The organism is Litchfieldia salsa, from assembly GCF_900104555.1.
GTDB lineage: Bacteria > Bacillota > Bacilli > Bacillales > Bacillaceae_L > Litchfieldia > Litchfieldia salsa.
On the sequence record NZ_FNJU01000001.1, the window covers coordinates 749,729 to 864,151 of the forward strand.

At 36.1% G+C, this 114,423-nt stretch carries 106 protein-coding genes, 18 tRNA genes, 1 other RNA gene, 1 riboswitch and 1 other annotated feature (1 of these 127 running past the window's edge); of the genes, 45 read left to right on the top strand and 80 right to left on the bottom strand.

Features of this window, described 5'->3' with window-relative positions; genetic code table 11:
- The 10 genes from BLQ56_RS03210 to BLQ56_RS03255 form a co-directional block, all read right to left on the bottom strand.
- Nucleotides 1-674: the 5' portion of an iron-containing alcohol dehydrogenase gene (locus BLQ56_RS03210; RefSeq protein ID WP_090849811.1), read on the bottom strand. Its footprint begins 475 nt before the window's first position; only the first 674 of its 1,149 coding nucleotides appear in the window; its start codon is at nt 672-674; the stop codon falls past the left edge of the window.
- Between the two features lie 96 nt (nt 675-770).
- Nucleotides 771-1,628 (bottom strand): rhamnulose-1-phosphate aldolase, encoded by an 858-nt coding sequence (gene rhaD / locus BLQ56_RS03215; protein WP_204381060.1) that lies wholly within the window; start codon nt 1,626-1,628, stop codon nt 771-773.
- A 472-nt stretch (nt 1,629-2,100) separates the two neighbouring features.
- Nucleotides 2,101-3,357 carry an L-rhamnose isomerase gene (rhaA, locus tag BLQ56_RS03220; RefSeq protein ID WP_090849813.1) on the bottom strand — a complete coding sequence of 419 codons (1,257 nt, stop codon included), beginning with the start codon at nt 3,355-3,357 and terminating at the stop codon, nt 2,101-2,103.
- Nucleotides 3,358-3,384: 27 nt separating this feature from the next.
- Nucleotides 3,385-4,803 carry a rhamnulokinase gene (gene rhaB, locus BLQ56_RS03225; protein WP_090849815.1) on the bottom strand — a complete coding sequence of 473 codons (1,419 nt, stop codon included), beginning with the start codon at nt 4,801-4,803 and terminating at the stop codon, nt 3,385-3,387.
- 155 nt (nt 4,804-4,958) lie between these two features.
- Nucleotides 4,959-5,924 carry an AraC family transcriptional regulator gene (locus tag BLQ56_RS03230; protein WP_238457152.1) on the bottom strand — a complete coding sequence of 322 codons (966 nt, stop codon included), beginning with the start codon at nt 5,922-5,924 and terminating at the stop codon, nt 4,959-4,961.
- A 114-nt stretch (nt 5,925-6,038) separates the two neighbouring features.
- Nucleotides 6,039-6,800: a DeoR/GlpR family DNA-binding transcription regulator gene (locus BLQ56_RS03235; RefSeq protein WP_090849817.1), complete on the bottom strand. Its 762-nt coding sequence runs from the start codon at nt 6,798-6,800 to the stop codon at nt 6,039-6,041.
- A 99-nt stretch (nt 6,801-6,899) separates the two neighbouring features.
- Entirely contained in the window at nt 6,900-8,969 is a 2,070-nt protein-coding gene (locus BLQ56_RS03240; RefSeq protein WP_090849819.1) for a bifunctional aldolase/short-chain dehydrogenase, read from the bottom strand.
- Between the two features lie 184 nt (nt 8,970-9,153).
- Nucleotides 9,154-9,876, bottom strand: coding sequence for a LutC/YkgG family protein (locus tag BLQ56_RS03245; RefSeq protein WP_090849821.1), 723 nt, complete (start codon nt 9,874-9,876; stop codon nt 9,154-9,156).
- Between the two features lie 3 nt (nt 9,877-9,879).
- Nucleotides 9,880-11,304 (bottom strand): LutB/LldF family L-lactate oxidation iron-sulfur protein, encoded by a 1,425-nt coding sequence (locus BLQ56_RS03250; RefSeq protein WP_090849823.1) that lies wholly within the window; start codon nt 11,302-11,304, stop codon nt 9,880-9,882.
- 1 nt (nt 11,305) lies between these two features.
- Nucleotides 11,306-12,028, bottom strand: a complete 723-nt coding sequence (locus BLQ56_RS03255) for a (Fe-S)-binding protein (RefSeq protein WP_090849825.1) — start codon at nt 12,026-12,028, stop codon at nt 11,306-11,308.
- A 374-nt stretch (nt 12,029-12,402) separates the two neighbouring features.
- Here BLQ56_RS03255 and BLQ56_RS03260 point away from each other — a divergent pair, with 374 nt between their 5' ends.
- Complete coding sequence (locus tag BLQ56_RS03260; RefSeq protein WP_238457153.1) at nt 12,403-13,218, top strand: alpha/beta fold hydrolase; 816 nt, start codon at nt 12,403-12,405, stop codon at nt 13,216-13,218.
- A 39-nt stretch (nt 13,219-13,257) separates the two neighbouring features.
- Here BLQ56_RS03260 and BLQ56_RS03265 read toward each other — a convergent pair whose 3' ends face one another.
- From BLQ56_RS03265 to BLQ56_RS03275, 3 genes are all read right to left on the bottom strand, one after another.
- Nucleotides 13,258-13,485: a hypothetical protein gene (locus tag BLQ56_RS03265; RefSeq protein ID WP_090849827.1), complete on the bottom strand. Its 228-nt coding sequence runs from the start codon at nt 13,483-13,485 to the stop codon at nt 13,258-13,260.
- A 93-nt stretch (nt 13,486-13,578) separates the two neighbouring features.
- Nucleotides 13,579-14,865, bottom strand: a complete 1,287-nt coding sequence (locus tag BLQ56_RS03270; protein ID WP_090849829.1) for a DUF2254 domain-containing protein — start codon at nt 14,863-14,865, stop codon at nt 13,579-13,581.
- A 167-nt stretch (nt 14,866-15,032) separates the two neighbouring features.
- Nucleotides 15,033-16,190, bottom strand: coding sequence for a serine hydrolase domain-containing protein (locus tag BLQ56_RS03275; protein WP_090849831.1), 1,158 nt, complete (start codon nt 16,188-16,190; stop codon nt 15,033-15,035).
- A 171-nt stretch (nt 16,191-16,361) separates the two neighbouring features.
- On the opposite strand from BLQ56_RS03275, the gene BLQ56_RS03280 reads away from it, so the two are divergent.
- The 3 genes from BLQ56_RS03280 to BLQ56_RS03290 are packed head-to-tail and all read left to right on the top strand — an operon-like array spanning nt 16,362 to nt 18,959.
- The gene (locus tag BLQ56_RS03280; RefSeq protein WP_090849833.1) at nt 16,362-17,201 is read left to right on the top strand and encodes an ABC transporter permease; all 840 of its coding nucleotides are present in this window, start codon (nt 16,362-16,364) and stop codon (nt 17,199-17,201) included.
- The gene (locus BLQ56_RS03285) at nt 17,198-17,983 is read left to right on the top strand and encodes an ABC transporter permease (protein WP_238457154.1); all 786 of its coding nucleotides are present in this window, start codon (nt 17,198-17,200) and stop codon (nt 17,981-17,983) included. Before BLQ56_RS03280 ends, BLQ56_RS03285 begins: the two co-directional genes overlap by 4 nt.
- A 4-nt stretch (nt 17,984-17,987) precedes the next feature.
- Nucleotides 17,988-18,959 (top strand): ABC transporter ATP-binding protein, encoded by a 972-nt coding sequence (locus BLQ56_RS03290; protein WP_204381061.1) that lies wholly within the window; start codon nt 17,988-17,990, stop codon nt 18,957-18,959.
- 153 nt (nt 18,960-19,112) lie between these two features.
- Here BLQ56_RS03290 and BLQ56_RS03295 read toward each other — a convergent pair whose 3' ends face one another.
- The 5 genes from BLQ56_RS03295 to fdhD form a co-directional block, all read right to left on the bottom strand.
- Nucleotides 19,113-19,403, bottom strand: coding sequence for an antibiotic biosynthesis monooxygenase family protein (locus BLQ56_RS03295; RefSeq protein ID WP_090849838.1), 291 nt, complete (start codon nt 19,401-19,403; stop codon nt 19,113-19,115).
- Nucleotides 19,404-19,415: 12 nt separating this feature from the next.
- Nucleotides 19,416-21,026 carry an aminotransferase class V-fold PLP-dependent enzyme gene (locus BLQ56_RS03300; protein WP_090849841.1) on the bottom strand — a complete coding sequence of 537 codons (1,611 nt, stop codon included), beginning with the start codon at nt 21,024-21,026 and terminating at the stop codon, nt 19,416-19,418.
- The gene (locus BLQ56_RS03305; RefSeq protein WP_204381062.1) at nt 21,027-21,581 is read right to left on the bottom strand and encodes a glycerol-3-phosphate acyltransferase; all 555 of its coding nucleotides are present in this window, start codon (nt 21,579-21,581) and stop codon (nt 21,027-21,029) included. It lies immediately after the preceding gene.
- 121 nt (nt 21,582-21,702) lie between these two features.
- Nucleotides 21,703-21,924: a group-specific protein gene (locus BLQ56_RS03310; RefSeq protein ID WP_090849845.1), complete on the bottom strand. Its 222-nt coding sequence runs from the start codon at nt 21,922-21,924 to the stop codon at nt 21,703-21,705.
- 15 nt (nt 21,925-21,939) lie between these two features.
- The gene (fdhD, locus tag BLQ56_RS03315) at nt 21,940-22,710 is read right to left on the bottom strand and encodes a formate dehydrogenase accessory sulfurtransferase FdhD (protein WP_090849847.1); all 771 of its coding nucleotides are present in this window, start codon (nt 22,708-22,710) and stop codon (nt 21,940-21,942) included.
- 227 nt (nt 22,711-22,937) lie between these two features.
- Between fdhD and BLQ56_RS03320 the strand changes: the two genes are divergently transcribed.
- A complete protein-coding gene (locus BLQ56_RS03320; RefSeq protein WP_090849848.1) occupies nt 22,938-25,271 on the top strand; it encodes an FdhF/YdeP family oxidoreductase in 2,334 nt (777 codons plus the stop codon).
- Nucleotides 25,272-25,386: 115 nt separating this feature from the next.
- Here the strand turns inward: BLQ56_RS03320 and BLQ56_RS03325 are convergent, their stop codons facing one another.
- Nucleotides 25,387-25,761, bottom strand: a complete 375-nt coding sequence (locus BLQ56_RS03325) for a hypothetical protein (RefSeq protein ID WP_090849850.1) — start codon at nt 25,759-25,761, stop codon at nt 25,387-25,389.
- Nucleotides 25,762-25,936: 175 nt separating this feature from the next.
- Here BLQ56_RS03325 and BLQ56_RS03330 point away from each other — a divergent pair, with 175 nt between their 5' ends.
- Together BLQ56_RS03330 and fadH are read left to right on the top strand one after the other, a co-directional pair.
- Nucleotides 25,937-26,572, top strand: coding sequence for a LysE family translocator (locus BLQ56_RS03330; RefSeq protein WP_090849852.1), 636 nt, complete (start codon nt 25,937-25,939; stop codon nt 26,570-26,572).
- A 179-nt stretch (nt 26,573-26,751) separates the two neighbouring features.
- Nucleotides 26,752-27,522, top strand: a complete 771-nt coding sequence (gene fadH, locus BLQ56_RS03335; protein ID WP_090849854.1) for a 2,4-dienoyl-CoA reductase — start codon at nt 26,752-26,754, stop codon at nt 27,520-27,522.
- A gap of 89 nt (nt 27,523-27,611) precedes the next feature.
- Here the strand turns inward: fadH and hxlB are convergent, their stop codons facing one another.
- Nucleotides 27,612-28,166, bottom strand: coding sequence for a 6-phospho-3-hexuloisomerase (gene hxlB / locus BLQ56_RS03340; protein ID WP_090849856.1), 555 nt, complete (start codon nt 28,164-28,166; stop codon nt 27,612-27,614).
- 9 nt (nt 28,167-28,175) lie between these two features.
- The gene (gene hxlA, locus BLQ56_RS03345) at nt 28,176-28,817 is read right to left on the bottom strand and encodes a 3-hexulose-6-phosphate synthase (protein WP_090849858.1); all 642 of its coding nucleotides are present in this window, start codon (nt 28,815-28,817) and stop codon (nt 28,176-28,178) included.
- 229 nt (nt 28,818-29,046) lie between these two features.
- Here hxlA and hxlR point away from each other — a divergent pair, with 229 nt between their 5' ends.
- The 4 genes from hxlR (at nt 29,047) to BLQ56_RS03365 (ending at nt 30,504) form a co-directional block, all read left to right on the top strand.
- The gene (gene hxlR, locus BLQ56_RS03350) at nt 29,047-29,415 is read left to right on the top strand and encodes a transcriptional activator HxlR (protein WP_090849860.1); all 369 of its coding nucleotides are present in this window, start codon (nt 29,047-29,049) and stop codon (nt 29,413-29,415) included.
- Between the two features lie 104 nt (nt 29,416-29,519).
- Nucleotides 29,520-29,738 (top strand): lipoprotein, encoded by a 219-nt coding sequence (locus BLQ56_RS23320; RefSeq protein ID WP_090849862.1) that lies wholly within the window; start codon nt 29,520-29,522, stop codon nt 29,736-29,738.
- A gap of 18 nt (nt 29,739-29,756) precedes the next feature.
- Entirely contained in the window at nt 29,757-30,080 is a 324-nt protein-coding gene (locus tag BLQ56_RS03360) for a redoxin domain-containing protein (protein ID WP_090849864.1), read from the top strand.
- Between the two features lie 37 nt (nt 30,081-30,117).
- Nucleotides 30,118-30,504, top strand: a complete 387-nt coding sequence (locus BLQ56_RS03365; RefSeq protein WP_090849865.1) for a hypothetical protein — start codon at nt 30,118-30,120, stop codon at nt 30,502-30,504.
- Between the two features lie 51 nt (nt 30,505-30,555).
- Here the strand turns inward: BLQ56_RS03365 and BLQ56_RS03370 are convergent, their stop codons facing one another.
- The 6 genes from BLQ56_RS03370 to BLQ56_RS03390 form a co-directional block, all read right to left on the bottom strand.
- On the bottom strand, nt 30,556-30,990 hold the full coding sequence (locus tag BLQ56_RS03370) for a DUF2383 domain-containing protein (protein WP_090849867.1): 435 nt from the start codon (nt 30,988-30,990) through the stop codon (nt 30,556-30,558).
- A gap of 65 nt (nt 30,991-31,055) precedes the next feature.
- Complete coding sequence (locus BLQ56_RS03375; RefSeq protein ID WP_090849869.1) at nt 31,056-32,378, bottom strand: MFS transporter; 1,323 nt, start codon at nt 32,376-32,378, stop codon at nt 31,056-31,058.
- 44 nt (nt 32,379-32,422) lie between these two features.
- Nucleotides 32,423-32,986, bottom strand: coding sequence for a hypothetical protein (locus BLQ56_RS03380; RefSeq protein WP_090849871.1), 564 nt, complete (start codon nt 32,984-32,986; stop codon nt 32,423-32,425).
- A gap of 132 nt (nt 32,987-33,118) precedes the next feature.
- On the bottom strand, nt 33,119-33,328 hold the full coding sequence (locus BLQ56_RS03385) for a spore germination protein (protein WP_090849873.1): 210 nt from the start codon (nt 33,326-33,328) through the stop codon (nt 33,119-33,121).
- A 182-nt stretch (nt 33,329-33,510) separates the two neighbouring features.
- Nucleotides 33,511-33,642 carry a hypothetical protein gene (locus tag BLQ56_RS24020; RefSeq protein WP_274380195.1) on the bottom strand — a complete coding sequence of 44 codons (132 nt, stop codon included), beginning with the start codon at nt 33,640-33,642 and terminating at the stop codon, nt 33,511-33,513.
- A gap of 12 nt (nt 33,643-33,654) precedes the next feature.
- The gene (locus tag BLQ56_RS03390) at nt 33,655-34,926 is read right to left on the bottom strand and encodes a helix-turn-helix domain-containing protein (protein ID WP_090849875.1); all 1,272 of its coding nucleotides are present in this window, start codon (nt 34,924-34,926) and stop codon (nt 33,655-33,657) included.
- A gap of 358 nt (nt 34,927-35,284) precedes the next feature.
- Here BLQ56_RS03390 and BLQ56_RS03395 point away from each other — a divergent pair, with 358 nt between their 5' ends.
- Complete coding sequence (locus tag BLQ56_RS03395) at nt 35,285-36,442, top strand: S8 family peptidase (protein ID WP_139163063.1); 1,158 nt, start codon at nt 35,285-35,287, stop codon at nt 36,440-36,442.
- Nucleotides 36,443-36,672: 230 nt separating this feature from the next.
- Nucleotides 36,673-38,394, top strand: coding sequence for a methyl-accepting chemotaxis protein (locus BLQ56_RS03400; RefSeq protein ID WP_090849879.1), 1,722 nt, complete (start codon nt 36,673-36,675; stop codon nt 38,392-38,394).
- A gap of 74 nt (nt 38,395-38,468) precedes the next feature.
- On the opposite strand, the gene BLQ56_RS03405 is transcribed toward BLQ56_RS03400, so the two are convergent.
- Entirely contained in the window at nt 38,469-42,674 is a 4,206-nt protein-coding gene (locus BLQ56_RS03405) for a bifunctional 2',3'-cyclic-nucleotide 2'-phosphodiesterase/3'-nucleotidase (RefSeq protein ID WP_090849881.1), read from the bottom strand.
- A 543-nt stretch (nt 42,675-43,217) separates the two neighbouring features.
- On the opposite strand from BLQ56_RS03405, the gene BLQ56_RS03410 reads away from it, so the two are divergent.
- Nucleotides 43,218-43,403 carry a hypothetical protein gene (locus tag BLQ56_RS03410; RefSeq protein ID WP_090849882.1) on the top strand — a complete coding sequence of 62 codons (186 nt, stop codon included), beginning with the start codon at nt 43,218-43,220 and terminating at the stop codon, nt 43,401-43,403.
- A gap of 200 nt (nt 43,404-43,603) precedes the next feature.
- A complete protein-coding gene (locus BLQ56_RS03415; protein WP_090849883.1) occupies nt 43,604-44,392 on the top strand; it encodes an HAD family hydrolase in 789 nt (262 codons plus the stop codon).
- A 52-nt stretch (nt 44,393-44,444) separates the two neighbouring features.
- On the opposite strand, the gene BLQ56_RS03420 is transcribed toward BLQ56_RS03415, so the two are convergent.
- Entirely contained in the window at nt 44,445-47,183 is a 2,739-nt protein-coding gene (locus BLQ56_RS03420) for a P-loop NTPase family protein (RefSeq protein WP_090849885.1), read from the bottom strand.
- Between the two features lie 189 nt (nt 47,184-47,372).
- Here BLQ56_RS03420 and ssrS point away from each other — a divergent pair.
- Nucleotides 47,373-47,561, top strand: a non-coding RNA gene (ssrS, locus tag BLQ56_RS03425) — 6S RNA.
- A 444-nt stretch (nt 47,562-48,005) separates the two neighbouring features.
- Here ssrS and BLQ56_RS03430 read toward each other — a convergent pair.
- The 3 genes from BLQ56_RS03430 to leuS form a co-directional block, all read right to left on the bottom strand.
- Nucleotides 48,006-48,311, bottom strand: coding sequence for a rhodanese-like domain-containing protein (locus tag BLQ56_RS03430; protein WP_090849887.1), 306 nt, complete (start codon nt 48,309-48,311; stop codon nt 48,006-48,008).
- 117 nt (nt 48,312-48,428) lie between these two features.
- A complete protein-coding gene (locus BLQ56_RS23820; RefSeq protein WP_238457156.1) occupies nt 48,429-48,554 on the bottom strand; it encodes a DUF6254 family protein in 126 nt (41 codons plus the stop codon).
- Between the two features lie 291 nt (nt 48,555-48,845).
- The gene (leuS, locus tag BLQ56_RS03435) at nt 48,846-51,257 is read right to left on the bottom strand and encodes a leucine--tRNA ligase (protein ID WP_090849889.1); all 2,412 of its coding nucleotides are present in this window, start codon (nt 51,255-51,257) and stop codon (nt 48,846-48,848) included.
- A 290-nt stretch (nt 51,258-51,547) separates the two neighbouring features.
- Nucleotides 51,548-51,809, bottom strand: a binding site (T-box leader).
- Between the two features lie 178 nt (nt 51,810-51,987).
- Here leuS and BLQ56_RS03440 point away from each other — a divergent pair.
- Together BLQ56_RS03440 and BLQ56_RS03445 are read left to right on the top strand one after the other, a co-directional pair.
- Nucleotides 51,988-52,686: a hypothetical protein gene (locus BLQ56_RS03440; RefSeq protein WP_090849891.1), complete on the top strand. Its 699-nt coding sequence runs from the start codon at nt 51,988-51,990 to the stop codon at nt 52,684-52,686.
- Complete coding sequence (locus BLQ56_RS03445; protein ID WP_090849893.1) at nt 52,683-53,432, top strand: hypothetical protein; 750 nt, start codon at nt 52,683-52,685, stop codon at nt 53,430-53,432. Before BLQ56_RS03440 ends, BLQ56_RS03445 begins: the two co-directional genes overlap by 4 nt.
- 69 nt (nt 53,433-53,501) lie before the next feature.
- Here the strand turns inward: BLQ56_RS03445 and BLQ56_RS03450 are convergent, their stop codons facing one another.
- A complete protein-coding gene (locus BLQ56_RS03450) occupies nt 53,502-54,809 on the bottom strand; it encodes a UDP-glucose dehydrogenase family protein (RefSeq protein WP_090849895.1) in 1,308 nt (435 codons plus the stop codon).
- Nucleotides 54,810-54,993: 184 nt separating this feature from the next.
- Between BLQ56_RS03450 and BLQ56_RS03455 the strand changes: the two genes are divergently transcribed.
- The 3 genes from BLQ56_RS03455 to BLQ56_RS03465 are packed head-to-tail and all read left to right on the top strand — an operon-like array spanning nt 54,994 to nt 58,597.
- Entirely contained in the window at nt 54,994-55,806 is an 813-nt protein-coding gene (locus tag BLQ56_RS03455; RefSeq protein ID WP_090849897.1) for a UTP--glucose-1-phosphate uridylyltransferase, read from the top strand.
- 57 nt (nt 55,807-55,863) lie between these two features.
- Nucleotides 55,864-56,988, top strand: coding sequence for a CotS family spore coat protein (locus tag BLQ56_RS03460; protein WP_090849899.1), 1,125 nt, complete (start codon nt 55,864-55,866; stop codon nt 56,986-56,988).
- Nucleotides 56,963-58,597 carry a glycosyltransferase family 4 protein gene (locus BLQ56_RS03465; protein ID WP_090849901.1) on the top strand — a complete coding sequence of 545 codons (1,635 nt, stop codon included), beginning with the start codon at nt 56,963-56,965 and terminating at the stop codon, nt 58,595-58,597. Before BLQ56_RS03460 ends, BLQ56_RS03465 begins: the two co-directional genes overlap by 26 nt.
- Before the next feature lie 69 nt (nt 58,598-58,666).
- Here the strand turns inward: BLQ56_RS03465 and ilvD are convergent, their stop codons facing one another.
- Complete coding sequence (ilvD, locus tag BLQ56_RS03470) at nt 58,667-60,343, bottom strand: dihydroxy-acid dehydratase (protein WP_090849903.1); 1,677 nt, start codon at nt 60,341-60,343, stop codon at nt 58,667-58,669.
- Between the two features lie 282 nt (nt 60,344-60,625).
- Nucleotides 60,626-61,831, bottom strand: coding sequence for an MDR family MFS transporter (locus tag BLQ56_RS03475; RefSeq protein WP_090849905.1), 1,206 nt, complete (start codon nt 61,829-61,831; stop codon nt 60,626-60,628).
- A gap of 198 nt (nt 61,832-62,029) precedes the next feature.
- On the opposite strand from BLQ56_RS03475, the gene BLQ56_RS03480 reads away from it, so the two are divergent.
- A complete protein-coding gene (locus tag BLQ56_RS03480) occupies nt 62,030-62,218 on the top strand; it encodes a hypothetical protein (protein WP_090849907.1) in 189 nt (62 codons plus the stop codon).
- An 81-nt stretch (nt 62,219-62,299) separates the two neighbouring features.
- Here BLQ56_RS03480 and BLQ56_RS03485 read toward each other — a convergent pair whose 3' ends face one another.
- Together BLQ56_RS03485 and BLQ56_RS03490 are read right to left on the bottom strand one after the other, a co-directional pair.
- Nucleotides 62,300-62,452 carry a glycogen biosynthesis protein GlgD gene (locus tag BLQ56_RS03485; RefSeq protein WP_090849909.1) on the bottom strand — a complete coding sequence of 51 codons (153 nt, stop codon included), beginning with the start codon at nt 62,450-62,452 and terminating at the stop codon, nt 62,300-62,302.
- A 13-nt stretch (nt 62,453-62,465) separates the two neighbouring features.
- Nucleotides 62,466-62,747: a YtzC family protein gene (locus tag BLQ56_RS03490; protein WP_090849911.1), complete on the bottom strand. Its 282-nt coding sequence runs from the start codon at nt 62,745-62,747 to the stop codon at nt 62,466-62,468.
- Nucleotides 62,748-62,929: 182 nt separating this feature from the next.
- Here BLQ56_RS03490 and mnmL point away from each other — a divergent pair, with 182 nt between their 5' ends.
- A complete protein-coding gene (gene mnmL, locus BLQ56_RS03495; protein ID WP_090849913.1) occupies nt 62,930-63,892 on the top strand; it encodes a tRNA modification radical SAM protein MnmL/YtqA in 963 nt (320 codons plus the stop codon).
- Nucleotides 63,889-64,461: a tRNA 5-(aminomethyl)-2-thiouridylate-methyltransferase MnmM gene (gene mnmM / locus BLQ56_RS03500; RefSeq protein ID WP_090849915.1), complete on the top strand. Its 573-nt coding sequence runs from the start codon at nt 63,889-63,891 to the stop codon at nt 64,459-64,461. Before mnmL ends, mnmM begins: the two co-directional genes overlap by 4 nt.
- Nucleotides 64,462-64,547: 86 nt before the next feature.
- Here the strand turns inward: mnmM and BLQ56_RS03505 are convergent, their stop codons facing one another.
- Together BLQ56_RS03505 and BLQ56_RS03510 are read right to left on the bottom strand one after the other, a co-directional pair.
- Nucleotides 64,548-65,627 carry a tetraprenyl-beta-curcumene synthase family protein gene (locus BLQ56_RS03505; protein ID WP_090849917.1) on the bottom strand — a complete coding sequence of 360 codons (1,080 nt, stop codon included), beginning with the start codon at nt 65,625-65,627 and terminating at the stop codon, nt 64,548-64,550.
- Nucleotides 65,628-65,658: 31 nt separating this feature from the next.
- Complete coding sequence (locus tag BLQ56_RS03510; protein WP_090849919.1) at nt 65,659-66,438, bottom strand: alpha/beta hydrolase; 780 nt, start codon at nt 66,436-66,438, stop codon at nt 65,659-65,661.
- A gap of 90 nt (nt 66,439-66,528) precedes the next feature.
- Here BLQ56_RS03510 and BLQ56_RS03515 point away from each other — a divergent pair, with 90 nt between their 5' ends.
- The 4 genes from BLQ56_RS03515 to BLQ56_RS03530 all read left to right on the top strand — a co-directional run bounded on the left by BLQ56_RS03515 (nt 66,529) and on the right by BLQ56_RS03530 (nt 69,947).
- Complete coding sequence (locus BLQ56_RS03515) at nt 66,529-67,038, top strand: gamma carbonic anhydrase (protein WP_090849921.1); 510 nt, start codon at nt 66,529-66,531, stop codon at nt 67,036-67,038.
- Between the two features lie 163 nt (nt 67,039-67,201).
- On the top strand, nt 67,202-67,777 hold the full coding sequence (locus tag BLQ56_RS03520) for a phosphatase PAP2 family protein (protein WP_090849923.1): 576 nt from the start codon (nt 67,202-67,204) through the stop codon (nt 67,775-67,777).
- A complete protein-coding gene (locus tag BLQ56_RS03525; RefSeq protein WP_090849925.1) occupies nt 67,774-68,919 on the top strand; it encodes a glycosyltransferase family 4 protein in 1,146 nt (381 codons plus the stop codon). Before BLQ56_RS03520 ends, BLQ56_RS03525 begins: the two co-directional genes overlap by 4 nt.
- Nucleotides 68,920-69,068: 149 nt before the next feature.
- A complete protein-coding gene (locus BLQ56_RS03530) occupies nt 69,069-69,947 on the top strand; it encodes a C39 family peptidase (protein ID WP_090849927.1) in 879 nt (292 codons plus the stop codon).
- A 51-nt stretch (nt 69,948-69,998) separates the two neighbouring features.
- Here BLQ56_RS03530 and asnB read toward each other — a convergent pair whose 3' ends face one another.
- Together asnB and metK are read right to left on the bottom strand one after the other, a co-directional pair.
- Nucleotides 69,999-71,897, bottom strand: coding sequence for an asparagine synthase (glutamine-hydrolyzing) (asnB, locus tag BLQ56_RS03535; RefSeq protein WP_090849929.1), 1,899 nt, complete (start codon nt 71,895-71,897; stop codon nt 69,999-70,001).
- Between the two features lie 203 nt (nt 71,898-72,100).
- Nucleotides 72,101-73,300, bottom strand: a complete 1,200-nt coding sequence (metK, locus tag BLQ56_RS03540) for a methionine adenosyltransferase (RefSeq protein ID WP_090849931.1) — start codon at nt 73,298-73,300, stop codon at nt 72,101-72,103.
- 306 nt (nt 73,301-73,606) lie between these two features.
- Nucleotides 73,607-73,760, bottom strand: a riboswitch (SAM riboswitch).
- Between the two features lie 228 nt (nt 73,761-73,988).
- Between metK and pckA the strand changes: the two genes are divergently transcribed.
- The gene (gene pckA / locus BLQ56_RS03545) at nt 73,989-75,578 is read left to right on the top strand and encodes a phosphoenolpyruvate carboxykinase (ATP) (protein ID WP_090849934.1); all 1,590 of its coding nucleotides are present in this window, start codon (nt 73,989-73,991) and stop codon (nt 75,576-75,578) included.
- 213 nt (nt 75,579-75,791) lie between these two features.
- Here pckA and BLQ56_RS03550 read toward each other — a convergent pair whose 3' ends face one another.
- Together BLQ56_RS03550 and BLQ56_RS03555 are read right to left on the bottom strand one after the other, a co-directional pair.
- Nucleotides 75,792-76,034, bottom strand: a complete 243-nt coding sequence (locus BLQ56_RS03550) for a DUF2584 domain-containing protein (protein WP_090849935.1) — start codon at nt 76,032-76,034, stop codon at nt 75,792-75,794.
- 38 nt (nt 76,035-76,072) lie between these two features.
- Nucleotides 76,073-76,867: an alpha/beta hydrolase family protein gene (locus BLQ56_RS03555; protein ID WP_090849937.1), complete on the bottom strand. Its 795-nt coding sequence runs from the start codon at nt 76,865-76,867 to the stop codon at nt 76,073-76,075.
- A 123-nt stretch (nt 76,868-76,990) separates the two neighbouring features.
- Between BLQ56_RS03555 and BLQ56_RS03560 the strand changes: the two genes are divergently transcribed.
- Genes BLQ56_RS03560 through BLQ56_RS03570 form a run of 3 tightly spaced genes read left to right on the top strand, consistent with a single transcriptional unit; the run spans nt 76,991 to nt 79,550 of the window.
- Entirely contained in the window at nt 76,991-77,974 is a 984-nt protein-coding gene (locus BLQ56_RS03560) for an ABC transporter substrate-binding protein (RefSeq protein ID WP_090849939.1), read from the top strand.
- Between the two features lie 12 nt (nt 77,975-77,986).
- Nucleotides 77,987-78,754: an ABC transporter ATP-binding protein gene (locus BLQ56_RS03565; protein ID WP_090849941.1), complete on the top strand. Its 768-nt coding sequence runs from the start codon at nt 77,987-77,989 to the stop codon at nt 78,752-78,754.
- Entirely contained in the window at nt 78,744-79,550 is an 807-nt protein-coding gene (locus BLQ56_RS03570; protein WP_090849943.1) for an ABC transporter permease, read from the top strand. Before BLQ56_RS03565 ends, BLQ56_RS03570 begins: the two co-directional genes overlap by 11 nt.
- 34 nt (nt 79,551-79,584) lie before the next feature.
- On the opposite strand, the gene ytkD is transcribed toward BLQ56_RS03570, so the two are convergent.
- Together ytkD and BLQ56_RS03580 are read right to left on the bottom strand one after the other, a co-directional pair.
- Nucleotides 79,585-80,064: an RNA deprotection pyrophosphohydrolase gene (gene ytkD / locus BLQ56_RS03575; RefSeq protein ID WP_090849945.1), complete on the bottom strand. Its 480-nt coding sequence runs from the start codon at nt 80,062-80,064 to the stop codon at nt 79,585-79,587.
- Nucleotides 80,065-80,169: 105 nt separating this feature from the next.
- Complete coding sequence (locus tag BLQ56_RS03580) at nt 80,170-80,517, bottom strand: hydrolase (RefSeq protein ID WP_090849947.1); 348 nt, start codon at nt 80,515-80,517, stop codon at nt 80,170-80,172.
- A 189-nt stretch (nt 80,518-80,706) separates the two neighbouring features.
- Here BLQ56_RS03580 and BLQ56_RS03585 point away from each other — a divergent pair, with 189 nt between their 5' ends.
- Nucleotides 80,707-80,967 (top strand): DUF6154 family protein, encoded by a 261-nt coding sequence (locus BLQ56_RS03585; protein WP_090849949.1) that lies wholly within the window; start codon nt 80,707-80,709, stop codon nt 80,965-80,967.
- A gap of 41 nt (nt 80,968-81,008) precedes the next feature.
- Here BLQ56_RS03585 and ltaE read toward each other — a convergent pair whose 3' ends face one another.
- Nucleotides 81,009-82,025, bottom strand: a complete 1,017-nt coding sequence (gene ltaE / locus BLQ56_RS03590) for a low-specificity L-threonine aldolase (protein WP_090849951.1) — start codon at nt 82,023-82,025, stop codon at nt 81,009-81,011.
- Between the two features lie 149 nt (nt 82,026-82,174).
- Nucleotides 82,175-82,615 carry a Dps family protein gene (locus BLQ56_RS03595; protein ID WP_090849953.1) on the bottom strand — a complete coding sequence of 147 codons (441 nt, stop codon included), beginning with the start codon at nt 82,613-82,615 and terminating at the stop codon, nt 82,175-82,177.
- Nucleotides 82,616-82,783: 168 nt separating this feature from the next.
- Between BLQ56_RS03595 and ytzI the strand changes: the two genes are divergently transcribed.
- Complete coding sequence (gene ytzI / locus BLQ56_RS03600) at nt 82,784-82,960, top strand: YtzI protein (RefSeq protein ID WP_090849955.1); 177 nt, start codon at nt 82,784-82,786, stop codon at nt 82,958-82,960.
- Nucleotides 82,950-84,437 (top strand): amidase family protein, encoded by a 1,488-nt coding sequence (locus BLQ56_RS03605; protein ID WP_090849957.1) that lies wholly within the window; start codon nt 82,950-82,952, stop codon nt 84,435-84,437. Before ytzI ends, BLQ56_RS03605 begins: the two co-directional genes overlap by 11 nt.
- A gap of 45 nt (nt 84,438-84,482) precedes the next feature.
- Here the strand turns inward: BLQ56_RS03605 and BLQ56_RS03610 are convergent, their stop codons facing one another.
- Entirely contained in the window at nt 84,483-84,956 is a 474-nt protein-coding gene (locus BLQ56_RS03610) for an S-ribosylhomocysteine lyase (RefSeq protein ID WP_090849959.1), read from the bottom strand.
- Nucleotides 84,957-85,103: 147 nt separating this feature from the next.
- On the opposite strand from BLQ56_RS03610, the gene yidD reads away from it, so the two are divergent.
- Nucleotides 85,104-85,349, top strand: coding sequence for a membrane protein insertion efficiency factor YidD (gene yidD / locus BLQ56_RS03615; RefSeq protein ID WP_090849961.1), 246 nt, complete (start codon nt 85,104-85,106; stop codon nt 85,347-85,349).
- A 39-nt stretch (nt 85,350-85,388) separates the two neighbouring features.
- Here the strand turns inward: yidD and BLQ56_RS03620 are convergent, their stop codons facing one another.
- Nucleotides 85,389-86,153, bottom strand: coding sequence for a FixH family protein (locus BLQ56_RS03620; RefSeq protein WP_090849963.1), 765 nt, complete (start codon nt 86,151-86,153; stop codon nt 85,389-85,391).
- Between the two features lie 119 nt (nt 86,154-86,272).
- Here BLQ56_RS03620 and BLQ56_RS03625 point away from each other — a divergent pair, with 119 nt between their 5' ends.
- The gene (locus BLQ56_RS03625) at nt 86,273-87,250 is read left to right on the top strand and encodes a sodium-dependent bicarbonate transport family permease (RefSeq protein WP_090849965.1); all 978 of its coding nucleotides are present in this window, start codon (nt 86,273-86,275) and stop codon (nt 87,248-87,250) included.
- A gap of 100 nt (nt 87,251-87,350) precedes the next feature.
- Here BLQ56_RS03625 and BLQ56_RS03630 read toward each other — a convergent pair whose 3' ends face one another.
- Entirely contained in the window at nt 87,351-87,935 is a 585-nt protein-coding gene (locus BLQ56_RS03630; RefSeq protein ID WP_090849969.1) for a beta-class carbonic anhydrase, read from the bottom strand.
- A gap of 259 nt (nt 87,936-88,194) precedes the next feature.
- Between BLQ56_RS03630 and BLQ56_RS03635 the strand changes: the two genes are divergently transcribed.
- The 3 genes from BLQ56_RS03635 (at nt 88,195) to BLQ56_RS03645 (ending at nt 91,634) form a co-directional block, all read left to right on the top strand.
- Nucleotides 88,195-89,403, top strand: coding sequence for a metal ABC transporter solute-binding protein, Zn/Mn family (locus BLQ56_RS03635; protein ID WP_090849971.1), 1,209 nt, complete (start codon nt 88,195-88,197; stop codon nt 89,401-89,403).
- Between the two features lie 206 nt (nt 89,404-89,609).
- Nucleotides 89,610-90,266: a potassium channel family protein gene (locus tag BLQ56_RS03640; protein WP_090849973.1), complete on the top strand. Its 657-nt coding sequence runs from the start codon at nt 89,610-89,612 to the stop codon at nt 90,264-90,266.
- Nucleotides 90,267-90,281: 15 nt separating this feature from the next.
- The gene (locus BLQ56_RS03645; RefSeq protein WP_090849975.1) at nt 90,282-91,634 is read left to right on the top strand and encodes a TrkH family potassium uptake protein; all 1,353 of its coding nucleotides are present in this window, start codon (nt 90,282-90,284) and stop codon (nt 91,632-91,634) included.
- A gap of 64 nt (nt 91,635-91,698) precedes the next feature.
- Here BLQ56_RS03645 and mgrA read toward each other — a convergent pair whose 3' ends face one another.
- Nucleotides 91,699-92,691, bottom strand: coding sequence for an L-glyceraldehyde 3-phosphate reductase (gene mgrA / locus BLQ56_RS03650; protein WP_090849977.1), 993 nt, complete (start codon nt 92,689-92,691; stop codon nt 91,699-91,701).
- 194 nt (nt 92,692-92,885) lie between these two features.
- Between mgrA and BLQ56_RS03655 the strand changes: the two genes are divergently transcribed.
- Nucleotides 92,886-93,047: a DUF1540 domain-containing protein gene (locus BLQ56_RS03655; RefSeq protein WP_090849979.1), complete on the top strand. Its 162-nt coding sequence runs from the start codon at nt 92,886-92,888 to the stop codon at nt 93,045-93,047.
- A 178-nt stretch (nt 93,048-93,225) separates the two neighbouring features.
- Entirely contained in the window at nt 93,226-93,426 is a 201-nt protein-coding gene (locus BLQ56_RS03660) for a hypothetical protein (RefSeq protein ID WP_090849981.1), read from the top strand.
- 35 nt (nt 93,427-93,461) lie between these two features.
- On the opposite strand, the gene menC is transcribed toward BLQ56_RS03660, so the two are convergent.
- The 6 genes from menC to BLQ56_RS03690 all read right to left on the bottom strand — a co-directional run bounded on the left by menC (nt 93,462) and on the right by BLQ56_RS03690 (nt 101,038).
- On the bottom strand, nt 93,462-94,574 hold the full coding sequence (gene menC, locus BLQ56_RS03665) for an o-succinylbenzoate synthase (protein ID WP_175490174.1): 1,113 nt from the start codon (nt 94,572-94,574) through the stop codon (nt 93,462-93,464).
- Nucleotides 94,574-96,055, bottom strand: a complete 1,482-nt coding sequence (locus BLQ56_RS03670; protein WP_090849985.1) for an o-succinylbenzoate--CoA ligase — start codon at nt 96,053-96,055, stop codon at nt 94,574-94,576. Before BLQ56_RS03670 ends, menC begins: the two co-directional genes overlap by 1 nt.
- Before the next feature lie 137 nt (nt 96,056-96,192).
- Complete coding sequence (menB, locus tag BLQ56_RS03675; protein WP_090849987.1) at nt 96,193-97,011, bottom strand: 1,4-dihydroxy-2-naphthoyl-CoA synthase; 819 nt, start codon at nt 97,009-97,011, stop codon at nt 96,193-96,195.
- 51 nt (nt 97,012-97,062) lie between these two features.
- A complete protein-coding gene (menH, locus tag BLQ56_RS03680; protein ID WP_090849988.1) occupies nt 97,063-97,869 on the bottom strand; it encodes a 2-succinyl-6-hydroxy-2,4-cyclohexadiene-1-carboxylate synthase in 807 nt (268 codons plus the stop codon).
- Nucleotides 97,870-99,627, bottom strand: coding sequence for a 2-succinyl-5-enolpyruvyl-6-hydroxy-3-cyclohexene-1-carboxylic-acid synthase (gene menD, locus BLQ56_RS03685; RefSeq protein ID WP_090849990.1), 1,758 nt, complete (start codon nt 99,625-99,627; stop codon nt 97,870-97,872).
- A complete protein-coding gene (locus BLQ56_RS03690; RefSeq protein WP_238457157.1) occupies nt 99,614-101,038 on the bottom strand; it encodes an isochorismate synthase in 1,425 nt (474 codons plus the stop codon). The genes menD and BLQ56_RS03690 overlap by 14 nt, the downstream gene beginning before the upstream one ends.
- Nucleotides 101,039-101,396: 358 nt before the next feature.
- Here BLQ56_RS03690 and BLQ56_RS03695 point away from each other — a divergent pair, with 358 nt between their 5' ends.
- The 3 genes from BLQ56_RS03695 (at nt 101,397) to BLQ56_RS03705 (ending at nt 104,198) form a co-directional block, all read left to right on the top strand.
- Nucleotides 101,397-102,332: a 1,4-dihydroxy-2-naphthoate polyprenyltransferase gene (locus BLQ56_RS03695; RefSeq protein WP_090849992.1), complete on the top strand. Its 936-nt coding sequence runs from the start codon at nt 101,397-101,399 to the stop codon at nt 102,330-102,332.
- A 159-nt stretch (nt 102,333-102,491) separates the two neighbouring features.
- Nucleotides 102,492-103,244, top strand: a complete 753-nt coding sequence (locus BLQ56_RS03700) for a TraR/DksA C4-type zinc finger protein (protein ID WP_090849994.1) — start codon at nt 102,492-102,494, stop codon at nt 103,242-103,244.
- 159 nt (nt 103,245-103,403) lie between these two features.
- Entirely contained in the window at nt 103,404-104,198 is a 795-nt protein-coding gene (locus BLQ56_RS03705; RefSeq protein WP_090849996.1) for a TIGR00266 family protein, read from the top strand.
- A 41-nt stretch (nt 104,199-104,239) separates the two neighbouring features.
- On the opposite strand, the gene BLQ56_RS03710 is transcribed toward BLQ56_RS03705, so the two are convergent.
- From BLQ56_RS03710 to BLQ56_RS03820, 23 genes are all read right to left on the bottom strand, one after another.
- Nucleotides 104,240-106,639 (bottom strand): glycogen/starch/alpha-glucan phosphorylase, encoded by a 2,400-nt coding sequence (locus tag BLQ56_RS03710; RefSeq protein ID WP_090849998.1) that lies wholly within the window; start codon nt 106,637-106,639, stop codon nt 104,240-104,242.
- The gene (gene glgA / locus BLQ56_RS03715; protein WP_090850000.1) at nt 106,629-108,083 is read right to left on the bottom strand and encodes a glycogen synthase GlgA; all 1,455 of its coding nucleotides are present in this window, start codon (nt 108,081-108,083) and stop codon (nt 106,629-106,631) included. The genes BLQ56_RS03710 and glgA overlap by 11 nt, the downstream gene beginning before the upstream one ends.
- A complete protein-coding gene (locus tag BLQ56_RS03720; protein ID WP_090850002.1) occupies nt 108,080-109,108 on the bottom strand; it encodes a GlgC family sugar phosphate nucleotidyltransferase in 1,029 nt (342 codons plus the stop codon). Before BLQ56_RS03720 ends, glgA begins: the two co-directional genes overlap by 4 nt.
- 107 nt (nt 109,109-109,215) lie before the next feature.
- Nucleotides 109,216-110,355 carry a glucose-1-phosphate adenylyltransferase gene (locus BLQ56_RS03725; protein ID WP_090850004.1) on the bottom strand — a complete coding sequence of 380 codons (1,140 nt, stop codon included), beginning with the start codon at nt 110,353-110,355 and terminating at the stop codon, nt 109,216-109,218.
- Nucleotides 110,312-112,249, bottom strand: a complete 1,938-nt coding sequence (glgB, locus tag BLQ56_RS03730; protein ID WP_090850006.1) for a 1,4-alpha-glucan branching enzyme — start codon at nt 112,247-112,249, stop codon at nt 110,312-110,314. The genes BLQ56_RS03725 and glgB overlap by 44 nt, the downstream gene beginning before the upstream one ends.
- Nucleotides 112,250-112,737: 488 nt before the next feature.
- Nucleotides 112,738-112,809 (bottom strand) — tRNA-Glu (locus BLQ56_RS03735).
- A 15-nt stretch (nt 112,810-112,824) separates the two neighbouring features.
- A tRNA-Ser gene (locus BLQ56_RS03740) sits at nt 112,825-112,915 on the bottom strand.
- Nucleotides 112,916-112,918: 3 nt separating this feature from the next.
- Nucleotides 112,919-112,993 (bottom strand) — tRNA-Asn (locus BLQ56_RS03745).
- A 7-nt stretch (nt 112,994-113,000) separates the two neighbouring features.
- A tRNA-Ile gene (locus tag BLQ56_RS03750) sits at nt 113,001-113,077 on the bottom strand.
- Nucleotides 113,078-113,086: 9 nt separating this feature from the next.
- Nucleotides 113,087-113,160, bottom strand: a tRNA-Gly gene (locus BLQ56_RS03755).
- An 18-nt stretch (nt 113,161-113,178) separates the two neighbouring features.
- Nucleotides 113,179-113,254 (bottom strand) — tRNA-His (locus tag BLQ56_RS03760).
- A gap of 32 nt (nt 113,255-113,286) precedes the next feature.
- Nucleotides 113,287-113,359: transfer RNA gene (locus BLQ56_RS03765), tRNA-Phe, on the bottom strand.
- Between the two features lie 11 nt (nt 113,360-113,370).
- A tRNA-Asp gene (locus BLQ56_RS03770) sits at nt 113,371-113,446 on the bottom strand.
- A 2-nt stretch (nt 113,447-113,448) separates the two neighbouring features.
- Nucleotides 113,449-113,525, bottom strand: a tRNA-Met gene (locus BLQ56_RS03775).
- 23 nt (nt 113,526-113,548) lie between these two features.
- Nucleotides 113,549-113,641: transfer RNA gene (locus BLQ56_RS03780), tRNA-Ser, on the bottom strand.
- A 12-nt stretch (nt 113,642-113,653) separates the two neighbouring features.
- Nucleotides 113,654-113,730, bottom strand: a tRNA-Ile gene (locus tag BLQ56_RS03785).
- Nucleotides 113,731-113,744: 14 nt separating this feature from the next.
- Nucleotides 113,745-113,821, bottom strand: a tRNA-Met gene (locus BLQ56_RS03790).
- A gap of 19 nt (nt 113,822-113,840) precedes the next feature.
- Nucleotides 113,841-113,916 (bottom strand) — tRNA-Ala (locus tag BLQ56_RS03795).
- 13 nt (nt 113,917-113,929) lie between these two features.
- Nucleotides 113,930-114,006: transfer RNA gene (locus BLQ56_RS03800), tRNA-Pro, on the bottom strand.
- A gap of 5 nt (nt 114,007-114,011) precedes the next feature.
- Nucleotides 114,012-114,088: transfer RNA gene (locus BLQ56_RS03805), tRNA-Arg, on the bottom strand.
- Nucleotides 114,089-114,147: 59 nt separating this feature from the next.
- A tRNA-Leu gene (locus BLQ56_RS03810) sits at nt 114,148-114,236 on the bottom strand.
- A 21-nt stretch (nt 114,237-114,257) separates the two neighbouring features.
- Nucleotides 114,258-114,332, bottom strand: a tRNA-Gly gene (locus BLQ56_RS03815).
- 3 nt (nt 114,333-114,335) lie between these two features.
- Nucleotides 114,336-114,419 (bottom strand) — tRNA-Leu (locus tag BLQ56_RS03820).
- Nucleotides 114,420-114,423: the final 4 nt, after the last annotated feature.

Genomic DNA, 114,423 nt, shown 5'->3' on the forward strand with positions numbered 1-114,423 from the left:
TATTTAAATACCGTTTCAACTGCTGCAAGTGCAGTCGCATCTGTTACAGGAAAAGCTCCAGGTGTAACAATTGCTTCAATCGCATGTGTTAATGCATCAATTCCTGTTGCAGCTGTTAAATCTGCTGGTTTACCAACCATGAGCTCAGGGTCATTTACAGAAATGGTTACTAAACTATTTTTATCAACCATAACCATTTTCACTTGGCGTTCTTCGTCAGTTATCACGTAATTGATTGTATATTCTGCTGATGTTCCAGCTGTTGTATTAATGGCTACAATAGGAACAGATTTGTTTTTTGTTTTCCCTACACCTTCATATTCTTTTACATGACCACCATTTGTTAACACTAGTCCGATTCCCTTTGCTGCATCCTGTGGTGAACCCCCACCAACAGATACAATAAAATCACAACCACTGTCTTTATAAGAATCTACACCATCATGAACATTCACAGTTGTTGGATTAGGCTTCACTTGATCATATACTTGATACTCAACTCCAACACTGTCTAGTACCGAAAGAACCTTACCAACAATTCCACTTTTATTTAAAAATCTATCAGTTACTACAAATGCTTTTTTAAAACCTAGATCTTGAATAAATGGTCCTACTTCATTTAGGCATCCTCTTCCCATTAAATTTGTACTTGGTACATATACTACGCGTCCCATACATATGCTCTCCCTTTTTTAAGATTGTTCAATCTTTCACATATTTTTCGATTAATCAAGAGAGACATATAAAGCCTCTCTTTTCTTTGATGTAAATTATATAGTAAGTACTCCTTCAATTGGAGTAACACCAAAGGCCTTCGCTAAATCTGCAAGTTCTTGATCTGTTATCACTTGCTTTACTCCACCTTGATGAGAATGAATAAGTGTATAAATTTGAGCAGCTTTTTCAGCTGTTTCAATTAAACCAAAAGTCTCATCCATTGTAGTGCCTGCACCGAATATTCCATGAAATGGCCAAATGACCAATCTGTGATCAAGCATCTTTTCAGCTGTACACTGTCCAATCTCATCAGTACCAGGTACCATCCAAGGTAAAATTCCTAAGCCATCTGGGAAAACGACAATACATTCTGTACACATTTGCCAAAGTGTTTTCGTAAAGCTTTTCTCATCTAATTCATGAGTAAATGTCATTGCAAGAATGTTTGTTGCGTGGTTATGCATGATAATTCGGTGGTTTTTATCGACCTTTAACCGTGCAATATGACTCATGAAGTGAGAAGGTAATTCACTAGTCGGTTTCCCATCATTTTCAAGTCCCCATAAGATATCAATAGAATTCCCTTTTCCATCTACACGAATAATACCTAGGCAATCTCCAGGATTGTCTTTTACATTTTTAAAGTACTTGCCAGATCCAGTGACAATAAAGTATTGGTTAGCTAGTTCTGGGACAGGGAACTCTAGAATTGCTGTGCGAACTTTGTCTTTAATATCCAAGAATGGTGTTACTTCTTCTTCTTTTAAAAGATAGCTTATATTCCCACCATTACGTTCATCCCAACCAAGTGTCCACATATTATAAGTGGCTGCCATCATTTCTTGTACGAAAGGTGCTGCCAATAAAGAATCTTTTATCATAAGGTTTTTAATTTCGTTTTCATTAATCATCATGATCTCTCCTTTAGAGTATCGTATTGGTTCACATTAATGCTATTTGTGATTTACCTCTTAAAACTTATTGATATCTTATACTTATATAATACAAAGTAAATAAAGAAAAGTAAACATAAATAAAGATTACCATTTTGTTTTATTTTTGTTTATGTCAAATATTTGACACTTTTACAACTTATCCCTTTTGTATTATTTGTTTTTTCTTTGAAAAAGAAAGTAACAATTTAACAAGGGGATGTTGATTTCCACTCCAGGTATGTGCTTTCCGCGGGGCAGGTGATGAGCCTCCTTTATCTTACGGTCTCATGGGATATCCTTCGCATCCCGCAGGAGTCACATACCTTCCGTTCCAATCAACGAGCTCGATCAAATTAAATAAGTTTTAAAACAACAATCTTTTTGAAAAGAGCCTTTTTAAAAAACAAAAAAACTAGATCAATGACCTAGTTTTTCTTTAGTATCTTCTTTATGAGCGTTTTGACAAAACCTCTGCTTCATAGCTTTTAACATCCTCTAGCCATGATTCCTTAACAGGTACACCCATTTGCTCACAATAGTAATCCCAAATCGCGCCAAATGGATATGTTTTGAATTCCTCCATTAATGCTAGTCGTTCTGTAAAATTACCTTCTTCTTGTAATTGCTTCAAGTATTCATTTGGTGTAAGCATTGCAGCTAATAAAGACTTAATCATATTTCTTGTTCCAATCGTCCAAGCAGCAATTCTGTTAATACTTGCATCAAAGAAATCTAACCCAATCATAACTTTATCAAGTGCATCATTACGGACAATTTCTAATGCAATTTCTTTAAGTTCATCGTCTAAAATGACAACATGATCGCTATCCCAACGGACTGGTCTTGAGACATGTAAGGCAACCTTGTCACTGTATAGTAACATCGATGAAATTTTGTTTGAAACCATTTCAGTTGGATGATAATGCCCTGTATCAAGTAAACATAACTTATTATTTTTTAATGCATACCCCAAGTAAAATTCATGTGATCCAACAACATATGACTCTGATCCAATTCCAAACAACTTACTTTCAACAGCATCGACATTATACTTTTCATCAATTTCTACTGCGAAAATTTTATCTAGTGATTCCTTTAATCTTTTTCTAGGTGTTAATCGGTCACTTGGGATATCTTTATATCCGTCAGGAATCCACACATTTGTTAAGCATGTTGTGCCTAATTCTTTACCAAAGTGTTCTGCAATTTTTCGACTAGCAATACAGTGGTTAATCCAGAATTCTCTAATCTCTTCATTCGGATGTGACAATGTAAGTCCATCCTCAGCTTTCTCATGGGAAAATAATGTTGGATTAAAGTCTAACCCTAAACCTTGCTCCTTTGCCCAGTTCAGCCAATTTTCAAAATGCTTAGGTTCAAGTTGATCTCTCTCGACTACTTCCCCATTTGTTTCCGCGTAGATTGCATGTAAGTTCACTCGATGTTTACCTGGTATCAATGATAATGCTTTTTCTAGATCTTGGCGTAACTCATCTGGTGTTCTTGCTTTACCAGGATAATTACCAGTTACATCAATTCCACCAGATAACTCACTCTGATTTACCTCAAATCCTCCTACATCATCACCTTGCCAACAATGAATTGAAATCGGAACTTTCTTCAATTGTGCTAATACCTCATCAACATTGATTCCCCATTTTTCATATTGTTTTTTTGCATATTCAAAATTCTCTTGGATTGTCATCTATTCTCTTCCTTTCACTGCCTATATTTAATTTGCATATGTTTTTTTATGTGTGTATTTTTTTATCTCAAATGATTTTTTAATAACCATTCTTGCTTCATTAATGTCATCTATTTCACCAAGTGACATTAATTGTGCAACAATGTTTCCGATGGCTGTCGCTTCAACCGGTCCAGCATAAACTTCTTTCTTTGTCACATCTGCAATCAGTTGATTGAGCATTTCATTTTGACATCCGCCACCAATGACATTAATTCTCGGAAACTCTTTTTCATAGATTTCTTCAATTTCACCGATGGCTTGCTGATAGCTAAAAGCTAAACTATCGAAAACACATTTGGCGACTTCTCCAGGCGTTGAAGGAATTGTTTGGTTTGTTTCAGCGCAATACTTTTGCAGCTCTTCAATCATGTTTTCTGGCTTCAGGAATCGATCCTCATCAACATTAACCGTTGATGTAAACCCAATCGCTTCATTTGCTAATTCAACGAATTCAGCGAATGAATACTGGTCATTGTAATTCCTCTTAACTTCCTGAATCATCCATAGCCCCATTATGTTCTTTAAGAAACGGTAGCGATAATCCATTCCACCTTCATTTGTGAAATTATAGTCAAGTGCCTTTGTAATACAGATTGGAAAATGGTTCTCTACTCCGATTAATGACCATGTTCCAGAGCTAATGTAAATCGTGTCGGTCACTTCAGGCACTGAGATGACCGCTGAACCAGTATCATGTGTAGCAGGTAAGACTACTTTCATATCAAATCCAAACTCTGAAACTAGCTCTTCCTTTAGGTTACCTAAGACGGTCTTAGGCATTTTTATTTCATGAAACATCTCTTTATTGATACCTAATGTATCTAGTAAACTACCGTCCCACTTTTTCGTGAATGCATTCACTAATTGTGTCGAAGTAGCATTCGTATATTCATTCGCCTTTTTTCCAGTAAGTAAGTAATTAAAGTACTCAGGAATCATTAAAAAGGATTGGGCTCTTTCTAGAATTTCCGGGTGTGTTTGTTTCAAGGAATATAGTTGATAGATTGTATTGAATTTTTGAAACTGTATCCCTGTCTCTAAATACAAACGCTCTTTGGAAATCGTTTTAAAAACTTCTTCCATCATCCCATCTGTTCTAGCATCCCGATAAGCAACAGCATCTGTCAGTAATTCATTGTTTTCATCTAATAAAACAAAATCAACCGCCCATGTATCAATTCCGATACTATCTGGTTTAATTCCTTTTTCCTTACACTTTTTGATTCCCGTTTTGATTTCATTGAATAGCTTGTCAACTTCCCAGCAGAAATGTTGTCCTTTACGAACAATTTGGTTTTCAAACCGGTGAATTTCTTCAAGTATTAGTTTGCCATCATTAAGATACCCAATAATCAAGCGACCACTTGATGCACCAATATCAACTGCTAAACTATATTTCGTCATGATTACACCTCTCACTTGTAAGCGTTTGCTATAAATTAATCATAACTTATCAATCTTCCATTTTTAATGTCTTGAATCATCTTATTTATTGTCCTTATTTGCCAAGAGTATTACAAGACCACCGATATCTAACAATAATAAAAAAACATCTGCCGCTATTGACTTGGCAGATGTTCTCTATACTGTTTAGGTGTTTGTCCGTATTTGTTCTTAAATATACGATAAAAGTAACTGATATTATCATAACCAACTTGTTCGATAATAGAGGTTATTGGTAGATTTGTACTTTCTAATAGTTCCTTAGCTTTCCCCAAACGTTTTTCTTGAAGAAGCTCTTTGAATGTGTAGCCAGTAGACTTTTTTATGTATTTACTTAATGAGTAGTGTGGAAGGTGTAGCTGTTCGGCAAGTTCATATAGTGACGCTTGTTGAAAGTGTTCTTCAATATACTTTAACGATTCAACAACGATAAAATGATGGGAGGAATCTTCTTTCGTTAGCGTGATTTTATCGGAATGTTTAATGAGATTAAGTAATAATAGACCCATATAGAGCTTACTCGTTGAATCTGACAGAAATGATGGGTACATAAGATCATGAATAATTTTCTTAATAAGATCTTGAATCTCTTCTACTTCTGCTACAGCGAAATAAAGAAACTGACCGTTTTGCGTATTATTATAAATGCTATTAATAATGAAGTCGCTTATTATATTATCTGAGGATAAGTACGTAAAGATGAATTCAAAAAATTGTGGTTGAATAATAAAATTTAAGATAATGTCCTCTTTTGCACAAGCAGCGATTTCATGTTCAATATGTTGATTTAAAAATAATAAGTCACCTTGGGTTAAATGAATCGTTTCATTACCAACCTTTTGAGTAAGTGATCCCTGATACACATAGTTAATTTCAATATAATTGTGCCTATGCTTTGGAAAGTCGATAAACCTAGTATGTTTACGGACCATAATCATCTTTTCCTTGCTAAGAAACTTCTCACTCTCGATGATAAAATGGTTTTGACTTGTATAAATATCTTTTAAAACTGCATTTTTCTTTTCTAATATCGCTTTTTCTTCATCTGTTATTTCCATTAATTCCTCTAGTAAATTTGGCATAATCGTACACACCTCACATTCCTTTAACTTTATTTTATCTCATTCTTTCAAAACATGACAAACGCGTTAGAGATCTCAAAAATGATTTTAAGATCTCTAACGCGTTTGTGAGTGTTAATCTACTAGTTTTATTTGAATATTTTTCTCCTTTAACTCTTCGATAAACTTCCCTGGTATGTTTGAGTCTGTCAGAATTTGATCCACTTGATCTAGTCCCGCTACTTGAACAAAAGTACGAACTCCAAACTTTGTTGAATCAGCCATTAAAATGGTTTCATCCGCTATATTCATCATCTGTTGCTTCAGTAGTGCCTGCCATTCATTTGAATCACTAAGTCCTGCATCCAAGTGTACACCCTTACAAGATATAAATGCTTTATTGACATGGTACATTTGCAGTGACCTTTCAGCTAATGGCCCCACATATGAAAGTGATTCTGGCACAAGCATTCCGCCTGTTGAGATAACCTTGATTTGTTCCTTTTTACTTAACTCTAACGCTACTTTGATCGAGTTTGTAATGACTGAAAGCGGCATATCTGGTAATTCCTTTGCCATATACCAAGCGGTTGTACTAGCATCTAATACAATTTGATCACCAGGATAGATTAAACGAACAGCTTCAAGTGCAATTCTTCTCTTCTCTGTTGCATTCATTATTTCTCGTTCTAGAAAAGGAATTTCTGCTTCTTCCTTTTTAATACTCACTGCTCCACCGTGGCTTCGCTGTAGAAGGTTTTCTTTTTCTAATTTCTCAAGGTCTCTACGAATGGTTTCTTCTGTTACACCAAACACTTGACTTAGCTCTGAAACTCTAACACTCAATTTTTCATTGACCAACTCGACTATTTTATGATGTCGCTCAGCTACTAGCAATTTGTACACCCCTAGTTTTCATATAAGTTTGAAAAAAAGGTGGTGGTGTGTCATACACCTATCCCACCTCTTAGTAAAAATACTATATCATATGTTCGATTATCTAGTAAATGCAGCAGGTACACCGCCATCAACAGTAATCATACAACCGGTTGTTTTATCTGCTTTTGAAGAAGCGAAGAATGCAATCGATTCTGCAATATCATTTGGGTAGATATTAACTAACAATGTTGTACGTTTGCGGTAGTGATCCTCTAATTGATCTGGATCTATTCCATATGCAGCCGCACGCTCTTCACGCCATCTTGATCCCCATATTGCAGAGCCTTGAAGTACTGCATCAGGTAAAACAGAGTTTACACGAATTCCAAACTCTCCACCTTCAGCTGCAATACATCTAGCTAAATGTGTTTCAAGTGCTTTTGCTGAACTGTATGCAGATGCATTTTTACCAGCATAAACTGAGTTCTTTGAACCGATAAATACCATATTTCCGCCTATTCCTTGTTGCTTCATTTGGCTGAACGCTTCACGAGCAACTAAGAAATAACCAGTTCCAAGTACATTCATATTTAAATTCCACTCATCTAATGTGGTTTCATCAAATGGACTTGAAGTAGCAAGACCTGCATTATTCACAATGATATCAACCCCACCATATGTAAGAGCAGTTAGTTCAAATGCAGCTTTAACTTGGTCTTCTTTTGTGACATCCATCTTCACAGCAATTGCGCGACCTTCACCATATTGTTCATTAATTTCAGCAGCAACCTTCTGTGCACCTTCAAGGTTTAAGTCAGCAACAACAACATGTGCACCTTCAGACACGAAGCGACGGCATGTTGCACTCCCAATTCCACCAGCACCACCTGTTACAAAAGCAACCTTACGTGAAAATTCTGCTTCAGCTGGAGCAAGTGATAGTTTATAAAGCTCTAGTGGCCAGTATTCAATGTTGTATGATTCATTTTCATTTAGTGATACGAATTCACCTAATGCTGTAGAACCTTTCATTACAGCAATAGCACGGTGATAAAGGGCACCACTTACGTTAGCCATTACTAGATTTTTGCCAGAGTTAATCATTCCTAGTCCTGGAATTAGTATGACTCTTGGTGCTGGCTCAAACATTTTGTCGCCTTCATTTTTATTGCGCTCAAAATAATTTTTATACTCTTCTTTGAAGGTTTCAACACCTGCTTTGATACTGGAAATTAAAGCATCAACGTCTTTTGATTGTGGATCCCAGTCAATGAATAATGGCTTCATTTTTGTATGAACTAAGTGGTCTGGGCAAGCAGCACCTACTTGTGATAAGTCCTTTGCATTTAAACTGTTTACAAATTGAAGGACATCTTCACCATTATCATATGTTAACAGCATTTTCTTTTCGTCACTTACAGCCCCACGAATAACAGGCATTACTTGAGCCACAATGCTTCTTGCTTCTTCTTCTGATAATGATTGATATTTTGCTCCACCGAACGTTTTTGACTCGTCTATTTTACTAGTAATATATTGTTCTGCTTCATTAATAATTGAAATTGTTTTTTCATAACTTTCCTCTGCAGTGTCACCCCAAACGACTAAACCATGCTTTTCCATCAATACTAACTCTGCATTCGGGTTATTTTTAACACCTTCAGCAATCATTTTTGATAGTGTAAAGCCTGGACGTACATATGGTACCCAAACAAAGCGATTACCGTAAATCTCTTCTGCAATTTGACGACCATTATCTGCACAACAAAGGCTAATAATTGAGTCAGGATGTGTGTGGTCTACGTGCTTATATGGTAAAAATGCATGTAATAATGTCTCAATGGATGCACGTGGATGTTTGCTGTCAATCATGCAATGTGCTAAATATGCAACCATTTCTTCATCAGGCATTTCATCGCGTTCAATAAGAGGCTTAATATCTTCTAAATTAAGTCCTGTGAAATTATGCGCTTTCATTGTTGCTAAATCTGATCCACTACCTTTAACCCACATCACTTCTACATCACGGCCACGGAAGTCTTTTTCAACTGTCTTCATTGATGTATTGCCGCCACCCCAGTTACAAACAGCACGATCTGTACCAATTAAATTCGAACGATATACTAACTCATCTACCCCTTTAGATAAGCTTGCTGCTTTTTCTGATTCCCATAAGCTTTTTACCATTATTCATTCCCCCATCTTTAATCACTTTTGATAAATCAACATAAACATTTGTTTTCTTCTGTTTTTATTCTACAACATGTTTGTTTGTTTTGGAATACTTTTTTGAACATTTTGTGTCATTTTTGTTTTCCTTTGAAAAAGAGATATATTCAAAGGCCACCGCAACTAAGCAGTAGCCTTCACCTTATTTATCATTCACAATAATATAAGAAGCCTTCACTGGACCGTGAACCCCAACAACTAGATTCAGTTCAATATCCGCACTATTACTTGGTCCTGAAATAAAGTTTACGCAAGAAGGCACTAACTCCCCAGCCTTTACTAAATTACTTATATGTTTTGTTGCTTGTGTCATCCTTGGAACAATTGTACTCTTTGGAATGATTGCTATATATGTTTTAGGAAGAAGACTTACTGACCTTCCCTTATCAGCATCACTGAATAAAACGACCGTACCTGATTCTGCGAGTGTCATATCACTGAATGTGATTCCGACATCTGCCTTTTCTGCTTGTATAATATTTTCATGGCCGACCGAAAGATCCCACTTATGGACTTCCTTTCCCTCAGAGGTAAGCTGCTCAAACAAATATTGCTCCACCCCATAGTCAGCAAAGCGTTTGTCATTCCATGTAATAACTGAACTTGCTTCATATTGCTCTAAGATTGCATCAATTTTGTCTTTTAAGCTAGAAGTATCCACCTCAAATACTTGAGTATGAATGACCTCACATTGTTTTTTCAATACATCAACAAGTTCATCCTGTGATGCATCTTTCAATACATTCCACTGTGGTTGTCGTTTCCAAGTTGGCTTTATAACTGCCTCTGTTCTTCGTTCACGGCCAAGCTTTGCTGCAACATTTGCTAAAAACTGGTCTTTATGATAAATTTGCCCCTTTTCCATGAATCACTGCTCCTCCTTTCGATTAGCTTTAAACCAATCTCTAAATCTATCTTTTGTTGGTGCAGGAAAATCACGTACATCTGTCCATGGCTTCATTGGACCTGGTCCCTTTTTAATCGAATGATTTTCTGTAAAGGGAGACATAACTGCATTTGCTGATTTCGTTCCAGCCTTATAAAGAGTTGGAGTACTTGCTGCAAGCTGGTAGCCTTTCATTGCTAGCTTCTCCCCAAAGCTTGATTTACCCTCATCTTCAACAATTTTTCGACGGTGTTTAATTAGGAGTTCATGCAATGGTATTTTCACTGGACATGCATCTGTACATGCCGCACATAGTGATGATGCATATGGTAATTCTTTATAATCCTCATACCCGCCTAAAAGGGGTGTTAGTACGGCACCAATTGGCCCCGGATAAATAGAACCATACGAATGACCACCAATATGACGATAAACAGGACACACATTAATACAGGCTGCACAACGAATACAATGGAGTGCACTTTGGAATTCGGTACCTAGTATGTTTGAACGCCCGTTATCAACAATGACAAGGTGAAATTCCTCTGGTCCATCAATATCCCCTTCATCCTTTGGACCTGTTAATCCAGTAATATAGCTCGTTAACTTTTGTCCTACCGCACTACGACATAACAAGCTTACTAATATATCAAGCTCTTCCCAGGTAGGGACAATTCGCTCCATTCCCATTACAGTTATCTGTGTTTTTGGGAGAGTGGTTGCAAGCCTAGCATTCCCTTCATTTGTTACTAAACTAAATGAGCCGGATTCCGCAACTGCGAAATTACATCCTGTGATTCCAACATCCGCACTTAAAAATTCTCCACGTAGCTGCTCTCTAGCAAATAAGGCAAGCTCCTCTGGAATTTCTGATTTATCATAGCCCTTTTTTTCTTTGAAAGTATCTCTAATTTGTTCTTTATTTTTGTGAAGTGCAGGTACAACAATGTGTGAAGGTGGATCATGATCATCCAACTGAAGGATATACTCACCCAAGTCTGTTTCAATAACCTCACATCCAGCTTGCTCAAGTACTTCATTTAAATTAATTTCCTCAGTAACCATGGATTTTGATTTTACAATCTTTTTAGCATTTTTATCTTTAACAACCTTTGAGATATAGTCGTTTGCTTCCTGTGCCGTCTCTGCGAAAAAAACATGTCCGCCTCGTTTAATCACATTTTCACTTAATTGATCAAGATAATAATCAAGGTTTTCTAATGTATGATTACGAATCTCCTCACCTAGCTCACGCCATTCTTCCCAATCACCTAGTTCTTCAGTTGCATTCAATCTTCTTCCCTGCATTCGTTCCTGAGCAGACGCAACGGCATTTCTCATAAAGCTATTATTTATTCCATCCTCTACTCGATCAAAAAACTTCTCATTCCCAATCTTCATCGGCATTTCATTTCACCTCACTATTTAACACTTCTGCAATGTGCATTACTTTTATTGGTTTACCTTGTCGAGTGATGCGTCCGCCAATATTCATTAAACAGCCACAGTCTGAACCAATTAAAATCTCTGAACCTGTTTCCTCAATATGCCTTACCTTCTCATCGACCATTTGTTCTGAAATAGGCACCATCTTTACAGAAAAAGTACCGCCAAATCCACAACAGTCATGACTATTTGGAAGCGGTGACATTTTTAATCCTTCTACATTTTCAAGAAGCTTTAATGGAGCTTCTTTAACACCTAATAAACGTGTCATATGACAGGACTTATGATAGGTAGCAGTAGCTTTTAAACTAGCATTCACGTTTTCTACTTTTAATACATCTACTAAAAACTGGGTTAATTCATAGGATTTGTTCGCTAACTTTTCCGCTCTCGCCTTCCATTCTTTATCATCATTAAAAAGATGAGTGTATTCATGAAGCATGGCTACACATGAGCCAGAAGGTGAAACAACATATTCTGAGTTCTCAAAGGTTCGGATCATATGCTTTGCAACTTCCTTTGTTTCTTTATGATATCCACTGTTATATGCCGGCTGTCCACAGCAAGTTTGCTGTTCTGGAAAATGAACCTCGCACCCAACCTTTTCTAATAATTCGACTGTATCTTTACCAACATTTGAATAAAAGATATCTGCAAGACATGTGATAAATAATGAGACTTTCATCTTTGTCCTCCCATTTCTTTATGTTTGATTAATCGGTTTTCACATAATGTTCATATATATTTTACTAAAGTATACAATATTAAAAGTTAAAAAACACCCGTTTTTCTTTATTTTATTGTATTTTTACTTTTATTTATTTTTATTTAGTTGTTTTTATAATAGAGAAAGCCCTAGTGATTGAGTTTTATGGGATATAGTTGAAAGCAAAAAAATGTAATCGACATCATACATTTGCTAAAATAAATAATTGATTCAAATCAATTTAATGTGGTTAGTTTTTAATGAGTTCCATCATTAAAAATGGGTTAGTTAGACAGGCAATTTAACTTTTATTGTGCATACATTACTTCAGAATCTATTGGGAGGTAAGTACAATGATGGAAGAAAGAAAAATAAATGTGGGTAACTATCACATGAATGTACGTTTTTTTAATAATCCTAATGCGCGGGATGTAGTTGTATTAGTTCACGGAATCCCAACCAATTCTCACCTATGGGATTATGTTATTCCTTATCTTGAGAAAAACTATGCCGTTCTAGCTGTGGATATGATTGGTTACGGCAAGTCAGATCGTGGACCTTATTATGATTTAACACTTCCAAAGCAAGCAAACTATATCTTAAATGTCCTAGATCAACTAAACATACCAAGTGCTCATTTTGTTGGACATGATTTAGGTGGAGGCGTTGTTCAGATTTTAGCCGTCACACAACCCACTCGAGTTAAAAGTATCGTAGTCATTGATGGGGTTTGTTATGCTAACTGGCCATTACCAAAAGTAGTCTCAATTCGGTATCCAGTAGCTGAAGAATTTGTGCCATCACCGCTCTTTATTGAACGGATGCTAATAGAAGGGATGTATTATCCTTCTAATCTTTCACCGGAATTACTAAAAAAATTCACGATGCCTTTTGCCACAAAATCAGGCCCTGAAGAACTTCAACAAGCATCGCTTGCTTTAAATCATCACCAAACTGAGGATCTTGTTCCATACTTAAATACAATTAAATGTCCAGCCACGTTTCTATGGGGACAGCATGATCGCTACCTTGTTCCTTACTGGGGCTTAATGCTACACAAAGCAGTACCACAATCTGTCTTTAAGTTAATTCCTAATGCTAGCCATTATTTAATGTTGGATCAGCCTAGCTTAGTTGGAAAAGAGCTATTAGCTCATCTCTCCAAATAATTTTGGGTCAAAGACTATCAAAGAACGATCTAGAATATTCTAGATCGTTCTTTTAATATCTTCCCTTAATGAATCAATCACAACATCAGGTAAATTGGCTGGAATGGTTCTATTTTCTTCAAAAACCCAAGAGTTAACAAGTTCAAGGTCTGATTTGTTAAAAGTAACACTATACTGTTTATCTTTATGAGTAAAATCAGCTGTTACTGATTCCTCTCCATAAAAGTCGTCATCAATAATCATGTTTGTTATTTCATAGGACTTCATAAAGCAACACTCCTTTAATTTCATCTTATCTTGTATAGATTTCACAATTAAAGGTCGTTTATACAGGTAACCTATTTTATGCTCGTCAATTTTTCACTCGATTAACTCTTCCAAACGTTTCATCTGATTCTTAAGATTCTCTTTATCATATGAAGTCAAAGAACTACTATCAACTTTTGCTAAAACAAATCTGCTAAACTCTACCGTCTTCTCTTGTATATCCTCAGTGTTAGAGTCAGCGATTTCCCACAAAGCATCAAACACAGCAGCTAAAATCGAAATATCACGTTGACCATAATGACAGATTTGATAAAACGATGACCGGAGTAACTCCTCAAATGGTCTCTGAGGAATGACTAAAGAAATCCTATTGTCCTCATTATAGAAAGCGATATAATGGGCATCTATTTTACTTGCTCCTTTCAAGCATATCCCTAAATGACGGATACATTCAATTGCTGTATTCGGATCATTAATTCCAGGTGAAATAGCTCTTAAGGCTATCTCTGAAAGCTTTTGTAATCCGAACCCGATATCTTGGTCAGTCGTTCTTTCATGCCCTAGTGTTATTTCATTCAACCTCTTTGGCTGAACGTCCTTACTATGAGCAATGGTTATTAGTTTTTTATTTTTCGAAAGGAAGCTGCCAATAGGATATTCAACCTTAATATAATACCCCTGTTGAATGGCTTCTTTCGAAAGCACATCTTCATTAATTAATTGTATGTATCCAAATTTATCATTACAAAAAGTAGTCCTCTCTGATAATTCCACAGGTGCTGGAGGAGGTACATCTAAAATTGAGATTCTGTCGTTATTCTTTATATGATTCACTTTTTCACCAATGGTTTCTAGTACATCCTTTGCTAACTGCTCAATTAATCTACTGACTTGAACAGAACTGGCGACATGATGGATAAAGTAAGCAAAAACCACCACACAAACTAAAGCAATTAACACTCCTATTGAAGCTGCGACTACAAAATTATCAACGGAGCCTTCCCTCATAAAAAGTAACGAAAAAATAGAGTAAACAAATCCACCGATAAACACGCCCAGCACTCGCATTGTTACTGGATCACGAATAAAGTTTTGGAGAGTTCGAGGTGAAAATTGAGAAGAATAGGTGGTAAGTACAACCATTATCGTTGAAAAGGTAATTGTCGTCATCGTCAGAAGTGAACCCGCAATGGTACTTAACATTTCTTGTGCCAAATTCACATTAACTAACAATATCCTGGGCAAAACTGAGTCTGAATCATTTAATAAGTACATATCAATAAATATGACGACCACAGCGAGAGCAAAAGCGATAAATGCGTATAATGAAGGAATTAACCATATGCTATTTTTGATTCTAAGTATCATTTTATTGATCATAATAAGCCCCCCATCAACCACTAGTCATACCCTCATCGTACCCTTGTTTGAATGTAGGTAAACTTTCATATCAGTTAACAAACAGTAGGTTTACAGTTTTCCGGAAGAGAAAAGGACGAACTCCGATTATAAGTATCGTCCTTTAACAGATTATTTAAAATAATTTCTTATATTTCTTCAATTGCCGCAATTGCTACATTATTAAAAAGATCTGCATAGATATTTTTAAATGGCTTTTGATGATCGATTTCAACAGATAAATATACGGTTACTATGTCATAGATTGGGTCCGCACAGAAAAAGACGCCCGCTGCTCCCCAATGTGAAAATGCATTTGGAGAAAACAGGTCACCACCGTCCATTTTTGTGCCGTTAATTGACCAACCATATCCCCAATATGCTTCTGGAAAAACCTCATCTCGATATTCTGATGAAACTCCTGGTATTTGATTAGTCGTCATGGCTACAACGGAAGCCGGGCTTAAAATACGTTTCCCATCAAAACTGCCTTTATTTAAAAACATTTGTGCGAATTTGGCAAGATCCATTGCTGTCGAATAAAGCCCACCAGCTGCTGATGTCGAATCCAAATGGCGTTCTTGTAATAACCATTCTGCACACAAGTCATTTGGAGAACGTTTCACAACACGACTTCTTTCTTCTAATGGTACATAAAAATAACTGTCACTCATCCCAAGTGGATTGAATACTTTTTCTTTCACATATCCCTCAAATGACATCCCACTTACTCTTCGAATGATTTCACCCAGTAACTGATAACCATAACTTGAGTAGGACATAGCTGTTCCAGGCTTTTTCCATAATGGTGTATCATAGCCTAAAAATAACCACTCATGAGTAGCTGGGTCTTGCGTATCTTCACAAGGTGGAATGACTGCTGTTATCTTTTTTTGGTCCATATGGGCATACAATTCATCATCTCGAATACCAGACGTATGTGTTAATAAATGGCTAATACGAACTTCCTTCTTCCCTTCACCTTGAAATTCTGGTATGTAGTCAACAACAGGGCGATTTATTCCGATTCTGCCTTCCTCAACAAGAATCATAATACATGTAGCAGTGATTACTTTTGCGATTGAGCACATTGGAAATAATGTGTCGTTTTGTATTAGTGGTGAATTTAGTTCTGGTGTTAGTTTTCCATATGCTTCCTCGTGAATAATCATCCCTTTTCGTGCAACCAAGGTTACTTGAGCAGGTGTTATTCCATCCTCTACTAACCTTTTTGCAACTTCATTGATTACTTCTACTCTTTCTGAAGACATTCCAATTTTTTCAGGCATTTCAATCCTAAGGGTCATCAGCTTTTCCTCCTCATTGAATCATAAAGCTATTACATTCTACAAATTCTTAGTAATACCTTTCAATATTTTCATTTTTTGGTCTATATTTACATTATTTTGTATTTTATTGTAAAATAGTGAAGATATTGCTTTAAAATAGAGGGAAAGGAATAAGAGTTTACTATACATATGAAAATCATACTTAATATGAAGCAAGCTATAATAAAAGCTACCCGTACCACTCATGCAGTTGGTTGGGCGACATTAAAGGAATGGGCAGCTTACAGATCACATATGGCCGTATCAATCATTGTCGGTCCTATATACTTTTTAGTTCAATATTTCATCTGGGACGCCATGTTTGCAAATCGGGAAACTCTTAATGGATTTACATTAGAGGAAATGCTCGTTTATTATGGAGCAATGTCTGTTATTACCTATTTGACCTTTGATTTTGCTGATTGGAATCTACAAATGCTCATTCGCACCGGAAAATACACGACGTTTATTTTGAGACCGGTTTCTCATCGTTTTTTTGCACTATCCCAAAAAATAGGTCACCGTACTTTAGGGTTTTGGCTTGAGTTTTTACCAGTACTACTTATTTATTTGTTTATTTTCAAGATAAATCTTATCCCTCCAGAACCCGGTTGGGCAATCATATCCGTAATCTTAGGGTTTCTAATGACATTTTTACTGAATTATTGTATTGGGCTAACCGCATTTTGGCTTACAAATGCAGGAGGAATTAGAAGAATCTTTTTGTTGATTCGTGATTTATCAGGGGGAATGTTTGTACCACTTACTTTTTTCCCTGATATTGTACAAACGATTTTATTCTTTTTACCTTTCCAATTTATGTTATATGTTCCAGTTCAAGTATTTATCGGAAACTATGAACTAGCAGGTATTTCCTTATCATTGCCACAAATTGTCGGGATACAAGCACTAGCTGTTATTGCTATGTGGGGTGTTTCTGAGGTATTAGTAAGATTAGGAGAAAACAAGTTTACAGGAGTGGGAGTATGATGAAATCAGTTTTCCGATGCTACATCACTGTAATGAAAACGAGACTCTCTGAAAAGATGGCCTACAGAGGGGACTTCTTCATTAGCATGATCATGATGCTGATAGGGGATATGATACTGCCACTAGTCACATATCTTGTTTATCGGACAGGTGCTTCCTTCCCTGGTTGGACTTTAGAAGAAGTTATTGTTATTCAAGGTGTGTTTTTGCTTGCAAAAGGAATTGCTTTCCCTTTTTTCTTCGGTATGATTTCAATGACACTGCAGCAAGTCAGAGAAGGGACATATGATTTTCTCCTTTTAAAACCTAGATCCACATTGTTCTTAACCTTAATATTATCATTTGAACTAAATGATTTTGGCAGACTACTCAGTGGTGGGGTATTATTTGGCATCTCTATATCAATTCTTCCTAAACTAGGGATGACTGAATGGCTACATTTCCTCCTGCTGTTTATTTGTGCAGTGATGGTATTATTTGCGTTTTCACTATTTTTCTCAGGAATTTTATTCAAATGGGTAGGTAGTAGCCGCGTATTTGATATTTTCGATTCAATTTCGATGTTCGGGTTTTATCCTGGTACTATTTACTCTTCAAAGCTTCAACATGTACTTCTCTATATTATTCCGATTTTAATGATTGGTTTTATTCCAGCTGCTACTTTGCTTAACAGACCGATAGATGGACTCATTTATTCTGTAATCTCAAGTCTATTATTGTTAACTGCTGGTCTTTTCTTCTGGCATATGATGCTCAAAAAATATACAAGTGCAGGTGGATAAAATGTTGATTCAAGTACGAGATTTAAAGAAAACATATGTATCATATGAACGTGGCTCTTCATTCATTGATACAATAGCTAGCTTATTCAAACGAAAAACGATTGAGGTCACAGCTGTTAAAGGCTTAGATTTGGATATTGCCAAGGGAGAAATAATCGGATTTCTAGGACCAAATGGAGCTGGGAAGTCTACTACAATCAAAATATTGACAGGCATTCTACATCCGTCCTCTGGAGAAGTTCAAATAATGGGATATACTCCATGGAAGGAGCGGAAAAAGTATGTCATGAACATTGGTGCGGTCTTTGGACAAAAGTCGCAGCTCTTATGGGATACTCCCCCACTTGATGCATTTCATATGAATAAAGCAATCTATGATTTAGAGGAAAAACAGTTTAGAGAAACATTGGATGAACTTGTGGAACTCTTGGATGTTGCTGAAGTCGTTCGCAAACCAACTCGTCAGCTTTCTCTCGGTGAACGAATGAAGTGTGAGTTTATTATGGCTATGCTTCATCGTCCATCTGTCGTGTTCCTTGATGAGCCCACAATTGGTTTAGATATGATTTCAAAGGAAAAAGTTCATTCTTTTATTCAAGAAATGAATCGTAAAGGTGTCACTTTTTTGTTAACCACACATGACTTAGGGGATATTGAAGAACTCGCAAGTAGGATTGTTGTGATTAGTCATGGGGAAAAGGTTTTTGATGATTCAATGACTGTCCTTCGAAACTTTTTAGGTGCCAAAAAGATCGTATATATTCGCACTGATTTCCCTAGTCATTGGAAGGGGATTAATGGAGTTAAAGTTTTAAAACAAGTATCAGCTAATGAAACCGAACTTGAATTAGAAACAGATCAGCTACCATTAAAGGATTTCATACGAATGGTGAATGAACGTTTCACAGTGATTGATATGTCAATTGATACACTACCTATTGAACAGATCATTAAAGAGATCTATAAGAAGAAATAACGTGTACTATGGATGAATTTCAACCTATATAGTTTTTGGGTTTAAAGGAATATTAATGTCTTAAGGAGTATCTTCCAATACGTCACATTGAATAGGTGTCCAAACCTTCTCAAAAACTCATGGAAGACTCCCATTTTATTATCTACCTTATAATTAATTGACCTTCACAAAATGCTCTACCACTGGAAATGGATCATAAAAATGATGTAATAACTCTTTCCATTGCTGATATTCACTAGATTCTCGGAATCCAATTGTATGATCCTCCAGTGTTTCCCACTTTACTAATAATAAATATTTGCCGTCTACCTCTAAACATCGCTGTAATTCGTGAGATATGTACCCCTTCATAGAAGAGATAATATGGGATGCCTTAGCAAAGGCATTTTCATAATCCTGTTCCATTCCTGATTTAACCTGTAGCAAAACAGCTTCTAAAATCATGTTTCATCCTCCTCATTTAAGGCAAGTCAATTTCCTTTTTTCTATAACCTCACTATGGGATCGTTCATAATATGTTCGTAATGCTAAAAGTCTTTTAATCATTTCTTCTGTTGTTTTCTTACTTACATATCCTATCGGAGATATTTGAATCCAATTTTGTTTATTTAAGTAACCACTCTCATAATGAATAAGATAACCATGGATGCTCATATCATCTCCAATGTACTTTGATGGTATATGAACCGGAAGAGGAATGGTTAATATTGTTGGACTAGAGCTTCGTTCATCTGTAAGAATTGGAATATCATTCTCTTTAAGTGCAGAGCGGATGAAATCATATTGTTCTTTTATTCTCTCAAAATGTTTCGTTGTTTCTATTAATTCTAAAGCCATTAGCAGGGCATCTATTAAATTAGATGAGTGGGAGTATGGAACACTTTCATTCTGAAAATAATGTCCAAGGTCTAAATACCCTGGAATACTCATATCTATATCAACTTGATGATGATGAAATACAAATGAAAGTCCAGTGTAAGCCCCGATTGCCTTCCCACTTACTCCAGATGCAAGAAAGACATCCTCTAAACTTATAGGTACACTACCAATTGAACTTATACAATCCACACAAAGCTTTAATTCATTTCCCTTGCAAATCCCCTTTACAAACTCAAGAGAATTTAACATTCCTGTTGATGTCTCACAATGAACCATCCAAACCCATTTAATATCATACCTTTCAAGAACCTTTAAGATGTCATCTTCAACATAACTTTCTCCCCATATCCACTCCAATGCAACGAAATCCACCCCAGCCCGTTCTGCATGAATAACTAGACGTTGACCGAATTCACCATTCACTAGAATCAGGCCTTTTCCTTCTTTTCGCATCTGATTGACAATCACATCGTTAGCAAGACTTCCCGAACCTAATAACACTTGAGAATATTCTGCATTCATCATTTTCGATAATTTCATTTGTACATTAGCTAGTACTGTCCTGAATTTTTGAGAACGATGTGAAACAGGAAATGCTTTCTTTACCCGATCTTCAATTTCCGTCGGCCCAGGTAAAAATGAATATACCTTCGTACCTAACCTTTTTAATATTCCTTTTTCAAAAATTTCTCTTGTCATATACATAGGCTGATACATAGCTGATTCTGTCCCAACTAAATGGTGAAATGGAATAAATCCAATCTGTTCATATAACTTTATTTGCCTAGTTGTTCCAGAAATGACCCCAACATCATAACCGTTTCTTAAACAATAATTTGCTAATAATTGCGATAAACCTAGAAAAATACGACCATTTCGATGTTCCTTTTTGACCGTAAGCAAGCGAATTTCACATGGGCATGTAGACTTAACCGGTAACTGCTCTTCCACCCTTCCTATTTTCTGGTCAATTGAGAACGGGCGTTGATCTCTTACAGCTAGCATTCCGACTAATTGGTCATCCTTCATGCAAATTAAGTATGTATTTTCAGTATGGTATTTATCAATAAGAAGTTTCGATTCTGAACTTGAGTGCTGTGGAATTTCCTCAACAAACGTAGCATAGTTTAGTCTGTGAATTTGATCTAATTCATGTTCTGTTCTTGCTACTTTAAATATAAGTCCCATTCAAACAACCTCCTTTATATTTTGACGATGAGCATAAAGAATAATGATATTAATTAGTACTATAACGAATACTAGAGTCATGTTATAGTCAGAAACCCAAAAGAATAGTGGGCTACAAGTAATACTAATCAGACCTGCATTCGTAAAACTTTTAAATAAAAAATAACAGATTAGAAAAGCACCTAAAATATATAATAAAATAACTGGCTCAATGATTAGTATTCCACCTAGAAAACTAGCAATTCCTTTGCCCCCACTAAATGAAAGTGTGATAGGCCAAATATGACCAATGATTACTAAGAGAAAACCTACTAGTTGGATAAGAATTGAAAACCCTAAATAGTTTCCAACAAGGATCACAATGACTGTTTTACTAACATCTCCTACTAGTGTCAGTAAAAATGCTCCCTTTCCAAGTGTACGACCAATATTCCGTGCCCCTACATTTCCACTACCTTCTGATCGAATATCAATCCTACCTATTACTTTCCCAACTATAAACCCAAACATGACACAGCCAATCAGATATGAAAATAAAAAATAATAGATAATCATCATGACCACACCTCGTTCTAATTACTAGACTTTAATTATCATCTTATCACGATATTAACATTTATATCCAATTTAATAAAAAAACTAGTGGGTTCGCCACTAGCAGTTACGATCGATTTACTTATAAAATCTCTATCTTCTTTTCTCGAATAGTCTTCTCATTCTCAGCAGCTAAATCATATTTTTTTAATAAATGAAAGAGCTCATTTAATACTGTTTGAGAAGGATCTCCGTCAAGTATTTCCTTACATTTAGTATAACTATGACTGGGTAGATAAGCCTTTTGAGAGTTAAGCTTTTTTAAGACATCCTCTAATGAATGATCGAGTTTACATGTACTCATTTGTTAAGCCTCCAATTAAATGATTATTCTCTCTGGATGTGAATATACATTAAATGAAACTCCTCTAATGAATCCAACCGCAGTTATGTTTAAATCAGTTGCAAGTTTAATCGCTAAGTCTGTTGGGGCAGATTTAGATAAGATTATTCCTACTCCAATTTTTGCAGATTTTATTAATATTTCCGAGGAAATTCGACCACTAAAGACAAGAATCTTATCTTTTATTGGTATTTCATTGACCATACAATACCCATAAAGCTTATCTATCGCATTATGTCGCCCAATATCTGAACGACTAACGACAATCTCTTGTGTTGTTGCAAGTGCTGCATTATGGACTCCACCTGTTGTTTTAAACACTTTACTTCCTTCTTGCATACTATTCATTAATTGAATACAGTTCATTGCTGTTACTGTTAGATTAATCATAGAGGTTTTAGCAGTTTTCACATCATTTTGAAAGTAAAACTGTCTGCTCTTACCACAACATGAACCAATAAACCTTTTAGAGAAGTACTTTTGATTAGGAACAATTGGTGTATGCAAATCCACGTAAGCAAATCCCACATCATGGTCTATGATCAACTGTTTAATTTCTTTTTTCATTCTTATAACACCTTCAGAAGCAAGAAAACCGATAACCATTTCTTCAATATGAGTAGGACTACAAACCATTGTTGCAAACTCTTCACTATTGAGGTGAATTGTTAAAGGAAATTCAGTCACTATTTCATCCTCTGTATCTAGTAATTCACTTCCATTGAACTTAATAATTCTTTGTTTCATACTCAGGTTATTCCTCACGTTTAACACCCCATTTTAACAGAGAATTTCATACAATCTCTAAAGGCTCTTCATGCAAAAATAAAAGATTGAAAATTAAAAATAAACAAGTTAAGCTTTATTATATACATTATACTATGACAGAAAATGGATTGTAACCTAATGGCCAAACTTCAACTAAAAAATGATAACGCTTACTAAAGTCTGAGAACTTAAAAGGAGTGAGTAGCATGGGTAAAACAAAGCACACCGGTCCTGTCAAATTACCAAATACACCTTCTCCTAAACACTGGGTTAGTAAGGTTCCATTCGGATTAGGTAAGGTAAAACCTAAACATATTCGAGAAACAATACAAGTTGCTTGGAATAACAAAGATAATTTAAACTACGCAAAAAATATTATTACAAAAGGTGTTTGTGATGGGTGTGCACTTGGTGTTTCAGGTCTTCATGATCAAACGTTGACCGGTCCACATGTATGCTCCACTCGATTAAATGTTCTACGTCTTAATACAATGCCAGCAATGAAGAAGGAAAGCGTTCATGCAGACATTGATGAACTTCGTAAATATTCGAGTTCCCAACTACGTGAGTTAGGCCGAATTCCTTATCCATTAATACGTAGACCTGGTGAGAGAAGTTTTTCGCGAATTAATTGGGATGATGCGATGAATATGATTGCTACTAAGATAAAAAAGCTAGATCCAAAGAATGTTAGTTTCTTCTTAACATCAAGGGGAATCACAAATGAATCATACTATGTAGCAAGTAAAGTTGCTAGATTCTTAGGAACGAATAATATTGATAACGCTTCACGCATTTGTCACTCTCCTTCTAAAACAGCCCTTAAGAGGTCACTAGGAATTGGAGCATCCAGCTGTAATTATAAAGACTGGATTGGTTCTGATGTCATCATCTTCTGGGGTTCTGTTGCAGCAAATAATCAACCCGTTTCTACTAAGTATATGTATGCCGCTAAAAGGAAAGGAACAAAGATCATTTGTATCAACCCTTATCGTGAACCAGCTATGGAGAAATATTGGATTCCTTCTGTCACCGAATCTGCCTTATTTGGTACAAAGCTAGCTGATGATTTCTATCAAGTTAATATTGGTGGAGATATTGCATTCATGCATGGAATTATGAAACATTGGTTTGAAATGGAACGGCGAAAAAAAGGTTCAGCAATTAATCATTCGTTTGTTAAAGAACATGTAAATGGCTTTAACCCTCTAAAAGCTAAAGTGGAAGCACAAACCTGGGATGATATTGTGCAATCATCTGGTGTAAGCAAAAAGAGGATTGGGGAGTTAGCCACTCTGCTAGCTCATAGTCAATCAGGTGTATTTGTGTGGTCTCTTGGCTTAACAATGCATACCTTTGCTTCAGATAATATCTCTCAAGTCGCAAACCTAGCGCTTCTTCGCGGATTTTTAGGTCGTGAGAATTGTGGGGTAATGCCAATCCGAGGTCATTCTAGTGTACAGGGAAGTGGAGAAATGGGCGCTGATCCCTTTGTTCTTCCTGGTGGGGACTTTGATTCAAAAACAATTGATCGTATTGAGGAACTATGGAAATTCAGAATACCTAGATGGCAAGGTGATGTATTAGGGGTATCAATCGAAAACTGTTTATTACCAGATAATCATGACCGGAAAATCAAATTATATTATCTTTCTGGTGGAAACTTTCTCGAAACCATGCCAGATCCAACCTTTGTTAAAAAAGCACTTTCAGAGGTAGATATTCGAGTACATCAAGATATTATTTTTAACACATCTACACTAGTTGATGCGAAGGAAGCCGTCATCATTTTACCTGCAAAAACAAGATATGAACAGGATGGTGGTGGAACATCTACTTCTACTGAACGGATGGTGTATTTCTCACCCCAGATACCTGGAAATAAACAAATGATTGAAGAAGCACGTTCTGAATGGAAGATTTATATTGATCTAGCAAAACGTGTAAAACCAGCTACAGCTCATCTAGTTGACTTTAAAGATGGTCAATCAATTCGTGAAGAAATCGCTCTTGCAAATCCTAATTATGATGGAGTACAGCATTTGAAGAAACAAGGAGATTTCTTCCAATGGGGTGGTGCTTGGTTATGTGAAGATGGGATTTGTCCAACGAAGGATGGGAAAGGTAACTTGGTTCCAGTTGATATTCCTGATTTAAATAAATTAAATGGCGAGTTTTATTTAACAACTCGTCGTGGTAAGCAGTTTAACTCAATGGTATACAGCGAAAAAGATTCTTTTAATCGTGCTGGGCGATATGATGTTCTAATGAATGTTGACGATGCAAAAAGCCTTAGTATCTCTGAGGGTGAATCAGTTGTCGTCTATAATAAACACGGAGTGTTCACGGGAAATGCAAGGTTTATAGATATTGCAAGAGGAAACCTAGAGGTTCACTTTCCAGAAGGAAACTTCTTGTTACCAAAGGGAATTTACGAGAAATTAGCGAAAATCCCTAGCTATAATGTGGCTGTAAAAGTTGAAAAGGCTGAAAGGTTTAATGCGCGCAAAGACATAGACTACCCTAGGAAAACAAACTGAGGATTAGAAGTACATGATCCTTGCTCGTAATCTGATCTGGATGATTGTTTTCCAATAGAAAGCTACGTGGAGGAGGACTCACCTCCTCTTCTCCTTTTTAACAGCCGGTTAAGAGTCACTCTGACTGTAGGTTTGTTCTTTCCTTTCTTAATCCATAAAAAATCAGTGCAGAACCTGCAATGACCATAATGGGTTCTAACCAGTTAGCTTCTGGACCATTGGTAATCCGATGAAGTTGAAAAATCCAGTGGAAAACAACAATATCAAAGCTTAAAAATAGTCCAGTCGCCACAGTAAAACCATTGAAAAAAGATGGTGAGAATAATCGTCTAAACAAGATCATTAAGACTAACAAAACACATACCCCAAACACCACTGCACCAATTCGTTCTACCATACTATTGGCTTTTAAATTAAATGCATATGCATCTATCACATGAAAGAAAAAATCTGTCATAAAAAACGCGATAACTACTCCCAATAACCTCAAATATGTACTCCCCATTCTTATACCCTATTATAATAACTATTATAAAGAGATGTTCTATAAGAACTCAATAAAAAAAGTAGCGACAATTATGATATTTAATAAGAAACAAATGTTGGAAATTAATCGATTGTATTGTAAAATGAATTAATTATTTCAACAATCGGAGGTTTCAGGTATGTATGGAATCATTAATTTCGAAGTATTTCTAATAGCTAGCTTATTACTTAATCTAACACCTGGAACAGATACAATGTATATAGTGAGTAGAAGTATTTCTCAAGGAAGACTTGCTGGTATCTATTCAACATTGGGAATATCAGCTGGAATTATTACTCATACACTACTCGCCGCGTTTGGTTTATCCGTTATTTTAATGCAATCTACTGTTCTATTTACTTTAATTAAGATGATAGGTGCCGTCTATTTAGCATATTTAGGAATTAAAATGCTCTTAGAAAAACAATCTGAAAAATCTCAGGTATCCTTATCCCAACAAAGTCATATAAAAATCTTTGTGCAAGGAATGATTACGAATGTGACGAATCCAAAGGTTGCATTGTTCTTCTTAGCATTTCTACCCCAATTTATACAATCCGATTCTAGTGTCACAAGCCCAATTCCGTTCATTCTCTTGGGACTTTCGTTTACGATAACTGCAGGCATATGGTCTTTATTTACAGTCTACTTTTCATCTATGGCTACAAATAAACTTAAAGGTAATTCAAAAATCTCAAACTTACTAAACCGATTAACTGGTATCGTCTTTATTGCCATGGGATTAAAATTACTTAGCACAAAAGCTACTGCATAGTTCAGTAGCTTTTTTTACTTAAAGTAAAAATTAAATAGATTTCTATATTCATGGAAAGCTAAATAAAATAACAGTAAAATGTAAGTGCTTACAATTATTATCTATAACTTATAACAACTATCGTAAGCACAGTTTCTTTTAACATGTCTAATTCGAAACTAAAAACTGGGGGAATGATGTTGAAGGATAAAATCGTGATTGTCACTGGTGGTAGCAATGGAATGGGAAAAGCGATGGCTAAACGATTTGCCAGGGATGGAGCCTTTGTTACAATAAGTGGTCGAGACCCTGAAAAATTAAATAAAGCAAAAGAAGAGATAGAGACTTTTGAAGGTCAGGTTCTTCCAGTTGTCATGGATGTTCGTGACATTGAAAAAGTACAAAGTATGATTGATCAAACAAAACAAGCATTTGGTACAATTGATTATCTAGTGAATAATGCAGCAGGTAACTTTCTCGTTCGTGCAGAAGATCTATCTCCAAATGGTTGGAGAGCTGTAATTGATATCGTTCTTAATGGAACATGGAATTGTACACAGGCGGTTGCGAAAGATTGGATAAAAGAAAAAAAGGCTGGAAGCATTACAAATATTGTTGCCACTTATGCTTGGACAGCTGGAGTTGGTGTCGTTCATTCTGCTAGTGCCAAGGCTGGAGTTCTCGCCATGACTAGGTCCCTTGCGGTTGAATGGGGAAGTCAGTATGGAATTCGTTTGAATGCGATAGCTCCTGGGCCAATTGAAGAAACTGGTGGTGTTGACAAACTTATTTTGGATGATGAAGCTGCAAAAAGAGTATTAGATGGAATCCCTCTTAATCGGTTTGGAAAGGTTGATGAAGTAGCAAACCTTGCCGCCTTTCTATTCTCGCAAGAAGCACAGTTTATTAATGGTGATTGCATTACAATTGATGGTGGCCAGTGGTTGAATGGCTCTTCATTCAAATATTAGTGGTTTATAAGCAACAATCTATTCGAAAACAGCAAAAAAAACTTGTAGTTGATAAACACAATCAACTACAAGGTCATATAAAATAATGCTTATTCTAAGTTTGCATGTTTCCCATACATTTCTGTGGATGTTAACTCATCTTTAGACATTAATGTTAGTATAACCGCGTCTAAAAAGAGTAACACTGTTTGTTCAAATAATGAGCCCATTGGTTGAATGGATTGATTATGATCCCCTTCATCTTTTCGAACTCCTGAAAGTTTTACAGTAGTAGCTGCTAGCTTTCCAATGGTTGAATCCGGTGATAATGTGACTGTTGCTATTTTTCCACCAATTGAAATGGCTTTTTCAGCCATACTTACTAGACTTTTCGTTTCTCCAGAGCCTGAGACGATAAGTAATAGGTCCCCCTCTCCCATTCCAGGTGTTACGGTTTCACCAACTACATATACTTCTTTTCCTAGGTGCATCAATCTCATTGCAAATGCTTTTACCATCAAGCCTGACCTTCCTGCACCCGCAACAAATACTTTATTAGACATAAGAATTTCATTGACTAATACTTCTGCTTCTTCACTGTTCATTTTACCAATTGAAGAAGTTAACTCCTCTATAATCTTTGATAAATTATCAGCTATCAGCATGCCGCTTACCTAGACTGTTGCAGCTTCACGAATTAATTGTTGCATTTCTTTCGCAACCGCTTTTTTATCTTCCTGGCCAGTAATTCCTCCACCAACAATGACTAAGTCCGGAGCTGCCGCAACTACTTCTGGAAGAGTCGATAATTTAATTCCACCTGCTACAGCAGTTTTTGCATTTTTCACCACACGCTTGATTGTTTGTAATTGCTCAAACGGATTTTCGCCTTCTGCTTGTAGATCATAACCTGTATGTACGCAGATATAATCAACACCTAGTTCATCTACTTCTTTTGCACGTTTCTCAAGGTCTGTCACATTAATCATATCAATAAGAACTTCCGATCCATGCTTCTTTGCTTCCTCAACAGCACCTTTGATTGTTGAATCATTTGTAGCTCCTAGTACAGTTACAATTGAAGCACCCGCTTCTGAAGCTTTCATTACTTCATAAGCACCTGCATCCATAATTTTCAAATCAGCTAATACTGATAAAGAAGGAAAAGCCTCTTTGATTTCTTTTACCGCACGAAGCCCTTCATTAATAACAACCGGTGTCCCAATCTCAACAATATCAATAAACTCTTCAACTTCTTTCACAACTGCCTTTGCTTCTTCAATATTGACTAAATCTAGCGCTAACTGTAATTTCATAATTAACAACACTCCTTTATTTTCTATACTAGTAAGTTTAACAAGCACAAAAGAAACAGAGAAGTACGCACTTTATTCTCAACTAGTGAGGTTAAACTCATTAAGTATGGTAAAAGTAACCATGAAGTGTTATCCTTTTTCTTCTTTCTGACATTTTGTTATACTTAATTAATGTGAAACATATTGTGAACGTTATAAGTGGATCGATACATAGAATGAGGTGATTTTATTGAGCCGTACAGATACAAAAGTATTTAACTGTGAAAAGGAGTTAACTCTTCATGTCATCGGAGGAAAATGGAAAATGCTTATTATGTGGCATCTTGGTAAAGAAGGTACAAAAAGGTTTAGTGAATTGAAATCAATGATTCCTGATATCACTCAAAAGATGCTAGCCAATCAATTAAGGGAATTGGAAGAGGACCTGATTATTCACCGTGAAGTTTATCCTGTAGTTCCTCCAAAAGTTGAATATTCTCTAACAGACCATGGAGAAACCCTTATGCCTATTCTAGAAAAAATGTATGAGTGGGGAAAAAACTACCGAGAAAATGTTCTAGTAGAAGATACACTTGAAATGAAAATCGTTTCTAAATAAAATGCAGATAAAATACGCGATCATCCACAAAGGGATGTCGCGTTTTTATATTTTAAAAGAAGATTGTGAGAACATATAGGTGGAAAAAAAAGAGGAAAATAGATATGATGTTCATATTAATTATTTTAAAATCTATTAGAAAGTTAGGAGATATCATGAAAAAAAAGATCATGCTACTACTTGTGCTAATTGTTTTGGTATTAGCCGGTTGTGGCCAAAAACAAATAGAAGAGTCAATTACGTTATTAGATCAAAATAATAATGAAGTTTCTTTTCCACAAGATAAACCCACGTTATTCTTTTTTATCACGACATACACTTGAGGACTCTGTCAACAGCAACTGGTTCAGTTGCATCAAAACTTAAATGAATTAGACAGCTTAGATGTTAATATGTATATCGTTAGCAATGATTTACCAGAACAACAACTAGAACTGTACACTGCGCTTGAAAAAGAATTCGGTACTAGTATCTCCTTCATCTCTGACCCAAATCTTGAAGTTGCTGAGTTATTTGAAATGAAAAACGGAGAAACAGCTTATAGAGGTTATGGACTTTTAGATACAGAAGGTCATGTGGTCTTCAATACGATTAATGATTACTGGGGTGAAGAATTCGATAAGTCTAAAGAAGAAATTATAGAAGAATATAATAATCTTAAATAATAGCGATATATTGATGATGAAAGTACGGTGTTTAAGAATGCAAAGAGCGCTGAATATTATTTTGTTTTTGGTGTTTATGACAGGAACAATTATTACTGTCTTTATCTTGTATAACAAGATGGATACTTCTATTACTACCACTTTCATTATAGGATATGTTATTTTTCTTGCCTTATATGGAGTTTGGTTAATAATCAAGTTAGCTATCCGTCTCAAAACCATTAGCATGATTCAATTAAGAAAAAAACTATTAACGTTTTTGATTTCCTTCTTATCATTGAGCAGTATACTTTTTGTATTCAATTACTTTTTTACTCAAACAGGATTTGAAATTTGGGATTTAAGTATTCCACTCGGTGTCTCCTTTGGAATTACGTTTTCTGATTTAATTTATAAAACTAAACAAGAAGAAATTAGCGATTAATCTTATTGATATCTAAGTAAAATAATTAGGGCTGTGCTAAGCGGCACAACCCTAATTTTTGTTAAGTAAGCTTTTTAATTTCTCTACATGCCTTCTTTGCACATCAATCACTTCTTCAACAATTCGTTGAGTTTCTGAATCTAAATCACCTTTAACAAGCTCTTCAGAATAGTGAACACCATATTGCTCTTCACCTTTTACTGCATCTGAGATCATTCCTTCTGTCGTATCAGGAATCATAAATTTATGCATAAAGCTATGCATTGAACCAGATACACCCTCATCATCAGCTGGCACTCCACCAAGATTTTGTATTCTTTCTGCAATTTTTTGCGAATTTTGCTTAATTTCTTGCTGCATTTGTTGAAATGTGTGTTTCATGTCTTCTTCATTTACCTGTTGTATGTAGTGTTCAAACGAACGGATGCCCATATATTGCCCTCTTAATAATGTGTTTAATTCTTCAATGACTATTTGGTTGTCCATGAATTCTCTCCTATATTTATAGTATTATTTAGCTTTAGTAAGGTGGTTCTAATTTATATGGATGATCACTCAAGATTTTCTCTCTTTCGAAAAAAGAACTCCGGTTTCCAATTATTATATGGTTGAGTACGATGTTCAGATGGTTCAATTAAAACCCTTGGGGCATGTTTAGGCTTGTTCTCTTTTAAAGCTGCTTTTCTTAAGGAGTTAGCTAATGGTTGCCATTTTTTTAGTAAATTTACAACTAAGAATAAAGTAATTCCTGTAATTAGATAAACCATCCAAATAATTGAGTTTTCTCCACTTCCTACTTGTAGAAGATTTCCTCCGATTGACTTTCCACCTGCGTCTCCCAATCCCGAGACAACATTCGATAATGCAAAAAATAACCCAATCAACTCTGCTTTTGATAACTGAGATATCGTACTATCAATTGTAGGAAGGATTAGCATTTCCCCTATTACAAAAATTGCACCACTCATTATTAGAAATAAAAATGAAGTAGCAAAAAACAAGGCAGATATGCCTGCAGAGATAAATAAAATTCCAAAACTAAGAGCTGTAAGAGGATGTACACGGTTAATAATTTTCATAGTAATTACACTCTGGCTAAGTATCACAATTGCACTATTAACAGTCCATATTAAAGCAACATTCTTAGGTTCAGCAAGAATTTCTGTTGCTATAAGTGGTAACGTAAGAGATAGTTGTGCATACAAGGCCCATATAAAAATCGTGACAATACTAAACACTATAAAAGGTTTATTTTTAAAAACCTCTCTATAGGCACTTCTTGGTACTGGAGGACATGGTAGATCACCACACTCTTTAGGTAAAAACAGCCAACTTTGGAAAGCCAGCCAGATATAAATTACCCCGCCAATCCAAAAAATAAAATTTGAGGATTCTGTAATTAAGAAGAAGATAATTAATCCTGCTGACCCTGTTCCAACATTCGCAAAGATTCCCCTAAGAGAAAAAGCTGTTGTTCGATTTTCCACTGAAGCTAAAGCAGCAATCGCAGCTTTTGTGGATGGAGCATTAAGACCTGTTCCGAACCCCATTGTCATTGCCATCAGTAATAATGGGAAAAATCCATTAAAAAAACCGAAGCCGAAAATACCCATTGCCGTAATTAATGCTCCTAATCCAATAATGAATCTTCTTCCAACACGATCTGCGAGAACTCCTCCGAAAATACTTCCTAGTTGAAATGCTATCGCAATACTTGCAAGGATTGACCCTATCTGAACTAAAGATAAACCATTATCAATTTTTAATATAATTGGTAGCATTGGCATTACCATATAAGTACCTAAATGAGATAACAGAACACCTAGCAACAGGATGATTAATGTCCGATCTAATTTCAAAATCTCTTTAAGCATTTCATTCACCCTCTATATAATTAAATCTATAGGAACTACCTCTACTAGTGTTTATTTTGAATGTTTTGTGTATTAAACTGATTTTGCATATTCATATAAGCCTGGGGATTAGGGATAGGACTCATCACTTGATTTTGTTCCATCACAGTAGCATTAGGGTGATTAGTTGACCATCCTAATTGTTCAGCTAGCATTTCAAACTGGTTAGCAATATCATTCTGTTGCAAACCCATTTCTATATGCGCTCTCTTCACCAAGGGTGCTTTCATATTACTTGCAGACATAAAATTCTCATTAGCCATTGAAACTGCTGTAAAATGGGCATCAAATAGCATGTCTTTTTCTTCAATTCCAATATTTCCTTTTGGTTGGTTGTAATAACCAGTTGAATTGTTTGGAATCGGTGGTACTGCGACTTGAAGTTGCTGGTTCGGATTTAACAACTGATTCATAACTTGAACATGGTTTTTCATCATGCCAATTTGTTTTTGAAAGATAGTCAGTAATTGTCCATTACTTACACTTTGACTGTAAAGCTCTAACCTACTAATAATCCCTTTATGGGCTGGAATATGATTAGCCATTAAACCTACATCAATTATTTTCATCATTCTTCCTCCTCTACTTTAATTTAAAGTTATTTATTCCCTAAGGTTTATCCTCTTATGAAAGATTACTCAAAAAAAGAAGTCTACATTAGGTATTCCACCCAAAAATAGACTTCATAAATTTTCACTTTTCTATATTCCTTCCTCGATATTAGAATCGATCGAATCAGGGTCGACTGAATTAGACAAATTGAATAACGTATTAGTATTCACCCAGTATCCAGTATTAAAACTACCTGCTCCTGCAACAACCTTACTCGTTGAAGAAGGGGAAGCATTTAGAGTACCTCCTGTAATTATTCCATCATTACTATTTAATATGATTGGTCCTAGTCCAAACATCTTTGTTCCACCCCCATTTTATCAGTAAAAAAGTCTCTTCCATATATCCTATGAATTTGAACAGGAAAAGAGTGGACAAAATAGAAAAGAATTGGCTAGCACAGGAGCATTTTACAAACGTCACAAATTTTCAAATCAAAAAAAGTTATCTACAATTCCTATATAACTTTACAAAATAAGCTTTATACTTCTTCGCTAACCACAAGTGGATCCGGATGTTCAGCACCACCACCATGAGCATAATTGTCAGTTGAATCGATTGATGCACCAACTAACCCTAACCCTAATAACGCAATGATAAATAATCTTTTCATTTTATACTCCTCCTAATAAATAATGTTTTGTTTTTTTAATGCATCTGTCGCAATCGAATAATAATAGCAAGCTTGTTTATATTTAAACGCAGATTCATAATGCTTTGCTAAAACATCTGAGTAGTAAGAAATATAATTACTCATTTCATATTCCTTGAAATATGACAACCCTTCTTTTTTGAAAAATTGTTCATACTGATCAAATTGATTGTTTATTAAATAGTCATACAAAGTAAAATGTATGTGATAACCTAGTGTTTGTGAGTTTATATTCCTCGATAAAATAGAGAGTCCTTCTCCTATCCAAAACCTACATTTTTCTATTTGCCCAATTTGAAAATATTCATATGTTAAGGAGTGAATCGTTTTCAACCTACCCAGCGAATTCTCTTTCTCCTTATGTTGTAAGCTATTTTCAAATTCAGAAATTGCCTCAATTGCACGATTCTCAAGAGACAATAAATGACCTAGATTGTGATGAATCAATCCTTTTAAATAGGTATCATTCATCTGATACGCCAACTTACTTGCAGTCCGATAGCTTTCTTCAGCAAGATTGAATTCTTTTGTTTTTACATATCCAATTCCCAATAAGATATGACACTCAGCACACCTTTTTAAATCATAATCTGACTGATAGATTTGTAATGCTTTCTCAACATATCTGATGGATAATGTGGGATTGTTAAGTTGACTAAATGTTAAGCCCATCGAATAGTAGAGGTCTGCTTCTTCCCACTTTTGATACAAATTGCTATTAATAAGCAATTTTTCAGTAAGCTGATATTGTTGCTTAGCAATCGGATATTGACCTGTTAAATAGCAATATAACCCTGAGAATTTGTAGAAATAATAATTCATATCTCGGTCAAATAAGTCTTGGACTTGCTCTATTTTTTGAATTTGTACCTTTGCTTGCTCCATATCGTTTATTAAAAATAAATACCTTATTTCAAATAACCGAAAATAGATCATGGCAATCGTATCATTTTTTTCTTCGAATATTGATTTGTATTTTGAATACAAGGCTGTTGATTCACTTACATTTTTCCTCGCTATTTTAAAGTACCATACCTTTAATTCCTTAATTAATTCTGTTTCTTGTTCTTCTGTAAGAGGTAAACCTAATCGTTCACATAACATCTCTAGGACTTCTCTACTAGCATTGGTTTGTCCGTTTTCAATCTTAGAGAGATATGAGATTGATATAATACCTTTTGAAAGTTGAGCTTGTGTCATGTTTTGTTGAATTCTTTCCAATTTTATCCGATTCCCTATATTCATAACACTCTCCCTCTATCTTGAAGTATATATATAGTATAATTTCTTGAATTATTCGAAAATCCCTTTATTTCAAGTTGGGAAAATAGAAATCTAAAAGTGGGTGTTAGAAGGTTTTTTTACACGCTATTTTCCTAAAGAAAAAGGCACTATAAAAAGGGATTGCTTACTAGGGAAAATTTCATGAACAAATCCCCTTTATCACCTTGGTATACTCATTCATTTTCCCAATATGAAAGTAACTTGACCAATGTTAAAATGAATTACAATCAAACATTCAAGCAAGAGTCCCGGGAACTCAAACCTGAACATACTAGTATTCTTTCAAGTCTATCTATCTAGTAATTAATCTTTTTGTTTGATGCTTTACACCAAACTTAAATGGAGGTTATTCACTTTGAAAAAAACTAAAATACTCAGTATATTATTAAGTTTTATCTTAGTATTTTCTATGTTCTTCCTAAATACATCAACGGAAGCTAAAGGAAATGTAAAGCAAGATTACTTAATTGGTTTTAAAACAAACATTTCAAATAAATCCACCCATATCAAATCTCTTGGCGGAAGTGTCAAACATGAATTCAAATATATGAACGTTGTTCATGCTACATTGCCTCTTCAAGCGGTTACTGCTCTTCAACACAATCCTAATATTGCATTTATAGAGGAAGATCATCAAGCACAAGCGATTGGTCAGGCTGTTCCTTGGGGAATTCCTCATATTAAAGCAGATACTGTTCAATCAACTGGTGTGACAGGTAACGGTGTTAAGGTTGCGATATTGGATACTGGTATTGATAGCTATCATGAGGACTTGTCAGTTGCCGGTGGAGCAAGTTTTGTTTCTGGTGAACCAAATGCTTTAACTGATGGGAATGGTCATGGTACCCATGTAGCTGGGACTGTGTCAGGACTTAATAATTCACTAGGTGTATTAGGGGTTGCTCCGAGTGCTTCGTTGTATGCAGTAAAAGTACTAGGTGCAGATGGATCAGGTACTTACTCTGGAATTGCTCAAGGGATCGAATGGGCCATTTCAAACAATATGGACGTGATTAACATGAGCCTGGGCGGATCTCAAGGTTCGACCGCACTTCAGCAAGCTGTAGACAATGCTTACAATAATGGAATAGTGGTTGTGGCTGCAGCAGGTAATAGTGGTTCTAAAGGAAAACGAAATACGATTGGTTACCCTGCAAAATATAGCTCTGTTATTGCTGTTGGTGCTGTTGACAATACTAATAATCGCGCCTCATTCTCTAGTGTTGGAAATGAATTAGAAGTCATGGCCCCTGGTGTTAGCATTTTAAGTTCAGTTCCAGGAAACAGTTACGATTCTTATAATGGAACAAGTATGGCTTCACCACATGTTGCTGGTGCTGCTGCACTGATTCTCGCAAAATATCCTACATTGTCAAACGTACAAATTCGCGAGCGTTTGAAAAATACAGCTGTTCCCTTAGGAGATTCTTTCTACTATGGAAATGGTGTGATTGATGTAGAAGCAGCGATACAGTAAATGAAGAAAGCTAGTATTGAAGATTATTCTTCTTTACTAGCTTTTCTTTATCTTCAAATCCCCCCTCACCATCGCATACGTGGGTAATTGATTATTGGGGTCACTGCCAAGTTATCCCTCCTCTTTTCTTACTATATTTACCTAAATTTACATTAGATTTACAACCTCTTAATATGACTATGGTACTATTTGTCGTAAGATACCGATCTATGTAAATTGGGGGATAAATTATGACTAATGCACCAGATACAGACACTCTTTTAACTAATAAAAAAAAGGAATCAAATCTGACTTTCTTACATCACTTTAGCTTACGTACCCGTCTTCTTATTTTATTTATTTCATTATTGTTTTTATCTATTAATGCTGTTGGTATAAGTTCATATCTTCAAGCAAAAAAAGCTACAATTAGCACGATTGAAGATCGATTAAGTAGAGAAGCAGACATTATCGCTTCTACTGCTACTAATTTGAAATTCGTGTATGTCAGTGACGATGACTACTTCATGCAGCAATTTGAAGGTAGTATCCGTGAGCAACAAAAGCAACTAACCAAAGATGGAATGGAATCTGATATGTTTTACCTTGTGAATCAGAAAATCCAACCGTTTCCTACTAGCGAAAATTCTAAGGTTAAATTTTCTTCTGCTATTGTTGATAAATTAATAGAAAATAATAATGGAACCTTTCAGCAAAACATTAATGGTAAAAGCTATTCGATTTCAGTTAAAAAAGTAAATGAGATAGGTGGATATTACATACTATTAGTACCTGTTCAATCCTACTTAGATTCAGTTAACCAAATGGCGTTATTTACTACAGCCATTATCTTAATAAGCCTTTTACTATCTCTTATATTAATTATTCTGTTTGTTCGTAGATTAACAACTCCCTTAGTTCAATTACAAGATGCAATGAGGTCAGTACGTAATGGTAAAATCAGTCAAACCACTGATATAAAAACAACGATTCCTGAATTTCAATCATTAAATAAAAGCTTTAACACAATGATGGTGCAAATGACTACAATTATTAATGAGTTAACAGAAACAACAGCAGAGCTTGAATCAACAGGAGGAAAACTTAAGCATTCTTCACGTGATGCCTTAGTTTATAGCCATCAATTAATAGAAGCTATTAACATAGTAAAAGCTGGAGCAGAACAAACAGCTGTTAGTTCTGAACATAACGTTCTTCAATTTCATTCTTTGAAAAAGATGAATGAAGAAATGTTAAATAAGATGAATTTTGTTTTTCAGCGGTCAGAAGCTATGCAACAATCAGCGATTGTCGGAGAAAATACCATCTCCCAATTAATTACTCGCACTCACGATTTTAAAAGTGAATTTGAGCACCTAAATACAACCATTCAACACGTTCAAGAACAATCTTCCTCCATTACAAAACTGGTAGGATTAATCAAAGGAATGGCAGAGCAAACAAAACTTCTAGCACTTAATGCAACAATTGAAGCTGCAAGAGCTGGTGAAGCTGGAAAAGGGTTTGCCGTTGTTGCAAATGAAGTAAGAAAATTAGCAGATCAATCAACAATAGCAACCGAGGAAATAACACAATCAATCTCTAGCATGAAAGATGTCACATTGTTAGCAACCAATGAATTTGAACATATGCTTAGTAAAATAAAAACAAACCTTGTTACTGCAAATGATTCGAAAATTTCGTTTGACGAGCTGATGAAAGAAATAAAAAGTGTAAGTAATAGTCTACTAGAAATGCGAGTAGAGTTAAGAGACCTTAAAGAACTTTTACCTGAACTTGAGGAAGCCACATTAAGCTTTTCATCTGTCTCTCAAGAAACGTTAGCAAGCACGGAAGAAATGTTGAGTACCAGTAATGATCAAATTGAGAAAATGGAGAATACTCACGAGATAGGCTTGAAACTAACAAATCTATCTAATTCGCTTTCTCTTATGATCAAACAATTTAGTTAGATAAGAGTGGAGAATTCCTATCCATCAAAAAAAGCTTGAAGAGAACTGTAAAACATTCTCTCCAAGCTTTTTATTTATGCTTGATTCAGTCTTTTTCTTTTAAATAGAAACATTCCAACACCTGCACCTAATACTAGTAATCCTACTAATAGCAGATTAAATGTATTTGTTGCTGTACTTGGTAATGGATTCCCTTTGTGAGGTGCTGGGATATCCGATAATCCATCCTTACCTTCACCTGAAACCTCGAATGCTCCATACGTACTAAAGTGGTTTGTTTGTGCTGTTACAAATCCATCCTTATAAGTACCACCAATGTCTTCCCATTGCTTTTTCTCTTCATTGTAGTAAAGAACTGTTACATGATTAGGGTTCTTCACTTTCTTTGCATCCACTTTAAACACTAATGTCATCATTTCAGCAAACTTGTGATATTCCTTGCCTTTTGAAGTAATTTTAAAATCATACACTTCACCTACCGCTGATTTTACCGATTTCATTTTTGTCACATGAACTTCGAAAGCTCCATTCGGTAAGTTGGCAGCAGGAATTTTCACTTCAACATCATTATTTGAAATAACCGTTTCTATTCCTTTTTCTTTTAAAAGCTTAACTTGTTCTTCTGTAAATGAAGCCTTAAACACCGTCTGACCTTCTACATTAATTATTAACTGAGAATTAGCTTCTAACGACTTAATTGAACTTGTATCAATCGTTACGACTCCGTTTTTAATTGTAGGCTTAACCTCTTTTGGTTTCGTTGGTGCTGTCCCATCACCTTTTCCAGGCTTTGGCTCAGGCTTAGCATTACTCTTAACTTCCTGGATAATTCTACCTTCAACTGAAGGTGAAACAGGACTATTAGACTGAACATAAGAAGTAAATACATCTGCATCAAGCAGGAATAATTCGTTTATACGCCCTTCATTTTTAGCCTTTTTGAAAACTGTGAATCCGTCTCCACCATCAGCTGTGAATGCATTCGTCGCAACACTATATGTTGCTTGTAAATCTAGAGTTTTATACTTGCCATTCGCTTGCTTTACTTCAACAAGCCACACTCTTTCACCAACTGGTTTGTTGATATCATATTTGAATCGAAGTCCTGATACTTGTAAGAACTTACCTTGTGCAGCTTCTACTTCGCTCACACTATGCTCTAAAGCTTCTAAAATCTCTGCACCAGTTAAGTCTAAAGTGACTAATAGATTACCAAATGGTAGGACTGTGTATGCATCACCTAACGTAATGTCACCCTTATCGATCGAAGCACGAATTCCTCCACCATTTTGGAGAGCAATTGTTGTTTTTCCATCAACCTTATATGCTTGTTGTGCCATTCCGTCAGCAATCAAGTTTCCTAGATTCGTTTCTTTCGTACGAATGTCCTTACGTTCACCATTCAAGACAACGTTTGTATGACCAATTATCTTCTTTCTTATCTCATCAAGCTTCACTTCAAATTCTGCTACTTTTTCTGCGGCAGCAGCATTTTCTTCAAAACCATCAAGTTCTAGAAGTTCTCCAGCATGACCAATAACGACACCTTCATTATTGAATGTTACATCCAGTGAACCTAAGTAATTTAAATATTCATTAGCTTGAACAATTAATGTTGGCTCTGCTTTATTGACAATAACCGGTTTTGTCAAAGTAGTATGTGAATGTCCACCAACAATTACGTCAATCCCTTCAACTGCATTAGCTAATTCCAAATCAGAAGTATGTCCCATGTGAGAAAGAACAATAATTTTGTTCACTCCATCAGACTTTAATCTAGCTACCGTTTCAGTCGCTTTTATCTTTGCATCTTCAAAAACAATATCTCTTCCTGGACTTGCAAGAATTACTGTATCTGGAGTTGTCAGACCAAAGATCCCAACTTGTTCTCCATCGATTTCTTTAACGATTGCTGGATAAATGTTTCCTCCAGTTTGTGTTTTACCTAATTCGTTCTTAAACAATAGACTTAACACCGGATCTTTCGTCACGTTCACATTGGAAGAAACCATCGGGAAATTCATTCTAGAAACAAAGTTTGCTAGAGTTGTAGAATCTTTGTCAAATTCATGGTTACCAAACGTCATTGCATCATAACCAATTTCATTCATGAACCAAAGGTCTGCCAATCCACTATATTGGTTAAAGAATAATGTTCCTGAGAAAACATCACCAGCATCAACAAGTAACGTATTTTCTTTCTCACTTCTAACCTTGTTTACTGCTGTGAATAGCTTAGGATATTGTTCAACATGGGCATGCGTATCATTTGTGTGTAATATACTAAGTTGCCATGATTCTCTAGTTCCTAGGTTAAGAGCAAATTTCGCAAGATCTCCATTTGTTTCAACATGCTCAATATAAGATTGACCATTTAAATAGTTTTGAGCTTTTGCTGCAGATGCAAATGTAACATTTACATCACCATCAATGTCTGCGATTTTCCAATTATCATCTGCACTTGGATTGATTTCACCTGTATTAACGATATAGTCAATAATTGCCTGTCTGTTCTCATCAGGCGCAACCAATATCGTATTCTTACCACCCGGGTTTACAATTTTGTTTGTACCAGCACGGTAGTTGTTTGTTGCAACAATGAATTCCATGTCTGCTGTAACAGGCTTGCCATTATACTGCAAATTCTTAACTCTGCTTGCTTCAGGATTAATAAGAGCTTGGTCATTATTATATTTAGAAGGTTGTGTAACATCAATTTCATATGTGACACCATCAATTACATCAAAATTGTAAGATCTAAAATTATAATTGATTAAGGATTGTTCAGCTTTGTTGCTAGGATCGATTTGATTAAATTGACCTGCTGACCATTCAATCCACTCTTTTAATTCTGAGCCATTTATTTTTAGTGCATAAACAGTATTAGGATATAAATACAGATCTGCTACGTTTTTAATTGCAATTGTACCAGTTGGAATATCAGTGAAGTATGAAGCATCATCACCAGCACGTCCACCTGCTTTAAATGGTGCTGCAGAAGATAATACAGGAAGACCTTTATATTGTGCACCTGCTCCTGCAATCCACTTATCTACATACCACTTTTGTGCGTTTGAAACGATTTGTACAGACGGATCATCTTGCACTAATGCAAAATAACTGTTAATTGGAGCAGTTGTTGTGCCAACAGGACCATTTACATAGTTAATAGTTGCTGCATGTTCAGTAGCGATTGCATCTTCTAGAGCCTTATCACTAGCATAACCCGCTGTAGGTAATACCACGCCTTGGGAATCAGCAACAATCCACTCCCCATTAACCAATTCAAGCTTCAAGTCAATTTGTCCAATATGATCGGCCCATGAACCTGGCATTGTTACTGGTACACCATTGATTGTACCTTTTACATTATCGAAACCATTGCCGTCAGGGAAGTTTGCTTTCTTACCCTCTACTGCTGGAAAAATAGCATGTGCATGACCAGATAAAACTGCATCGACACCTTCAACTTGTGTTAAATAATATGCTGCATTTTCCATACCATCCACTTGGCCACTATTATCAATTCCAGAGTGAGCAAGAACAACGATTACATCTGCTCCTTCAGTCTTCATTTGTGGAATAATCTTGTTGGCAGATACCATAATATCTTCCACAGATACTTTCCCATTTAGATGACCATAATCCCAATTTAGGATTTGTGGTGGAACAAAGCCTGTTACCCCAACTTTGATTGTATGTGTATTTCCTGATTGATCTGTTACCTGTTTTGTAAGGATTTCGTATTGATCGAAATACGGAGTACCGTCGAGATTAAAAACGTTAGCATTGACTATAGGAAATTCTGCATCATCAAATGCTTCGTTAAGGAAATCTAAACCGAAGTTAAATTCATGGTTTCCAACGGTTCCAGCATCATAACCTAATAGATTAAGAGCTTTAACTGCCGGGTGAACTTGTCCTTCTTTTAAGACATCCACTCTTGCTATGTAATCCCCTAATGGATTTCCTTGTATTAAATCACCATTGTCGAAAAGTAAGGAGTTCTTTACTTCTGCCTGCTGCTTTTTAATTAAGGTTGAAGCTTTAGAGAGCCCAAATACATCTGTAGGCTTATCTTGGAAGTAATCATAGTTTAAGATATTTGTGTGAATATCCGTCGTTTCTAAGATACGTAAATCTACTACTGGATTCGCCACTTCTGCTGCTACAGCAACTGTAGAGAGGATCGGTGCTAGAAATGTACTTACTAATAAAGCACTTACAGTTAAACCGCTAACTACCTTTCGCTTCAGAGCTTCTTTAAAATTCGCTTTCAATGAAAGTCCACCTTCCGACTATTTTTTTGAACCGCATAAAAAAGATCTATTCATATAATCTTAAAATCTAACAAAATAGTTAAAATTTATATCGAATTATAATGATAGATAAACAATTTTATGAACAAATTGTGTCTAATTTTGTACAGTTCCATTAAATTATATCGTTTTACGAACAAATATACAGACTAATCTTTCGACCACTTTCGACACAAATCCTCCAACACTCCTCAAAACCATTGATAATACTGGGTTTTTATCCTTTTGTGTTAAAACATTTACATTTTTCATACCGAACATTAACAGTAAGTTAATAAATATAATACGTATTTATAACAAATCTTATCAAATATTATTATATGAATTTATAAATAAGACTGAGCATAAGTCACAAGTTTAAATTATTTACAATCAGTCAATAATGATTAACACAAACTTTTTAACAGCTTAACAAAAATGTAACAGTTTGGTAATACTAATTGATACAGATTTATGTTATATTATATTTATCAACAAAACAGATAGGACAGGAGGTTAGTACAGATGAAACAGTTTCGTTTTATTTTTAAAACAGATCAAAATATTGCAAAAGATATCACTCTAAATGCTAATGGAATGTTTGAAGCAATGAAAAAAGCACAGCTAATGAAGAAAGAACTTGAAAAGAATAATCCTCGAGCAATGATCACAGTTGAATTCATTGGAATTGCATACACAAATATCGCTTAATGCAAAGGAGTTAGAATGACATATTTAATTTTGAATGTTGTAGATGTGTAATGATTTTCGAATGATATTCGAAACTTATTACACATTATTTATGCCTACCCACTAAAACCTCTCATAAAACCCTTCTTATTTTTTAATTCTTTGTTTTATGGTAAAATCCACCTATACTACAATAAATACCTATATATGAGGAGAATTTGATGAATAACTATTCAATCTTGTTTTTAGACATTGATGGGACGATTTTGGCACCTGATGATTCAATTCAAGACTCAACAAAAGACGCGGTTAATCAAATACAACAAAAAGGAATCGAAGTATTTCTTGCAACTGGAAGACCTCTCCATGAAATTTGGGATATAGGAAAAGAACTGAACATCAAATCTTTTATTGGATATAATGGTGCTTACGCCATTCAGAATGATCAAGAAGTATTTAACGAACCATTGACTGCTAAGACCGTTGAATCATTTATCCAAAAAGCAAGGGAACACAACCATGAAATTGTCATGTACACAAATAAAGAAAATCTCGTAACTTCATTTGAATCTCCTGTTGTTAAAGAATTTATTTCAAAATTCCATTTGAAAAATAATCAATTATACTCACCTTCATACGTTGACCAAATCCTAGGAATGTCCGTCCTTAATCTAACAGAAGGTGATCAAGTCATCTATGAAGAAGACACAAACATCCACTTATCTCAAATAAATCTAGAAGGGTTCGAACATAGTTTTGATGTGATTCGAGACACCGTAAATAAAGGAGTAGCTGTTAAGACAATATTAGATTCCCTTAACATACCTGCCCCAGAATCGATTGCTTTCGGTGATGGAATGAATGATAAGGAAATGTTGTCCTATGTTGGTGAAGGCTTCGCGATGGGGAATGCACATCCTAATCTTTTAAGATACGCAAAGTATCAAACCACCTCTGTTACTGATTCTGGGATCTTTAACGGTTTGAAGAGACTTGGCTTAGTCGAATAAAAAAGAAGCTGTTCTATAAGTGGCTCACCACTTTGAACAGCTTCTTTTATGTTTACATATTTATAGACTGTACTTCTGAATTCATCCATTCATATTGATTTAGCCTTATTTCAAAAATGGTAAGAGCATCCTCGAATATTTCTGGTCTACTATTCATTTCCCTTAAAATTTCTCTTTTCTCCTCCGTTTCTTTGATCGTTTCCTCAACCACGTGCTTTAATGTCTTAAATGGGTTAACAAAAAACATGATCACGTCACGTTCAATCGCTTTCTCGAAGAAATCAAACTGAGTCAAAAATTGAGTCGTAACCAAATTTACTACATCATCATATGAACGGTTTTCAATATAACCTTTATATTTTGTTGATATCATTGTTTTTTGCGGAAGAGATCCGAGGATCAATCCAGCGCTTTTCAATAGAAACTGTGCTGGCGTAAACTTTAAAAATATATCAATTTTATCTACATGAATCCTATTCAACATGCGCTCCGCATCCCGTTTCCAATCTTCTAAAACCTTAAAATCACAGTGTAAATTAATTTTATTTACACCATACATACCATTTAAACTATCACACAATTCTTCTAAACTTTTTTTACTTTGGTTGAATTCGTCACTTGCCTTTGTAATCCAATCATGAATTGATGCGACAAACAAAGGCTCAATTGTTGACTTTAAATACTCTTCAATTCGACGGTTCATCTCGCTGTCCAACTCACGATGTATTTGATTAAGGTTACTTTTTTCATCCACCAAATCCGAACAACTCCGAAGTATTTTAGGTAGATTCTTACTAAGTTCTTCCTTAATTAAATTTTTCACTTCACTATATCTTTCAGTAATTTTATTAACTTTTTCCCTTTGTGTATCTTCTAATTGGTTAATTGCACCTTTTAGTTTAGATGTCATCTCTTTATTGAACGAGATAGACTCATTTAAACTAATTTCTAAACCACTTCTTGTAGTGATTAGACTGTTAAGTAACTCCTTACTATTCTGATGTATTTTTAGTGCCCGTTCTCTCTCAAGATCACCACTAGTGGATTTACCAATTGTCATTTTGAGTAACTCATTAAGATTTTCCTCATTATTTGATTGAAACGGAATGACATTTGCATCGGGAAAATACGAATTGAGCTTAGATTTTATCATTTTAATCACTCGTTGAATTTCTTGTTCACTATACCCTTCTTCTATTTCTGTTACAAGAAAAGTCACCGGGAGATTCGGAACTTTCTCATGAATTGCCAACAAAATATCACGCTCTTTTTCCGTAAAAGGAGAATGAATATTTAGGATAAATAATACGCAATCTGTATAGGTTAAATAATCAACATTTAAGTCTAGCGCATGACTAGAGCCAGTGATGCACGGCAGATCAATTACTGTTAGCTGATAATCCTTTAATATTTCACTTGGTACTCTTACATCTAAAAGTGCATGATCATTCTTCTCCTGGTTCACTGCTGATACATAATGAAATTTCGATAAGTTTGAAATGACCTTTTGGTCTTGTGTAGATACATCCACAGCTTCCTCTATTTCATCATAACTAAAGATCATTACACAGGAAGACGGCCCTTCTAATATAGTTCTCCCCAAGATTGAGTCACGAACACTAATTTTACCTCTCTCACTCGTCCCCAAAAGTAAAAGGTGTATTTTGGATAGATCAAGCAATCCGCCAGCAAGCTGGTTCAATGTATGTCCATTAGTCAGATTCTGTTTATTCGTCCATTTTGTAATGGTCAGAAATAAATCTGTTATATAGTTGCTAGCATACTTAGATGGTAACGAACGATGTACTTCCTCCCTAGCAAACTCAATAAGGTTTGCCGAAAAACTAGATGGCATAATATCCTTCCATGCTAAAGTTGCCGCAGCTGCAACTGATAGTTTTGAAGAATCTGCTACTCTAAGCCAATTCGTTAATAAATTAGGCAGGCACTTGCGAATTTCTTCCAATAAATAATACCCATTAGTTAGTTCAAGATAAATTTCCTCGTATAATTCATGTGTACTTCTCCAAAGTCTTCCATCTTCGATTTCAACTGATGAAATGAATGAATCCATTTCTAAAATCCACTCTAAAACAAACGTTTCATTCTTATAACTCTTCCAAAGAAGATTCAATAGTTCCTCAAATCCTTCATGGCTAAGATCATAGAGAGTTTTCAACGTATTTATAAAATAACTTGGATGCAACTGCTTGGTATAGCCAAGCTCTATGAATTCTCTAATTAAATCAAACCAATCCATTGAATGTGTTCGGTTGGCTTCATTTACAGCAAGTTCGATACTTTCATTCCAATCCTCTTGCTCATGGAAAAAACTTCGTGCAAGATGAGTCGCATCCCCATAATCCGGATTATTTAAAACGATATGTTTAATAATCTCTTTTGCTTGATTACTTTTTCCCTGCATCCAATAAAGTGAAAATAATTTTAGCGAGATTTCAATTGATAATATCTCCTGATTTGTCTTAATTGAGAGATAAATTTCTTCGGCATTCGGAAGCAGATCGAGTGCGAAGTATGCATCCGCCATGTTTTTCCTAGCCCATTCTTCAAAGTCATTATTAATATTTTCCCATTTAAAAATGGCTGTTTCATAGTCTTTCAAATGATAATAGAGTTCACCTTGAGCAAATCGTAAATATGAAAGATCACATAACTCATTTTGTTGTTCTGCAAAATATAATTCTCCTAACACCTCAACAGGATGTTGATGTGACTCTTCAGATAAATATCGTTCATAAAACTTTTTATTAATCATTACCTCTTCTTTCACAGTAATCACCCCTTATATTAAAACTTATCACTAAACTATTCGCATATAATCTGTATTCTAACAGTGTTGTTTAACAAAAATATTTCAAAAGAATTTCATTTCGACTACATAAGTAGGGCTTTGGAAGTAAGTTGAAGGTCTGGAAGGAATTAACCTTGAAGTAGACAAGTCTATCTTGTATGATGTATATATAAGCTACATTGTTCGTAATGATAATTAAGTTTTAACCTTTATGCTGTTATAGGGAGTTTTACATTGATGCATAAATGTCAAGCCTTCATTACGTAGAGGAAGACAGGACTGTATCTGCAAACACCCACTTTGAGGAGTGGTGGTTTAAAACTTTCTTATGTGAGTTACGGCAAATGCGGCTTATCATAAAAAACACACATTCAAGTCAGTTCCCAATCGGGAGCTGATTTTTTACTTTAGTTGATTTTACCACATGAAATACAGCAATCTACAGTCACCTAATACCTAATTTTATAAGAAAAGCGCAAGGCGCCCGCTTATCGGCGACAGGCATAAGACGATTCGACTGGAAGGTTGCTTTTTAACCTTCTTGAAGGATTGGCTTATGACCCGAGCCGATGGCGCCTGGAGCTAGACAGTAAGAAAAGCGCAAGGCGCCCGCTTATCGGCGACAGGCATAAGACGATTCGACTGGAAGGTTGCTTTTTAACCTTCTTGACGGATTGGCTTATGACCCGAGCCGATGGCGCCTGGAGCTAGACAGTAAAACTAAGTACAAAAATATATATTTGCTTATCTTATAAAAAAAGGCTACTTCAACATATTTGAAATAGCCTTTGAATAACGGATTTATTTGGTTTCTCCAGTCCACTCTAACATGCCGCCAACCATGTTTCTTACCTTATAACCTTGTTCATTTAGATAATAACAAACATTTTCACTTCTTTTTCCAGATCTACAAATGAATATGTATTCTTTCTCTTTATCAAAGTAATCTAAGTTAGCTGGAATTTCACCCATTTTAATATGTTTTGCTCCAGGAATCATACCAAATTCTACTTCTTCATCCTCACGTACATCAACTAATTCTAGATTTTCATTGTTTTGTAACTTTTGCTTCAATTCTTCCGTTGTAATTAAATCGATTTGTGACATTTAATTCATCCTCTCAATGTTTAGGTTTCTTAACGTCATTATAATCAATATAGAATTGTTTACATAGTATCTTGTCTTATGAAATGAAAATAGCTGCCAAAAGACAGCTACCTTTTTTTACTTAGTGTCGCCCTTACTAGCATCTTCAGCTAGTTGTTCAAACGTTTTCACTTTGCCATGTGGATGTTGAGCTTCTTTTCGCTCTCTCCATTGTCTTTCTTGTTGCTTCTTAGATTGAGTCATATTTTCGGCCCCTTTAATTTAAAAAATTGTACATTTACAGTTATAGAATAACCTCTGTAGTTATTTTGATTCAAAAATAAGAGGAGAAATCCTATACAGTGGTGTATATAAGGGCTATTTGAAGGCAATTCAAAAGTTTATCCGTGACTTTTTGTCAAATATCCGTCACTTTAAGTCGTTTATCCGCGACTTTTAACCATTTATCCGCCACTCTTCTAATTTTATCGATTTTTCGACAATTCCTCGCCAAAAACAAGGACTCCATCATAGACGGAGTCCCCATAAAATCATTTAATTCGCAACAATATTAACTAACTTCCCTGGAACTGCGATTACTTTACGAACAGTTTTACCTTCAATCTGTTCTTTCACTTCACCCATCGCAATCTCTTCTAGCTTTTCTCTAGTTGCATCTGCAGGAACGTGAAGCTTCGCTTTCACCTTCCCATTGATCTGAATCACAATTTCAATTTCATCTTCAACTAATTTAGCTTCATCAAAAGCCGGCCATGCTTCATATGCTAATGACTTGTCATGTCCAAGCTTACTCCAAAGCTCTTCAGCGATATGTGGTGCCACTGGAGACAATAACTTTACGAAGCCTTCTATATATTTAGTTGGCAACTCTGTCGCTTTGTATGCTTCATTAATAAACACCATTAATTGTGAAATCGCTGTGTTAAAACGAAGCCCCTCATAATCTTCTGTTACTTTCTTCACTGTTTGGTGGTATACACGTTCTAATACTCCACCTTCTTCAGTGCCTGTTAGTTTATTCGTCACTTGACCATGATCATCAATGAATAATCTCCAGATTCGGTCAAGGAATCTGCGAGAACCATCTAATCCATTTTCAGACCAGGCAATTGAAGCATCAAGTGGTCCCATAAACATTTCATATAAACGTAAAGTGTCTGCACCATGGCTTTTAATAATGTCATCAGGGTTTACTACATTCCCTTTGGACTTACTCATTTTTTCATTATTTTCACCAAGAATCATTCCTTGGTTAAATAGCTTTTGGAAAGGTTCTTTTGTTGTAACAACACCTACATCATATAATACTTTGTGCCAGAAGCGAGCATATAGTAAATGAAGGACCGCATGCTCTGCACCACCGATATAAATATCGACCGGTAACCATTCTTTTAGTTTTTCAGGGTCAGCTAAATGCTTGTCGTTATCAGGATCGATATAACGTAAATAGTACCAGCAGCTACCTGCCCATTGTGGCATCGTGTTTGTTTCACGACGACCTTTTTTGCCAGTCTTCTCATCCACTACATTAACCCACTCTTCAATATTTGCAAGTGGAGATTCACCTGTACCAGATGGTTTAATATTTGTGGTTTTCGGAAGCATCAATGGTAGCTCTTCTTCAGGAAGTGCTGTCATTGTGCCATCTTCCCAATGAATGATTGGGATGGGTTCACCCCAGTAACGTTGACGGCTGAATAACCAGTCGCGTAGACGATAAGTGGTTTCCTTTTTCCCTTTTTCATTCTCAACAAGCCAGCTAATCATGGCTGTAATTGCTTCTTCTTTGTCCATTCCATTTAAAAAGTCAGAGTTAACGTGCTCACCATCGCCAGTGTATGCTTCTTTCGTCACATCTCCACCAGCTACAACTTCTTTAATAGGAAGTTCAAACTTCACAGCAAACTCATAATCACGCTCATCATGTGCTGGAACAGCCATAATCGCACCAGTTCCATAGCTCATTAATACATAATCAGCAATCCAAATTGGCATTTTCTCATTATTCACTGGATTAATTGCATATGCACCTGTGAAGACACCTGTTTTATCTTTCGCAAGATCTGTACGTTCTAGATCACTTTTACTCTTCACTTTATTGATATAATCTGCTACTGCTTCTTTTTGATCTTCTGTTGTTATTTTATCAACGAAAGGATGTTCAGGAGCAAGTACTGCATATGTTGCACCAAATAATGTATCAGGACGTGTTGTGAACACTGTGAATGTATCATTATGTTCCTCAATATTAAAGGTAACATGTGCTCCTTCACTTTTCCCAATCCAGTTACGTTGCATTTCCTTTAAGCTCTCTGGCCAATCAAGCTCTTCCAAATCTTCTAATAGACGGTCTGCATACTTCGTAATTCTTAATACCCATTGTCTCATTGGACGGCGTTCAACTGGGTGTCCGCCACGTTCACTTTTACCATCAATGACTTCTTCATTAGCAAGTACTGTTCCTAGTGCTGGACACCAGTTAACAGCTACTTCATCTACATATGCCAAGCCTTTTTCATACAGCTTAGTGAAAATCCATTGTGTCCATTTATAGTATTTAGGATCAGTTGTATTTACTTCACGATCCCAATCATATGAAAAACCAAGTTCTTTGATTTGACGACGGAAAGTGTTAATATTTTTCTCTGTGAATTCTGCTGGATCGTTCCCAGTATCTAAAGCATATTGCTCTGCAGGAAGGCCGAATGCATCCCATCCCATCGGGTGGAGTACATTATATCCTTGCATGCGTTTCATTCTTGCTAATATGTCTGTTGCTGTATAGCCTTCAGGATGACCAACATGTAATCCAGCTCCTGATGGATATGGAAACATATCTAACGCATAAAACTTACGCTTTCCTTTGTCTTCAGTGGTACGGAATGTTTTATTCTGTTCCCAATGTTGCTGCCATTTCTTTTCAATATCCTGGTGCTTGTAACTCATCTTAATCCTCCTCGAACATCGTGTTCAAATTCTTCTAAATATCGGTTGTTTTCATAAACTTTATTGCTGATCAAACACAGTAGTTGATTTCCACTCCAGGTGCGATCTTTCCGCGGGGCAGGCGATGAGCCTCCTCGTCGCTTTGCTCCTGTGGGGTCTCATCTGTCCTGCACATCCCGCAGGAGTCTCACACCTTCCGTTCCAATCAACTTGCAGCTATAAATGCGATTTTTCTAATTAACAACAATCTTTCAATATATAACTAAATATAAAAAAACCCCTCATCCCTGTATAGGGACGAGAGGATATGTATATAATCTCCCGCGGTACCACCCAAATTAGTGTTGCAACGCGTCGTTTCACTTCACACGTTCTGCACTCGCTTCATTCATCCTTAACGCGGACCAGACGACAAGTATTACTCTTACGATTCAAACGCATTTCACACTTGTAACTCCAAGGCGAGTTCATGAACAACTAATGATTGACTTGCACCAACCGTCAACTCTCTATACATCGTTCTTCACTACTACTCCTCATCAATGCTTTCATCATATTTAATTATAATGTGTATTCTATAGAATTTGACAATAAACTGCAAGTGTTAACAAGAAAAATAGGCTTACTTAACACTATTTTTACCGAAACGATTACTCTACATACCAAATCTCTAACCAGAATGTGCCATTTTTATGATAAAATTTAGATATACACATGTAAGGAGGGAACTATGGATTTCAATCTTGAATTATCATTCAATCTTCCATCCATCGTGATTGCTACGTTATCTTGGTTACTAATTGCATTCTTGTTTACACATCTTTATCGTAAAAGTGCCAAACCTCCTATATGGAAGGCATTCACCATTCTTTTAATTGGCCTTTTTACGTTTAGTATTACGTTTGATACTTATAGGATTTCCATTCTACCAATTGGTGTATGGATTGCATACGGGATTTTAAAAAGAAATGATCAGATTACACGCTGGATGAGATATCGACCTTTTGCATGGTTAGGGTTTTGGGCAAACTTTATTTTTCTGTTAGGTTCTATACTCTTGAATCCATTTCATGCACTATTTTATCCAGAAGATAAGATCTCTACCTATATTACCGGGATCGAACACGCTGAAATGATCATGATTCATCCAAGTGGAGAAAATGTCACCATTAAAGATAATCTTCTAGCTTTACTTAAGGATATGGAACAAGAACCTGTACAAAGCATTGTTTGGTATGAGGAAGTAACGTCTTCTTTGGACGAAAAATTCCCCTATCAATTAATCGGGACAACACCTAAACTTGGGAGTGACCTTACAACCACTGTCTACCTTGAGCGTGATGGTCATGGTATTCTGATTACTACACCTCTTGAACAATATTACTTTCGTTCTAATGATGTACTTTTTGAGGAGGGAGTTCCTGAGTGATAAGTACTAAAAAGAAGCTTCTCCTTTTATTGTTTTTGTTTGTAATTCTTTTGGTTGGAGCTTATTCATTCTATTACTATACAAGTGATGCAAGTTCATTTTTAACAGAAGAAGAAATGAAACAAAGGATAAATCCTTACTATTTAAATTCAAAAATAGAAGTAATTCAGGATATTATCACCATTGATAACAATCATATTTATGTTCCATATATCACAACTGAAGGTGAATATGCTGCAAGCTACTGGTACTATAATAATCGCAATTGGGAGATTGAATATGTAGGTACAATCAGTACTCCCCATCTAGTTAGTACGAACCCTAATGACCCCTCAACCTTTTATTTTGTTTGGAATCTTCATCCTGCTGACCAGATTAAATCGTTAGAGTTTTATTTGTTAAAGCGAAGAAATTACTCTGTTTCAGATCGAATTGAAATCTATACACCTAAACTACAAATGAACTTTTCAACACCATTGGATGAACACTCTTACGGAATTGTTAAATTATCTGAGGAGTTTATCAAGGTATTAAACGACACAATGAAGCTAGAAGCTGCACAGTTTCCTGACTTTTACTATAACGGCGTTTTCTCCTCTCCCACAACAGAATTTGCTTGGAGAGCTTTTGACCACTCCGGTAAATCAGTATACCCAGAACATTCAACAACTGGTGGCGGAAGTGGTGGGGGAACACTTTTGAAATATACGAGGTATTTGGATGATCGGGATCCTGAACTAGAATAAAAAAGTACTCCTTATAAAGGTTTGTGGTCCTCATAAACGAGGACCTCTGACCCAATGAAGGGACAATAATCATATTCCACTACTTTTTCTTCCCCGTGCAACCCCTATATAAGCTAATCCATGCTGAGCTAAAGCTCTTGGTTCAAGACAGTTTCTTGCATCAAGCACTAGATTTCCTCTCATCCATTTCTTAAGCTTCCCTAAGTCCATTTCTTTAAATTCCTCCCAATCAGTTGCAATAACAACACAATCTGACCCTTTAATTGCTTGTTCAAGACTAGGGGTTTGCTTAACGTTCTCATACAAATTGGGAGGAAGACTTGCTTTTGGGTCATAGGATCTTACCTCACAATCATATTGGCTAATCCTTTTAATGAGTTCAACTGCAGGTGAACATCGAATATCATCTGTGTTTGGCTTAAAAGCAATACCTAACACTGTAATCGTTTTCCCCTCTATTGTTGTCATAGCTTGTTTTAATTTCCTCAAATAGACTTCAATTTGCTCATGATTGACTTCTTGAAGAGCCCTTAATAATTTTGGATGTATTTCCTTTTCTAATGCCGTATGCTCCAATGAAATAACATCTTTCGGAAAACAAGAACCTCCATACCCAAGTCCAGCTTGTAAAAAGTGAGGACCAATTCGCGGATCGGTTCCAATACCTCTTGCAACATCAGTAATATTAACACCATAAGCATCACTGATTTTGGCCATTTCATTGATAAAAGAAATCTTCAACGCTAGAAAAGCATTTGAAGCATATTTGGTCATTTCTGCTCCATTTAAACTTGTCACAACATATGGTGCATCAAGACCATGATATAGTTCTTGTAAAATAGAAACTGATTGACTATCTCCCTCTCTATGTCCTACCAAAATTTTGTCAGGGTGTTCCATATCATAAATAGCTGTTCCTTCACGAAGAAACTCAGGATTAGAAACGATGTTAAATAGACTAGAATCTACTCCTTGATCAATTAGTCTTCGATATAAAATTTCGTTTGTTCCAGGAGGAACCGTGCTTTTAGTAATAATGGTTTTATAGGATGATAGATTTTCACTAATACAATCTACTACTGAATACAGATAGGTTAAATCTGTTTTCCCATCTGGAAGTGATGGCGTTCCAACAGCAATCATAATGACCGGAAATTCCGATATACCCTTACTCACATCCCAATGAAAGGATAAATTTTCATGATGATGGTCAAGAATCTCCTTCAACCCGGGTTCATAAATAGGAACCTTGCCCTCTTGCAATTCTTTAATTCTCTCCTTATTAATATCCACACAACAGACAGAGTGTCCAAGGCGTGCTAACACCGCAGCTGTCGTTAAACCTACATATCCAGCTCCAACAATACAGATTTCCATCTTGAAATCCCCTTCTTTCTATTCTCTTCATGTATCCTATGAAAAAACGAAAAGATTGTAATCTAGCAAATAACCAAATCTATAAAAATGGACTTAGTTTGAAGCCTGTTTTCTTATCAGACAAGTCCCTTTATGTCTATGAAGAGAATATATTACAGTAAATGGACAAGAAAGGAGGAGGCATATGGTAAAAAAAGCAATCATACCAGCAGCAGGGTTTGGCACGAGAGGTCTTCCCATTACAAAGGTTATCCCAAAGGAAATGTTTCCAGTCGGACTAAAGCCGGCCATCCAACTTGTTATTGAGGAAGCGGTTAACTCCGGTATTGAGGAAATACTAATCATCGTTTCACGTACCAAGAGCCTTATTATTGATTACTTGGATTCATCCTTGGAACTAGAATCATTTTTAGAGAAAAATAATAAGAGCCATCTTAAACAAAAGCTAACCCTACCAAAAGCTCAAATTCTTTACACACGCCAACCCTTTGCTAAAGGACTCGGGGATGCTATTCATCTTGGGAAAAACTTCGTTGGTAAAGATCCATTTGCTGTACTATTACCAGACGACATCATCATCAATAAAAACGGAAGTTGCTTACAAGAACTAATAGACCTTCATCACAGAACTTCTTCGAGTGTAATTGGATTGAAGAAAGTAGATGAGCACTCTACAAAAAACTATGGAGTCATTTCCGGAATTGAAATGAAAAACAATGAATATGAGCTAGAGGATATTGTTGAGAAACCACTCACCAATCCTCCATCAAACCTTGCAGTTATTGGACGGTATATCTTTAATCCAGATATTATGCACCACTTAGAAGACGTCACACCTGGTCATGGTAACGAAATTCAACTAACTGACGCAATTAAGGAACTACTTAATAGTCAGAAGGTTTATGGAAAAGTCATTTCAGGAACTAGGTATGATATTGGAATTGAAAAAGAATATATGAAACTTCTTACTAGACATTATAGAGAACTAGAAAGCTAAAATCCTATGTATCTGGAATATGCCGAGATACTCAACTAAGTTAAAGGAGGAAATAAATTGGAGAAACAAAGAATTGATCCATGGGGAGATTATGAATCAATAGATGACTTATATATACCAGACTATGTAAGTGAATTGGCACAACAAGCGTTACAACATTACGACTTTGTTGTTTCGGATATCACTGTAATGGCAACGAAACCATTTAAAGGTGGTGCTATTTGGAAAATCGAAACAAACCTTGGACCAAAAAGTTTAAAGCTCCTTCACCGTCGTCCAAGTCGAAGTATATTTAGCTTAGGAGCCCAAAACTATTTAGTAGAAACTCAAGGTGCAAGGGTACCATCAATTGTAAAAACAAAGGACGGTCGAGACTTTGTTGAGATTGCTAATAAGATATGGTTTGTAGCTGAATGGATTGTTCCATTAGAACCAACCTCATCAGACTTAGAGGGTGCAAAAAACTTATGTCGTGCATTGGGTGAATTTCATCGCTTAACAAAAGGATATGTCCCACCAAAGCAGGCTGAAGTTCCATCAAGGGTTAAAAAGTGGCCGAGAAAATACGAAAAGGTCATTACAAAGCTTGAATGGTTCCGGCATATTGTCCTTGCATATCCAGAAATGCCTGCAAGTGAATTGATTAATCATGTACTAGACTACTTTAAACAACAAGCAGAAACGAGTCTCAAGATGCTACAGGAATCTAGTTATCATCAACTAGCGCAAAAAGGCGATATTTATTGGGGATTAGCTCACCAGGACTACGGTTGGTCTAATGCTCAAATGGGTATTGAAGGGATGTGGGTCATTGACCTTGATGGTGTAACCTATGACCTACCAATGCGTGATTTATCAAAACTAATTGCTAGTACAATGTCTGATATAAATGAATGGGATGCTACTTTTATCCGTGAAATGGTTAAAGCCTATCATGAGACAAATCCTATAACACCTGAAATGTATGAAGTGCTATGGATTGACCTATCATTTCCTGATGCATTTTATAAAGAGATTAAATCAATGGTCTATGAACCTGAATTATTTTTAAACGAGGATACAAAGCAATCTGTTATATCTGTTCTAGAATTAGAAGATTCTAAGTGGACTGCATTAAGTGAAATTAAAGAAGATTGGAAGGGTGTGAATATAACAAATGAAAGTCTTAATGATTTGTACTGAGAAGCTTCCTGTTCCTCCAATCTTAGGCGGGGCAATCCAAACATATTTAGCAGGTATTCTCCCTATTCTAAGTAAGGAACATGATATTACCGTTTTGGGAACCAATGATCCTTCTCTACCAAATGAAGAGCATATAGATGGAATTCGATATGTTCGAATCCCTGGGAAAGTATTTGAGTTGTATAAAGAAGGAGTAACCGAATTCCTTTCTTCAGAACAATTTGATTTGGTTCATATTTTCAATCGGCCACGTCTCATTTTACCAGTACGTCAACATGCACCACATTCTAAAATAACCCTCAGTATGCATAACGATATGTTCTTCCCAGAGAAAATTGACCCCGTGGAAGCACAAATGGCCCTTCATGAGATCTCTCAAATTGTGACTGTTAGCGACTATATCGGAAATGTGATTAAAGACTTGTACCCAGAATCAGTTCCAAAAATAAAAACCATTTATTCAGGTGTTGATATCGAACGTTTCTTACCTATAGACCATCCAGATATTTCAGGGATCCGTAACGAGCTACGTAAAAAGCATGGGCTTGAAGATAAAACTGTTATTTTATTTGCGGGAAGACTTTCCAGGAACAAAGGAGTTGATAAACTTATTCTAGCCATACCTGCTCTTGCAGAAAGATTTGATAATCTGGCCTTAGTTATTATCGGTGGAAATTGGTTTAGCCAAGATAGAGTGACAGATTATGTAGCTTACATCCGTGCTCTTTCCAAAAGATTACCGATACCTGTTATAAATACTGGTTATGTTTCAGGGGATAAAATCCATGAATGGTATTCAGCAGCAGATCTCTTTGTCTGTACTTCTCAATGGCAGGAACCTCTAGCACGTGTTCATTATGAAGCAATGGCTGCAGGCCTTCCCATTGTAACAACTGAAAGAGGTGGAAATCCCGAGGTCATATCTGCTAGGGAAAATGGAGTCGTCATAAAAAATCCCGAAGATCCAAATGGTTTTGTCGAAGCAATTACTGAAGTTTTGAGTGATAAATCATTAATGACCTCCATGGGTAAAAAAGGGAGAGACCTTGCTCTGAGTCAATACACTTGGGATCGGGTAGCATCTCAGGTTTTAGAGACATGGGAAGAGGTTTCTTTAGAACCAACTAGATCTTCTTACGTGGCAAAACAAGACCAACCACAGGTAGAGATTACACCAAAAACAGAAGAACCCTTACCAGAAATAGCTGTAACTAAAATAACAGAAAAAGCCGTACCAGATATAGATGTAACCAAAAAAGAAGTTCCACCATCTATTAATCATAAAAAAACAAAGCAACATTCAGCTAATCATTATCCCAAATCCAGTCATCATAAACCAGAGAAGCAGAAAAAAACGAAACCACGAACTCAGCCTGTGAAGCAGCACAGCCCATTAAACAAGCTACTAGTTTCCCTCAATCAACAAAATTTAGATATGATCTTAAAAGGAAAATCTCCTGAACTACGAAAATCAGTAAAAAAGAAAAACGATGAATTATCCAAGAAGCAGATAGCAAAGCCTTTAAAACACACTAAAGAGTTAACGAAAAGAGATATTCTTTTATCAGCTTTATCATATATAGAGCAACTGAATCGAGAGAAGAAATGAACGAACTATTTTTTTTACTTTAAAAAAGCATCCGAATCGAATTCGGATGCTTTGATTAGCAGTACTTTATTAAATTTTCATAACTCCACCAGTATTAGCAGATGTCACAAGCTTAGAATAACGAGCTAAATAGCCTTTTTTAACCTTTGGTTCAAAGCCCTTCCAGTTTGCTTTACGTTTTTCCCATTCTTCCTCAGGTACAACAACATCCATTGTGCGGTTGTCAATGTCAATAACAACATGGTCACCATTTTCAACAAATGCAAGTGGCCCACCTTCAGCTGCTTCAGGAGAAGCATGACCAATCGAAAGTCCACGAGATGCACCAGAGAAACGTCCATCAGTTACAAGTGCTACCTTTGGTCCAAGTCCCATTCCAACAATCATCGATGTAGGTGAAAGCATTTCTGGCATTCCTGGTCCACCTTTAGGTCCTTCGTAACGAATAATAACAACATCACCAGCTTTTACTTCACCAGATGAAATACCTTTAACCGCTTCTTCTTGTGATTCATAAACAACTGCAGGACCTTCATGGCTAGTAATTCCATTTTGTACCCCACCAGTTTTAATGATCGCACCGTCTGGAGCAAGGTTTCCGAACAACACAGCCAATCCACCTTTTTCTGTATGGGGATTATCGATTGGACGAATAACATCGTGGTTCGTAATTTCACATCCTGCAACGTTTTCACCTAGTGTTTTACCAGTTACCGTCATTGCATCAAGATGAAGCGCGCCTTCTTTTTTCGCTAATTCATTTAATGCAGCAGAAACTCCACCTGCTTCATGTAAGTCCTCAATATGATGATCAGAAGCTGGTGCAAGCTTTGATAAATGTGGTACACGTTCTGCTACTTCGTTAATGCGCTCAATTGGATATTCAATTTCAGCTTCATGTGCAAGTGCTAATGTATGAAGTACTGTATTTGTTGAACCTCCTAATGCCATATCAAGAGCAAATGCATTATCGATTGCTTTCTCTGTTACAATATCACGTGGTTTAAGATCAAGCTTGATTAATTCCATTAGCTGAGTTGCTGATTTCTTTACAAAATCTCTACGTTCAGGTGCAACTGCTAAAATCGTTCCATTTCCAGGTAGAGCAAGTCCTAACGCCTCTGCTAAACAGTTCATAGAGTTTGCAGTGAACATACCAGAACAAGAACCACATGTTGGACAACCAAATGCTTCTAACTCATAAAGATCCTTTTCTTCAATTTTCCCTGCTTGGAACGCACCAACGCCCTCAAATACAGATGATAATGAAATCTTTCTTCCATCACTTGTTGTACCAGCTTTCATTGGTCCACCACTTACGAAAATCGTAGGGATGTTTACTCGTAGTGCTGCCATCATCATTCCTGGTGTGATTTTATCACAGTTCGGAATACATACCATTCCGTCAAACCAGTGCGCTGATACCACCGTTTCAATTGAATCAGCAATAATTTCACGGCTTGGAAGCGAATAACGCATACCAATATGTCCCATCGCAATTCCATCATCAACACCGATTGTGTTAAATTCAAACGGAACTCCGCCAGCTTCACGAATCGCTTCTTTTACTAGTTTTCCAAACTCTTGTAAATGTATATGTCCTGGAACAATATCAATATATGAATTACATACTGCGATAAATGGTTTATTAAAATCTTCCTCTTTTACTCCAGCTGCACGAAGCAAACTTCTGTGTGGTGCACGATCAAAACCTTTTTTAATCATATTACTACGTAATTCTGCCATATCCAATCCCCTACCTATTTTAAATTAAGCTCTCTCTCTATCTAAGCTTTATCCATTTATTTTATTTTTCAAACAATAAAGAATTTTGTTATTATTAGATATTAACATAACAATCATGATTTTTCATTCTTTAAATCTATAAAATTTATAGGAATTTAGTAGGGAATTACCAGACTTACGAAAATACAAGTGTTTAAAAGCCTATAAAATGGTAGAATCTCAGGTATAGTTCAGAATAAACTAATAAAACCTTGAGAGAACAATTCTCCCAAGGTTTATGAATTATGATCCCGCGCCTGCAACAACAACATTTTCTTCGTTCACTGCTGATTGTTTTAATTTCCGATCATATACAAGTGTAGTAAATACTGAGATCGTCAACAAGCCAATCAATACAAAAAACAACATACTCATTCCAAATAAATCTACTAGCACACCACCAACAACAGGCCCTAGCATTCTACCACCTGTCGCCATACTATTAACAATCCCCTGGTAAAACCCCTCTCGTCCTTTAGGTGCCAATTCATTAGCAATCGTTGGAACAGCCGGCCACACAAACATCTCACCAACTGTTAAAATCAGCATCGCTACAATAAATCCAGTGAATTGAGTCGTATTTAATAGAACAATAAAAGATCCTATAAATATAAAAATCCCAATCACAATTTGAGATTTAAGTGTTTTGGCAAAGAAGCGAACAACCGTATTCACAACTGGTTGGCCAATAACAATTAGTGCTCCATTAATTGTCCAAAGAATACTATACTGCTTCATACTAATCCCAAGTCCTTGTGTATATGAAGCGATGGTTGATGCCCATTGTGAGTATGCAAGCCAACACAATATATATCCGATTGAAACGATTAGCAATGCACGTAACTTTGTATAATTTTTAATCACTTTCTTTTGTCCTAATACATTTTGTTGCTCCGCCTTGTCAACATTAATTGAACGATATCCAAACACCGCTAGTAACAGAAAAACCAAGTACATGACTGCATTTGCTGTAAACACATATTGGAAAGAATAAGAAGCTACTAAGCCACCAAGTGCAGCTCCAACAGCTACCCCTACATTTGATCCAACATACATCGCATTAAATGCTCTTCTCCCACCTTCTGGCCAGACAGAACCAGCCATAGCATACATCGCCGGAAATACAATACCAGAACCAAACCCTAAAACAATTAATAAGATTACATAATAAGGCCATTCATTAAAAAAGACGAGCCCTGCAATGGCTGCCATCGAAATAATAATACCAATTAATACTGATTTGTAACCGCCAACTTTATCAAATAAAGTTCCACCTACAAGATTTCCAATCACACTAGCTCCAGAATTCAACATTAACACTATTCCTGCGACTGTTAATGATTTCCCTAGTTGATCATGGATGTATATTGTATTAAGAGGCCATAAGAAAGAGGCCCCAGTTACATTAATAACCATTCCAATCACTAAAACCCAAAGAGTTCGAGGCATTCATCTCATCCCCCATTTTCTACTATAATATATGCATTCCTTTGCTCCAAAAACCATTCTATTCCTTTCTTTTGCTTTTATCAATATGGTAAAGAATCCACATAATTTTTAGAACTTTGCATTAAATAGGACATTAATAAAATATAATTCAATTAACCTGAATAAGCTTAAGTAAGTGAAAGGGGGATTGATTATTTTATGGAACGCTATCCATTATTATTTTTATCATGTATAGTTGCTGGTTTTGCATTATTAAAAGTTCCACTTGATGGTTTCTTATTTCCATTAAGCCCATTAGTATACCTTTTTGGTCAGGTAGCTATTCTTTTGTTCTCTTGTGTACTGATTATTCAAGGTTTAATGTCATTATTAAGTAGAAGATTTTAAAGAGATATCTCCACTGCTATTACATAGTTTTTAAAAATAAAAAAGAAGAGCGTGAATAAAATTTCACACTCTTCTTTTTTGTTATTCTGGACGTTGTTTTGATTTAATTGGTTGTCCTTTTTTTGCATTTTGCTTTTTTACTTTCTCAACCGCACTTAACTCTTCTCCAAATTCACTGTTATGTCCATTTTGCGTCTTTTGTTCAGGATTATTTTGTTTAGAACGCTTTTTCATAGAATGGTTCCCCCTATTTATATTCTGTGATGATATTCTCATCTAACGTTAAGTCATTTTGCAGCTGTTGTAACTGCAATCTCATACGATGTAGCTGTTCACGCTGTTGACCATTACAACTTAACGCCAAATGTGCAAGGTCATTTCCACGTTCTTCAAGTAAGTTAAGAGCATCTGTATATTCTGTGAGGTTGTAGTGCTCTTGTTGTCTTCGCATTGTAACTTGTTCCTGAGCATAACGAATAGTATCTTCACATTGTGCTAAAAAATCTTCAACAGATTTACGAGTGGCCATCCATACCCCTCCTTTATTCTTTGTGAAGCGATGCCTCATCACTTGATAGTTTGTGCATTTCTTAGCTAACAAAGTCTTAAGAATGTCTTCCAATTTTGTACACATTATTTACATTGTGATGTATGAATTAATCATGCTACAATCATTTAATGGACAATTTTTTTCAAAAGGAGATACCTGACTTGAATCAGAATAACCCATTTTTATATGCATCCGACGATAAGCGTTATCATACATGGAATTATCACTTAAGAAAGCATTTTGGTCATAAGGTTTTTAAGGTCGCGCTTGATGGTGGCTTTGATTGTCCTAACCGTGATGGTACAGTTGCACATGGTGGTTGTACATTCTGTAGTGCTGCCGGATCTGGCGACTTTGCCGGTGATCGTGCAGATGACCTATTAACACAATTTAATGATATAAAAGCAAAAATGCATACGAAATGGAAAGACGGAAAATACATGGCTTACTTTCAAGCCTACACTAATACACATGCACCAGTGGACGTTTTACGTGAGAAATTTGAACCTGTCTTAAATCAGGAAGGTGTTGTCGGAATATCTATAGCAACACGCCCTGATTGCTTACCAGATGATGTGGTTGAATATTTAGCAGAGCTTAATGAACGAACATATCTCTGGGTTGAACTTGGATTGCAAACTGTTCATGAACGTACGGCGCTCCTAATCAACCGAGCGCATGATTTTGATTGCTATATTGAAGGTGTCAATAAATTACGAAAACATAAGATCCGAATTTGTTCTCATTTAATCAATGGTTTACCACTTGAAACCCCTAACATGATGATGGAGACCGCTCGGGAAGTTGCAAAACTGGATGTTCAAGGGATTAAGATTCACTTATTACATCTATTAAAAGGTACACCTATGGTAAAGCAATATGAAAAAGGACTGCTCGAATTTATGTCCTTGAATGATTATGTAAGTTTAGTATGTGATCAATTAGAAGTTCTACCCCCGGAAATGATTGTTCACAGAATAACTGGTGATGGACCGATTGACCTGATGATTGGCCCGATGTGGAGCGTAAATAAGTGGGAAGTCTTAAATAGCATTGATGCGGAACTTAAGCGTAGAGATAGCTATCAAGGAAAGTTTTATAAAAAGGAAGTTGAACAAAAATGAAGTTAGACCGGATTCTTCCCTTTGCTAGAAAGTTATTAACATTAGCTGTTTCACCAGGTGACATTGTCATCGATGCAACGATTGGTAATGGTCATGATACTCTATATTTGGCAAATTTAGTTGGAGAGAGTGGTCATGTGTATGGATTTGATATTCAACAATCTGCAATAGATCAAACGGTTAATAGGCTTAGTGAAGCACAAGCCTTATCTCGTGCTACCTTATATAAGGAAAGTCACGATAAAATCAGTACATTACTACCAGCCTCAGCTAATCATAAGGTAACAGCAGCCATCTTTAATTTAGGTTACTTACCTGGTGGAGATAAAGAAATTGTCACAAAGCCAGACTCGACCATTGCAGCAGTTGAGCAAATACTTGAAATGATGCCTCCGGAAGGAATAATCATTCTTGTCATCTATCATGGTCATGAAGAAGGTGCGTACGAACGAGATGCACTTCTAAAATATGTCACAACCATCGATCAGCAATATGCACATGTCTTGAACTATCGATTTATGAACCAACAAAATAATCCACCCTTCATCCTAGCAATTGAAAAAAGATAAATCATGGTGCCAGGCACCTAAAGCGGGACGTGGAATGTCCCGCCATCTAACAAAGGTAGTGCGAATAACGCACTACCTTTGTTTTTTTACCTACTAAATGCACCTGATACTTTTTGAAAGGTACGGAATGCACGGCCATTCATATAAAAGAAGAGGGAGGTTCCTCCACCACATTTAATCATTTCCCTCGCAATTTTTGATACTTTCTTTTGTTTTCTAACCTTTTCATCAGAGAGATAGATCCCAAGAAGGCCACGATTGATTAGTTTATGAAATTTCTCATTTGGAAGACCTTTTATATGCTTGTCGGCTTCACGAACAAAGTGCTTCAGACGAGCCAATAATTTCTCTTCATGTGGATAATAAAAGCAAAAATTCAGGTCTCCACCTTTAATATCCTCTTCTTGATCAATTAGATAATCAAGCATAATGTGAAGACCTTGTATATAAGGGAAATAACCACTTCTTATTTTCTCAGCTATTTCTTTATCAAATTCACGCTGAAACCCATGGGCAACCAAACAGAAAATACCAAGAGTTGAACCTGAGCACGCTGAGAACTCATACCATTCCATTTCAGGTAATTCCGGTTTATAAGTCTCAAACCATTTTTCAAGTCTAGGTACACGTTCATCTACTTGGACATGCTTATGAACCTGAAGGTCACAATAATAACCGGCCAACTCGTGTAAATGAGAAACTATTTTATCATAGTGTTTTGAGTTGGATAGTGATTCTTGACAAGACATTACCAGGTCACTTAAATAACCACCATCGTCTTGCTCTTCTCGATATCGATAATAATTCGTTGTTCCCTGACCAACTGTTAACGCATGTGGCATAGACTCATGTAGTGAGCGAAAGTCTTTCGGATTTAACGAAGTACTTCTGTCACATAAATTATCTAGATAATCACTAATCGTCTGGTAAGCGACAATAAACTTAATACATTCTTTCCAATTCTCATGAGCTAAAATAGCCATGATTGACCCACCTTGGCAATGAAAGGTCTTCGAATCAATACTTGCTAACGCTTGCTTCCTTAATTCTTGGTTTGGAATTTTTTCTGCTTTTTCTCGCCAATGTGCTAAGTATTTATGTACTGTTGGTATTACATCATTATACACTTTCCCCATTAACGGGAAGGGGTGCGTTGGTACTTTCAATTAAATCACCACACATTTCATGTTGTATCCATTAGATTAAATTATTTACAAAAGCTAAAGCATAATTAAATACTTGCTCTCTTTCAGGTTCGTTAAAAACTTCATGGTATAACTCAGGATATTCTTTATACACTTTTTCACTGTTATTAACATGATTAAACCACGTGAAAACAGATTCCTTGTTTACAATTTTATCTTCTCCACCTTGAAGCACTAATAACGGTATATTCGGAAATTTATCAACTTTTTTGTTAGCTTGTTTCATCCCGTTTGATAACTCTCGATACCATCTTACCGATACGTTCTTAATATACAACGGATCTTTAGTATTAGCTAAGCGCACTTCTTCATTTCTTGTTGCCTGGTTAACCGTAACACCACTATTTACTCTTAATCTTGGGCAAAATACATTTAAACCTCTCGTTACCAAATCCAAAGCCTTTGAAGGTGGATGTACTAAACCGAGACATGGCGAGGATAAAATCACACCTCTTACTTGCGAAAATTTTTCTTGAAGTGTTCTAATAACAACAGTACCACCCATACTATGTCCAATTAAGAAAATCGGTAAATTGTAACTAGATGCATGCCTAATCCACTTTTCAACTTCATTAATATAATCATCAAACTGTTCAATATGGCCACGGCTTTTGTTGGATACATCCCCCTGTCCGGGTAGATCCCCCATCACAACATTCATACCATTAGTTTGCCACTGTTCAATTAACCATCTGTATCTTCCATGATGCTCATTCGCTCCATGGACGATAACAATGACTGCTTTCGCATTTTCGGCTTCCCAATTCCACATATAAAAGCCTCCTTTTTATAACAAATAAAAAAGTGTTAAACTAAACTTAGATGATTTTTGAAAATAATTCAACTGAAAGAGGGAGAGTTCATGATATATCCATATAAAGATAAACATCCAAAAATCTCCGATTCAGCATTCATTGCTGACTTTGTAACCATCACCGGAGATGTCAGGATTGGGGATTATAGCACAGTCTGGTTTAACACTGTGATCAGAGGAGATGTGGCCCCTACAATTATAGGTAATCGAGTAAACATTCAAGACAACTCCTGTCTTCATCAAAGTCCAAATAAAACGCTACTGATCGAAGATGATGTAACAATAGGACATGGAGTTATCCTACATAGCTCAGTCATCCGAAAGAATGCATTAATAGGAATGGGCTCTATTATACTTGATGGTGCTGAAATTGGTGAAGGTGCCTTTATTGGTGCCGGCAGTCTTGTTCCACCAGGAAAAAAAATCCCCCCACATACGTTAGCTCTTGGGAGACCTGCAAAGGTTGTTCGTCCTCTAACCGAAGAAGACAAAAAGGATATGGGTAGAATTCGACAGGAATATGTTGAAAAGGGACAGTATTATAAGTCTTTACAATAAGAACCGAAAGACACTGGCTATAAGAGTGAGTTTTCACTCACTCTTTCTCCCTACTACCTCCTCTTATCTATACTTTACTTAATCTTTACAACCACTTATTATTCCTTTTAAATCGCACTGATACAATAAATCTCAAATAGAGTTGTATAGGGGGCGATAGATAATGATTACTAAAATAATGCTAAATTGCTATTCGGTAGAATGTCAGCTTTTTTATAATGTCAATAAGCATTATGACGTAAAAGGATTAAACTTATTTTTTAGAACGATTACACATTTAGGCGGCGCTTCGTTTACGATTTTAACTTGTTTAGCCATCATTTTCTTTTCTACAGGTCAACTCCAATTGGCTGGAGTAGGATGTGCCATTTCATTAGCACTTAGTCATATCCCAGTAGCTATAATGAAAAAGTTCTACCCTCGTTTAAGACCCTATATCGCGTTGGAGCATACAAAGCATCAAAACAAACCATTAAAAGACCATTCGTTCCCATCCGGTCACACAACTGCTATCTTTTCAGTGATCCTTCCAATAGTCATGTTTTTCCCAACGCTTTCTTTATTCTTAATCCCGGTCGCATGTTTGGTGGGCATCTCAAGAATTTATTTAGGTTTACATTATCCCTCAGATGTACTAGTTGGAATTTTTCTTGGTTCAATCATTGGAATTATTTCTTTTTTCTCTGTCACAAGTTACCTAGGTAATTATCTTGGGCTTGATTTAGGAGGGCTACTATGAAAAAAATCGCTATTTTTACGGATACTTACGCACCTGATGTCAACGGGGTTGCAAGGACATTAAAAAGATTAACAACCTACTTAGAAAAACAAGGGGTTGAATATAGAGTTTTTGCACCCGAGAGTACAAGTCAAACCATTTTCGAGCATCAAATACATCGTTTTATTAGTCTCCCTTTTTTCTTATATCCTGAATGCCGATTAGGATTACCGAACCTTCCTTCCATTAAATCAGAGCTTCAACTTTTCAAACCAGACTTAATTCATATTGCAACTCCATTCAATATTGGTCTAACAGGATTGCATTACGCAAAAAAAATGAACATTCCAGTTGTGGGCTCTTATCATACTAATTTTGATCAATATCTAAACTATTATGAGCTACAGTTTTTATCTAAGGTTCTTTGGAAGTATATGCATTGGTTTCATCGGCCATTTAAGAGAATTTTTGTCCCCTCTAAAGAAACCTTAACTGATTTAAAAAAGCATGGATTCACCAATCTAAGTATTTGGCCAAGGGGTATTGACTGTAATCTATTCCACCCAAATCATTCAAGAGAAGTATTCCTGAATAAATATCAAATCAAATCAACCTATATCCTTACTTATGTTGGCAGATTATCACCAGAAAAGGACGTAACAACATTAATTGAAATAGCTATGGCGATTCCAAACTATTTACATGATCAAATACAATGGTTAATCGTTGGGGACGGTCCTTCTAAAGATGAAATGATGAAAACCGCACCACCTAACATGACCTTTACTGGCTTTCTAAATGGAGAAGAATTAGCTGAAGTATATGCTTGTTCTGACTTGTTTATTTTTCCATCCCCAACAGAAACCTTTGGTAATGTTGTATTAGAATCGCTTGCTTGCGGTACTCCAGTTATTGGAGCAAATTCTGGAGGTGTCAAAAGTATCATTCAGCATGAAAGAAATGGTTTACTTTGTAACCCAAATCAAGTTGATGAGTTTGTTTCAGCCATTCTTAAGTTGATAAATGATGGTCATTACCGAAAGGAAATGGGGCTAGCTGGACGGTCCTACGCATTAACGCAATCTTGGGATGTTATTTTTGATAATCTGCTTACTGAATACATTGAAATACTTCATACACAAGAAGACGTAAAATACGCTTAATTTTAAATCATCCATTTATAGAACCACCCTACTTATCCCTTTTCTTATTACTTATCTGTGCTTACCTTTATAAGGAAGCACTTTTTTTGATTGTTTAAGACGAATTCATGGTATGATAAAAAGGAACTATAACAATAAGGAGTAATGTTATGACAATTGCTTTAGTTCTTTTATCAGGGCTCATTACAATAGCCTTAATTATCTATATATTAAGTGGAAAGAAAGGGAAACCTTTTAAACGTATAGCATCGATTTATTCTCTTTTATTTTTCAGCTTATTTAGCATCTTGTTTGTTCACCATACTGACTGGCAGCGTGTTAGTGACAGGGTCAAAGCATTCAGAACTGATCATAATAATAAGCCGATTACACAACCTGTCGAAGCTGTTGTGGCACATGCTGAAGCTCAGCCAGCACCAATAAAATCATCAGTTTTGCTTGATGCACCTGTAATTAATCAATTTCCTGGGCTTCCTCGAGGTTGTGAAGTAACGAGCTTGGCCATGTTACTTCAAGATGCAGGGGTTAACATTGATAAAATGACACTTGCTAAAGCTGTCCGGAAGGATCAAACTCCATATAAAGAAGCTGATGGCAAGATTTACTTCGGTAATCCTAATATTGGCTTTGTTGGAGATATGTATTCATTCAATAATAAAGGGTATGGTGTTTATCACGGACCAATTGCAGATTTAGCTGATCAATTTCTGCCTGGACAAATAATTGATTTTACAGGAAGTGACTTTGAAGAGGTAAAGAAGCACTTATCAAAAGACACACCTGTATGGATCATTACAAATGTTCACTACAAGGAACTATCGCCTTCTTTATTTGAAACTTGGCATACGAGTGAGGGACTGATAGATATTACCTTCAAGGAACATTCAGTATTAATTACAGGTTATGATGATAAGTATATTTATTTTAATGATCCTCAAACAGGAACAAAAAATAAAAAAGCACCCAAAGAGGACTTCATAAAGGCTTGGGAACAAATGGGGAGACAAGCTATTACCTATTATCAATAAAAAGACAAAATCACGCTCTATTAAGTGCGTGATTTTTGTTTGTTTATTACATTAAACACCAGCAGGTGCTTTTGTTTCTTTATAGACGTTCGAAAAGTCATAAACTTTCTCAACGTAGACTTGATGCCAAACCATGAAAACAAGAACGGTCCATATTTTCCGGCTATGATCATGCTTACCTTTACAATGTTCGTCCAACAGGTTTAAAATCAAATTCTTATTAAATAAATGAGCCGTATCACTTTGGTTAATGATATTTACTGCCCAATCGTGCATTTCATTTTTCAACCAATGCCTAATTGGTACAGGAAACCCAAGTTTCTTTCGTTCAAGCACATGGTCTGGTACAATTCCTTCAACTGCTTTACGAAGAATGTACTTTGTTGTATTGTTAGCTGTCTTCAATTCAGGTGAGATTTTTGAAGCAACATCAAACACAACTTTATCCAAGAATGGAACACGTAATTCCAATGAATGTGCCATTGTCATCTTATCTGCTTTTAGTAAGATATCTCCACGTAACCATGTGTGTATATCAATATACTGCATGCGGTTTACAGGTTCATACCCTCTTGTCTCTTGATAAAAAGGAGCCGTAATGTTTGTATAGTCTAATCCCGCTTTATATCCTTTTAAAAGATGCTTCTTTTCATCCTCAGCAAACATTTTTGCATTCCCAATGTAACGTTCTTCCATTGGAGTAACACCACGTTCGATAAAGCTCTTCCCTCTAACTCCTTCTGGAAGAATCTTTGCGATTTTGCGAAGCATTGCCTTACCAGGTTCAGGAATCTTGTTGAACACCTCGAGTGACTGAGGCTCACGGTAAATATTATATCCACCGAATAGTTCGTCAGCTCCTTCACCAGATAGCACAACAGTTACGTGCTTACGAGCTTCTCTGGCCACAAAGTATAGTGGAACAGCTGCTGGGTCTGCAAGAGGGTCATCCATATGCCATATAATCTTAGGCAGCTCATTCATATATTCCTCAGGCGAGATCACATAGCTAATGTTTTCGACACCTAGCTTACTTGCTGTTTCTTTTGCGACATCAATTTCACTAAAACCATCTCGTTCAAACCCGACAGAAAAAGTCTTAATGCTTGGATGAAATTCTTTTGCAATTGAGACAATAATCGAAGAATCAATTCCACCAGATAAAAAGGAACCAACAGGAACATCACTTCGCATATGAATCTTCACAGAGTCATATAGGGCGTCACGAATTTCTTTAACCAATTGCTCTTCATTAGCATGTTTTGGTTGAAAAGATGCTTTCCAATATGTTTTGATTTCCATCTTTTCACCTAGCTTTTTTGTGAAATAATGACCTGGTTCTAGCTTCTTTATTCCATAAGACATCGTTTCTGGCTCTGGCACAAATTGATAAGTTAAATAGTATTGAAGAGAATCATAATTTAATACATCATTTTCTAGTGCCAATAGAATACTTTTCTTTTCAGATCCAAAATAGGTCTTATCTTCATTTTCTAAGTAAAAGAAAGGCTTAATTCCGAATTGATCTCGAGCTCCAAACAAGGTTTGCTCTTGCTTATCCCAAATAACAAAGGCAAACATTCCTCTTAACTGTTCTACTGCCTTTTCCTTGATATCACTATAAAGAGCAATAATCACTTCAGTATCACAATGTGTTGCAAATTCAAAACCTTTATTCACAAGTTCTTCTCTTAATTCCAGATAATTATAAATTTCCCCATTGAAAATAATCCAATATCGCTCATTTTCATAAGAAAGTGGTTGATGACCAGCTTCGATATCAATAATACTTAAACGTCTAAAGCCAAACTGAATATGATCATCATAAAAATACCCTGCATCATCTGGACCACGATGAGTGATAATCGTGTTCATGTCTTCAAACTGTGCTTTTTTCACTTCATCTATCGTTGTTTCTTTATCATGTATACATCCTATGAATCCACACATTTATGTAATTCACCTTCTTATTCTTATTATTTTTTCATTATAGACCTGACGATTAGGATTCTAATAGTCAGTGTAACCAATACTCTAGATTGTAACATAATCAATATTCTATTTGACGTCTTTTTCTACAAAAAGTTACATATTCAGATGGATTATTTTCCACACAAAAAGAGTTACACGAATGTGCAACTCTTTTTATTCATTTATTTTAGAGCTTGAGCTTTTAGAGTCTCTGCTTTATCTGTTCTTTCCCATGGTAAGTCTAAATCTGTACGACCAAAATGACCGTATGCAGCTGTTTGTTTATAAATTGGACGACGTAGGTCTAGCATCTTAATGATTCCTGCAGGACGTAAATCGAAATTACTACGTACAACTTCTACAAGTACTTCTTCTGACACTTGACCCGTACCAAACGTATCAATTGCAATTGAAACTGGTTGAGCAACACCAATCGCATAAGCTAATTGGACTTCACACTTATCTGCTAGTCCTGAAGCCACAATATTTTTGGCAACATAACGTGCTGCATATGCTGCAGAACGGTCAACTTTCGTTGCGTCTTTTCCTGAGAATGCTCCCCCACCATGACGAGCATAACCACCGTAAGTATCAACGATGATTTTACGTCCTGTTAAACCAGCGTCACCTTGAGGTCCACCGATAACGAAACGGCCAGTCGGATTGATAAAGTATTTCGTGTCTTCATCAATTAATTCACTCGGAACTACTGGTTTAATAACATGTTCCTTTATGTTACGTTGAATCTGTTCTAGAGAAACTTCAGGGTGATGTTGAGTCGAGATAACAATCGTGTCGATTCTCACAGGCTTATCATTTTCATCATATTCAACGGTTACTTGTGTTTTTCCATCCGGACGTAGGTATGGTAAGATATCCTCTTTACGAACTTCAGTTAATCGACGAGCTAATTTGTGAGCTAATGAAATCGGAAGGGGCATAAGTTCCTTTGTTTCATTAATCGCGAAACCAAACATTAAACCTTGGTCACCAGCTCCAATTGCATCAATTTCCTCATCGGTCATTTGTCCTTCTCGAGCTTCTAGAGCCTGGTCAACACCCATTGCGATATCTGCTGATTGTTCATCAATTGATGTTAATACAGCACATGTTTCAGCATCAAAGCCATATTTTGCACGAGTATATCCAATTCCACGTATTGTTTCACGTACAATTTTAGGAATATCAACATATGTAGACGTTGTAATTTCCCCTGCAACTAGAACCAAACCTGTTGTCACTGATGTTTCACAAGCAACACGCGCATTTGGATCATTTGTTAAAATTGCATCAAGAATTGAATCAGAAATTTGGTCAGAAATTTTATCCGGATGTCCCTCTGTTACTGATTCTGATGTAAATAAACGGCGTTTTTTTGACATGACAAACGCTTCCTCCTTTATAAATGGTGAAACAGGTGAAGCCTGTTCACATTGTTTTAGATACGGTACTCATTCCCTTAGTATTCATAACTTAAGCCCATTTTATGAAGAAAACTTCGCTAAAACGCTCTAAACAAATTGTGAAGTGTGTTTTTCGTAAGTGAACTATTTATGTAAATCACAACGTAAAGATAGACTAGCCATCGTTTCTTAAGAATTTTCTATTAGCAAATCACGATACATATATACAATAAAAAACCTTTCCTTCATCTAGAGGAAAGGGTCCATTTATGTAATCGCCTTTCACTCTTATCGCTCAAAGCATAAAGCCTTGCATCAGGTTAGCACCTTATCACCAAATCAAATGAAGCTAGGGGAAATTAATCCCTTAACTATAAATAGAATAGTAATGGTTGCCGGGTTTCATGGGGCCTGTCCCTCCACCAGCTCGGGATAAGAGAGTATCCGTTCAATGACATATCATAACGTACCGAACATACAGTGTCAACAATGAAGTCACAAAGATTTTAAGGATGTACTACTTTTACTCTATATTCACTTTCCGGTTAAATTTGCATAAAATAGATAATTATAGTATGAAACATTAAAACCAATGTGTTATACTTATTCCGAGTAAAATGATAACGTTTTCTCAACTTCTTATTTTCTGGCAAAAGGTGGGGTTTTTATGAGTTCAGTTGATATAATAGCAGAAAAAATTAGCACATTATTGAGGCAAAATCATTTCTATCATAATTTATCAGTTCCTTGTCTTGTTGAGAAAATCCTTGCGAGAAATGAAGCGGTCTTAACCTCAACAGGAGCCATCGGTGCAACAACAGGTAAATATACAGGCCGTTCACCTAAAGATAAATATATTGTAAAAGAACCTTCTATACTTGAAAAAATTAATTGGGGGAGCATCAATCAACCCATATCATCAGAGAGCTTCGAAAAATTATATAGAAAAATAATAAACTATCTACATCAAAAGGAAGAGATATTTGTTTTTGATGGATATGCTGGTGCTGACATTAACCACCGAATGGGAATTCGTGTCATAAATGAGTATGCATGGCATAATCTTTTTGCAAGACAATTATTTATTCGCCCTACTGAAGATGAACTTGCGAGCCATACTCCTGATTTTACTGTCATATCCGCTCCAACCTTTAAAGCAAATCCACTAGAAGACGGTACAAACTCTGAAACATTCATCATCATTTCTTTCGAGAAAAGAATCGTTCTAATTGGTGGAACTGAATATGCTGGAGAAATGAAAAAAGCAATTTTCTCTTGTATGAACTATCTTTTACCTCAAAAAGGGATATTACCAATGCATTGTTCAGCCAATGTCGGTATAGAAGGCGATGTCGCACTTTTTTTTGGTTTATCTGGAACTGGTAAAACAACTTTGTCTGCTGATGTGACAAGGAAACTGATCGGCGATGATGAACATGGCTGGTCTAGTTCAGGTGTTTTTAATATAGAAGGCGGTTGTTATGCAAAGTGTATTTCTTTATCACGAGAGAAGGAACCACAAATCTTTGATAGCATTCGATTTGGCTCAGTATTAGAAAATGTTGCAATTAATGAGGAGACCAGAGTGGCAGATTATGAAGATGGTTCTCTCACTGAAAACACTCGTGCAGCCTATCCGATACAGGCGATGGATAACATTGTTGATCCAAGTCTAGCAGGACACCCAACAACCATTATTTTTCTTACAGCAGATGCGTTTGGAGTGTTACCTCCGATTAGTAAGTTAACAAGAGAGCAAGCCATGTATCATTTCTTAAGTGGTTATACAAGTAAACTAGCAGGAACAGAACGGGGAATCACTTCTCCTGAAGCAACTTTCTCAACATGCTTTGGAGCACCATTCTTACCCCTTCCGGCAACAACCTATGCAGATATGCTAGGTGGACTTATTGACCAACATCATGTTCAAGTGTATTTAGTAAATACAGGATGGACAGGTGGAGAATACGGGGTTGGCGAACGAGTAAAGCTTAAATACACTCGTGCTATGATCCAAGCTGCAATTGAGGGAGACCTCCTTCACACTGAAACAATTAAAGCTGACAATGTCTTTGGGTTAGAGATCCCCCTTCATGTCCCAGGCGTACCTGATGATGTGCTACAGCCAGCTAAAACATGGGTCGATCAAAATGCTTACTATATTAAAGCCAAAGAATTAGCGTTAAAGTTCAAAGAAAACTTTAAACAATTTTCAAATGTTGCAGAAGAAGTGTATGAAAAGGGCGGCCCACTTTAAAGATTGATTCTGTCCTTCTTGAACAGTTATGAAAGACAAAATCCTTATCACCAACACTAAAATGTCCTTCATCAGCCCATGATGGACAAAGACCCAAGAGAAGAGTGCTTCATCAGGGTTATGAAGGACAAAATCTCCATTACCCCAAACCGAAATGTCCCTCATACTAGCTATGAAGGACATTTCCTTAATCTAAATCAATCATTTCTCAACCTAGTTAGTCGAATTCAACTTAATTAATTCATATGTAATGAGGGTTCGATTTTGTTCTAATTCGAGCTTTTTGATGAGTGCTTGTCCGCTTGTCTCACTATCTAATGTCTTTCTAACTTCTACAGGTATTTCAATTGGATATAAGCGATAGCCTTCTTTAACAACTGTAAAAAGATTTTCTTCAATTCTTTCTTCTTTACCCTTAGTGACAATTAAAGTGTTAAGTTCAAGTGGCATCCCCATTGTATTTCGCTCCTTATTTTCATTCTAATCTTATCATATCATTTCTTCGCTTGGTTTTTCATCCATTGAGTCAAATGTTTGACGGTTTGACGATTTTCAAAAGGAGGAAAATAGTGAGTAAATTGATTATAGTACCAACTAGTAACTTCTTTGCCCAGTTCTTTTAATCTTTTTTCTAGCCGGTAGGAATGTTCAATTGAAACATTTTGATCCTTGACTCCATGAATGATAAGGACTGGAGCCATCAACTCTTCAAGATTATAGAGCGGAGTCCTCCACTTATACCGCATCGGATATTTCGTTGGTGTCCCTCCAATTACGCGCTTCATCATTCTTCTTAAATCTTTTCGCTCAACATAAGTTAAACTCATATCACTCACACCACCCCACGATACAACCGAACAAACTGAGGGTTGATGGATAGCAGTTAAAAGAGCCATTACACCGCCACGTGAAAAACCAAATACATGAATTCTCTCTGCGTTCACCTTTTCATTTGATTCTAAAGCTTTATAGGCAGCAATGGCATCATAACGGTCATCTCCACCAAAGTCTTCATTCCCTCCCCCACCTTGGTTTCCTCTATAAAAGGGAGCCATCACTACAAAGCCTTCAGTTGCAAATTGAATAATACGGCCAATGCGAACTTTGCCAACATTTTTAATTCCTCCACGTAAATAGAGAAATCCATCATAGCTCCCCTCTGCTTTTGGCTCAGCAAGGAAACCTTTAATTCTTAAACCCTGGCAATAGTATGTAACCAGATATAAGTTGATAGTTGGATTGGGTGAAGGATATCGTTGTTTTTCAATAATCTCACCTTCATGATACAAGCATCTCACTCCTTAAGGTGGAAAAATATTTTTATTTATAGGCATTCACACATTTTCGGAACCCTACATAGTCTACTGTATAAAATCAAATAGTTTTTTAATACATTAGGAGGTTTATCATTTATGCGTATTTTAACATTATTTTTATCTTTGTTACTTATTATTCCTCTTGCCGCTTGTAATAACGATAGTGTTCAGAAGTTAAAAGTAGGTGAAGTTGCCCACACGATTTTTTATGCACCCTTATATGTTGCCCTATCAGAGGGGTTTTTTGAGGAAGAAGGATTGGAAATTGATTTGACCACTACGGCTGGTGGAGATAAGACAATGACAGCAATCCTTTCCGATGGAATCGATATCGGTCTTGTTGGATCAGAAACATCTATTTATGTTGAAGCACAAGGATCAACAGACCCAGTAATCAACTTTGCACAATTAACACAAACCGATGGTACATTCCTAGTTTCACGGGAGAAAATAGACAATTTTGATTGGGGTCAACTTAAAGATAGTACATTTCTTGGTCAGCGAAAAGGCGGAATGCCACAAATGGTTGGTGAATATGTCCTAAAGCAACATGGAATTGATCCACGTAATGATTTAGAGCTTATTCAAAATGTTGACTTTGCAAATATTGCGAGTGCATTTTCTTCAGGCACCGGTGACTTTGTTCAATTATTTGAGCCGACCGCTAGCATCTTTGAAGAAGAAGGCAGAGGTTATATTATCGCCTCATTTGGAGAAGAGTCAGGTCATGTACCTTACACAACATTTATGGCTAAGCAAAGCACCATCGATGAAAACGGAGAAGCAATAGAAAAATTCACACGTGCTATTTATAAAGCACAGCAGTGGGTAAAAGACCATAAACCAGAAGAAATTGCCGAGGCGATTTCAGAACAATTCCCAGATACTTCAATTGACCTTTTAACCACAGTAGTTGATCGTTACAAGAGTCAAGGTTCTTTTGCAACAGATCCGATTCTTGGTGAAGAAGAATGGGTTAACCTACAAAATATCATGGATGAAGCCGGAGAACTTCCTGAGCGTATTGAACATGATGTCCTTGTGAATACATCTATTGCTGAAAAGGTCATTTCTGAATAGGAGTGAAAAAGCATGGACTTTTTAACGATAAGCAATATTCATCACACCTACTTTACCAAAGATTCAGCAAAAACAGCATTAGAAGATATCACACTTTCGATTAAGGAGGGGGAGTTTGTCTCCTTCCTTGGTCCAAGTGGGTGTGGGAAAACCACTTTATTATCCATCATCTCAGGTCTCATTACACCTACTTCCGGGAAAGTAGAAATTGAAAATAAACCAGTCAATCGAACACATTCTTCTATTGGCTATATGCTTCAAGAAGACTATCTCTTCCCTTGGAAAACAATCAAAGAAAATATCCTAGTTGGACTAAAGACCATGAATATCCTTGATGGTGAAAATGAGAAAAAAGCACTTTCTCTTTTAAAAGAAATTGGATTATCAGGGGTAGAAGAATCTTACCCAAAACAATTATCGGGTGGAATGCGCCAAAGAGCTGCTCTTGTTCGCACTCTTACTACAAATCCGAAAATACTGCTTCTTGATGAACCATTTTCTGCGCTAGATTTTCAAACAAAATTAAAACTTGAGGATCTCGTGTCAACAACACTCAAAGACTATAATAAAACAGCTTTACTCGTGACACATGATATCGGTGAGGCCATTGCGATGAGCGACAAAATATTCTTACTATCAGCTAATCCAGGAAAAGTTGCAAAGGTTTTTGATATACCAAAGGAATTAAAAGACTTATTACCTTTTGAAGCTAGACAACATCCGGAGTACTCCTCACTTTTTCAAGAAATATGGAAGGAGTTAGATCAATTTGAAGCCTAATAAAAACATTGACCTGCTCCATCAGGAATATATCGCTGAGCAAAAAAAGGAAAAACGAGTTGTTCGGTTATATCAACTCTTAATCTTTATCGTATTCTTTTCAGGTTGGGAGATTACAAGTCAAAAACAATGGATTGATCCATTAATCTTCAGTTCTCCCACAAAGATTTGGAACTTGTTCGTCACCAAGCTTAATGATGGGTCCCTTCTTTTACATCTAAATATCACTTTATTTGAGACTGTATTAGGATTCATTTTAGGAACATTACTTGGGACAATTTTAGCTGCCATGCTATGGTGGTCTCCAAGATTAAGTAAAATTCTTGATCCCTATTTGGTCATTCTTAATGCGATGCCAAAAGTGGCCCTTGGGCCAATCTTAATAGTTGCATTAGGACCTGGTTACTTTTCAATTATAGCGATGGGTGCTATTATCTCAGTAATCATTACAACGATAGTTGTTTATACATCATTTAGAGAAGTAGACCCAAATTACTTAAAGGTTTTAAATACTTTCGGAGCTAGTCGGGCCCAGTGTTTTAGCCAAGCTATCTTGCCAGCGTCTTTTCCTACAATTATTTCAACTCTCAAAGTAAATGTTGGTTTGTCTTGGGTAGGGGTTATTGTTGGGGAGTTCCTCGTCTCTTCTAAGGGTCTAGGCTACTTGATTATTTATGGATTCCAAGTTTTTAACTTCTCACTCGTTCTACTAAGTCTATTAATTATTGCCGTCTTTGCAACACTAATGTATCAACTTGTAGAATTACTTGAGAAAAAATTAATCAAAAACAACTAAAAACTCCTATATAAAAGAGAGGCCATTTCATTGGTCACTCTCTTTCACATAGGAGTTGTTCTACTTGCTTTATACTATGTACAAGTACATCATCCTTCATGATAAAACTGTATTCATTATTTGTTTTAATCGATTCAGGTAAGTCTTGCATAAGAATTGGACCATATGTTTCAAAATAGCTAGTCTGATTGGTAAGTGAACATATTTCTGCAAAATAAATATTTTTCACAATTGTTTTCCCTCGACCTAATACCTTATATTGCCCTAAGTAGATTAGCTCTTTTACCTCTGCTCCAGTTTCTTCCATTACCTCTCGAACAGCAGCATCCTTTGCCTTTTCACCTAATTCTACTTTCCCACCTGGAAATTCCAAGCCTCTTTCCTTATGCTTAGTCAACAACCATTGATCCTTATATCGACAAATTACCCAAACATGCTTCGGATTTAGGCAAAATGGATCATTCGTGAATGATAAATGAACCTCGTTTTGATATGAATCTTGAAATACAAACATCTCTTTCGACTCCAATATGGTACCTAATTATTATTTTTTATCATACCATAGACCATCACTTTTGTAGAAATATTTCTAACAATTATAAGAGTTCTTCGTTGTTCACTATCTATCAAATTCTCCATCGTTACCTATTGCAGATATGAGTCCCATTGATTTTATATGTTCTCTTGCTTCTTCATTTCCTAATTCGTAAAGTAATCCAAAAACCTTTTGCATGTTATCATCATATGCATCATTATTTGGATCATGGTGATATTGTATATAAGGAACATGAGCTCTAAAAAAACCTTGCCAGTCTGATGAGTATTCTTGATCAAAGTATTCTCTTAATTTAATTATTTCATCGTCTGTGGCCTCGATTTGGTAGTCCCATGGTGACGCTGTTTTTAATTTTGATATTTCTCCATTTGCTATTGAGACAAAGTAGGTTGTCTTTTGTTGTTGTTCCATCTAAACTCCACTCCTGTACATCAAGATGTACTTAGCTTTTGCAGAAACCTACTATAAATATGCATTTTTCATTTAAACATAAGCCTGATCTAAAAAATGAAAAGATAAATAATTTAGCTTTTTTGAACATCTTTAGTCGCATCATTTAACCATTTAACGCTATACTATAGATAGAGAGGTGTGAATGCAATGAAACTAATTGATGAGTTATATGAAATGTATCGGAATAAATTGACCGGTGATGAAGAAGATGCAGATATTCTTGCCTTTTCAGTTTTAGAGCAGTTAGATCGTGAGGACATGCTTCAATTGATTGCAGAATTATCAGATCAGGAATTATACAATCTAGTTGGTTTTTATATGATTGAAAATTTAAAAGGAAAGATGGCACGTGAAGGGATTGGCCAAACAAAAATGCTAACCATTGACCAGCTTAGAAACCTACATTAAAAGGAGAATGACTAAACCAGTCATCCTCCTTTTTTTCGATACTAAATTTTATTTATACAAAGAAGAGCTTCGTTAATTTGCTCAAGTGATACATCATAGTGTGTTGTAAACCGGACTACTGTTGGACCAAAAGAAACTGCAAGAATTCCTTTTTCTGATAGCTTTTGAATATATTCTTTTGAGGTCATTCCTGTTTTGGCCACATCAACTAAAACAATATTAGTATCAACGCTATTCACTACTTCAAGACCGTTAATCTCTCTTAAACCATTCGCTAATTTCTGAGCATGATGATGGTCCTCCGATAATCGATCAACCATTGTTGTAAGTGCAACTAGACCAGGTGCAGCAATCATTCCTACCTGTCTTAATCCACCACCAAGCCTTTTTCTCCACTTCCTTGCTCTTGAAATAAAAGCTTGATCTCCAGCGATAATGGACCCAACTGGCGCACCCAGCCCTTTTGAAAGACAAACTTGTACAGTTGTTGTATATTGTGCAATTTCATGAAGCGGTTGATTTAAAGCAACCGCTGCATTAAATAGTCTTGCACCATCTAAATGAACTGGAATTTGTTGCTTCATTGCAATCGTATAAATGTCATGCATATTTTGAGTTGGCACCACGGCCCCTCCTGCACGATTATGGGTGTTCTCTATACAGATTAGTCCTGTTTCTGGTACATGAATATCCTCATCCCGAATGGCTGCCTCAATATCCTCAGGATTCATTACTCCTCTTACCCCATTAATTGTTCGAGGTTGTACACCTGCAAAAGCAGAAATCGCACCCCCTTCATAATAAAAAATATGAGAATCTGCTTCAAGCAATACTTCATTACCCGCCACACAATGGGTTAACACCGCAATTTGATTCCCCTGTGTTCCACTTGTCACAAATAACGCGTCCTCTTTTCCTAACATCTCCGCTGCTACTTCCTCTAATTTTCTCACCGTAACATCTTCTTGATAGACGTCATCACCAACCTCTGCTTCATACGCAGCTCTTCTCATTTGTTCAGTAGGCTTTGTAACTGTATCACTTCTTAAATCAATCATACCTCTCCCCCATTTCTCTTACTCATGTGCATTTGTAGCTATTATAAAGAAACAAAGGTAATCTTTCTACAAATTTAGATACTCAAATACTAAAAAGCCTAGTACATTCCATACAAGGGAACGTACTAGGCTTTTTAAAATTTATTCTGTTATTTTCCAAGAAATGACTTAAGCATCCAAACATGCTTTTCTAGGCTTTGATGAATAGCTAATAACATATCGCCTGTAGTTTCATCATCTACTTCTCCAGCTAGTGTCATGCCTTCTTTAATTTCATTCGTAATAATTGCAAAATCATTTGTGATGTTTTGCACCATTTCGTCAGCTGTTTCATTTCCGGTTGCTTCCTTGATTGAAGATATTGATAAAATCTCACTCATTGTCGCTACTGGTCTTCCTTCAAGAGCTAATAGACGTTCTGCTAATTCATCAATATGAACTGATGCTTCACCATATAGTTCCTCAAATTTATCATGGAGTGTGAAAAATGCAGGACCTTTTACAAACCAATGGTAATTATGTAATTTAATATAAAGGACACTCCAGTTTGCGATTTGTTTGTTAACTGTTTTAATTAATTGTTCTGACATACAACAATCTCCTCCTTCTATTTATACTATTCCCCGTAACTAGCATACCAAAACATTTATTTTCTACCCATGTTAAATGAAAAGAGTCGAATTTTTGTAATAATTTGTTCGTTTTTTCTATCAGCATGCTAAAATAATAGTAGACATAAATTGCATAGGGGGAATGTTATGTACATGGTTTTAGTGATATGCATAATTATTGTAATCGTTATACTTGCACTTTCACTGATTACAACTTCGAAAGCCTATGATTATAAGCATACAATCGACCCGCTTGAAGATGAACTTTCATCTCAGAGTGATGTAAATACTCTAAAAGATAAAGGAGACCAACATGGAAAATAAACGACTTGAGGCCTTGTCTGAAAATTGGTTAGTAGAGGCAACTATTGATGATATCCAGGAAAAATTAACTAACAATGAAATTACGTCAAAAGAGCTAGTATTAATGTATCTTAATCGCATAGCGCTTTTCGATAAATCTGGTGTATCTATCAATTCAATCTTAGAAGTAAATCCAGACGTACTACATATCGCATCAGCTCTTGATGCCGAGCGAAACACAAATGGGATACGTGGACCACTTCACGGTATTCCCGTGCTTATCAAAGATAATATTGATACACACGATAAAATGCATACTTCTGCAGGTTCACTTGCACTAGCAAACTCAGTTGCCTCAAAAGACTCCCATGTTGCAAAAGTTTTAAGGGATGCGGGTGCAATTATCCTCGGAAAAACAAATATGACTGAGTGGGCAAACTATATGACGATTGGAATGCCAAGTGGTTATAGCTCAAGAGGAGGTCAAGTATTAAATCCTTATGGTCCTGGAACATTTGATGTAGGTGGTTCAAGTGCAGGCTCTGGTGCTTCTATTGCTGCTAATTTAGCTACTATAGCAGTCGGAACTGAAACATCTGGATCAATTCTAAGCCCAGCTAGTCAAAATTCACTAGTTGGAATTAAACCAACTGTCGGTTTAGTAAGTAGAACCGGAATTATTCCGATTGCACACAGTCAAGATACAGCCGGACCAATGGCACGTACTGTCAAAGATGCAGCTATTCTTTTAACAGTTCTCTCATCAACAGATGAGCAAGACCCAATCACCCTTACAAATCGTGAATTAGCAACGATAGATTTTACACAGTTTCTTGATAAACATAGTTTAAAAGGAGCACACATCGGAATTGCTAGAGATGTCTATTTTGATTATCTATCTGATGAAAAACGAGAGGTTATGGATAGGGCTGTTGAGAAGTTACAAGAACTAGGGGCAAATGTGATAGATGATGTCATCATTCCTTCAACAAAAGCAGAATGGACCTATGATGTCCTTAACTATGAATTTAAAGCAGATTTGAATGCGTACCTACAAACATTAGACTCTTCTATCCCAATTCGCTCATTAAAAGATGTGATAGAATTCAACAATAACAATGAAGATCAAACCTTAAAGTATGGACAACAACTTTTAATAGAATCTGAAGAAACCAGTGGAACATTGGCAGAAGCTGATTATCTAAGATCTCTTGAACAGGATATATATCTATCCACCGATCAAGGAATAGATTATACGTTGGAAAAACATCAACTAGATGCGATTGTATTCCCAAATAATTTTGGTGCAGGGATTCCAGCAAAGGCTGGTTATCCATCCATTACAGTTCCTGCGGGATATACTTCTGAAGGTGAGCCTGTTGGGATAACATTTACTAGCAGAGCTTATAGTGAACCCAAATTGTTAAAACTAGCATATGCATTTGAACAAGCAACAAAACATCGGAAACCACCAGTATTAAAAGATCACTCTAATTAATAAGTAGTTACAAAAAAATCCCAGTTCATCCTGGGATTTTTTTCTTTAACCAAATACTTTATGGAGGTCTTCCTTAGAAGTCTCAAGCCAAAATTTCATTAATCGCTTTGCACCTTCAAGATCATGGAGTTTAGCTTGACCACACTGTTTTTCGTTTGAAGCTGGTATATCAGTAATTTCAATTGCATCTTTCAAAGTATCTTCTAGTAAATCAATAATCTCTGTAACAGTCGGTTCTCCACTTACAACCAAATAATAACCTGTTTGACATCCCATTGGAGAAATATCGATGATATCAAAATGATCATATTTTTCAGCGTGTGCACGAATATTGAATGCTAATAAATGTTCAAGTGTATGAATTGCGTCCGGCTTCATCGCCTGCTTATTTGGCTGACAGAATCGAATGTCAAATTTATTTACAACACCGTCACTACCGACTTTATGAACCCCACAATGTCTTACATAAGGTGCTTTTACAGCACAATGGTCTAAATCAAAACTTTCTACTGATGGCATAAATAAAACTCCTCCATTTGTATTTTCAAAACCTTTTACTTATCATACCTTGTATTCTACTTTTTTTCATCATTTAAGACTACTATCTTTCATTTCAGATTTTAGTACAGTATAGTAATTAGTAACTAAAACTTAGGAGGTGGTAGCTTGGTACAGAAAAGTATTATTTGTGTCATTCGTTTTTATCAAAAATTCATTTCACCAATAACACCACCAACTTGTCGTTTCTATCCTACCTGTTCCCATTATGGATTAGAAGCAGTTTCTCGATTTGGTCCCATTAAAGGAAGCTGGTTAACAATGAAGAGAATCTTAAAATGTCATCCCTTTCATCCTGGTGGGATTGATCCAGTTCCTGAAAAAGAAAATAATGATGACACTCAGAAAGATTGATATAGAACCACTCACTCTATGGTTCTTTCTTTTCTTTCATTATTCCACAGTTATTTCTTTTTCTACATGATCATGTAATGACTCACTTTCTATATGTATACGAACATCATATACTCCTGCTTCTGTAAATGTATATTGGGCTACATAAGTACCTGATCCATTAGACTCAACTGCATCAACGTATTCATGTTTATGGTCTTCGCCTTTCCAGATTTCATACGAAACTTTAGCCCCACTAAACAATTCATCATTTTGCTTTACTTCGACCGAAAGCTCTGTTTCATTATTACTTTTCGCTTCTTTAGGATTCAATTCAATAAATAGCTGACTTTCATGATGATGATGTTCACTTTCTTCCTCACCATGTGAATCATGTGAATGCTCTTCACTCTCTCCATCACCGACAATCAATTCTTTTTTAGGCATATTATGCATATTTCGTGCTGTGACATGGGCAACAACATAGAATATTCCATCATGATCAAACGTCTTTTCAATTGTATATGTACCTGATCCTACATGGGTAGCATCAATAAATTCATCATCTTCTTCTTTTCCCTTTTCCCAAATCTGAAACTGAACTTCGTTCGCATCTTCAACCTCTTCTTCACCGAGTGTAACATAAGCATTGATCGTCACTACCTCATTTGCTTTAAGTGTGTCTGGCAAGGTTTCAATTTCAACATTCAATGGTAATAGTTCATTCTCTTCTTCCGTACCTTCCTTCTGTATATTCTCATTTTTACTACCACATGCTACAGTAACTATGGACAAAGCTAACATTATTAACAATATTCTCTTCAATTTCTATCTCCTCACTTTTAATTTATTTTAAAATATATTCTAATCAAGTATTGTCTTGGGCTACACTTGTTCATTATAATTAGTTAAATTATCTTTATGCAACTAAAAGGAGGAATTCTATGAGTTTAATTGTTGATATTATACAAACAAATTTACTTTCACCTATGATCTTGTTTTTTTTAATGGGAATCCTCGCCGTAATTGTAAATTCAGATTTAAAAGTACCGGAAGCCTTTTATAGTGGATATACAATGATCATTCTCTTTACAATTGGAATTAAAGGTGGAGTTGAATTAAAGACTGTTTCGTTTTTCACAATGCTACCTTCTATCGGAGCTGCTTTATTTTTAAGTATTCTTATGCTCTTTATAACGTATGGGCTTCTAAAAAGAGTGTTTCGATTTGATACAACGAACTCTTTAGCCATTGCAGCACATTACGGTTCTGTAAGTGCTGTTACCTTCGTTGCAGCATTGGGCTTCTTGGAAAAGATGGGAATTCCATATGAAAGTTATATCTCAGCCATCTTAGTTGTAATGGAAGGACCCGCTATTATAGGTGCCATCATTTTATACAAACTAATGAATAAAGAAAACCAAACAAGTAATCCTTCAGGTATAGGCCATGCATTTAAAGAGGCGTTTTTTGGAAAAAGTATCTTCCTACTTATAGGTGGAATTTTTATCGGTCTAGTAGCTTCAGAAGATGGTCTAGAAAAAATCAAACCATTATTTGGCGATTTATTTTATGGAATTTTATGTATCTTCTTACTACACCTAGGTATGATTGCTACTCAACAAATGAAAAAGCTTAAAGGATTCCGTATAACATCCTTCCTGTTCGCATTCATTCTACCACTTGTTGGTGGTTTTATTGGTGTAACGGTTGCCTCCTTGATTGGTATGTCAAGCGGCGGGGCTTTTATGTTAGGGATATTGACTGCTAGTTCTTCATACATAGCAGCTCCTGCAGCAATCGAACAAGCCATTCCAGAAGCCAATCCTGGTCTTTACTTAGGGTCATCGTTAGGTTTAACCTTACCATTTAATCTGATCATTGGAATTCCATTATTCTTTTGGTTTAGCTCGATCTTCTAAGAAAAATCCCAAGCGCCTCGTTCAGCCTTGGGCATTCATAAGGGGAATCACGCAGGATATCTTGATTTCTGAAACTAGGGTTATACAAAAAACTCCACTCTTAAAGAGAAGGAGTTTTTTCTTTCGTACCATAACCATTTACGACAACCTCTAACTTACCTGTGCTTGAATCAATAACCAATCCATGTACATGTATATCTAAAGGCAATAGCGGATGGTTTCGAACCATTTCTACACTATGTCTTACACTTTCTTCAACATCATTAAATCCTCTAAACCACTTATGTAGATTAATTCCTGAATACCGTAGTGTATCTATTTTTTCTTCTGCTACTCCTCGCTCCACAATCTTCTTTAAAATTACATCCGAATTTATACTACTCATTCCGCATTCATGATGTCCAACTACACATACTTCATTCGCATTTAATTCATACACTGCGACAAGAATACTTCTCATTATACTTCCGAATGGATGACTTACAATTGCACCGGCATTTTTAACGATTTTCACATCACCATTTCTCAGGTTCATTGCTTGAGGAAGTAATTCTACCAATCTTGTATCCATACAAGATAATATGACTAATCGTTTTTCCGGGAACTTTGAGGTTTGATATCTTTCATATTCTTTTTCTTCTACAAATACTTTGTTGTGTAGAAGAATTTCTTCTAAGATACTCACTTTACCACGCTCCGATATCTATAGTTTAACAGTGAAGAAGCTCTATTCCCATAATTTTCATTATTATACTTTTAAAAAATATCTTGTAAAAAGGTTTTGTATGCGTTATTATACATATTGTAAATCGTAATCGTTACTATTTATTTCAGCTAGAATTTTTCTATAATACTACATAAAAAAATAATCAAATAGTTTCCAGTTTTCAAATCGTAATTATTACGATAAAATTTATTGGGACTATAGAATGTGAGGAGAAAACATGAACTTAAAAAAGAGTAGTATATTATTAACCATGATTATAGCAATTTTACTAACCGGTTGTTCTAAAGAACAAACTGCAACATCTGACGATTCCTTATTGATCTATACAACTATTTATCCATTGGAGTTTTTCACAGAACAAATTGGGGGAGATTATGTTTCTGTTTCGAGTGTCATTCCACCAGGGGCTGATGCTCATACTTATGAACCTACAGCCAAAACGATGACAGAAATCGCGGAAGCGGATGGATTTATATATACGGGGATTGGACTAGAAGGGTTTGTTGATGCAGCAAAGGATTCTTTAACAAAGGAAAAGGTCCGTTTCATTACTGCTGGTGAAGGGCTAGAGTTTCATTCTGAAGAATCTCAGACACATGACAATGAAGAGAGTCATGCTACTGAAGACACTCATTCTCATGACGATGAAGAGAGTCATGCTACTGAAGACGCTCATTCTCATGACGATGAAGAGAGTCACGCTACTGAAGACAACCATGCTCATGACGATGAAGAAAGTCATGCTACTGAAGACACTCATTCTCATGACGATGAAGAGAGTCATGCTACTGAAGACGCTCATTCTCATGACGATGAAGAGAGTCACGCTACTGAAGACAACCATGCTCATGACGATGAAGAGAGTCATGCTACTGAAGACAATCATGACGATCACAACCATGGAGATGAAGATCCGCATGTTTGGATTGATCCAATTCTTTCAATTACATTAGCTGAGAACATAAAAAATGCCCTGACTGAACTCTCACCTGAAAACAAAGATGTTTTTGAACAAAATTTTCTTGACCTTAAACATGAGTTAGAAGACTTAGATTCAGAATTTCACAAGCTAGTTGATGAAGCAGCACATCCTGAAATTTTAGTATCTCATGCAGCATATGGTTATTGGGAAAAGCGTTACGGAATTGAACAAATTAGTGTAACCGGCCTTTCACCAACACAAGAACCATCACAAAAACAATTACAAACGATTATCGAGACTGCTAAAGAACATGAGATTAAATATATTCTTTTTGAACAAAATATAACAGGAAAAGTTGCAGAGGTTGTAAAAAATGAAATCGGGGCTGAAGCTCTTATGATTCATAATCTAGAGTCCTTAACAGAAGAAGATATTAAAAATAAAGAAGATTACCTAAGCATCATGCACAAAAACATAGAAACTCTTCGTAAAGCAATGAATTAATTAGAGGATTGATCCAACTATTTGGGTCAATCCTTTTTTTTTCTTATAAAGGCACTATATTGAAAAGAACTGTATTTAACTCTTTTTGATGTAAACAATAAAAGAGAATCCATTTATTTTAAATGTTCAATTTACTAGCTTACTTATTACTGATAAAATCATACTATTGCATTTTAGAATTCATTATACATCTGGAGGAAAACATTGTGAGAAAACAATTTGCTGTATTAGGGTTAGGACATTTCGGTGGAAGCCTTGTAAAGGAGTTCTATGAAATGGGTGTTGAAGTCTTAGCAGTTGATAAAGATGAAGAAAAAGTTAATACCTATGCCCAATTTTCAACACATGCTGTACTTGCTAACACAATGGATGAAAATATATTAAAACAAATTGGCATAAAAAACGTTGATCATGTTTTTGTATCATTAGGTGAGAACATCGAATCAAGTATATTGACCACCCTCTTACTTAAGGAATTAGGAGTAAAACAAGTTTGGGTAAAGGCAATTAACACCTATCATCAAAAAGTACTTGAAAAAATTGGTGCTGATCGAGTGATTCATCCTGAAAGAGATATGGCTAAACGTATTGCTCACCATATTGTCTCCGAAAAACTAGTTGACTATATTGAGCTTTCAAAGGAGTATAGCATAGTTGAAATTATTGCCAGTGATAAGATTCATAATAAGACATTAGAAGAACTAAGTATCTCACATAAATTCGGCTGTAATATTGTTGGGATTCAGACAAATGAGGAAATTAAAATTTCTCCAAAACCTGATGAAATTATTAACAAAGGTGATATTCTTATTATGATCGGAAAAAACACCGATTTAACTCGATTTGAGGAAATTGGAGTGTAAGGAGTATTCTTTGGAATGAAAAAACTAAAGTCTATTATTAATTCATTATCACCTGCTCAGTTGATTGTGTCATTTTACCTGTTAAGTGTAATTATTTCAGTATCTCTACTAAGTCTACCCATTGCCTTAAAGCCGGGTGTTACATGGTCATTTATTGATGTTGTTTTTACGGCAGTAAGTGCAATTAGTGTAACAGGACTTTCTGTAGTTTCAACGGTTGATACATTTAGTACCCCCGGCATCTTTATCTTAATGTTTATTTTACAATTCGGCGGCATCGGTATTATGACATTAGGAACGTTTTTTTGGTTGCTTATTGGAAAAAAGATTGGACTAAGAGAACGGCGCCTTATTATGACTGATCAAAATCGGACAAACCTTTCAGGCCTGGTTAATCTTATGAAACAAATACTTATTATTATTTTAATCATTGAACTGATTGGGGCTGCAATATTAGGTACATACTTTTTAAAATATTTTCCCACATGGCAGGAAGCCTATTTACAAGGATTATTCGCATCAGTAAGTGCAACAACTAACGCAGGTTTTGATATAACAGGACAATCGTTAATCCCTTTTGCTCAAGATTATTTTGTACAGTTTATTAATATAATTCTGTTAACTTTAGGAGCGATCGGATTCCCTGTGCTTATTGAGGTTAAAGACTATATCCTTAATAAAGAGAATAAGGTAAAGCATCACTTTTCCTTATATACAAAGTTAACTTCTATCACTTTCTTTTCACTGATGCTCTTTGGTACGATTGCTATTCTCGTTTTAGAATGGGATTTGTTCTTTGCTGATAAATCGTGGCATGAATCATTCTTTTATGCTTTTTTCCAATCATCTACCACCAGAAATGGCGGATTAGCTACGATGGATGTTAGTCTATTTTCAGAACCTACACTTCTTGTGATTTGTTTTTTAATGTTTATTGGTGCTTCACCAAGTTCAGTTGGAGGTGGGGTTAGAACGACAACGTTTGCATTAAATTTACTATTCCTCTTACACTTTGCTAGAGGAAACAAATCAATTAAATTATTTAAACGTGAGCTTCATCCAGATGATGTACAACGCTCCTTGGCAATTACCATGATGGCTGGGTTATTATGTTTCATATCTGTTATTATTCTAAAATTTACAGAGCCCTTTTCTACTATTGCCATCCTTTTTGAAGTAACATCAGCATTTGGCACAACCGGACTATCCATGGGGATTACACCTGAGTTAAGCACACTTGGTAAAGAAATTATTATAGCCTTAATGTTTATCGGGCGAATCGGGATCTTATCGTTTATCTTTTTAATAAATCGTGGTGACAATGAAGTGAAATACCATTACCCAAAAGAACGGATCATTATCGGATAGTTAATGTTCCAAAACATAGAGGCTGTCTCACAAAGCACTTTGAGACAGCCTCAATAAAAAATTATTAAGATTGAAGAATAGAATCAATTGCCAATAATTCTTCTGTTGAAAATTCTAAATTGTCTAGTGCCTTAACATTTTCTTCAATTTGACTTACTTTACTTGCCCCTATTAAAGCTGTTGTTATTCTTCCTTCACGAAGAACCCATGCAAGAGCCATTTGCGCAAGGCTTTGACCTCTTTTCACTGCAATTTCATTAAGCTTACGCGCTTTTGAAACGGACTCTTCCGTTATTTGGCTATCATTTAAAAATACCGAAGAACCAGCAGCTCGTGAATCAGCAGGAACTCCTGATAGGTACTTATTTGTTAACAGTCCCTGTGCTAAAGGGCAGAAAGCGATTGATCCTACACCACTTTCTTTTAATACATCTTGAAGTCCATCCTCTACCCAACGATTTAACATTGAATATACTGGCTGGTGAATCACAAGAGGTGTTCCTAGCCTATTAAGTATACGAACAGCTTCCCTTGTTTGTTCTACACTGTAATTTGAAATGCCAACATAGAGAGCTTTCCCTTGTCGAACGATCTGATCAAGCGCCCCCATTGTCTCTTCTAATGAGGTATTAGGATCTGGGCGATGAGAATAAAAAATATCAACATAATCTAATCCCAACCGTTTTAAGCTTTGATCAAGACTTGCTATTAGATATTTTTTTGAACCCCATTCACCATAAGGTCCATCCCACATTAAATAGCCAGCTTTTGAAGAAATAATCATTTCATCCCGGTACGGAGCAAAATCTGACTTTAACATGGCTCCGAACATTTCTTCTGCAGATCCCGGAGGAGGACCATAATTATTTGCTAGATCAAAATGTGTAATCCCTAGATCAAATGCTCGTCTAAGCATTGCACGTCCATTTTCAAAAGAATCTACTCCCCCAAAATTATGCCATAATCCTAATGATATGGCAGGAAGAAGTAAACCAGTATTTCCACACCGATTATATTTCATTGTTTGATACCGTTCTGAGCAAGCAGTATATGTCATTATCTATTACCTCCACTGTGATTTTGTATCATCTAATTATAGCAAAATCAAGTTAAATAGTGGTAACGTTTCCATTTTTAGTTTTAGAATATAAATTTGCCTCAGTTCAATCTTGAAATTGTTGGGAGTATTTTATTACTGCAGAAAGGAGATAATAGGGATTGTAAGACAATCTCAAAGAAGAGGTGATTAGTATGGCAAAAGATGTACTATGTGAAGTAAACAACTGTACTTTTTGGGAGCGCGGAAATAAGTGTAGTGCTGATGCTATTTATGTTGTAAGTCATTCAGGTAAAACAGCCTCTGACAGTGGTGAAACAGATTGTAAAACGTTTGAGCCAGAAACAGGTATGTAATATTTTCTTGAAAAGGACAGTCGAGCCCTCGACTGTTTCTTCTTTCATTATTATTGATAATAATAATCATTTTTATTCCCTATCTGTAAAATTTTCTTTTTTTAGAGATAAATAAATTAGGTCGTTCACTGAGATAATAGTATCGTACCATTACATATTGTAAAGGGGTGTATTTCACATGATAAACAAGGATAGCCTTATTGATGCTTTGAAACAAGGGGTAGCAGGAGCAAATCATCAAACATTTCCAATCTGTGTAGATTCCTTTACGAACCTATGGCAATATGAATACGGTTCATTGGAGGATTTGCCTCAAGATGTCGATGACATTATTGCTAGTAGGGCAGTGGAACTCGGTTTAATTGAATTAGATTACTAAGAGATAAGAGACTATCTTATATGGATAGTCTCTTATTAGTTACTTAGTATTTCCTTTTTGTACTTTGTGACTGCTTTTAAGCGTTTCATGTTCAAATCAAAACCAATCCCTGGTTTTTCTGGAACATCTATATATCCATCCACTACCTTCACTTCAGGTACTGTTATATCCTCTTCCCAATATCTAGCTGACGCTGAAACATCACCTGGTATACTGAAGTGATCCAAAGAAGCTAAAGCAATATTCACTGCTCTGGATACTCCCATTTCAAGCATTCCTCCACACCAAACAGGTATATTGTTTTCTTTACAAAGATTCTGAATTCTTATCGCTTCGGTTAGTCCACCCACGCGTCCTACCTTTATATTTATTATTTTGCAACTGCCAAGCTCTATAGCCTTTCTTGCATCCTCGTATGTCACAATACTTTCATCTAAACAAATTGGTGTGTGGAGATGTTTTTGCACCTTCGCATGATCAACAATATCATCGGATTCAAGAGGCTGTTCAATCATCATTAGCCCAAAGGAATCTAAAGCTTTTAAAGAGTCTATTTGTTCCAGACTATATGATGAATTTGCATCAACCATTAATGGAAGATCAGGAAATCTATCTCTAATACTTTTAACAATGTGATAATCGTTACCAGGCTTAATCTTAATTTTAATCCGTTTATAGCCTTCATTTACATATTTATCGATTGTATTAATCATTTCATTAACCTCTGATATACCTACAACCACACCAGACGCAATTCTAGTCCTTGTTCCACCTATAGCCCTAGCAAGGGACATTCCATTTCTTTTTGAATACAAATCCCATAGTGCGGTCTCAACACCCGATTTAGCCATCTGATTTCTTTTAATACCTTTAAAAAGGTCTATAGTGTCTGATGGGTGTTCGATGGTATTCCTATAAAGAATAGGTGCCAAAAAGTCTTCAATTATATGCCAACATGTTTTAACTGTTTCTTCGGTATACCATGGTGAAGAGAAAGCAACAACCTCACCCCAACCTTCAAAACCTTCTGCATCCTTAATTTTAATAAGTATACTCTCTCTCTCCTCTACTCTTTCTAAACTAGAGATAAATGGAGTCTTAAGGGTTTGTTCGACAAGATATAGTGTGATTTTTGTAATTTGCATCATCATTCACCCTCAGGAAGAATATAGTCATATAATTTCTTACGTTGAAGCTTGTTTGTTGCATTTCTAGGTAATGTATCAACCATGTATATCCTAGTTGGAACTTTATATTTAGCCAATTTGATCCTACAAAAATCTATGATCTCATCAATTGCTATCTTTTCTTTTGTTACTATGAATGCGATCGGTACCTGTCCCCAATCCTGATCTTCAATTCCGATTACTCCAGCATCATTAATAGTAGGATGTGACAATAAAATGGACTCAATTTCAGCAGGGTATACATTCTCTCCGCCTGAAATAATTAAATCAGATCGACGATCAAGTACGTACAAAAAACCATCTTCATCTAGATAACCTAAATCACCAGTATAAAGCCACCCATCAATGATTGCTTTTTCCGTCTCTTCACTTCTATGAAAATATCCCTTAGTTACATTCGGGCCTTTGACAACAATCTCACCATGTTCATACGGTTCTAACACTTCACCATTTTTTTCAATACGCAGTTGTGATGGAAATAACGGCTTCCCTGCTGATCCGAGCTTACTTAAACTATATTCAGGGGATAGTGTGACAATTTGTGAAGCTGTTTCAGTCATCCCATATGTTTGGTAAACAGGTACCTCTTTTATTTTACAATCTTCTAATAAGGACTTCGGTGCTGGTCCCCCCCCTAAAAGCATACATCGAAATGAAGTAGGATAACGACTCTCTTCTAAGTCCTGAACCATCTGTGTGAGCATTTTACTAACGACTGAAACAATCGTTACACCTTCCTCCATAATCGATCGATTAGCTTCATCAGCAGAGAATTTTTCATGCAGGACGATTGGAATCCCATAAATAACACTTCTGATAAGAATGGATAATCCACTGATATGAAAAAAAGGAACAATCGCAAGCCAACAGTCATTTTCTTTTAAACCTAAATTTAAGGAAGAACCAATAGCACTCCACCAATGATTCCCATATGTTTGGATAACCCCTTTAGGTTTTCCTGTTGTTCCTGAAGTGTACATAATTGTATCAATATCATTTAAGTTAAATTCTTTCTGATACTCGAATCCTATTCCTTTTACAGGACTCATTTGTAATTCCTCTAAAGTACAAATACGTTTGGATCCTTCATTCTTATTTAAATTTAACTGCTCCAGAAACTGATCTTCTGATAAAATAAGACATGATTTTGAGTCAGTTATTTGCCACAATAGTTCGTGCTTCGTCAGCCTATTATTTAATAACACGGTTCTAGCTCCAATATATTTCAATGCATGAATGACCTGAATCATTTCCAAACTATTGGTCATTAGTACTGATACTATATCTTCTTTCTTAACTCCTTGGAAGGCCAAACTCTCAGCCGTTCTTAGTACCTTTTGATGTAACTCAATAAACGTGATTTCTTGACCTTTTGATTTAATTGCAATTCGGTTTGGCGTTAAGTACGCACGATTTGCAAGCCAATTTGGAATTTCTATCATCTGTAATCTTCACCACCTACATTTGATATTCTGAAGAAACGAATTTAAAAAAGGGTATTCCAGAAGGAAAGCGCCAAGTCACCACTATAATCGTGGTGAGGGACTTGCCATCATGGAACACCCATCTGCTAATCGATTTAAGGAAAACGTGGGAATTGCTTAAAGTCTGGCTGACGCTTTTCTTTAAAGGAATCGCGCCCTTCTTTCGCTTCATCTGTTGTGTAATACAATAATGTCGCATCACCAGCAAATTGTTGTAGCCCAGCTAATCCATCTGTGTCTGCATTAAATGCAGCCTTCAAGAAACGAAGTGCAGTTGGACTCTTGTCTAACATCTCTTCACACCATTGAATCGTTTCCTCTTCAAGCTTTTCTAAAGGTACAACGGTATTTACTAATCCCATGTCTAATGCTTCTTGCGCATTGTACTGACGGCATAAGAACCAGATTTCTCGAGCCTTTTTATGTCCAACAATACGAGCTAAATATCCTGAACCATACCCTGCATCAAAACTTCCAACTTTAGGGCCTGTTTGTCCAAAGATTGCATTATCTGCTGCAATCGTTAAATCACATACGATATGTAAAACATGTCCGCCACCAATCGCATACCCTGATACCATTGCAACAACTGGCTTCGGAATAACACGAATCAAACGTTGAAGATCTAGAACATTTAGACGAGGAATCTGATCCTCACCCACATATCCACCATGCCCTCTTACCTTTTGATCTCCACCTGAACAAAACGCATCATCACCAGCACCCGCTAGTACAATTACTCCAATATTAGAATCATCTCTAGCATATGCAAAAGCATCGATTAATTCCATTACTGTTTTTGGTCGAAATGCATTTCGCACTTCAGGGCGATTAATGGTGATTTTAGCAATTCCGTTATATGTTTCATATAGAACATCCTCATATTTACGTTCTGCAATCCATTCTACAGTCATAAACTTGTCCTCCTTATTTCATCAATTTTCAAATATGTTTAGTTAAGGTATTCACCTAGAAAGAAACACACTTACTATTTTACCAAAATTCTCTGGTTGTTCCATATGAATTGCATGGCCAGCTCTATTAATTTTTTTTATTTCAGCATTCGTCAATAGAGTAGCCATCTTTTCAGCAATCATACAGAATTTCTGGTCGAGCTCACCACATAATAAAAGAACGGGAATCTTCACTTCATGTAGCTGGTTCCAATAAGAAGGTTGTACACCAGTTCCCATCCCTCGTAGGCTATTAGAGAGTCCAACTACATTATTCTTTAAACGTTGTACATGTAAGAACTTCCTTTTATTATCTTCTATCCTTCTTTGGCTTTCAAATAAAGAAATGTTTTCCCAGTAATCAACAAACTTCCTCAAACCATCTTGTTCTATAAATTTTGCTAATTTCTCATCAGCCTTCTTTCTTTCTTCACGTTCCACTAGCTTTTCAATACCTGGAGAACTACTTTCTAAAACAAGTTTACTAAACCTTTTGGGATACTCAACAATTAATGAAAGTGCTAATCTTCCTCCCATTGAATATCCTATTAGAGAAGCATCTTGTATTTTTAGTTGATCCAAAATAGTTATAACATCATCCCTTATATTCAAAAACTGGTAGCGAATAATTTCACTTGGACTATCAGAACCTCCATGGCCAATAAGGTCTATAAAAATCAACTGATAATGACCCTTTAAATAAGGTAATATTACATCCCAATTTTCTATACTCCCTGTAAAACCATGAAGAAAAATGAGAGGCTCACCTTCACCCACAACTCTAACATTATAGTAGATACCTTTTACGTCTATATACATCTATTTAATACTCTTTTCAACAAATCGACTTATTTCCTGGGAAACACAATTCCACAAATTTCGATGATATTTTAAATTATCCCGTCGATCTGTTTTAAGTTCAATTACTGATAATCCTCGACTATCCATTGAGCTTATAAATGCCTCTATAAACTCCTCCCAAGTAGTTGGATTTGTGAATTGTCCATTATACATCTTTACAGCATGGGTAAAATCAATTCCAGTTGGGGTACCAAATAAGTATTCGAAATGCTTCTCTTCCTTGGATTGAGGAAGAAATGAAAAAATTCCACCACCATCATTATTAATCAGGATTACTGTTAAGTCCAACTTATTTTGTTTAGCAGCTAATAATCCATTTAGATCATGGTAAAATGACAAATCTCCCAAAACCAGAACTGTTTTTCTACCTAAAGTGCTTGCTCCTAGTGCTGATGAAACAATCCCATCAATTCCATTTGCTCCTCGATTAGCCATTAAACGAACATCTTTCTCTGTTAGGGTGAAAAATGAATCTAAATCTCTAATTGGCATACTATTACCCACAAACATCAACGAATTTTCTGGGATCGCAGATTGTAACTCTTGAATAACCCGTCCTTCAAAAAGGGTAGTTTCCTCAACCATTCTGCCTAAACTGTGTCTTGTTAACAGATTGACTTCAGACCAGTATTTCAACCATCCTGACTGGTTTTGATCTGCCACTTGGTTAATAAGTCCATTACAAAACGAAGTTTCTTCACAATAAATCATTTCAGCAGCATTTAAGGTCGGCTCTCTCCATCCTCCGTCTCCATCAATGACAATTTGAATGGCATCGGAATGCTTTTTCAAATACAATAATAGAGCTTTCGAAATCGGCATTGCTCCAAAGCGAATAACTACTTCTGGAGAAACACTTGTTATAAAGTCTTCATTGCGTAAGAACGTATCATAAGAATCTAAAATATACTCTTTTGAATGACTTCCACTACGCAATTGAGATAATGGATCTGCAAGAATTGGGTATTGTAACTTCCCAGCTAACCTCGTGACAGAGTGAGCAAATTCCGGATCATTTATTTCCCCACATACAATGATTCCCTTTTCTTTACCCGCTAACATATTAGCTACAACCTGTGCTTGTTCATTATTTAATTGAGGAGCACCTATCGTTACGTTTATCTGTTTATTATGTATATTTCGCCCCATTGAAAATAAATGTTCAAGTGTAAGATCCGGTACAAGTGGCTCCCTTAATGGGAAATTCAAATGAATCGGTCCTGCCGGAGCTGCAAGTGCTTTCCCTGTTGCTCTAGCAGCAACTGTACGCACATAGCGGTTCATTTCTATCGTTCCTTCAGGTAGGCCCATTTCAACAAACCATTTGACATGGTTGCCATATAAGCGATTTTGATCAATCGCTTGTGGTGCACCAACATCTCTTAATTCATGGGGGCGATCTGCCGTAATAACAAGAAGCGGTACTCTAGAATAATGTGCTTCCACCACTGCTGGATAATAATTTGCTGCAGCAGTACCAGATGTACATAATAGAGCAACCGGTTGTTGTTTAGCCTTTGCCATTCCTAAAGCAAAGAATGATGCAGATCGCTCATCAATATTTATATAAGTATTCATTTCAGGATGCTCTGCCATTAAGATAGCTATGGGTGTGGATCTAGATCCAGGACTTATCACTACATCTTCAACACCTGCTCGAACTAACTCATCAACAAAGGATGCAATGTAAGTTGTAATCGTATCAGTTGCTTTCATCTTCTAATCCTCCTAATGCCGAAAGCATAGGTTTAAATTTAATATTTGTTTCCTTATACTCTTCAATAGGGTCTGAATCTGCGACAATCCCACAACCTGCAAATAATGATGCATCCTTACCGCGTAATAAACCTGACCGTATTGCTACTGCAAATTCACCATTATCATTGCCATCAACCCAACCAATTGGCGCTGCATACCAACCTCGGTCAAGTAGTTCAACCTCCCTAATTTTTTCAATTGCTTTATTAGAAGGAAAACCACCTAAAGCTGGAGTCGGATGAAGTTTTTTGACCATAGACAGTAACGATACATCTGACTTAGCCTCACCCTTTATCGGTGTATATAGATGTTGAATATGTCTCATCTTAAGAAGTTGTGGACGATTAGAAGAGGATATGGTCTTGCAAGACGCAATCATAGCTTCTTTAATCATTGAAACAACAACCTCGTGTTCAATCATATTTTTTTGATCCTGCAGTAATTGTTTACCTAACTCTTGATCAAGATTTATAGTTTGTCCTCGACCAATTGACCCTGCTAAACATGTCGATTTAATTGTATTTGCCTTCTTTTTAATGAGCCTTTCTGGAGAGGCACCAATAAAACAAGCATGCTTATTCTCAAACACGAATAAGTAACTCATTGGTTGTTGCTCCCTTAAGTTGAATAATACTTCATCTATATTTATTTGGTTCTTAAACGTTAGGTTTATTTCACGGGCTAATACTACTTTCTCAACATCACCATTTTTAATATCATTTACTACTTCTTTGACAGAACTCATCCATTTTTCTGGATTGACTTCCGATTTTACAAATTCCTTTTTCATTTCCTCGTGGTGACCTATTTTCTCGTTCATACTGTTCACTAGTTGATTTTTGATTTCTTCTATATTATCTAATACTTCGGTATCACCATTTGGACCACTAATATGATTGAATGTAAAATAGCACTCACCATCAATTACTGACAATAAGATCTTGGGAAGTACAAAAGTAGCATTGGAAAAATCATTCCATAGTGAGGTTTTATTCCGTTTTGGGTCAAAGGAAAACCCTCCGAACAAAATAGGTCCAGTCCCATATTTCATTTCGTTCTTATCATCTAATTGATTTATAAGTTCTTTCCATTTGGTTTCTACTTCATCAAATCTATTTGCTGAACGATCGACCTCAATTTCATGTGCTTTTCCTAAACCAACTAGAATCGTATTAAATGAAGGATTTGCCCAGAAAGTACGCTCACCTTCAAAAAAAGTCTTCCCAGCTTCAAAGAATAAAAGGGGATCAATGTTCTTAGCTTCAACTACTCGACTTAGAAGAACATGATTATTATGTTGTTCTTGCGTACGAGAGACTCCTTTTCGAACTTGGTCTATTGTGTTGTTGCTATGTTGTTTAAGTACCAAACCTAATCCCCCCGAACGAATTCTTACAAATTTATCTTAAAGAAGTTTACTTAACTAAAAAGTGTCTTAAAAAAGACTTATATCCTATATATTATATCATTTATTCATGGTGTTACTACAATTAGCTTCACCTTTTCGACACACGAACTACCTTATTTTAAGATACAACTCCACAAAGGGACTGTCAATTAACTCAAACTCTTACGTATCCTTGGATAAACTGGAAACAAGATTTCATCTATTAAGAGTGAAAAGCGTTGACACTTGATGTCGAATTCTCTAAACTTATTTTGTGACTTTAGAACTCTAATATGCCATACATTCTTATAAATAGCATGTATGAAAGGAGAAAGCATATATGCAACCTACATTACAAACACAAACCTCCCCAGAGATTCAAAAATCTACAGGGTGGAAAATATGGTGGAAATTAACTCGACCTCATACTTTAACAGCAGCATTTGTCCCAGTTTTTATAGGAACAGCGCTAGCAAGATTAGATACTAAGATCGATATTCCATTATTCCTTGCCATGCTTTTAGCGTGTTTGATCATACAAGCCGCAACCAACATGATTAATGAATATTATGATTATAAGCGTGGCCTAGATCATGCTGAATCTGTTGGCATAGGAGGCGCAATTGTCCGTGATGGAATTAAACCAGAAACAGTACTCCGACTTGCCTTCACTCTTTTTGGGATTGCAGTTCTGTTAGGAGTATATATATGTTTGCATAGCAACTGGTGGATTGCTGTAATTGGAACAGCTTGTATGCTTGTCGCATATCTTTATACTGGAGGCCCTGTTCCTATTGCATATACTCCCTTTGGTGAATTATTTGCAGGGTTATTTATGGGCTTAATTATTATTTTAATTTCTTTTTACATTCAAACAAACACAATAACAACAGAAAGTATTTTGATTTCTGTGCCGATTATCATTTTAGTCGGTGCCATTCTTATGGCAAACAATATTCGTGATTTAGATGGCGATAAAGAAAATGGCAGAAAAACACTCGCAATTCTTCTTGGCCGCCAAAATGCTATACGTTTCTTAGCAATGATGTTTACCGTTTCCTATGTTTGGATCGTTGCACTAGTTTTTTCTACTGATGTTACACTTTGGTTATTACTCGTTCTAATAAGTATTCCTAAATCGATCCATGCCATTAAAGGCTTTATTGGAAAAACACAGCCCATTCAAATGGCGCCCGCTATGAAAGCAACTGCTCAGACTAATACAATCTTTGGATTTTTACTTTCAATAGGGTTATTTATAAGTTATTGGTTATAAGAAAAGCACTATATAGCTTTTAAAAGGATATCGACATCGATATCCTTTTTTGATTTGAATCCATCCTACTTAATTTTTACCATCATTTTTTTCCCGTCAATAGTTGATAATACTCTTATAACAATCTTTTTTTGATCCAAAAGGAAGGAGTGCTTTTAGATGTTAACAAACGAGCAATTATCAACCTTCCGTTCACAGTTGATAAAAGCAAAACACGATGTTGAAGAACAACTTAAAGAAGGTGACCATTTCGATTTACAACAAGGTCACTTTCATGAGTCATTAGGAGAGTTATCAAGTTATGATAATCATCCTGGTGATGAAGGAACAGAACTTTATGAACGCGAAAAAGATATTGCCCTTAATGAACATGTTGAAAAAGAATTAAAAGATATAAATTATGCACTTGAAGCAATTGATAGTGGAACATATGGTGTGTGTGAAAAATGTGGCAAGGAAATACCTGTCGATCGTCTTGATGCCATACCTACAACTACCTACTGTAAAGAACATAGTCCGACACAAATTGTTTCTCATAATCGACCAATTGAAGAAGGCGTACTAATGACTCCTTTTGGCAAGTTTGAATTTGATGGAGAACCAGATGAAGTCGAGGCCTATGACGCAGAGGATTCTTGGCAAGATGTGGCAAGATACGGAACATCCGAAACTCCCGCTGACCTTACCGACAGTGTTGACAGCTACAATGAAACATATATCGAATCAGATGATCAAGTCGGTTATGTTGAAGAATATGAAAACTTTATCGGAACAGATATAGAAGGAAAAGAAATTACTGTTTATCCAAATAATCAACATAAGAAATACGAAGAAGATTTAGATGAAGAAGGAATTATGACCATGTTTGGTGATTTACCACCATATGAAAAAGATCCCTATACTGAGGATTAATCTCAAACCGTCCAACTTTTTGGACGGTTTTTTATGATTAATATTTTTATTCGACAGTGATTATTCTACATTTTTTTTCTACATGTTTAATTGTAAAATAAAGGATAATTCTGCAAATAGGAGAATTAATAAATATACTATAAAAAAGGATGTGTCGTAATGAATGCACATGAAATAGACTTTAAGCTACATGGAGATGATATGCAGTTTGTCGAAATTGAACTTGATCCAGGAGAAAGTGCAATTGCTGAAGCTGGTGGCATGATGTACATGGATAAAGAGATTGAAATGGAAACTATTTTTGGTGATGGAGGAAGTTCAAGCAAGGGATTACTTGGAAAATTAATGGGGGCCGGAAAACGTGTTCTAACTGGTGAAAGTCTATTCATGACCGTGTTCACTAACAATGGTAGAGGAAAAAAACAAGTCTCTTTTGCAGCACCATATCCAGGTAAGATAATCCCTATTGACCTAAGTGAGATGGGTGGTAAGGTCATTTGTCAAAAGGACGCTTTCCTTTGTGCAGCTAAGGGTGTCTCTATCGGAATCGATTTCCAACGAAAGCTTGGAGCAGGATTTTTTGGTGGAGAAGGTTTCATCATGCAAAAATTAGAAGGTGATGGACTTGCATTCTTACATGCTGGGGGCTCAATCATTCGACGTGATCTTCAACCAGGAGAAAAATTAATGATTGATACTGGTTGTCTGGTTGCTCTTACAAAAGAAGTTGACTACTCAATTGAATATGTAGGCAAAGTGAAAACGGCATTTTTTGGTGGTGAAGGTTTATTTTTTGCGACGGTAAGTGGACCAGGTTCGGTTTGGATCCAATCACTACCATTTAGTCGTTTAGCAGATCGAATCTTTGCAAGTGCACCAAGTAATGGAGGTTCTAGAGGAGAAGGAAGTATTCTAGGAGGTCTTGGAGACTTCTTAAATGGAGATAATCGATAGCATACGCAAAACGTAAAAAGGAGGGAAATCCCTCCTTTTTATTAGAATTTCAATGGACTAATCTTCCATATATCTTTCGCATATTCTGAAATTGTACGATCACTCGAAAAAGTACCTGAATGTGCAATATTTAAAATACTCTTTTCTAGCCATTCGTCCTGGTTCTGATAAGCAGTATTTACTCTTTCTTGAGCCTGAACGTAAGATCCAAAATCTCTCAAAACAAAGTATTGATCATTTTCCATTAACAACGAATCATAAATCGCGTCGAAATGATCAGCTGTATCTGGGAAATACCCACTTGTTAACTGCTCTAATACCTGGCGAATTCGCTTATCATGATGGAAATATTCGTGTGAATGATAACCACCATACTGATAAAAATGCAATACCTCCTCTGATGTCAATCCAAAGGTAAATATATTCTCCTTACCTACTTCATCTAAAATTTCGATGTTGGCACCATCCAATGTTCCAAGTGTTAATGCACCATTCATCATGAATTTCATATTTCCTGTACCAGATGCTTCTTTACTAGCCGTAGATATTTGTTCACTCACATCTGCAGCAGGAAAAATGTCTTCTGCTAATGAAACACGGTAATTTTCAAGGAAGATAACCTTTAATCGATCATTGGTTTGTTTATCATTATTTACTTTATCAGCTAACGAATTAATCAGTTTAATAATCTTTTTTGCATAATGATAACCAGGAGAAGCTTTTGCTCCAAAAATAAAAGTACGCGGATGTATCGTATATGATGAATCTTCTTTTAATTTATTATAAAGATACATAATATGAAGCACATTTAGAAGCTGTCTCTTATAAGCATGCAATCTCTTCACTTGCACATCAAATATCGATGATTCATCAATCGTAACACCGGTTTGTTCCTTTATCCGCTCTGCTAAAATTTGTTTGCGAATCTTTTTCACTTCTGAGATCGCGTATTTGAAACTTGCATCTTTACTGAAGCTTTTAATGTTAATTAAATCTCTAGGTTTCGAAATCCAACTTTCACCGATTGATTCATTTAATAAACTAGTTAATTGCGGATTTGCTTTAATTAACCAACGGCGATGGGTAATTCCATTGGTTTTATTATTAAATCTCTCAGGATAAATCTCATAAAAACTTTTCATTTCACGATGCTTTAGTATTTCTGAATGTATATGTGCAACCCCATTTGTACTATGTGTACCAACGATTGCAAGATGTGCCATTTTAACAACATTATGTGCAATAATAGCCATGTCTTCGATTCTCTTCCAATCACCAGGGAACTGCTTCCACAGCTCCTGACAAAAACGTTCGTTAATCTCATTCACAATCATAAATATACGTGGTAATAGCGGCTGAAAAATATGTACTGGCCACTTTTCTAATGCTTCTGATAAGGTTGTATGGTTTGTATAAGAAATAGTTCCTCTTGTTATCTCCCACGCTTGTTCCCAACTCATTCCTTCTTCATCCAGAAGAATTCGCATAAGCTCTGGAATGGCTAACACAGGATGAGTATCATTAACATGTATGGCTATATGCTCATGAAGATCATGTAATCTCCCATGCTTCGCTCGGAAGTTTCTCACAATACTTTGAAGACTTGCAGAAACAAGAAAGTATTGTTGTTTTAATCGTAAGATTTTGCCCTCATCATGTGTATCGTCGGGATATAAAAATTCAGATACAGCCTCTGTTTCTCTTTTATATACGAGTACATCCTTGCCTGTCGGGTATCTTGAGGGCTCTGCATTCCATAGTCTCAAAGTGTTTACAGTAGTCGTTTCGAATCCTACAACTGGAATATCATACGGAACAGCCATAATCTTCTCTGCTTCTACATGCTTAAAGGAAAATTCTCCATTTTTTTCAACGGTCTCTATTTCCCCCCAGAAACCAACCTCAATTGCTTGATCAGATTTCCGAACCTCCCATACATTTCCATGTCTTAACCATTGTTCAGGAAGTTCAACTTGATATCCATCTACAATTTTTTGATCGAATAAACCATGCTTATATCGGATCCCACAACCATGCCCTGGCAGATTTAATGATGCTAGAGAATCTAGAAAACATGCTGCTAATCTACCAAGCCCACCATTTCCTAAACCAGCATCAGCTTCACTTTCTTCTATATCATCTAATTGTATGCCTAACTCATTTAGACCTTCTTCTACAGTATTAAGGATCCCTAGGTTTAACAAGTTGCTACCTAACAAGCGTCCAAGGAGAAATTCAATTGATAGATAATATACTTGTTTATGGTTACTTGAACGCTGAGTTTCATTTGTACTAATCCAATTTGAACTTATATATTCTCTAACCATATTTCCAAGTGTATTATATTGATCTCTTGGTGTAGATTCTAGAAATGTTTTACCATACATCATTTCTAGTTTATTTAAAAATTCTCGCTTGAACGTTTCTTTGTTAGTAAACATTGCTTCCACTCCTAGCAGCTAATCCAGCATAAAGCTGGTTATATTTGAAGGCTGACTGTGCCCAACTATAGTCACGCGTCATCGCTTCACTTACTATATGTTCCCAACACTCGTTCTTATGATAAAAATGAAGAGCTCTTTTAATCGTATGCAACATATCATGGGCATTGTAATGAGTGAAACTAAAGCCATTCCCTTCATTTGTATGCTCATTATATGATTGAACTGTATCGTTAAGGCCACCGGTTTCTCTTACTATAGGAATCGTTCCATAGCGCATTGCAATTAACTGCCCTAATCCACATGGTTCAAATTTTGAGGGCATTAGAAACAAATCTGAACCAGCATAAATCTTCCTAGCCAAGCTTTCACTAAAGCCGATGTATGATCTTACTTTATCAGGGTATTTGAATTGTAAATGATTGAAGAAGTCTTCGTATTCCTGATCACCCGTACCAAGAACCACTAACTGGATTTCTTCTTGAAACAATAGTTCTTCAAAAACATGCCTTACTAAATCAAAGCCCTTTTGTGAGGTAAGCCTCGACACAACGGAAATTAGTGGTATTTCTTCTTCTATTGGCAAATCAAAATAAGTTTGGAGTGCTGCCTTATTTTCCGCTTTTCCCTCTAAATGGTCTGCATCATAATTAAATTCTATTGAGGCATCAGTAGCCGGATTGTATTCCTCTTCATCGATTCCATTTAATATACCAATCAGGGAACTACTTCGCTCTCGTAATAAGCCATCGAGCTTTTCTCCATAGTACTCAGTTTGGATCTCATTGCGATATGTAGGACTTACAGTCGTAATGACATTTGAAGTTACTAATGCAGCCTTCATAAAATTTACATTCCCATAAAACTCAAGTTGATCAATGTTAACATAAGAATCCTCTATATTGAGCAAATCATGTGTAATGGATTGTGGAAATATTCCTTGAAACTGCAAATTATGAATGGTAAACACAGAGCGAATAGAAGCATATTTTTTTTCTTGTTTATATTCGTTATGTAATAGGAAATTAACCATACCTGTATGCCAGTCATGACAATGCAAAATATCTGGGCTTTGATCCAAATGTGGAATAGCCTCTAGCACCGCTTTACAAAAGAAAGAAAATCTCTCACCATCATCATAGTGCCCATATAAGGAGTCTCTTTTAAAATAATATTCGTTATCTATAAAATAATAAGTAATTCCATTGTATATTAGTTTTTCTATCCCACAATATTGCTCTCTCCAACCAACATGAACGGTTATTTCAGCAACCTTTTCCATTTCATTTCTATACTTAGACGGGATTAGCCCATACTTTGGTAAGATTACCTGGACACTCGTTCCTAATCGAGTTAACTCCTTTGGCAATGCCCCTGCAACGTCTGCTAATCCTCCAGATTTAATGAAAGGTACACATTCTGATGCAACAAACAATACATTCACGAATTCATCAACGCCCCTTGTATAGTTCCTTTTCTTAAAACATGAGGAATAGTCTCTGTTCCCTTTATGGTAACACCATTTTCAATCTTTACATCTTTGTCTAAGATGACCGCGTCTAGTTCACAATTCTCTCCAATTTGAGATTTTTGCATAATCACACTATTTCTCACCACTGTCCCTTTTCCAATTTTAACTCCTCTAAACAAAATACAATTCTCTACATGCCCCTCAATCACACAACCATTAGCAATCATTGAGTTTTTAACGACAGCTCCTTTGTTATATCTTGTTGGTGGTTCATCCTTTACTTTCGTGTATATTGGACGATCTTTTAGGAACAATTGCTTCCAAATTTGAGGAGATATGATTTCAAGACTATATTTATAGTATTTTTCAATCGTGTTTATTAAAGCTGCATATCCTATATATTCATATTCACTAACTTTATATGTATTCCTACTATCACGGACCACATCTACAATACTACGATATCCTGTAGTTTCTTCATTTTGAACCAAATCGATTAATAATGAGGTCTCTATAATGTACATCTCTAACGATTGACCATCATGTTTAATCTCCGTAATATCGCTATGTGTACTAATATGCCTTTGTAAAATACTCTCGAAGTCCATATTGCATACAGTATGACAATTTGAGATAAGAGCGTATTGACTATCGCTTCTATAAAAATAGTCTATATTTTGCTTAAACTGTTTAAAGGAACCTAATTGATCACTGTCAGGCTCTTTTAACGGAGATGGAAAGAAGAATAAACCATCTCGTTTTCTATTTAAATCCCATTCTCTCCCAGATCCTAAATGGTCCATTAACGAACGGTTTTGAAAACCATGAAAAACTGCAACACTCTCAATACCTGAATTCACCATACTAGATAATACAAAATCTATTAAACGGTAACGCCCAGCAAATGGTATAGCAGACATTGAACGGTTTGTAATTAAATCTTCAATACCATTTTTATGGGTTGTTGCATCAATAACTCCCAAAAGTTTGTTTTGCATGCTTTCACTCATCCTCTCAATATTTATTATGGTTTTTGAAAGCTAGAAGACTCTAATTTGTTTTTTAATAACATAAGATTTCTAATCTGCTAGATTTATAAATATCTTTATACGATTAACAAACTTTCTTCAGTTACTAGTTTTATTTCATCCGATTCTTTATCTGCCCTAATTTCTGTACCATCTGGAATAAACATTCCTTCTGGAATTATCGCATTTTCAATAAACACGTTTTTACCTAAAATGGCATCAGGCATAATCACTGAATCCTTTACAATTGAAGATTCTCCAACATGAACCCCTTGAAAAATCACGGAATGATGTATGTGCCCTTCGATGACACACCCTTCATTAATTAAGGATTCATTAATGGTTGCAGTAGGTGAAATATACTGAGGTGGTTGATTCGGATTCACAGAGTACACTCTCCACGAATAATCGAATAAATTTAACCCTGAACTTTCTTCCAATAAGTCCATATTTGCTTCCCATAAACTCTTAACAGTACCAACATCCTTCCAATAGCCCTTGAAAGGATATGCAATTAGCTTTTTCTTTTCCTCAAGTAATAAAGGGATAACGTCTTTACCGAAGTCATGACTTGAATCTGGATTTCGATCATCCATCTCCAAATATTCCTTCAAAATAGAATATTTAAATATATAAATCCCCATAGATGCTAAATTATTCTTAGGATATAGGGGCTTCTCTTCGAATTTAGTAACTTCTAAATCTTTATTTGTATTCATGATTCCAAATCGGCTAGCTTCTTCCCATGGAACTTCAACTACGGAAATAGAAACATCCGCATCTTGCTCAATATGGTATTGTAACATCTCATCATAGTCCATCTTGTAAATATGATCTCCCGACAAAATCAGTACATACTCAGGATCATATTGTTTTAAAAAAGGCATATTTTGAAAAATTGCACTTGCTGTACCGGTATACCACTTAACGCCTGAAGACTCAGTATAAGGTGGAAGTACAGTAACCCCTCCATGTCTGCGATCTAAATCCCACGCACTCCCTATCCCAATATAAGAATGAAGTAGTAATGGTTGATATTGAGTTAAAACACCAACTGTATCAATACCAGAGTTCGTACAATTACTAAGTGTGAAATCTATTATTCTATATTTACCACCAAATGGAACAGCTGGTTTTGCTAAACTTTTTGTTAAGGAGCTTAGTCTACTCCCCTTACCCCCTGCTAATAACATCGCTACACACTTTTTTCGTACCATTCTTCTTAATCTCCCCTCTTTTTTTGACTGGTCTTAAAATAGACATTCCAAATGATGGAATGGTCATTGTTACGTGATAAGGTCTACCATGAAATGAATCATTTACTACCTTAATCGGTTTTTTATTAATTTGACCGGACCCACCATATTTAACATCATCACTATTTATCACTTCTTTATAGATCGTTTCAGTCGGGACTCCTACTTTAAAGTCGTTGTATGTTGTTTGTGAAAAATTACAAACTATGACTAAAAAATCTTGCTCATTTTTTCCCTTTCTTATAAATGAGAAGATATTTTGCTCATTATTATCAGCATCAATCCATTCAAAACCTGAATAATGGTGATCATTTTCATAAAGAGCTTTATATTTTTGATATACCTTCATTAAATCTTTATAATATGTACGAATGCCTCTGTGCATGTCATACTCTTCTAGCATCCAGTCTAACTCTTCCAGGTCTTTCCACTCATCAAATTGACCAAATTCTCCTCCCATAAAAAGCAGCTTTTTACCGGGATGTGAAATAAAATATCCATAAAAAAGCCGTAATTGTGCAAACTTGCTCCAATAATCACCGGGCATTTTATTTAACAAGGATTTTTTTCCATGGACGACTTCATCATGTGAAAGAGGTAAAACGAATCGCTCTGAAAAGGCGTATAGAAGTGAAAAAGTGACTTTGTTATGCATATTCACTCTTTCATAAGGCGTGGCTTCCATATAACTCAACATATCATTCATCCAACCCATATTCCATTTATAATGGAATCCGAGACCCCCATCCTTAACTGGAGTAGTAACCTTCGGCCAATCAGTGGAATCCTCTGCAATCATTAAAACTGTGGGATCAAAAGTTGAAATAGCATTATTCAACTTTTGCAGAAAATTAGCAGCATGTTCATTTTTGTGAAGTTGATCTCCTTGGTTTGGCCAATAAAGCATATTAGCCACAGCATCTACTCTAAACCCATCAATATGGTAATTTTCAACCCAAAATATGGCGTTTGAGATAAGAAAGCTCTGTACTTCTGTTTTACCCAAATCAAAGTTTGCAGTTCCCCAAACTCTATTTTCTCTATCAGCTTCCTTTTGATAGTCGTAAGTAGGACCACCATCAAACATATATAATCCATGCGAATCTTTGCAAAAGTGACCAGGAACCCAGTCAAGGATGACACCAATATCACTCTGATGACATTGATCTATAAAATACATTAAGTCCTCAGGAGCTCCAAAACGACTTGTAGCTGAAAAATAACCTGTACCTTGATAACCCCAGGATTTGTCGAGCGGATGTTCAACTATAGGTAATATTTCTATATGTGTAAATCCATGCTCCTTAACATAAGGAACAATCTGACCTACCAATTCTTTATAACTTAGTAATGTTCCATCATCTTTTAACTTCCATGAACCTAGATGACATTCATAAATCATAAAAGGCTGGTTTTCGATCGATTTAGATTTCTTCTGTTTTAACCATTTATCATCTTTCCAATGATATTTGTTAATATCATGTACAATCGAAGCAGTATTAGGTCTTAGTTCTGAATAAAATGCATATGGATCTGACTTTAAAATTACACTTCCACTTGTTGATATGATCTCATACTTATAAATATCTCCCTCATTAATATCAGTGAAAAAACCAGTCCATATCCCCTCATTGTTTACCTTTTCCAAGGAATAACCATTACCTATCCAATTATTAAAATTACCAACAAGCCTAACCTCCCGAGCGTTTGGTGCCCATACGCAGAAACGAGTACCCTTGATATTATCAATTACTTGGATGTGTGCTCCGAATAGGTTATAACTTTTTAATAAGTTTCCTTCATGAAATAAATGGATTTCGTATTCAGTTGGGGAAGTCACAGCCACTATCTTCATCCTTTCTATTTTTAAAGTAACATTGTTCTTGCTCCTTATTTTACATAACAAAATATCATATGAGTTGATAAATAGTATGACACACTTCGACACATTCCCTATATTAGTGTAACGTTAATTATTTTGAAATAGTATCTAAAGAAATTGAATAGTGAGATTATGAATAAGAGAGGGGTAAATGAGGAAATAAGACAATTATATACAAAATTTTCAGATATTTGAAACCCAATATCACTTATTTTATAGTAAATAAAGCTGTTTGATGTTTTTAAGTAATTAATTGAAGTTTTTGTTGTAAAGTATTAAATGTCGAGAATTAATTGGCAATACTTTGTTCACAATTAATTCAGGAATAATAGTTGGAGACTATATAATGAATTGATAGAGCTATTATTATTGAAATTTATTAAATATCTTGCGAGATTCCTATGCGGAATAATTGATCTAGTAAACAAATAAAAGAGCTACGATTAAATCGTAGCTCTTGATGACCCGTACGGGATTCGAACCCGTGTTACCGCCGTGAAAGGGCGGTGTCTTAACCGCTTGACCAACGGGCCGTATATTTAGTTAACTGGCGGAGAAGGAGGGATTTGAACCCTCGCGCCGCTCACGCGACCTACACCCTTAGCAGGGGCGCCTCTTCAGCCACTTGAGTACTTCCCCGTATGGCTCCACAGGTAGGACTCGAACCTACGACCGATCGGTTAACAGCCGATAGCTCTACCACTGAGCTACTGTGGAATAAAAATGGTGGGCCTAAATGGACTCGAACCATCGACCTCACGCTTATCAGGCGTGCGCTCTAACCAGCTGAGCTATAGGCCCACTTTTATTTGGAGCGGGTGATGAGAATCGAACTCACGACATCAGCTTGGAAGGCTGAGGTTTTACCATTAAACTACACCCGCAATTCATTTAAAAAGGAATGGGGCGACTGATGGGAATCGAACCCACGAATGCCTGAACCACAATCAGGTGCGTTAACCACTTCGCCACAACCGCCATGAAATATGTTGAATGAATAATATGAAAGGTGGCTCGGGACGGAATCGAACCGCCGACACATGGAATTTCAGTCCATTGCTCTACCGACTGAGCTACCGAGCCAAAATAATAAATGGCGGTCCCGACCGGGATCGAACCGGCGATCTCCTGCGTGACAGGCAGGCATGTTAACCGCTACACCACGGGACCATTGGTTGCGGGGACAGGATTTGAACCTGCGACCTTCGGGTTATGAGCCCGACGAGCTACCAGACTGCTCCACCCCGCGATAATAATAACATATTAAATTAATGGAGGAGGAAGAGGGATTCGAACCCCCGCGGGTTTTGACACCCCTGTCGGTTTTCAAGACCGATCCCTTCAGCCAAACTTGGGTATTCCTCCGTTAAAAATTACTGGTGGACCTTGTAGGACTCGAACCTACGACCGGACGGTTATGAGCCGTCTGCTCTAACCAACTGAGCTAAAGGTCCAATTGAATATAATATGGTAGCGGCGGAGGGAGTCGAACCCACGACCTCACGGGTATGAACCGTACGCTCTAGCCAGCTGAGCTACACCGCCATAATATAATCGATAAAAATGGTGGAGCCTAGCGGGATCGAACCGCTGACCTCCTGCGTGCAAGGCAGGCGCTCTCCCAGCTGAGCTAAGGCCCCGTGATTTTTGGAATGGTCGGGAAGACAGGATTCGAACCTGCGACCCCTTGGTCCCAAACCAAGTGCTCTACCAAGCTGAGCTACTTCCCGATATATGGCGCGCCCGAAAGGAGTCGAACCCATAACCTTCTGATCCGTAGTCAGACGCTCTATCCAATTGAGCTACGGGCGCGCTATAATAAGTCAATTTGCTATTGCAAACGGAAAGATATTTTGCTTTGCAAAAATCTTTGGTGCCGAGGACCGGAATCGAACCGGTACGGTAGTCACCTACCGCAGGATTTTAAGTCCTGTGCGTCTGCCAGTTCCGCCACCCCGGCATATTAATTGCAGACTAAAATTGGAGCGGAAGACGAGGTTCGAACTCGCGACCCCCACCTTGGCAAGGTGGTGTTCTACCACTGAACTACTTCCGCATATGGTGCGGGTGAAGGGACTCGAACCCCCACGTCAAAGACACTAGATCCTAAGTCTAGCGCGTCTGCCAATTCCGCCACACCCGCATAT

Bases quoted from the DNA above. Each gene is read 5' to 3' on its own strand.
- hxlB (WP_090849856.1), bottom strand. From the start codon at position 28,166: ATGCTGATAGCTGATAATTTATCAAAGATTATAGAGGAGTTAACTTCT.
- BLQ56_RS03395 (WP_139163063.1), top strand. From the start codon at position 35,285: ATGCTTTACACCAAACTTAAATGGAGGTTATTCACTTTGAAAAAAACT.
- BLQ56_RS03260 (WP_238457153.1), top strand. From the start codon at position 12,403: ATGATGGAAGAAAGAAAAATAAATGTGGGTAACTATCACATGAATGTA.
- BLQ56_RS03390 (WP_090849875.1), bottom strand. From the start codon at position 34,926: ATGAATATAGGGAATCGGATAAAATTGGAAAGAATTCAACAAAACATG.
- metK (WP_090849931.1), bottom strand. From the start codon at position 73,300: ATGTCAAAAAAACGCCGTTTATTTACATCAGAATCAGTAACAGAGGGA.
- pckA (WP_090849934.1), top strand. From the start codon at position 73,989: ATGAGTTCAGTTGATATAATAGCAGAAAAAATTAGCACATTATTGAGG.
- BLQ56_RS03450 (WP_090849895.1), bottom strand. From the start codon at position 54,809: ATGGAAATCTGTATTGTTGGAGCTGGATATGTAGGTTTAACGACAGCT.
- BLQ56_RS03490 (WP_090849911.1), bottom strand. From the start codon at position 62,747: ATGGCCACTCGTAAATCTGTTGAAGATTTTTTAGCACAATGTGAAGAT.
- BLQ56_RS03300 (WP_090849841.1), bottom strand. From the start codon at position 21,026: ATGGGACTTATATTTAAAGTAGCAAGAACAGAACATGAATTAGATCAA.
- BLQ56_RS03530 (WP_090849927.1), top strand. From the start codon at position 69,069: ATGACAATTGCTTTAGTTCTTTTATCAGGGCTCATTACAATAGCCTTA.
- ytzI (WP_090849955.1), top strand. From the start codon at position 82,784: ATGTACATGGTTTTAGTGATATGCATAATTATTGTAATCGTTATACTT.
- BLQ56_RS03415 (WP_090849883.1), top strand. From the start codon at position 43,604: ATGAATAACTATTCAATCTTGTTTTTAGACATTGATGGGACGATTTTG.
- BLQ56_RS03695 (WP_090849992.1), top strand. From the start codon at position 101,397: ATGCAACCTACATTACAAACACAAACCTCCCCAGAGATTCAAAAATCT.
- BLQ56_RS03320 (WP_090849848.1), top strand. From the start codon at position 22,938: ATGGGTAAAACAAAGCACACCGGTCCTGTCAAATTACCAAATACACCT.
- BLQ56_RS03660 (WP_090849981.1), top strand. From the start codon at position 93,226: ATGATAAACAAGGATAGCCTTATTGATGCTTTGAAACAAGGGGTAGCA.
- BLQ56_RS03625 (WP_090849965.1), top strand. From the start codon at position 86,273: ATGAGTTTAATTGTTGATATTATACAAACAAATTTACTTTCACCTATG.
- BLQ56_RS03275 (WP_090849831.1), bottom strand. From the start codon at position 16,190: ATGACCCTTAGGATTGAAATGCCTGAAAAAATTGGAATGTCTTCAGAA.
- ytkD (WP_090849945.1), bottom strand. From the start codon at position 80,064: ATGTTTGTATTTCAAGATTCATATCAAAACGAGGTTCATTTATCATTC.
- BLQ56_RS03475 (WP_090849905.1), bottom strand. From the start codon at position 61,831: ATGCCTCGAACTCTTTGGGTTTTAGTGATTGGAATGGTTATTAATGTA.
- ilvD (WP_090849903.1), bottom strand. From the start codon at position 60,343: ATGGCAGAATTACGTAGTAATATGATTAAAAAAGGTTTTGATCGTGCA.
- BLQ56_RS03510 (WP_090849919.1), bottom strand. From the start codon at position 66,438: ATGTGGAATTGGGAAGCCGAAAATGCGAAAGCAGTCATTGTTATCGTC.
- mnmM (WP_090849915.1), top strand. From the start codon at position 63,889: ATGAAGTTAGACCGGATTCTTCCCTTTGCTAGAAAGTTATTAACATTA.
- BLQ56_RS03310 (WP_090849845.1), bottom strand. From the start codon at position 21,924: ATGAGTACATGTAAACTCGATCATTCATTAGAGGATGTCTTAAAAAAG.
- rhaB (WP_090849815.1), bottom strand. From the start codon at position 4,803: ATGACGAAATATAGTTTAGCAGTTGATATTGGTGCATCAAGTGGTCGC.
- BLQ56_RS03710 (WP_090849998.1), bottom strand. From the start codon at position 106,639: ATGTTTACTAACAAAGAAACGTTCAAGCGAGAATTTTTAAATAAACTA.
- BLQ56_RS03655 (WP_090849979.1), top strand. From the start codon at position 92,886: ATGGCAAAAGATGTACTATGTGAAGTAAACAACTGTACTTTTTGGGAG.
- ltaE (WP_090849951.1), bottom strand. From the start codon at position 82,025: ATGATTGATTTAAGAAGTGATACAGTTACAAAGCCTACTGAACAAATG.
- BLQ56_RS03385 (WP_090849873.1), bottom strand. From the start codon at position 33,328: ATGTTTGGACTAGGACCAATCATATTAAATAGTAATGATGGAATAATT.
- BLQ56_RS03430 (WP_090849887.1), bottom strand. From the start codon at position 48,311: ATGTCACAAATCGATTTAATTACAACGGAAGAATTGAAGCAAAAGTTA.
- mgrA (WP_090849977.1), bottom strand. From the start codon at position 92,691: ATGACATATACTGCTTGCTCAGAACGGTATCAAACAATGAAATATAAT.
- menB (WP_090849987.1), bottom strand. From the start codon at position 97,011: ATGACTGTAGAATGGATTGCAGAACGTAAATATGAGGATGTTCTATAT.
- menD (WP_090849990.1), bottom strand. From the start codon at position 99,627: ATGAAAGCAACTGATACGATTACAACTTACATTGCATCCTTTGTTGAT.
- leuS (WP_090849889.1), bottom strand. From the start codon at position 51,257: ATGAGTTACAAGCACCAGGATATTGAAAAGAAATGGCAGCAACATTGG.
- BLQ56_RS03230 (WP_238457152.1), bottom strand. From the start codon at position 5,924: ATGCCAAATTTACTAGAGGAATTAATGGAAATAACAGATGAAGAAAAA.
- BLQ56_RS03645 (WP_090849975.1), top strand. From the start codon at position 90,282: ATGAAAAAACTAAAGTCTATTATTAATTCATTATCACCTGCTCAGTTG.
- asnB (WP_090849929.1), bottom strand. From the start codon at position 71,897: ATGTGTGGATTCATAGGATGTATACATGATAAAGAAACAACGATAGAT.
- BLQ56_RS03515 (WP_090849921.1), top strand. From the start codon at position 66,529: ATGATATATCCATATAAAGATAAACATCCAAAAATCTCCGATTCAGCA.
- BLQ56_RS03465 (WP_090849901.1), top strand. From the start codon at position 56,963: ATGAAAGTCTTAATGATTTGTACTGAGAAGCTTCCTGTTCCTCCAATC.
- fdhD (WP_090849847.1), bottom strand. From the start codon at position 22,710: ATGAAACAAAGAATTATTAAGTTCAATGGAAGTGAATTACTAGATACA.
- BLQ56_RS03365 (WP_090849865.1), top strand. From the start codon at position 30,118: ATGCAAAGAGCGCTGAATATTATTTTGTTTTTGGTGTTTATGACAGGA.
- BLQ56_RS03705 (WP_090849996.1), top strand. From the start codon at position 103,404: ATGAATGCACATGAAATAGACTTTAAGCTACATGGAGATGATATGCAG.
- BLQ56_RS03565 (WP_090849941.1), top strand. From the start codon at position 77,987: ATGGACTTTTTAACGATAAGCAATATTCATCACACCTACTTTACCAAA.
- BLQ56_RS03595 (WP_090849953.1), bottom strand. From the start codon at position 82,615: ATGTCAGAACAATTAATTAAAACAGTTAACAAACAAATCGCAAACTGG.
- menC (WP_175490174.1), bottom strand. From the start codon at position 94,574: ATGATGCAAATTACAAAAATCACACTATATCTTGTCGAACAAACCCTT.
- BLQ56_RS03240 (WP_090849819.1), bottom strand. From the start codon at position 8,969: ATGGTAAAAAGCTTATGGGAATCAGAAAAAGCAGCAAGCTTATCTAAA.
- BLQ56_RS03520 (WP_090849923.1), top strand. From the start codon at position 67,202: ATGATTACTAAAATAATGCTAAATTGCTATTCGGTAGAATGTCAGCTT.
- BLQ56_RS03380 (WP_090849871.1), bottom strand. From the start codon at position 32,986: ATGAAAATAATTGATGTAGGTTTAATGGCTAATCATATTCCAGCCCAT.
- BLQ56_RS03605 (WP_090849957.1), top strand. From the start codon at position 82,950: ATGGAAAATAAACGACTTGAGGCCTTGTCTGAAAATTGGTTAGTAGAG.
- BLQ56_RS03560 (WP_090849939.1), top strand. From the start codon at position 76,991: ATGCGTATTTTAACATTATTTTTATCTTTGTTACTTATTATTCCTCTT.
- BLQ56_RS03525 (WP_090849925.1), top strand. From the start codon at position 67,774: ATGAAAAAAATCGCTATTTTTACGGATACTTACGCACCTGATGTCAAC.
- BLQ56_RS03410 (WP_090849882.1), top strand. From the start codon at position 43,218: ATGAAACAGTTTCGTTTTATTTTTAAAACAGATCAAAATATTGCAAAA.
- BLQ56_RS03295 (WP_090849838.1), bottom strand. From the start codon at position 19,403: ATGATTTTAGAAGCTGTTTTGCTACAGGTTAAATCAGGAATGGAACAG.
- BLQ56_RS03580 (WP_090849947.1), bottom strand. From the start codon at position 80,517: ATGGAACAACAACAAAAGACAACCTACTTTGTCTCAATAGCAAATGGA.
- BLQ56_RS03245 (WP_090849821.1), bottom strand. From the start codon at position 9,876: ATGGAAAAGGGGCAAATTTATCATAAAGACCAGTTTTTAGCAAATGTT.
- BLQ56_RS03455 (WP_090849897.1), top strand. From the start codon at position 54,994: ATGGTAAAAAAAGCAATCATACCAGCAGCAGGGTTTGGCACGAGAGGT.
- menH (WP_090849988.1), bottom strand. From the start codon at position 97,869: ATGTATATAGACGTAAAAGGTATCTACTATAATGTTAGAGTTGTGGGT.
- BLQ56_RS03700 (WP_090849994.1), top strand. From the start codon at position 102,492: ATGTTAACAAACGAGCAATTATCAACCTTCCGTTCACAGTTGATAAAA.
- BLQ56_RS03255 (WP_090849825.1), bottom strand. From the start codon at position 12,028: ATGAAAGTCTCATTATTTATCACATGTCTTGCAGATATCTTTTATTCA.
- BLQ56_RS03670 (WP_090849985.1), bottom strand. From the start codon at position 96,055: ATGATAGAAATTCCAAATTGGCTTGCAAATCGTGCGTACTTAACGCCA.
- BLQ56_RS03370 (WP_090849867.1), bottom strand. From the start codon at position 30,990: ATGGACAACCAAATAGTCATTGAAGAATTAAACACATTATTAAGAGGG.
- BLQ56_RS03610 (WP_090849959.1), bottom strand. From the start codon at position 84,956: ATGCCATCAGTAGAAAGTTTTGATTTAGACCATTGTGCTGTAAAAGCA.
- rhaD (WP_204381060.1), bottom strand. From the start codon at position 1,628: ATGATTAATGAAAACGAAATTAAAAACCTTATGATAAAAGATTCTTTA.
- BLQ56_RS24020 (WP_274380195.1), bottom strand. From the start codon at position 33,642: ATGAAAAGATTATTTATCATTGCGTTATTAGGGTTAGGGTTAGTTGGT.
- BLQ56_RS03720 (WP_090850002.1), bottom strand. From the start codon at position 109,108: ATGCAAAACAAACTTTTGGGAGTTATTGATGCAACAACCCATAAAAAT.
- BLQ56_RS03725 (WP_090850004.1), bottom strand. From the start codon at position 110,355: ATGGTACGAAAAAAGTGTGTAGCGATGTTATTAGCAGGGGGTAAGGGG.
- BLQ56_RS03480 (WP_090849907.1), top strand. From the start codon at position 62,030: ATGGAACGCTATCCATTATTATTTTTATCATGTATAGTTGCTGGTTTT.
- BLQ56_RS03305 (WP_204381062.1), bottom strand. From the start codon at position 21,581: ATGATTATCTATTATTTTTTATTTTCATATCTGATTGGCTGTGTCATG.
- BLQ56_RS03330 (WP_090849852.1), top strand. From the start codon at position 25,937: ATGTATGGAATCATTAATTTCGAAGTATTTCTAATAGCTAGCTTATTA.
- rhaA (WP_090849813.1), bottom strand. From the start codon at position 3,357: ATGACAATCCAAGAGAATTTTGAATATGCAAAAAAACAATATGAAAAA.
- BLQ56_RS03280 (WP_090849833.1), top strand. From the start codon at position 16,362: ATGAAAATCATACTTAATATGAAGCAAGCTATAATAAAAGCTACCCGT.
- BLQ56_RS03285 (WP_238457154.1), top strand. From the start codon at position 17,198: ATGATGAAATCAGTTTTCCGATGCTACATCACTGTAATGAAAACGAGA.
- BLQ56_RS03270 (WP_090849829.1), bottom strand. From the start codon at position 14,865: ATGATCAATAAAATGATACTTAGAATCAAAAATAGCATATGGTTAATT.
- BLQ56_RS03440 (WP_090849891.1), top strand. From the start codon at position 51,988: ATGGATTTCAATCTTGAATTATCATTCAATCTTCCATCCATCGTGATT.
- hxlA (WP_090849858.1), bottom strand. From the start codon at position 28,817: ATGAAATTACAGTTAGCGCTAGATTTAGTCAATATTGAAGAAGCAAAG.
- BLQ56_RS03550 (WP_090849935.1), bottom strand. From the start codon at position 76,034: ATGGGGATGCCACTTGAACTTAACACTTTAATTGTCACTAAGGGTAAA.
- BLQ56_RS03585 (WP_090849949.1), top strand. From the start codon at position 80,707: ATGAAACTAATTGATGAGTTATATGAAATGTATCGGAATAAATTGACC.
- glgB (WP_090850006.1), bottom strand. From the start codon at position 112,249: ATGAAGATAGTGGCTGTGACTTCCCCAACTGAATACGAAATCCATTTA.
- BLQ56_RS03250 (WP_090849823.1), bottom strand. From the start codon at position 11,304: ATGCCGATGAAGATTGGGAATGAGAAGTTTTTTGATCGAGTAGAGGAT.
- BLQ56_RS03265 (WP_090849827.1), bottom strand. From the start codon at position 13,485: ATGAAGTCCTATGAAATAACAAACATGATTATTGATGACGACTTTTAT.
- BLQ56_RS03375 (WP_090849869.1), bottom strand. From the start codon at position 32,378: ATGCTTAAAGAGATTTTGAAATTAGATCGGACATTAATCATCCTGTTG.
- BLQ56_RS03400 (WP_090849879.1), top strand. From the start codon at position 36,673: ATGACTAATGCACCAGATACAGACACTCTTTTAACTAATAAAAAAAAG.
- BLQ56_RS03635 (WP_090849971.1), top strand. From the start codon at position 88,195: ATGAACTTAAAAAAGAGTAGTATATTATTAACCATGATTATAGCAATT.
- BLQ56_RS23820 (WP_238457156.1), bottom strand. From the start codon at position 48,554: ATGACTCAATCTAAGAAGCAACAAGAAAGACAATGGAGAGAGCGAAAA.
- BLQ56_RS03485 (WP_090849909.1), bottom strand. From the start codon at position 62,452: ATGAAAAAGCGTTCTAAACAAAATAATCCTGAACAAAAGACGCAAAAT.
- BLQ56_RS23320 (WP_090849862.1), top strand. From the start codon at position 29,520: ATGATGTTCATATTAATTATTTTAAAATCTATTAGAAAGTTAGGAGAT.